Below are 83861 nucleotides of genomic sequence, written 5' to 3'. Positions count from 1 at the left end.
TAACCGGAGGGTCGTAGGTTCGAATCCTACTCGGGGAGCCAATATGGCCCATTGGTCAAGCGGTTAAGACACCGCCCTTTCACGGCGGTAACAGGAGTTCGAGTCTCCTATGGGTCATTCTCTGATTGTGCCGACGTGGCTCAATTGGCAGAGCAGCTGACTTGTAATCAGCAGGTTATCGGTTCGAGTCCGATCGTCGGCTCCATTTTGGGCCTTTAGCTCAGTTGGTTAGAGCATCCGGCTCATAACCGGACGGTCCGGGGTTCGAGTCCCTGAAGGCCCACCATAAGCAGTTTTATATTTTTCAATGCGGCCCAGTGGCTCAGTTGGTTAGAGCGCCGGCCTGTCACGCCGGAGGTCGAGGGTTCGAGCCCCTTCTGGGTCGCCATATTAATCTTAAGTATTGCCAGACGTAATGTCTGGGTGTGGCGCAGTTTGGTAGCGCGCTAGAATGGGGTTCTAGAGGTCGCAGGTTCAAGTCCTGTCACCCAGACCAGTAAAATTTCATATTGATACAGGTATATATGGGCGCATAGCTCAGCTGGGAGAGCACCTGCCTTACAAGCAGGGGGTCATAGGTTCGAGCCCTATTGCGCCCACCATATGTGCCGGAGTGGCGGAACTGGCAGACGCACAGGACTTAAAATCCTGCGGTCCTTACCGACCGTACCGGTTCGATTCCGGTCTCCGGCATATTTTTATTCCTAACATTATGTGCGCATAGCTCAGCTGGATAGAGCGTCTGACTACGGATCAGAAGGTCGAGGGTTCGAATCCTTCTGCGCACGTTTAATGAAATAGGAGCTGTAAAATCAATATGGATTTTGCGGTTTTTATTTCATATTTTTATATGCGGATGTGGCGGAATCGGCAGACGCGCTAGATTCAGGTTCTAGTGGTAGCAATACCGTGGGGGTTCAAGTCCCTTCATCCGCATTAAAAAAGGACTTTCAATTTACATTGAAAGTCCTTTTTTAGTTTCTCTTGAATTTTTGCTATTAAGCTATTATTTCTGCATTTCTGTTTATTTCATCAATAACGTCCATAATACTTTTAGCGTAGTCCATATGGTCTTTAAAGATAGAGGTAATACTTCCCAGGCTTCTGAATGGTTCTTCCATGAAAACACTTTTATCTTCTATCATACCATTAGCTACGATATAATCTATGATAAGTTTTACAAATCTAGTTTGGTTCACATTAAGTCGCTCATCGCTCAGGAATTTACTAAATGCTTCGTTTGCAGCGTTTCTATCCAAACCAACGATTTTTCTTACAAGTTTAGTCACTGGAGTATCTTTAAATTCTTTTTCATAGTCGCTTTTGGTTCCAAGTTCATTCCATAGAATTCTTTCTAATTCTTTCAGATCACTCTCGGTAAGTCGCTTGTTGTTTCGTAATTTATAAATGGCTAATACATCTCCATGTTCTTTTAAGTAATGTTCTACCTTTTTTCTATAATCTTTAAGATCATTTATGGAGTAAATAGCTTCGCCTTCTTTTACGTCTATTATTTTATCAGTAAAATTGGTATAATAAATTCGTTGCTTCTTTTTTTCTAAGTATTTGATAAGTCCCCGTAATGCTTCACGTACTTTTTCCAGTTCGAAAATATCAGCATGTTCCCAGAATTTATCAGTTTGAACTTGATCTATTACGTGTTTTTGCTCTCTAATTTCAGGAATTGAACCTAGTTTTGACAGTTCTTCTGCAGTAGTTATAATTGATCTAATCGGTGTCGTAGCATTTTTATTCTGCAGATAAGCCAGGCTAACGGTATAGATCAGATAATCAAAACGCTTTGCCAGTTCATCATCAGCTTTAGATATGATGAGAGGTGCGATATGCTCTCTAATATCACTGACATTGGTTGACTCTAATGTTTGCCATGCTGATTGATCTTTAAATTGCTCGACATATCGTAAATGAAGTTTTACCCTAAAGCTGTCTTCATTCAAAACTCTAACACTGGAAACTAATTCTTCTATCAATTCGTTTCGATATTTGATATATTTTTCCTCTTGATATTGCAAGTCTTGTAGTTCACGAGCAATATTTACCTTTGTATTAAAAATCTTTTCTGTTAGTGACTGAGCTATTTTTGTTTCTTTGTTTTTTGAATTTACACGGAAAAACTCAAAATTATTACAGTAGTCAAAGATAAGAAATCCCTCTTTGTTTTTTCCTACACCAAACAAGTCTTTGCATAATCTTGTTCCTCGGCCGATCATCTGCCAGAACTTAGACTTTGAACGGACTTTCTTAAAGAATACTAGGTTTAAAATTTCTGGAATGTCTACTCCGGTATCAAGCATATCCACTGAAACTGCAATTTGTGGTATTTTATCTTTCGTACTAAAACTTTCTATCAATGTATCAACATACTTTATGCTATAGTCTATTTGTTTGATGAAATCACTTCCATACTCAGGGTAAATGGTATTAAATCTGTCTACTATAGCTTTAGCATGAGGACTATTTTTAGCAAATATAATGGTTTTACCTAATTTATCTCCGCCTTCTACCTTAAGGCCTTTCTCCATAAGTTGATTGAGTACCATATCAATAGTATCAGTATTAAAGAGCCATTCATTGATTGCACTGCTGGATATGGTATCATCAATATTTTCATCATCTTCAAAGATTTCATCAAACAGGTCTTTTTCTTCTTCTGTCAAATCGTTATAATGAATACCTTCTTCCATTATTTTTGACTTAATCTCTATGGTGTGATAATCCACCAAATAACCATCACGAACTGCCTCTTCCAATTCATAGGCATAAGTAGGAACTCCATTTTCCATATCAAATACAGAGTATGTATTCTTGTCAATTTCATCCTTAGGGGTTGCTGTTAATCCCAGAAGCATGGAATCAAAATAAGTAAATATGTCCTGATATTTCTTGTAAATACTTCTATGACTTTCGTCTATTATGATTAAGTCAAAATGTCCCGGTGTAAAAAGTTTACGGCCAGTATTTGTTTTTGTCTCATCAATGGCATTCATCATAGTCGGATAAGTAGAAAATACCATTCTTGCCTGTTCCGGGTTGTCACTATTATCCAGTAAGTTACATAGTGTAAGATTGGGAAGGAGATGATTAAAACTCTTTTTTGCTTGAGTTACCAGTGCCACACGATCGGTTAAAAAAAGGATATTCTTAACATAGTTATGTCTTGTAAGTACGTCTACAATTGAAACCGCAACTCGTGTTTTACCGCTGCCAGTAGCCATGACTAACAGAAACTTTCTATGTTTCTTTTCAATTGCATCACATACAGCCATAATAGCCTCTTTCTGATAATAACGGTTCGTAATATTATCGTTAATAACGACATTATTTAGGGACTTTTTTAGAGTCCTTCTGTCCACAATAAGTTGTAATTCATCTTTGGTGAAAAATCCAGATACTCTTCTGCTGGGATAGCCTGCCACATCATCTGTAAAATGAATTTCAAATCCATTGGTTGTAAATATAAGAGGTCTTTGCAAATATTGATTTTGTAAACAATCTGCATAGAGTTTTGCTTGCTGGGAACCAGCGATTGGGTCAACACTTGTTTTCTTTGCTTCAACTACGGCTAATGGTTTACCATTATCTCCATATAGTACATAATCTACATAGCCTGTTCCAGTAGGATTTGGCATACCTTCAACACGTACTTCTTGCAGGCAATCAGAACCAATATTCCAACCAGCCAGTTTTAATTCGACATCTATATATTTTTTTCTTGTCAAAGCTTCACTGATCTCATCTACTTTAAAGTCATAATTTTCGTATGCAGCTATTCGATGAGCTGTCATAGCCTGACGAAGCTCTTCATTTTCTTTACGTAATTCTTCAAGCTTCTTATCTTTTGCACTGAGGCGTTCATATAGATCCTGAAGCTCTTCTGGACGCTTACGTTTCTCAGTACTTTCTTGAAGTAATGATTCATCAAAATCTCCACAGGTATATTCATCAGAATAGCAATAATCTATCCAACGTATAAATTCGTGAAGGTTCCTTAAAGATAGAACTGCTTCATCTCTTTTAATAATTGCATTTGTATGAACTGCTGTATTACCAAGTTTTATGACATATTTGAGTAGAGGAAATAAACCGGGTTCTATAATCTGACGAAAGGTTGGCTCATGGATTAAGCTTGATATATTATCTTGATAAGGAATTCTTAGATCCTCATCAAAGCTGTAAACCCACTTTACAGCTAATTCTAACGCCCGTCTTGATAGAATCGCACAGGTAGCAGGAGAAACCAATAAACTTTTCTCAGCTTCAATAGCGCTATCTGCAAAACTGTTATATTGTTGTTTGGTTTTTAGAAAGTCGAAGTTAGTCATCAATGTATACCCCCCCTTAACCATTTATCTTAAGCAATCACTTCTCCATTGAAAGCTTTTTGCATAAGAGAATTGAAGTTGTTTTCTAATTCTGTAAGGCTTTGCTGAAGTGAAGATCTTAAATTTTCAACTTGTTGAACAAAGGCGGCAAATTGGCTTTGAAGAGTAATTGGAACTTGATATATTTCTAACTCTTTCAAAAAATTTAGAGAAGCCATTTTGAATTTATTTTTACTTATTGCTGTGAATTGGTAATAAATAAATTGCATATACCAAAATACAAACTCAGGTATATATTCATTACTATCATAAACTTTAATAGCTGCTATATTCTGATTAATAGCTGTTTCAAATTTTAATAATGCAGTTTTTCCTATAGTTGCTCCAACTAATGCTACTAATACTGCATTCGGTTTTATAATTTTTGCTGAAGAGTTTTCTAATCCTAAATATGATATAAATTTCCCATCATTATTATATATAATTTTATCTTGACACATATTAGAGCCAATCCACGATATATCGTTAGGATTCCAATAATCTTCAACTTGAGTTTTTGGTGTTCCTCCGCTTACAATTTCAAAAGTCGTACCCAGCTTTTTCATTTTATAATGCTTGGGATTGACTTTGGGATCTCCGAATATCTCTACGAATTGGGATTTAATTAACTCATTACAGAATTCTATTTGCTGTTTGCGTTTGTCTATTAGAGACTGTACTTTATCTAACATTTCAACTATAGTATTCTGTTTTTCAATAGAAGGAACGTATATATACAATTTTTTTAAATCAGTTACAGTAAAACTAGCTTGATTTACAGAGTTTTTTGTAATATTGGGGAGTTGCTTTTTAAAGTATGGGCTTTTAAAATAATAATATGCGTATTTACTTATTATTAATTTGGTATTTGGACGCAAAACAAGTAAATTCATACCATGAATGATTTTTTCATCTTTTTCTTTCTCATAAAGAGCTACTTTTCCAAGGTGATTCACACTGTTTATATGTGACATTAATATATCTCCAGTTTTCAATATGTAATCTTCATATTTTGAAAGATCTTTTATTCCTGCATATCCCATTTTTTCTCTATCAACATAACCATCTGAAATAGTTTCAATGCGAGTGATTGGATAACCTATCTTTTCTTTGTTTTGTCGTATATTTGCACCGTTTCTGATTAATACAAAATAATCTTGAATTTTACTCATCTAACATTTCCTCCAATTGCTTAATACTTGCTATAATTTCTTGCTCTAAATCCATCAATTTTGCAAGTATCTTTACAGGATGGTCATATTTTACTTCTTCATATTCTATTTCTTTATATTTGTTTATAGATAAGTCGTACCCATTATTTCTTATTTCATCGACATCAACAAAAAAGCTTTGATCTGTGCGTTTTCTATCCTTTTCTTCATCTAAATTATTAAATCTGGTGATAATATCAGGGATATCATTTTCAGTTATTGGTTGCCTTTTATCATCCAAGGAATAACCATCTGCCTTCATATCATAGAACCAAACTTTATTCGTACCGCCAGTACCAGTTTTAGTAAAGATCAGTATGGCTGTAGATACACCTGCATATGGTTTAAACACACCGCTGGGCATGGAGATCACTGCTTCCAGTTTATGATGTTCTATTAATTCCTGACGGACTTGTTTATGGGCTTTGCTGCTGCCAAAAAGGACGCCATCAGGAACAATGGTAGCACTTCTGCCACCTTTTTTAAGAATTCTTAAGTTCAGTGCCAAGAAAAGTAATTCTGTTTTCTTTGTCTTAACTACTTTTAGCAGATCTGAACTTACTGACTCATAATCCAGGGAGCCTTTAAATGGTGGATTGGCCAGCACTAGGGTATATTTTTCAATATCGGTATTTTGCTCAGACAGACTATCGCGATATTCGATCGTAGGATTGTCCACTCCATGGAGCAGCATGTTCATGGCACCAATACGCAACATGGTTCTATCCATATCAAAGCCATTAAACATGGTATTATTAAAATGTTCTCTGAGTCCTGCATTTAAGAATAAATCCGCATGATAATCTCTTAGGTATTCTTGGGCCGCAACAAGAAATCCTGCGGTTCCCATAGCCGGGTCAACAATAATATCACTTGGTGTTGGTTTAACCAGCTCAACCATCATTTTTATTATATGTCTTGGGGTGCGGAATTGGCCGTTAGTACCTGCTGTAGCTATTTTTGACAAAAGGTATTCATATAAATCTCCTTTAGTATCTTGATCCTGCATATCTAAATGATCAATACCGTCAACAAGTTTGGACAGCATCTGAGGAGTTGGTATTTTAAAAATAGCGTCACCCATGTATTTAGAATAAGCAGATTTTCCATCCTGGTGTAAGGATTTTATAAATGGAAAGACTTCATTTTGAACGATGTTATACATTTCAGACGCTTCTAAATTTTTAAATTTACTCCAACGCAGGTAGGGTAAATCACTTGGGAATAATCCAGTATACTCAATACCCAAAAACTGCGCTTCATTTTCTTTGATTATTTCTACTTCATCTAATTGCTTAATAAAAAGGAGATATGTAAACTGTTCTATTACCTCTAAAGGATTAGTAATACCACCTGTCCAGAATATCTCCCATATCTTATCTACTTTATTTTTTAATTCGCCTGTTATCATGATTACCTCCAAATTTGCTTCATTTTTTTATCTTAATTATATCATATTAATTACAAATTCTTAAATATGGCTTTATATATACACCAATAATAGAACGGGTATTTCTGCTAGTTATTTTTATTTGATGATGATTAATTTGTTTAAATATCTAGTAGGAACAGAATTAACATATGAGTTTGATTCGTATTTTTTGGAAGTAATACTGTACTTATATCAAACAAAAACATCCCAAATTATTATTAGGTTAGGGTAAAAATGTTGTAAATTATAGTTAAAAGTTGTAGAATAATATCATTAATACTATATATAGTAAAGGAGTAATTGATATGTCTAATTTAAAGATAAGAATAGCATATAATGGATTCGAGATGGAGTTAGATGGAGATGATGAATCTGTCAAAGAGATATATAATGATACTAAGGAAGAGTTAATAAGAAGTATTTCTAGAAATATTATAAAAAGACCCTTTACTAGTGCAAGTATTGAAGAAGATATTAAAGATGTAGAAATTTTGAATATTGATTTAAGTAATAAAATGATAGAAGAAGAGATTCCAAGCATATTTGATATTGCTAAAAAGGGGCTGCCTAAAGGAGAAGCTGACTGGGTATTAGTTTATTGTTATTATGCTTCGAACTATGGACAAAAACCGTTTAATAGAAATGATATAGTAAATTTATATGAAGGAACCAATCGTTCAACTCCTTCTCGGAAGGCTAATTTAAGTAATAATTTGCAAACATTATTTCATAATGATCTGATTAGCCAGTTAAATGAACAAGATATGATTATCACAGATAAAGGAAATGAAGAAGCAAAAGCAATTATTTATGGGAGAAATATTTCTGATAAAAAATCCAAGAAGAATTTAAATAATGGTAGACAGAAAGGAAGTTCAAAAAGAGAAACGTATTCAATAATTGATCTTAATTTATCAGAAGAGGAAACTACTCAATTAAAAGATGAATATGGTCGAGTGTCTCCTAAAGGTCAAAAGGATCAGGTTTTATTATTATGTTATTTATTGAAAAACATTAAAGGTGTTTCCGAGTTTGATACACATATTATTCATACTGCACTAAGATTAGTCAATCAAAAAACTCCCAAACTGTTGTCTCAAACATTACGTGATATAAAAAACAAGCAACAGTTTATATATAAAAACGAGAATGGAAAATATTCTCTTAATCATGTAGGTGAAAATTATGTTAAGTTTGATTTAATTCAGGGAGGAAGAAATGAGTCGAAATAGTCTGGATGTTTTTGTTAGCAGAATTAAAGATTTTCATGAGTTATCTTCAAGTAAGCAAATAGATTATTTTGTCTATTATAATACTGTTATAAAAAAACTGGATAGTATAGAGATATCTGATATTAAGGAATGTTTTAGAGCTTTGAATTTGAGGGAGTATTCCAATATATCTAGCTATTTATCAAAAAATTCAAAAGGGAAAAATGCTAAATTTATCAAGAATAATGGTAGATATAAATTAATACTAAATTATAAAGTTCAAATTGATAAAGAATTGGGCGAAGTAGAGCAGCCAAAGCCAACGTCTGACCTTTTTAATTTAGATATCGTTGCTAACACAAGGGGTTACATCGAAAAAGTAGCTAATCAAGCATGCGTATGTTATGATTTAAAGCTATATGATGCATGTTTAGTAATGATTCGAAAGATGCTAGAGACTTTAATTATTGAGGCATTTGAACGCTATACTATAGCAGATAAAATCAAAGGGGCAGATGGAAACTTTTTTTATCTGAGTGATTTGATACCATCTTTATTAAATGAGAGAAGTTGGAATATCAGCAGAAATGCAAGTAAAAGTATACCTAAAATAAAAGCATTAGGTGATTTAAGTGCACATAATAGAAGATTTATTGCAAAAAAAGATGATATTGACAAGATAAAAGATGACTTAAGAAGTGTAATTGAAGAATTGGTACATTTGGTTGATTATGTTAATTGGAAGTAGTATTATATCGAATCGAGAAGATCAAATTATGTATATAAAAAATATTAACAAGAGAAGGATAGTATTTTTTTGCTCCAAAAAGATTTTCGATAATTAATACCGAAAAATTTTTCAATAAATGCAATATAGATATATTACTTAAAGAGAGTTTGCAATTAATTTTATGTTTTTGAATAATCAATCTCCTTTTTTAGCAAGTATTAAAAGAAAAGCCAGGCGGAGATTTTTTATAAAGATTATTTCAAAAGAAACTTGCAAGAAATTATTAAAGGAGATTAGTATAAAATATCGATGAATTTTGATTATATCTTGAGGATCTGAGCCATGAAATGTTGTGGGTAGTTCACACTTCTCAACTAGAAAGAGAGGTCATATTAGACCTCTCTTTCTCTTCAGACTACAAATTGAATAGCGATGTATTCCTTCACGCTATACTATAATATATGCTCTTAAATATTTTTGTATACAAAGACTGAGAGAGAGTATTGCTACTCCCTCTCCTGCAAGACTAATCAACTGAGCTAATGCTCCTTCACACTATCAAGTTACAACATTAAAAAGTATAACACTAATATTTTTTCTTGTCAATTATATAGTATAATAAATTTATAAAAAAATCAATTAGAAAATATGTGATTTTTCTATTGCCTTATTTATTTCATCTAATATTTCTCCTTTTATATTTCCAATAGATGCACTAAAATCTACTCTTAGCAAACTTACATTTTGAATTTTCAATACATTAGCCCAACGGACTATATTTTTAAAATTATATACTTTTTCAATTTTTACATGATAAGGTTTTATGTCTTCTGGCTTTTGTGAAGAAAGTGGAAGTACAAATATGCTATTACCTGTTTTTCTCAATACTATTGCTGGATGTCTTCCTCCAAATTCATTACCAATATTAAAACCGAACTCAACCCAAACGACACTACCTCTTTTAATATTTTTTGCTTTTTCATCGTAAATATAATCTTTTTCATTAATAATTATCTTAGTTTTTTTATTCAGCCACTCATAATAATTAGTAGTTCTCTTTCGTTCTTCAACATCTTTTAAATTTGTTTTTGAATACAAATCTTCTAAAGTAGATTTTAATGCTTCTTTATGAGCTAGTACATCTTGTTCATTTACAAACTTCAATTTCTCACCCCCTAAAATTTTTCATTTAATTCTAACATTTATCAATATATTTTTCAATTATTTCGTTATCTCATGTACAAAGAACTAGAAATATGTTATTCTCTGATACTAAAGGTAAACTGAGATTTTGATTGCTAATAAAAATAAGATAAGAGTAGAATTCTTTCTTTGTATTATCAGTATTAATAAAATAAGTTCTATGAGGTTATTGTGAAATATTAGATTATCTGTATATGTATTTTTATCAAAAGGATGTTGTCGCGAAAGTCTACAATATAGGATAAAAATAGAAATAGTGTAGTAGTCTTGAATGGCTATAATATCTATAGTATAATGTATTTGCCTTATTTTGTAGTAAAACTCTAAAATTAGTCGATAATAGCAGATTTATTGTTGTTTAAGGCTTATGGCAGAATGAAAGTTAAAGTACATAGTATCAATTGAAGCAATCATATATTTTTATATCGAAGGTTTTAATCGGAAGATAAGAAAATGGGGGTGAATGATTACGCTGAATGTTATGAATGATACTTTAGGGTGTTTAAGTCTTTCATCTCTTTATAAGAGACATCAAATTAAAAAGAGCTGATCTTTTACAAGGTAATCATTAAACTAATATAAAAATGAGAGAGGTAGAATATGGAGAGATTAAAAAAGATACTAGTTTTTGGCATCGTATTTAGCATGGTTTTTAATCTGGCATTCACCAAAGCATATGCAGCAGAAGATATTTCTAAGGAAGATACTTCAAAAGAGAATGCTGCAAAAAAAGAAGATATGGTTTCTGAAGCAGATATGAATATTATTATCAATGAAGATTTTTTCAAGCCTTCTGTTAAACCTATTATTAAGAATGGAAGAATATTGGTTCCTTTAAGATCAATATTTGAAGCGATGAATATAAATGTAGAATGGAATCAAAGTGAAAGAACAGTAGTTGCATATAAAGATGATACAGTAGTACAAATCACCATTGATTCAGCTGTGGTTTTCAGAAATGAAGAACCAGTTGAATTAGATCAGCCAGCAATTATATACAAGGATAGTACATATGTCCCCTTAAGATTTATAGGGGAAGCTTTTGGTGGAACTGTAGAATGGGATTCCAATACTAGAACTGCAATCATTACAACTAATTTCATTATTCCGCCGAAAATTCAGGAATTTCCTAACATGAGCATACTTGTAGACAAGAAAAAAGTGAATACTTTCTATAATCCTATAACAATGGATAAAGTTGGGATGATTCCTGTAGAACCCGTGTTTAAAGCGATGGGTGTTAAGACATATCGTGATTACATAACAGGACAATTGGTTGGCATTAAAGAAGGTATTGAGTTAAGAATCAATATAGGCGATAAAGTTGCAACGGTTAATGGTATTCCGATCCAACCTCAGCAGGGTAAAATTGTGGATTATAATGAAACAATATATGTACCTTTAAAATTTATCGAGCAAGTTTTTGGGGCGACTGTAGCTTGGAATGGGTCAACACAAGAGGTAAGCATTTTTAATAAAGAAGCTGCTTTTGCCTTAAAATTCTTAGAGAAAGAGTTTATTGGAGGAGGAGTCGTTCCTACCAATGCTCCGGAACCTAAAGCTGAAGGCAATACGAGATTAATGATTAGTGATAATCCAGAAGCGCTTAATGAAAGAACGGTTCCTTATGATGCAGCTACTCTTTGGCAGGATGTGGTGGAAGAAGATGAGGAATCTATCAATCATATTGTATTCGGCTACCATGAAAATAAGTTTGATGAACCAATAATCATAGGTATTACCATTGAGAATCTATCCGATACAAATGATATCGAACTGGTAACTCCAAGAGGAGTGACTAAAACCAGCAGCAGAGGCTGGCCCATATACGACGTAGGTTTAAAAATAGCTGAACTTAGTATAAGCAATCAACTTCCTATCATTGCCTTGGACAGAACGGCTATCAGATCCAGAAACTCATTGGTTATTGATGATTTTTATGTAAGTTCAGGAAGTTTAATTGGATTCCAATATGAATTTAAAGTAAAGAAAAAATCAGGAAGCGGAAAACTCAATTATGTTGTACGTACAGTTGTCAGCAAAGTGGATGGATTAAGCCTGACCTCCGTAAAAGATGATCCTTTGCCTATAGATTCTGATAATAGGCATCCAAGGGGAACATGGACCTTTGCAAAGCTTACAACAGAACTTCCTGTATATGAAGCGGGATCTGGCCAGATTGCATATTCGGTTTCTAATGGAAAAACAGATAATATTTTTTCTGCTGAAACCAGCCTGGGAAAAGAGTATGGAACCATCAGCAATATAGGCCATTATGGGGCGACTTATAAAATTAAAGTTCCTGTTGTAAACAATACAGGAGAAACAAAAACAATTCGTGTTCGACTCAATCCAAGGGGAGGAAGATGTGCAGCAGCAGTAAAGAATTATGATGGATACTTTATTACTCCCGAAACGAATTCAGAATATGCAACTACAGTTATAGAATATGTTTTAGAAGACGGACAAGAAGAAGTATTGGAATTCGAAATGATGAATGCAGCAGGATCCAGTCTTCCTATTGCGATTAATATCATAACAGTAAATTAAGATACGCTCATCACATGAAGGGCCAACTTGATGAAATTAGTAACTTCATTGAGTTGGCTTTTAAAATATTGGGGGGCAAATCAGTGAAAAAGCAATGGATACCAGAGATACAAACAATGAGAGGGATTTTGATTCTTTGTGTCGTGCTTATTCATGTGTTGTATATTCCCATTAGCAGATTTGATTTGGCTACTATGATTTATGGGATCTATTATGGATTCAATAGAGTCATTCAGTTTGCTGTTCCGGGGTTTATACTCATTGCGTCCATTCTGATTACCTATAATTTAGAACAGGAAAAAATGAATGTATTAAAATTCTATAAAAGAAAGATTCATACTATAGTAATGCCCTATTTATTTTGGAGTATTGTCTATATTTTGTGCAGATATTTTGTCGGAGCCATAGAATATGAGCAATTAATATCGGTATCTGACTGGGCCTTTTGGATTCTGTTTGGGAAGAGTTATTCCCACTTGTATTTTATGTCTGTTATTATTCAGGTATATTTATTAGCTCCTGTCCTTATTAAGTTTATAAAAAAAGTTAAAAAGAATCTTTTGGTAACATTTTTAATAGGAACAGCAATGCAAATTATTTTTTATTGGATCAATAAGTTTTATATCTATAAAATATTTCCTTATCCTGCAACATTATTTTATTGGCATTTTATAATCATTTGGTTAGGTCTTTGGATTGGATTTAATTACCATCAATGTTTTCAAATTGTGGACAAGTACTTTAAAATCATCATTTTTATATGGATATTTTCCATGGCATTCTATATTAAAATGTGCTTTGATATAGAATTGGGCAAACCGATTAATACTTTTATTTATCAGATGATCTGGTATATCTATGTATTTTTAGCGTCAATTATTATTTTAAGAATATCCAGATTGATTGATTTGAAGGGGAAAAGCATTAAGGTTTTATTCAATAAAATGGGTAAATACTCTTTTTCTATATATCTGATTCATCCTTTTGTTGTAACAGTTATAAAAGATATAGTAAGAACCAGTCATCCTGTATTGTTGACGCTTTTTACAATAGTATCTCCTGGTGTGATCATAGTAGTTTCCATAATTACAGATCGAATATTGCAAAGAATGAAAAGAATAATTTTATTTCATGGAAATTATAATGTGGCTCAACGGAGGATGGAATGTAAAGATTAATCTATTCTTGTGGATAAATACATATAATTTACCATAAAAATACATTTAGTCCACAATATGTGGATAAGATGTGGATAACTGGTAATAAAAGGAATGAACAAAATTAAAAGTAATTGAATTTTATGCAGATTTATGTTATTTTTATAGATGTAAAGTTAAAGGGGAGTAGCTGTAGCGAAAGCTATAAATAGAATCAACATACTGGTCCTTGGCCTGGTTCTATTTGCTTTAGATTTTGTCTAAAGAAGCGAGACTTTTAGCTTAGTAAACATTTTTTACTAAGCATAAAGTTTCGCTTTTTTATGTGCTAATTTTTCATGTGCTAAGAGGAGGAATAAGATGTTAAGAGAGTATCTGCATGCACTACTTTTTATCTTTATAGCAGAAATGGGAGACAAAACTCAGATTCTTGCTATGATGTTTGCAACAAAGTATAAAATGAGACAAGTACTTCTGGGGGTTTTTATCGGTTCTTTATTGAATCATGGAGTGGCTGTATTATTTGGTACCTTTATTGGTGGAATGATTCCAGCCAATGTACTGCAAATCATTGCAGGTAGCGCTTTTATCTTCTTTGCGTTATGGTCTTTAAAGGAAGAGGATGATGAAGATGAAGAGGAAAGCACAAGAAAATTAGGACCTGTATTGACTGTTGCAGCAGCTTTTTTCATTGGTGAATTAGGGGATAAGACGCAACTTACAGCGATTACCCTGTCAGTGGACGCAGCCCATCCCTTTTTCATATTATTAGGGACTGTCAGCGGAATGCTGTTAACCAGTGGTGTAGGCATTATAGTAGGAAGTAAAATAGGGGATAAAATTCCTGAATTGCTCATGAAGTTTATTGCCTATGGGTTATTTTTAGTATTTGGAAGCATGAAACTGTACACGTCACTGCCAGATCGATATGTTAATGCATTTACCATATCTGGATTTGTAATATTTATTGTGATCGTTTCAGTGTTCCTCATTAAACCCCTGCTGGAAAAGAAGAAAAAAGGAGAAAAATCACTGTATCAAAAAACAGCGATTACCCTATATGAATATATGAATCAGATGAAAAATAATATAGAGAATATTTGTCTTGGAGAAAGTACATGTGGCCATTGCCAGGGGAAAAATTGTATTGTAGGCTACGCAAAAGATATGATTAAAGAGGGTATAGAGCAAGGAGCAATCACAAGTAAAATAGAATCGGACAACCATGAGATTTGGGCAAAGAAGGCTTTTGATCATGCCAAAATAATAGATAGTCTAAAATTCACACTCATGTACCTTATGGACCATTACCAGGACTTGCAGAAGAGAGAAATGACCAATGCCATCAGAAATTCACTGGAGATGGCTTTATTTGAAGAAACATTAGAATTTGATGGGGACATTCATGCATATTTAGAACATATAAAAGAAAAAAATCCATTTATTATGGAAGAACTAAAAAAGGGGTTATAAGGGGCTACAAGGGCGGTATTTACCGCCCTTATTCTTTATTGCAGAGGAAATCCTTAAGGATTTTCTTTGCAATAAAAAGATTGATCATCTTTCCAAAAAAAACCGGTTTTCAATTTGTTAAGAAAATGTTACAATATTAATAAATCAGTTAACAAATTTGATACAAAATCTAAAAATATTTAAAGGATGATCAATATGAAACGAGTTATGGCAGCAATCTTATCTCTTTCCGTACTTATGGGCGCCCCATCCAGTGCCTTTGCATCTTCATATATCATGCATACTGTAAAGTCAGGGGATAACCTATACAGCATTTCACAAGAACATAACGTAAGTTACGCTCAGGTAGCGAACTTAAATGGAAAAGATGAGTTATACGCAGGAAACTTGGTAAAGGTTCGTCCGATTAGTGGAAATAAGGATATACGAATTTATTTAAATGATCAGGTGATTACCGCCGACACTTTACCTTATATAGAGAATGGCCGCACTTTTGTGCCCATTAGATTCATTGCTGAAGCAATTGGAATAGAACAAATCAATTGGAATGATCACAATGAAGAAGCAATTCTTATGAAAAATGGTGTTACAATTTCTCTTCCAATCAGACAGTCTTACGCAATGATTGATCACAAGACAATTACGCTTGATGCGCCGATTAATATATACAATGGAAGGACTTTTGTACCTCTCAGATTTGTAGCAGAAGCATTCAATGTAGATGTAGAGTGGCAGGAATCAACGGCTTCAGTAAAACTGTATACGAAAGGTTATAAGCCAGTAAAAACTGAGACTGTAATGAAAGCTTCTATTTCTTACTCACAAGAAGATTTATACTGGTTGTCCAGACTTGTCCATGCGGAAGCTGAGGCAGAACCCTTTGAGGGGAAATTGGCTGTGGCCAACTGTATTATCAACCGAAAAAAGAGTAAAGACTTCCCTAATACTATTAAAGAAGTTATATTTGACAGGAACTGGGGCGTGCAGTATACGCCAACGGCCAACGGAACCATTTATAATACCCCTTCTGAGGAGAGTGTGAAAGCTGCCAGAATGGCTTTAGAAGGGAATAATAATATCGGAGAAAGTCTATATTTCCTAAATCCTAAAAAATCCACAAACAACTGGATTGTAAAAAATAGAACTTTTTATCGTAGAATCCAAAACCATGATTTTTATTTATAAAATTATTTTAAAAACTGCCGATACCATAAGTGTTGGCAGTTTTTATATTATATTGTATATTTTGAACTCTTTCTGTCATATATTGGCAAATTAAGCATAATGATTATCTTATTGAATATAACCACAGAAACAAATGATATTGGGAGGTCATTTTTTGAAGCTTTCAGATTTGCTTATATACGATTATATCATTATTCAGTGCCATGACAATCCTGATGGAGATTCTATCAGTTCAGGGTACGCTTTATATGAATATTTTAAAAACAAAGATAAAAATGTACGATTGGTCTATGGAGGACGTTTTAGGATTACCAAGCCTAATCTAATTAAAATGATAGAAGAATTAAACATTCCTATAGAGTATGTGGATGAATTAATTGTAGGAGATAATGAAGTCCTGATTACGGTAGACTGCCAATATGGAGCTGGAAACGTTAAAAGATTTCCTGCAAAGAACATTGCGATTATTGATCATCATCAACAAGAAATATATGATGTGACTATGACTGAAATCAAGCCTTATCTTGGAAGTTGTGCAACGGTGGTATGGCAGATGCTGCTAGATGAAGGATTTGATGTCAATCAGTATAAAAATGTAGCTACAGCTTTATATTATGGGCTTTTTACAGACACAAACAGTTTTGTGGAAATTTATCATCCTTTAGATAAAGATTTACAAGATCATGTTGAATATGATATAAATTTAATAAGAAAATTAAAAAATGCAAATTTTACTTTGCGAGACATAGAAATTGCAGGCATGGCTCTGATCAGATATTCTTATATTGATGATTATCGATGTGCTATCTTTAAGGCGCATCCCTGTGACCCCAATATATTGGGATTTATAAGCGATTTGGCGCTTCAGGTAGATGTCATAGATACTTGTGTTGTGTATAATGAAACAAATGTGGGAGTCTATTTTTCTGTAAGAAGTTGTATAAGGGAAGTAATGGCTTCAGAGATGGCTGCCTTTCTGGCAGAAGGGATAGGTTCCGGAGGAGGAAATATGGATAAGGCAGGGGGCTTTATTCATGAAGAAAAATTTGACAGGCAATACCCGGGAATGAATAAGGATGGATACTTACATAATCGTATAAAAGCTTATTTTGATAGTTTCGATATTATTTATCATAATAATAATAACCTTGATATTGAGAGAATGGTTCTTTATAAAAAGAAGAATCTGACTCTGGGCTTTGTCCCTGTAGCAGAGGTTTTTAAAGAAGGTACGCCTCTGCTTGTGAGGAGCATTAAAGGAGATATAGAGACTGTATCTTCTCCGGACACTTATTTTATGATAGGTATTACAGGAGAGGTATATCCTATAAGCAAAGAAAAATTTAGTAAAAGCTATAAGGTGATCGATGGACCGTTTCAGTTAAAAAATGTAGAATATTTTCCAAAGGTTAAAAACAGGAAAACGGGCCAGACTATTGATTTAAGGGCTTATGTAAAAGCATGTATCTCAACGAAAGAAATTTTTGTCTATGCACAGCCTCTTGCAAAAAACACAAAGGTTTTTACAAAATGGGATTCGTCTAAATATATGTCAGGGAAAGTAAATGATTATATTGCAATCAGACAAGATGATATTGAAGATGTATATATTATAGAGAACTCTATTTTTAATGCTACATATCAAAGAATATCCTAAAGGAGAGAATGCTATGAGATATCAAATCAATCAAAAAATATTAAGTTTTGGTGATAACTTCACGATTAAGGATGAATATGGCTCAGATCAATTTTATGTTAAAGGTAAGGTTTTTGCACTGGGAGATAAACTTACAATTTATGATGTAAATGGAGTGGAACGGGTATACATTGAGCAAAAATTGCTTAAACTGATGCCGGAATATTCTGTTTACCTTAATGGACAATATGCTGCAAAAGTTAAAAAGGAATTTACATTCTTCAGACCTCGTTTTCATATAGAGAGTACTTTTGGACAATATAGTATAGAGGGAGACTTCTTTGGATATGATTTTAGAATTCTCAAACAGGGAAGAGTAGTAGCATCTGTTAGTAAAAAATTCTTCTCCTTTAGGGATTCTTATGGAGTGGAGATTGCAGACGATGAAAACCAAGCTTTGATATTAGCTTTTGTCATCATTATTGATCAAGTTATTCATGATAACAATCATAATGACAATTAAAACATAAAGCTTGTAATTAAAGATAGTTTTCTTGCTTATACTTTCAATAAACAGTAAAAAAATACCCCATATTATTAAGAATGCCGCATAAGACTTATTTTTAGTCTGATGCTTGGTTCTAAATAGTATGGGGTAAAATATTAAATTAATAAAAAGCATCTACATTTTCAATAGTGATTACATTCACTCCTGTATCAACATTAGGAGGGAGAGGAGTGATATTTTTCTCTTTCCATTTATCAACAGGTTGGATTAGATCATGTTTTAATTGATACAAAAAATTCATGGACCAATATCCCATATTATAAGTTCCCTGGGCAATGCTTGCAGAGATAATACCTTGTTTGATAGCATCCAGAGTGCCTTTATCTGTATCAAAACTTACGATTTTTACGTCTTGAAGTCTATTGGTTTCTTTTACAGCGGTGGCGACGCCAACGCCGCTCGTTGAATCTGTGGCAAAAATACCTTTTATGTTTGGATGGGCTTGTAAGAATCCAGCAGCAACTTTTGCAGCTTCTGTCTGATCGCTTTTGCCATTGCCTATAGCAACAATTTTAATATTAGGAAATTCTTTTTCAAGGGTTTTCTTAAAACCTTCAACTCTAAGTTCGTGGTTATATTGACCTGGAAGTGTAATGAGAGCTACTTCCCCTTCATTTCCAATTAATTCTGCCATTGTTCTTGCTGCAATCGTTCCGGCATACTCATTGCCAGTTCCGAGGAAGGAATATCTTCCACTGTTGGGAGAATCTGCATCAAAAGTAACCACTGGAATGCCAGCATCAACAGCTTTTTTAATTGGAGCGGCCAATGCATCAGGATTCATAGCAGTTATCGCAATTCCAGCCGGTTTTTTTGCAATAACTTGTTCCAGTACTGTAACTTGCTGATTGACATCATACTGAGGAGAGCCAGTATAGACTGTTTTTATTCCAAATAATTTACCCGCATCTTCAAAACCTTTATAACAGCCCTTCCAATATTCAAGTCCGGATGAAAATGTAATCATATAGTATTCTTCGTTGGGACTGCCAGTTAAAGGATGCGTTGAAACAGTATTGCTGCTGCTGTCGATATTATTGCTTCCGCTACATCCTGCTAACGATATGGATAGGGCAAATATGATCAGAAAACCATATAAAATATTTTTTTTTATATTCATCATATAAAGGCTCCTCTCATTAATGGAATACGTTATTTGTTGAGTTTAAGTCTTTTAAGTTTATTTTTATGACTTATATAATCAAAAGTAACTGCAATAATTAAGATAATACCATTAATTAAATCCTGCCAATATACAGATACATTTAATAAAATCAGACCATTGCTGATGATATTTAATAATATAACCCCTAAAACAGCCCCTAAGATAGTTCCTTCCCCTCCATTAAGACTAGCACCACCAATAACGGCAGCAGAAATGACTCTTAATTCAGAGCCTAATCCTGCAGTAGGAGCTGCTACAGTAAATCTAGCCAAACTGAGTATTCCAGCAATACTGGATAAAGTAGCAGTCAGTATAAATACACCGATTTTTACCTTAGAGGCATTAATACCAGAAAGTATGGCAGCTTTTTCGTTGCTTCCCACATAAAACACCCTTCTTATCGGTTCTGATCTCCTAAGCAGGAAGTCCCCAATAATAGCCATTGCAAAAAAGAGAAAAACGATTACTGGTATCCCTAAAATTTTACCTTCTCCTAAAAAAGCAAAAGATTTTGGGATTGCAAATAGTGAGAGGGGAGATCCTTGAGTTAAAACATAGGCGGCTCCACGGGCAATGCCCATCATACCTAGAGTTGTAATCAGAGGGTTTAGTCCCACTATTCCAATAAAAAAGCCATTAACAAGACCGCAAATGATTCCTACAATTAAAGCGATGATACAGGCGATCCAAATGTTCATTCCTTCAAGGTATAGAATACCAGCGGTAACACCACTTAACCCCATTATAGAACCGACAGAAAGGTCAAAGCCTCCAGACACTAAAGCAACAGTCATTCCTATTACCATAATTCCATCTGCTGAAAGACCAATAGCTGTTGTGATTAGATTATCACGAGTTAAAAAGTGGGGGGTCAATAGAGATAATATAAGACAAACGACAAGAATAATTAATATAATTCCTGCTTCTCTAAAGGAAGTTATAGATCTTACCACTGAATTGTATTTTTTGTTTTCTTTGAGCTTAGTTATACCTTGAAATAGATTCATGGTTTACATCCTTTCTGATTTTTAATGCAAAACCAATAAGATAAGAACAATTCCTATTTTTATACATATTGTATTACAAAGAATTATATAGTTCAATACTTTATGAAAATACAGGAATTGAATTGGGAAAAATTATAGAAAAAATAGAAATTATTTCTAAAAGAATATAGAATTGAAAATCGTTTATTGTAAAATATGATTAAATCATATATACTAAAACTGAATAAAATTAGGGAGAGGATTGCTGGCTCATGTTTGCACCAGAGAGAATTAGGGTCATAAAAAATATTTTATTAGATAAAAAATATATCCATGTTTCTTCATTAAGTTCCATTCTCAATGTATCTGAAGTGACGATTCGCCGTGATCTGGAAAAATTAGAAAACGAAAAGTTTCTGACCAGAACCCATGGTGGAGCACTGCTTAATGAAGCGTTGTATGATGAAGAAATTGACTCTGACTTGCAAAATGATCCTTTTTTTGAGGAAAGATTAGAGATTGGCGATATAGCTAATCATATGATAGAAGATAATGATATTATTTTGCTTAGTCAGGGTCCTACGAATTTGTGTATTGCAAAAAAAATTATCAATAAAAGAAATTTAACGGTATTAACCAATGACCTTAATATTGCCTCAGAACTTTCCTGCAATCCAAGTATTAAAGTAATCATTCCAGGAGGAGATCTGGATTCTGCTTCTATGTGCCTCGTAGGGAAATTTGCAGAGAAAAACATTAGAGAATTTTTTGTCTCTAAAGCTTTTATAGAAGTAGACGGAGTAAATATTAAAAGAGGATATACAGTACAAAGTATTGAAAAAGCATCTATTATTAATGAAATGATCCATATAGCCAATCAATGTATTATTGTATGCCTTTATAAAGCTTTTGATAATATTGCTTTTTCGCAGATAGGGCCTATTTCTATGGCAAATAAAATTATCACTAATCCTAAAATACCAGAAAACTATAAACAGTACTTTTTTGAAAACAATATACAACTTTTCACAGCTTTTAATGCTTATGAAGGTGGCGTATAGATGAGTGATACAATATTTTTAATGAAAAATATCAATAAAAGACTTTCAGAGTCTTTTGCTTTAGAAAACATTAATCTGGATCTTCAAAGGGGAGAAGTTCATATATTATTGGGAGAAAATGGAGCCGGGAAGACTTCTTTGATGAACATATTATGGGGGATTTATTCACCGGATAGCGGTGAACTTTATTTTGAAGGACAACCTATTTCTATTCAGTCTCCAAGTCATGCAAAGAAAATGGGGATTACCATGATTCATCAGGAGGTTTCTCTTTTTGACCATTTTTCTGTAGCTGAAAATATATTTTTGGATAAAAAACCTTTACTCAGTCAGAATTTTAAGCTTATAGACTGGTCAAAAATGTACCAGAATTGCCAGGAATTATTTGATAAATTGAATTTTGACATGGATGGCAGAGAATTAGTAAGAAATCTGGGGAATTCCCAAAGACAATTAGTGGAGATCGCAAAAGCATATGTATCCAATGCAAAAATTATCATTATGGATGAGCCTACTTCTACACTTACAGATGTTGAATCAGAACAGCTCTTTAAGATTATTAGAGAGTTAAAAAAGTCAGGGGTATCTATTTTTTATATTTCTCATCGTTTTGAAGAAATAAGACAGATAGGAGACAGGGTCTCTGTAATAAGAGATGGTAAAATTATTTGTACAGAATCCGTATCCAGTATGAACGAAAATAATATCATCCACATGATGACGGGATTAGATTTAAAAGACAGGTATCCCAAATTAACCATAAAACCAGGAAAAGAAATATTGTCTGTAATCAATTTGAATGTAGGTAACATACTCAAAAATATTAATTTTTCTCTTAGAAGAAAAGAGATTTTAGGCATTACGGGAATGGTAGGGTCAGGAAGAAGCAAAATTGCTAAATCGATTTTTGGAATAGATAAAATAGATAGTGGAGAAATAATGATTGAAAATAAAAAGGTTTCAATAGATTCTCCCAGTGATGCGATAAAAGCAGGTATTGGATATGTAACAGAAGACAGAAGTACAGAAGGATTATTTATGTCTTTAAAAATACCACATAATATTACTGCATCCAGCATTGACCAAGTTTCTGGAAAGTTTTTAATGAAATTAGACAAAGAAAGGGATATCGTCAATAATTATACCAATAGATTAAATATAAAATGTGGATCGATCAATGACGAAGTGGCCTATTTAAGTGGTGGCAATCAACAAAAAGTGGTATTGGCAAAATGGATGATGTCCAAGTCTAAAATTTTTATTATGGATGAGCCAACAAGAGGAATTGATATTGCTTCTAAAGTGGATGTGTATAATTTGATGAATGAATTGGTTAGAAAGGGAGCTTCCATTATACTGACATCTTCAGATATCAATGAAGTACTAGGGATGTGCGATCGGATTCTGGTATTGTACAGAGGAGAAATTGTTGCAGAGATTCCAAGAAACGAAGCAAGTCAAGAAAAAATCATGTATTATGCCACCGGAGGTAAAAAATAATATAAAATGAACACAAACGAAAAGATAAAATGATCAAAAACGAAAATATAAAACGAACATAATCGAAACTAAACCAGATAGAAACAGATACAATATTATCGCTGAATTTAACTTAAAAATGTGATAAATATCAAGCGAAAATCAGTTATTTTATTGTGGTATTATTTAGATTCTACAAAGGACTGATTTTTTTTTAATTTTTTTTGGTAAAAGTATTGCTAAAAAAGATAGGATATGCTAATATATGAACGTAAGCGAAACAAAACAAACATAAATGAAAAGAGAGGGGCAAAAAAATGAAAAGATTATTATCAATTTTTGTCATGTTTGCTTTAGTATTTGCAATGACCGCTTGTGGAAGTAAGACTGAAACACCAAGTGGGGGAGAAGCAACAGGAAGTAACAATGCCAATAATGATAAAACAATAGGAATTGCAATGCCAACAAAATCCTCACAAAGATGGATTAATGACGGAGAAAACATGGTTAAGCAATTCGAAGCATTAGGTTATAAAACAGATCTTCAATATGCGGAAGACGTTGTAGAAAACCAAGTTTCACAAATTGAAAACATGATTACAAAAGGTGTAGCTGCATTAGTAATTGCTTCAATTGATGGAGAAGCTTTAACAGATGTCTTAGCAAAGGCTAATGAAGCAGGAATTCCTGTTATAGCTTATGACCGTTTAATCAGAAACAGTGAACATGTAAGTTACTATGCAACATTTGATAACTTTAAAGTAGGAGTACAACAAGGAAGTTATATTGAAGAAAAATTAGGATTAAAAGAAGGAAAAGGACCTTTCAATATTGAATTATTCGGAGGGTCTCCTGATGATAACAACGCATATTTCTTCTATGATGGAGCAATGTCTATTCTTCAACCATATATTGACAATGGTCAATTGGTTGTAAAAAGTGGCCAAATGGGAATGGATAAAGTATCTACCCTCAGATGGGATGGAGCTACTGCACAGGCAAGAATGGATAACCTTTTAAGTGCACACTATACAACAGAGAGAATTGACGCTGTATTATCTCCATATGATGGAATTAGTATTGGTATCATTTCTTCATTAAAAGGTGTTGGATATGGTACAGCAGATATGCCAATGCCAATCGTTACAGGACAAGATGCTGAGTTGCCATCTATTAAATCTATCATTGCTGGAGAACAAACACAAACAGTATTTAAAGATACAAGAACTCTTGCAGCAAAAGCAGTTGAAATGGTAGATGCAGTTTTAAATGGTAAAGAACCTGAAGTAAATGATACAACAACTTATGATAATGGCGTAAAAGTAGTTCCTTCTTACTTGTGTGAACCTGTATCCGTTGATATTACAAACTACAAAGAAGTTTTAGTAGATTCAGGATACTATACAGAAGCTGATTTTCAATAATATGATTTAAAAATATTTTAGTGATGGCAATGCCATCACTAAAATATTTTATTACTCTGCGTTAGGAGGTCAGAAGCGTTATGTCAGAGTTCATTTTGGAAATGAGAAATATTACCAAAACATTTCCAGGGGTTAAGGCTCTTGATAATGTAAATTTGAAAGTAAAAGAAGGAGAGATTCATGCACTGGTAGGAGAAAATGGTGCAGGAAAATCTACTCTTATGAAAGTATTAAGTGGTGTATATCCTTATGGAACATACGAAGGGGATATATTTTTTAAGGGTAAAAAATGTGAATTTAAAGATATTAAACAGAGTGAGGGTTTAGGGATTGTTATAATTCACCAAGAATTAGCGTTAATCCCCTACTTATCCATAGCAGAAAATATATTTTTAGGTAATGAAAGAGCTAAAAATGGAATAGTAGATTGGAACAGCACAATCTTAAAGACAAAAGAGTTGTTAGAAAAAGTAGGATTAGAAGAGTCTCCCAATACGCTTATTACCAATATAGGGGTTGGTAAGCAGCAATTAGTAGAAATCGCTAAAGCTTTATCTAAAGAAGTAAAACTTCTTATATTAGACGAGCCGACAGCAGCTCTAAATGAAGATGATAGTGAAAACTTATTAAATCTATTGTTAGAATTTAAGAAGCAAGGAATATCTTCTATCCTGATTTCTCACAAGTTAAATGAAGTTTCAAAGGTTGCTGATTCTATCACAGTTATACGCGATGGTAAAACCATTGAGACCTTGGATAAAGAAAAGGATAACATTACAGAAGATAGAATCATACAAGGAATGGTAGGAAGAGAATTAGTAGACCGTTTCCCTAAAAGAGAATCCAATATTGGAGAAGTTATTTTTGAAGTAAAAGATTGGACTGTTTATCATCCACTTCATGAAGATAGAAAAGTCATTGATAATGTGAGCTTCAATATAAGAAAAGGTGAAATAGTAGGTATTGCTGGATTAATGGGATCTGGAAGAACAGAACTGGCTATGAGTATTTTTGGTAAATCATATGGTAAAAAGATCAGTGGCCATATTTACAAAGATGGTAAAGAGATTCATTTGAATAATGTCAATAAAGCTATTGAGAATGGTTTGGCATATGTAACAGAAGATAGAAAAAATTATGGATTGATTTTAATTGATAGTATTAAACGTAATATCTCTTTATCCAGTTTAAATAAGTTGTCAAAAAATCTTGTAGTAAACGAAAGCCAGGAAGTTATAGAAGCTGAAAAGTTTAGAAAGAAAATGAATATTAAAGCTCCAAGTATTATGCAAAAAACAGGTAATCTAAGTGGTGGTAACCAACAAAAGGTTGTTTTAAGCCGATGGATCTTAACGAAACCAGATATATTGATTTTGGATGAACCTACCCGAGGAATTGACGTTGGAGCAAAATATGAAATTTATACAATTATCAATCAGCTCGTTAGCGAAGGAAAAGGAATTTTGCTCATTTCTTCAGAACTTCCTGAAATTCTCGGAATGTGTGACAGAATTTATGTTATGAGTGAAGGAAGAATCACAGGAGAATTAGACGGAAAAGAAGCAACTCAAGAAAAAATTATGAAATATGTCGTGAATCAATAACAGGAGGTATAGCAATGAAAACCTTGAAGGCAATGTTTAAAAGCAATATTAGACAATATGGTATGGTAATTGCATTAGTATCTATTGCTTTGTTATTCCAAATTATCACTGAAGGCGTTTTATTAAAACCATTAAATATTACAAACTTGATCCTGCAAAACAGTTATATTTTAGTTTTAGCGATTGGAATGTTGCTAGTTATTATAACTGGTAATGTTGATTTGTCTGTAGGATCCGTTGTAGCTTTTGTAGGTGCTATTGGTGCAATATTGATGGTAAATATGAAAGTTAACTTTTTTGTAGCTATGATTATATGTTTAATTATTGGAGCAATAATTGGTGCTTGGCAAGGATTCTGGATTGCATATGTTAGAATTCCAGCCTTTATTGTAACCTTAGCTGGCATGTTGGTTTTTAGAGGATTAACCATGGTAGTATTAAAAGGAACATCTATTGCTCCTTTTCCAGAAGCTTTTACAAAAATAAGTTCTGGATTTATTCCTGATGTATTTGGAGGTCAGGGAGCTCATATTACAACCATTCTTATTGGTGTCTTATTATCTGTTATCATTGTTATTATGGAATTAAATAATAGAAAAACTCAGTTAAAATATAATTTTGAAGTGCCACCAATAGGCTTTATGGTAGCTAAATTGGTTGGAATCATTGCTGTAATTCTTTACTTTAGCTTTGTATTTTCAAGTTATAAAGGTCTTCCAAATATTTTAATATTATTGGCTGTATTAATTGTTATTTATGCATTTATCACCAATAAAACCGTTCCTGGTAGACATATTTATGCTGTAGGTGGAAATGAAAAAGCAGCAAAATTATCTGGTGTAAAATCAGAAAAAGTCTTATTCTGGGTATTCGTTAATATGGGAATGTTATCTGCTCTTTCAGGATTAATTTTTGCAGCCAGATTAAATGCTGCAACACCAAAAGCAGGTAACGGATTTGAGCTTGATGCGATTGCAGCTTGTTATATTGGAGGCGCATCTTCAACAGGAGGTATAGGAACCGTTGTAGGAGCAATGGTTGGAGGCCTTGTAATGGGTGTTATGAACAATGGTATGTCCATTATGGGTCTTGGTATCGACTGGCAACAAGCTATTAAAGGATTAGTTCTTCTGATAGCAGTAGCCTTTGACTTATTTACAAAATCTAAATCATCTTAAGATCTTTCAATAATTATTTAGGCAGTATTCGGTTTTGAATGTAAAAGAATGATTAAATCTATTTGATTCTATTAATGCTGGGATGTATGACGAATGGATGCATCCTGGCATTTGCTTTTTCTAATCTGTATTTTCTATAAAATCACTCTCCCTTTGATATGCCCCAAAGGGTATTGGTTAAATTACTGACTGAAGAGGTGGAAAGCTTGACCGATGGAGAAATAGTTTTTAGATATTTTCTGGTTATTTTTGTTATAATAATATAAGTAACCATCTTTTAAGGGGGAGAATTAATGGAGAATCAGTGGGTTAAAGTAAAAACGAAACCAGAAGGAGCAGAATTAACAAGTATCATACTAAAAGAAGATCATACGGAGTATTTGTGGCAGGGAGATCATAAGATATGGGGAAGACATGCACCCATTTTATTTCCGATCGTAGGAAGACTAAATGACAATAAATACACTATTGATGGAAATGAATATCGTATGACACAGCATGGATTTGCCAGAGACATGATTTTTGATATTCTTGAAGAATCCGAAGAACATATTTTATATCAGCTGACCAGTAATGAAAATACGCTTAAACACTATCCATATCATTTTCAGTTAAGAGTGGAATACATATTGGCTAAGAAGAGCATTATAGTAAAATATTTTGTAAAAAATACAGATGTTCAAAAAATATATTTTTCCATCGGCGGCCATCCTGGATTTAACTGTCCTCTGATAGAAGGAGAAAGGATGGAAGATTATGTATTGGAATTTGAAAAAGAGGAAACTTTAGACAAAATATGCCTGGAAGATGGGTTAATTTCAGAAGAAAAGCAACCCTTCTTAAATCATGAAAAAATAATCCCTATCACAAAGGATTTATTTGCAAATGATGCACTTATAGTGGAAAACACTGAATCCAGGTATATTACTTTAAAAAGTATTAAATCGACTAAAGCAATTCGTGTTACCTTTGATGAATTTCGTTATTTAGGGATTTGGTCAAAGCCTGAGGGAGCACCATTTATATGCATTGAGCCCTGGCTGGGAATTGCAGACTATAAAAACAACATTGTAGATTTTAAGGAGAAGGCAGGTATTCTGTCCATTGATCCTGATGAAGAGTTTGCGTGTTCTTATACCATCAGCATTCAATAATTTTATAATTTAAAAACTCCTTTTTAAAAAGTAAAAAGGAGTTTTTTATTTGGACAGACTGATTAATTTTTATAGGTATCTACCAGTTGTTGAAGAGTATTTAATTTACTTGTCAGATGGTTGCTTAACTGTTTTAGCTCTCCGATGGATTGAACTTGAATTTGATGGTTTTGTTTCAATTCATTCATAATGCTTTCCCCTTGTTGTGAAGTGGAAGCAGCAGCGTCAACAGTATCAGAAATGTATTTCATATTCTTTAAAATCATATCAATGGTTTGATTGATCATGCTGGACTGAGATAAAATCGTTTCAACAAATTGGCTAATGCTTTCGAAAGCATCTCCTGCTTTATTAACTGCTGTAACGGTTTCAGTAACTTCAGCAGCACTGCTGGACATAATTTCGGATATTTCTGTTGTTTGCTTTTGTAATCCAGAAATTAAATTGGTAATGTCTTCTGCAGATTTAGAGGACTGTTCTGCCAGCTTACGAACTTCTTCTGCAACAACGGCGAAACCTTTACCATGTTCTCCTGCTCTTGCCGCTTCAATGGAAGCATTTAATGCAAGAAGATTAGTTTGACTGGAGATACTAGTAATAATTTGAGAAATGTTACCGATTTCACTGGAGCTTTTGTTCAAAGAAGTAATGGTATGATTGGTTCTTTCGATTGTATTTTTAAGTTTATTAATTTTACTGATGGATTCTTCAACGTATATCTGGCCGTCTTTTGCAGTTTTAACGGCGTTGCTTGCAATCTCGTTCATAGATTCTATGCTGTCTGAAATTTGTTTTGTTTCAGTAGCAAGGGCATCATATTGATTGGTAATGTCGGACAGTTGAGTGCCATTATTTATAAAGGCAGGCACCTGGTGATTTATAAGAGATGTCATAGACTCTGAAGCATCCGATGCCGCAGTTACAATATCTTTTAATTCATCTACACTGGTTTTTACAGGATTTAAAGCGTCATTAAACTGACGAGCTAATTGCTTTTGCAAATTTTCATTTTGCTGAGTTGTTTTGTCTTCTTGTTTTTTCTTAAAGATTCCCATTAGTAACCCCTCCTCAAATTTTAATTCAGATTATCATAGATCTTTTGTGAAATCAATAAAGAATTAGTACGTAAAAAATCTATGACAATTTACTTTCTAATCTTTATTATAAATCATCTAATATAGAAAGAAAAGGAGGAATTTTTTGTGAGTTATAACAATTTAGGTGATAGGAAGGAAAAAACAATTATCTCTTGGTATGCAGAGGAATAAAAGGTATAATATTAAGTGACATTATTTTACTAGGAGAGATGCAAATGTATAAAAACATAAAACATAGCTTAGTGTTCTTATTGATTCTGAGTATCCTGTTTGGAACAACAGGCTGCGCTAAAAATGAGAAATTACCCCAAGAAGACCAGAATGTAGATCAAAGGGTTGAGTTAGCAGATGTCAATGAGGCAGAAGAACCGAATGAAGAACAGGAAATTGGCGAGGAAGAAAAGGAAGAGATTACAGAGATCGATTACCAAAAAGTTAGACCCAATGAATTAGGACACATCATGATTATTATGTATCATGGGATTGTAGAGAGTGATCCTCCAAGCCCTTATCAAAGGACAGTAGAAGGGCTTAAAGAAGACTTGAAATATTTGTATGAACATGGTTACAGACTTATATCCATGAGGGATTATATAGATAATAATATTACAGTAGAAGCAGGGTATACTCCTGTTATACTTACTTTTGACGACGGGATCAGTTCAAGTTTTTCACTCATCGAAGAAAATGGTGAGCTCAAACCAACTCCGGATTGTGCAGTTGACATTATCAATAAATTTTACGAAGAACATCCTGATTTTGGAAGGCATGCGGTATTTTATATCAATGGAGATAATGATCCTTTTGCCGGAGATGGAACCTTTAAAGAAAGACTGGAGTATTTAATCAATAATGGTTATGAAGTTTCCAATCATACCTATTCCCATGCCCATTTATCCAAATTGGGCGCAGAGGAAATACAGGAGCAAATCGGTAAAGTGGATCAAATGATTAAAGAAGCCCTTCCGGGCTATACACTGGACTCTTTCTCATATCCCTTTGGAGAAAGGCCTAAGGAAGAACTCAGGCATTTAGTTGAAAAAGGAAGTTATAACGCAAAGGAATACAGCTATAGAATAGGTTTAAGGGAAGGTCCCAGTGGTCCTTTTGTTCCTGTTAATCATATTAAATTTGATCCTTTTAATGTCCCCAGGGTAAGAGGTTCCAGAGGGGAAGAAGGAGATTTAGGATGGTATTTTGAGTATTATGAAAAACATCCGGAATATAGATATATTTCTGATGGAAATCCAAATCGTATTGCAGTTCCAGTAGAACAGGAACAAAATGTAAATATGGACAGTTTAGGAGACAAGGAATTATATATATATACTGTAGAAGAGTAAAAGAAGCTGGAAACAGCTTCTTTTATATAAAAGTAATCTTGGAGGAATGACTGTGAGCATCAGATACATATTAGGCCGTTCCGGTACAGGGAAGACCCGTTTTATTTATAATGATATCAAGCAAAAAGTCAGAGAAAAAAGTGGGAAAACTTTAATACTCATCGTTCCGGAGCAATTTAATTTTCAGGCCCATAAGGATTTAATCAAAGTATTAGACCAGAAAGGAATAATAGATGTCGAGATTTTAAGCTTTCAGAGGCTGGCCCATAGGGTTTTTGAGGAAGTGGGAGGTCCCAGCGAGAAACTGCTGGGGGATCTGGGAAGAAATATGGTCCTTCGAAAAGTAATTGATGGTATAGAAGAAGAACTGGAGATTTTAAACAAATCTGTCAAGCAGCCCGGTTTTATGCAGACTTTGGGGAATGTGATTTCTGAATTTCAACAGTATGATGTTGTCCCCGAGACTCTGCTGGAAAACAAAGAGAATGTGAGAAGCAGCATTTTAAGAGCTAAACTGAATGATTTATTTCTAGTCTTTCAGGGCTTTAAAAATTATATGAAAGAAAAATACATCACCTCCGAAGAGATTCTGGATATACTGGTAAAAAAGATCGAGAATTGCTCCTTTTTAGAGGGAGCCCATATCTGGATTGACGGTTTTTATGGTTTTACTCCCCAGCAGTACAGAATTATCTATCAGCTGCTAAAGAAGGCGAAAATCGTTAATATTTCTCTTACCCTGGACCCCGGAGTGGATTTATTTTCACCCTGTGATGAAGGGGATCCTTTCTGTGAAAGCAGAAAAACTTTCGATAAGTTGAATAAGATTACAGCTTTATACAATGTTAAAGTCGAAGAACCTGTAAAACTATTCAATGCCAATACCACTTCCAGTAAAAATGAAGAGCTCATTCACTTAGAAAAAGAATATTTTAATTATCCCTGCATGGCTTATAAAAAAGAAACAGAGCATATAAAACTATTCATTGCCGTCAACCCCTACAGTGAAATAGATCAAACAGCAAAAGATATCTTAGAATTGGTTCAAAACAAGGGGTATAGATATAGGGACATTGCTGTGGTTACAGGTGGTATTTCCAAATATCAAAAGATCATAGAAGGCATTTTCAAAGAGTATAATATCCCTTACTTTATTGATATAAAGCAGGATATATTGTCCCATCCACTGATTGAACTGATACGGGCATCTCTGGAAATCATCATCAATAACTGGTCCTATGAAAGCATGTTCAGATATCTTAAAACCCGATTCACAGGGATTGACGAAGAAGAGGTTGATATCTTAGAAAATTATGTTTTAGCCTATGGCATAAGAGGTGCCACCAAATGGACAAAAGAGGACTGGACCAAGAAAACTTTAGACGATTTGGACGATGGGGTCCAAAAGGAATATGAAGAAAGCCTCCTTGGAAGGATCAATAGAACAAGAAAGCAAGTGGCAAGCCCCCTTTTAATATTCCATGAAAAGTTAAAAAGCAGTCAAAAACACACAATTCGTAAGATCACGACAGCTCTGTATGAATTGTTGGAAGATCTGGGAGTAAAAGACCGTCTTCTGGAATTTATCAATCATTTTATGGAGAATAATCAGTTGATTTTAGCCAAGCAAAATATGCAAATCTGGGATATGATTGTAGAATTATTTGATAAAATGGTTGAAATATTAGGAGACGAAGAAGTAACAATCAAAGAATATGCAAAGATTCTGGATGCAGGACTTGAACAATGCAAAATGGGTCTTGTGCCCCCTGCGCTCGATCAAGTAGTGGTTGCAGATTTGGAAAGATCAAGACTTCCCTATATCAAGGCATTATTTGTCATTGGCGTCAATGACGGCGTTTTGCCTGCAGCCACCGAAGCACTGGGGATATTCTCCGATGAAGAAAGAGGAGAAATGAGCCAGATGGGATTGGAGTTGGCTCCTGACGGCAGAAGAAGAGCCTTCGAGGAACAGTTTCTTATCTACTCAGGATTAACAAAGCCGGAAGAGTATCTGCAGCTGAGTTTTTCCATGGGAGACGAAGAGGGAAAAGCCTTAAGGCCTTCGGTCATTATTTCAAGAATCAAGAAGATTTTTCCTCTTATTCAGGAAATCAGCGATTTGCAAAATTCAAAAGAAGGAAGTATTTTGGCTCCTGTACCTACATTTCATTATCTAGGTCTGGAATTAAGGGATATCATTGAAAAGGGTGAACTTTGTGATACATGGAAGGATGTATACAGCTGGTATTTGTCTCAGGAAGACTGGAAAGATAAGGCGAAAATCACTGTAAAAGGTCTCTTTCATACCAACCAGGAAAATTATCTGGCAAGCAAAAGTATAAAGATGTTGTACGGTGATAGAATCTATACCAGTGTCTCCAGGCTAGAGAAATTTGCTGCCTGTCCTTTTGGATATTTTGTAGAATATGGTTTAAAGGCAAAAGAAAGAAAAATGTATCAGCTTCAGACGCCGGATTTGGGCAGGCTATTCCACAGCGCTTTGGACATTTTTTCAAAGAAGCTTTACACAAGAGGAATTCCATGGAAGGAACTGGACAAGGATACAAGCGATGTTTTAGTAGAGGAAACCATGAATGAAGTAGCTCCCAAATTGGGCAATGAAATTTTGCTCAGTTCCGCAAGAAATAAATATTTACTGTTTCGATTAAAAAGAATTACAAAAAGAGCCGTCTGGGCTCTTACAGAACATATCAAAAGAGGAGAGTTTGAACCCTTAGGCTTTGAAGTGGGCTTTGGGGAACAGTATAAACTTCCTCCCATAGTGGTTGAGCTAAAAACCGGTGAAAAAATTATACTGACAGGAAGAATCGACAGAGTGGATATACTTGATGAGAATAATAAAGCTTACATAAAGATTATCGATTATAAGTCGGGTAATCGAACCTTCAATCTGGCAGATATTTTTTATGGTATTCAGCTACAGCTTCTCCTTTATCTCGATGCTTTTTTGGAAAACGGAGAAAAAGTGCTTCATAAGAAATTACTTCCGGCAGGAGTTTTTTATTTTAGAATTGATGATCCGCTCATTCGTTCAGCGAAGGAAATGTCGGAAGAAGAACTGGAAAAGCTGCTTTTAAAGGATTTAAAACTATCCGGTATGGTATTGGAGGACTTAGATATAGTTAAAAAAATGGACAATACTTTAGAAAAATATTCCGATATTCTTCCGGTTACATTGACGAAAGATGGATTTGATAAGCGTTCATCCACTGCTACTCAGGAAGAATTCGATGCCTTAAGGAAATTTGTGCGCAATATTGTGACGGAAATTGGAGAAGAAATCTTAAAAGGGAATGTAAAAGTCAGTCCTTATAAAAACGGCCCGAAAACCGCATGTAATTATTGCTTGTATAAGTCTGTCTGCCAATTTGATACACTCCTGGAAGATAACCAGTACAGGATTTTAAGGAATCTGAAAAAGGAAGAAATTTGGCAGAAATTAAAACAAGATGAGTAGACCACAAAAGATATGGAAAAGAGGTATACGTATGACAGAAAAAGGCTATTATGAAAATCCGTATTTAACCCACTGGACGACAGAGATTAAAGCGGTTATACCACAAAAGGATCAATTTCTGTTGGTTCTTGATCGAACCTATTTTTATCCGGAAGGAGGAGGACAACCTTCTGACAGAGGGACCATTGATGGAATAGAAGTAATAGATGTATTTGAAAAAGACGATATGATTTTTCATGCAGTACCTAAAGTTCCTGACAACAGCAAGGTAGATTGCCAAATAGATTTTAAACGCCGCTTTGAACATATGCAGCAGCACACAGGAGAGCATATTCTGGCGGCAACCTTTTATCGACTGTATGGGGGGGTTAGTAATGCTTTTCATATGGGAGAGGATTATGTATCCATAGATATCAGTCTTCCAGAAGTTACTCCTGCCATGGTTAAAGAGGTAGAAGATGCAGTCAATGAGGTTATTTATAAGAATATTCCAGTAAAAACCTACATGAAAGATTTAGAAGGTGCCAAGCTTCTGCCCCTTAGAAAGCAGCCTAAAGTAGATGAGGATATAAGAATCGTTGAAATCGAAGGGGTGGATTTTTGCCCCTGCTGCGGCACCCATGTGACTTCGACAGGGGAAGTGGGACTTCTTAAGATTTTAAAAACGGAAAAGTCTAAAGGAATGACCAGAATTTATTTCCAATGTGGAAGAAAGGCCCTGGAAGACTACAGAAAAAAACATGAGATCATCTCATTTCTGTACGAGAAGTTTTCAGCCAATGACATTACGCTTTTGGGGAAAATAGAAAAATACATGGAAGATGTCAAGAAGACGGAAGTGCAGGTAAAAGAACTTCATCAGGAATTATCTTTTTGCGAAGCGCAAAAATTGGTTAAAGATGCAAAAAAATCGGTTGTATACGGATCTTATAGCAACAAAACTCTGAATGAGATAATCTTTATTGCCAAGCAAGTTGCTCAAATGGGAGGGTATGTTTTTATAGGAGTATCTTTAAAGGAGAAAAAATTACTATTGTCCCATAATACAGATTTGGTGCTTCACTGTGGAAAACTCTTAAAAGATGTGATGAAGGATTTCAATGCCAGAGGCGGAGGCAGTGCAACGCAGGCCCAGGCAAGTTTTGAGAGTGAAGAAGAATTAAAAAAATGTGCAGAGACCTTGCGTCAAATTTGTCAAGGATTAGATGATTAAGATGAAAATCTGGAGGATTTAGTATGAAAAATATTGTTTTAATAGGAATGCCGGGAGCAGGAAAAAGCACCATAGGAGTTGTTCTGGCAAAAACATTAAAGATGCCTTTTATAGATACGGATATTCTCATCCAGCAAAAGCAAAACAGGCTGTTGCAGGAGATTATTGAGGAGGATGGGATAGAAGAATTTCTTTCCATAGAAGAGCAAGTCATATTGGATTTGGATGTTTGGGGCAGTGTTATTTCTACAGGCGGCAGCGTTGTTTTGGAATCTGATGGGATGAGACACTTAAAAGAAAATGGTTTTGTTGTATATCTTCAATTACCTTATAAAGAAATAGAAAAAAGAATTCGCGATATTACTACAAGGGGGATTGTCATGCAGAAAGGGCAAAGTCTCCTTCAGGTATACGATGAAAGAGTCCCCCTGTATGAAAAGTATGCGGATGCCATGATCCGATGCATGGGAAAAAACATGGAACAGATTATTAAAGAACTCAAAGAATTATGGGAGGGCATTAGATAGTGCAGTGGACAAATGAACAGCAGGCGGCAATTGATACCCGGGGATGCGATTTACTGGTTGCTGCAGCAGCAGGTTCAGGGAAAACGGCTGTATTGGTAGAACGCATTGTAAAGATGATTACGAACACCAGCAACCCAATAGATGTAGATGCTCTTTTGGTTGTGACCTTTACCAATGCTGCGGCAGCGGAGATGAGAGAGCGACTGGGAGAAGCTATTTCCAGGAAGTTAGAAGAAGAGCCCAGGAACACACATCTTCAAAAGCAATTGACGCTTCTTAACAGGGCATCTATCTCTACCATCCATTCCTTTTGTTTGGACGTTATCAGGAATCACTTTCATCTACTGGACTTAGACCCTTCATTTAGAATTGCGGATGAAGCAGAAATGCTGCTTTTAAAAAATGATTTGATCGAAGCACTTTTTGAAGAGTTTTATGAAAGGGAAGATGAAGGGTTCCATGCTTTGGTAGAAAGCTACGGAGGGAAAAAGGAAGATTCCAATCTTCAGGATATGATCCTTAGGATTTATGATTTTATTCAAAGCAACCCTTGGCCCAAAGAGTGGCTCAAAGAGCAAGTGGATATTTTTAATCCCGAGAGAAATGAAGATTTTGACGCAACCCTTTGGGCAGACATGATCAAGGGGCAGATCAGAACAGAAGCACAAGGCCTGCTTGAAATCGCTGATTATGCCTTATCTCTTTGTTATGAACCCAACGGGCCAGAGAAATATATAGAGGCCATAGAAGACGATATTCGAATCCTCAAAAAAATTATTGCACTGAGTGAAGGAAGTATAGGGGATTTGTACTCATATATTCAGCAAATTACTTTTTCAACCTTAGGAAGATGTGGGAAAAACACCGATCCCAACTTAAAAGAGGAAGTAAATAACCTCAGAAAAATTGTCAAAGAGGGAGTTCAAAAAGGTTTTCAGGAAAAGATATTCTTTAAATCTCCGGAAGCTATGATGGAAGATGTACATAAAGTTTTCCCCATTCTGAAAGCCTTGGAAAGGGTTATCCATGAATTTTCAGACCGCTTCCAGTCTGCCAAAAAAGAAATGGGTGTTATTGATTTTAATGATATAGAACATTATTGCCTGAAGATTCTTTTGGATGAAAAAAGCACTCCGCAAAATATTGTACCTTCTCTGACAGCTCTTGATTTAAGAGAAAAATACAAAGAAATTTTAATTGACGAATACCAGGACAGCAATCTGGTGCAGGAAACGATCCTTGGAGTTATTTCTAAAAAAGATACGGCTTATCCCAATCGTTTTATGGTAGGGGACGTAAAGCAGAGTATTTATCGCTTCCGTCTGGCAAAACCAGATTTATTCATTGAGAAATATAACTCCTTTTCAGATCAGGGAGAAGGCAAAGCGCAAAGAATCGATTTGTTTCAGAATTTTAGAAGCCGAGAAAATATCCTTCATGGAGTGAATTTCATTTTCAGACAGCTTATGACCCCAACTCTGGGGGAAATCGAATATGATGAGAAAGCGGCTTTAAATCCCGGGGCCAATTATCCTGAGGCAGAGCATCTCAATATGGGAGGCCCTATCGAGATACATATGATCGAATCAGAAAGCGCAAACGACGGGTCAGAAGAAGCTCGTGGGGAAGAAAAGCAAGTTGGAGAAGAACTTGAGGAACTTACAAATATCGAACTGGAAGCCAAAATCGTCACCCAAAGAATCCAGCAGCTCTTAAGCGATGAAGAATCATTCTTTGTATACGATAAAAAGCTTGGAGACTATAGAAGAGTAGAATACCGGGATATAGTCATTCTTCTTCGTACCACTTCCCAGTGGTCCAATATATTTATGGAAGAATTATCAAGGGGCGGGATACCGGCTTATGCAGATGTTTCATCGGGATATTTTGATGCGGTGGAAGTAAAAACCATCTTAAGCCTGCTGCAAATCATAGACAATCCACGACAGGATATTCCGCTGATCACAGTACTGCGTTCTCCCATTGTTGCTTTAAATGCCGATGAATTGGTGGAGATTCGGACAGTTTTTTCTCAGGGAGATTTTTACGAATCTCTGCTAAAATATATTGACAGCAGCCTGGAAGAAACCCAATTAACAAGAAAGATAAGAGATTTCCTTGAAAAGCTTAAAAGATGGAGAAGTGAAGCTGCTCATATTTCCATTGATGAGCTGCTTTGGATGCTATATACCGAAACCAACTACTATAACTATTTAGGCGCTATGCCGGGAGGTGCCCAAAGACAGGCAAACCTGAGAATCTTAAGGGATCGGGCAGCAAGCTATGAGTCTACCAGTTTCAAGGGACTGTTTAATTTTATTCGATTCATAGAAAGAATGCAGCGAAAGCAAGGGGATATGGGAGCTGCTAAAATTGTAGGCGAAAATGAAAACATCGTTCGTATTATGAGTATACACAAAAGCAAAGGATTGGAATTCCCTGTGGTTTTTGTATCCGGTTTAGGCAAGCAGTTTAACCTTCAGGATTTACATCAGCCTGTATTGCTTCATCAGGATTTAGGATTAGGTCCTGATTACATTGATTATGAAAGAAGAATTGTCTATGAAACGGCACCGAAACTGGCGGTTAAATCAAAAATTATGGTAGAAACTCTTTCAGAAGAAATGAGGATCCTCTATGTTGCTTTCACAAGAGCCAAAGAAAAACTCATTTTAACAGGAACCATAAAGAATATAGAAGCCCAGGCCAGAAAATGGGCAAGACAGGTATCTGCAAAAAAAGAGGCTCTTTCACCCTACATCCTTACAAAAGCCAAGACCTATTTGGAGTGGATTGGTTTAAGTCTGGTAAGACACAGAGACGCAGAAACTATAAGAAACTGGGCTGGCTGTCTTAAGGCGCCGGAAGAAGTTTTCTATGAAGATCCTTCCCAGTGGAGGATTTATAGCTGGACGAAAGAGGATATTACGTTGCGGGATGAAAATAAGGCTAAAGAAAAAGAGCGTATATTAGAAGAACTTTTAAACTGGGATACCAGCATAGCCTACAGTCCCCATAGAGAAGAGATATTTAACAGACTGTCCTGGAAGTATCCTTATGAATCCTCCACTGCATTATCGGTTATGGTATCCGTGTCAGAACTTAAAAAACAGCATGAAAAAGACATGCTGGAAGAACAGAGTACATCCCTTTTCAAAGAAACTGGGCTTTCCCGTCCACATTTCATTGAAGAATCAAAGGGACTAAATGCCACAGAAAAAGGTATTTTAATGCATTTTGTTATGAAACATTTGAATTTGGATGAAGCTAAGGATTATACGGATATAGAGCATCAGTTGCTTAAGATGGAGCTAAAAGGGTTATTGTCTGAAGAAGAAAGGAAAGCGATTTTTATTAAAGATCTACTTCATTTTTCAAGATCCCAGTTGGCTGGGAGGATGAGAGCAGCACTGAAAGTCAGGAAAGAAGTTTCGTTTGTTCTGTCTCTTAATGCCAGGGAAATCTATAAAGAAATCCAATGTGATGAAGAAGTGTTTGTCAGAGGGATCATTGACTGCTATTTTGAAGAAGAAGACGGAATTGTCCTGGTTGACTATAAGACAGATGCCATCTTTGACAAAGAAAATCCCGAGAGGGAGATTGACCAATTGATGAAAAAGTACGAAGTACAGATTAATCTATATGCAAGAGCCATTGAAGAACTTACAGGAAAAAGAGTAAAAGAAAAATCTCTCTACCTGTTTAGTATAGGCAAAGCTGTGTCCTATTAAATAAAAAAGCCGTCCGGGGGGGACGGCTTTAAACTTTAGAATTGGGCAACCTTAGCTAATAATAAGTTGCTTCTGTCGATAAACTTATTCATCGCTTCGGATTCTAAGGGCTGATGGCTTAACATAGCCAAATCATATACCTGCTCACAGAGCATTTGAATAAGTTCCTTGTGTTCCTGTGCATCTGCTTTTTCAGCTATGGTCTGAATCAATTTATTGTTTTTATTGAGCACAAGGGTTTGTTCTTTCTGGAACATATTCGGTATATTCATTCCGCCGAACATTTTAGTCATTTCTTCCATTCTTCTGGAATGCTCAGAAAGAAGTATCATAGCAGAAATATTTTCGGATTTCAAGTTTTCCACCTGAACTTTTAAGTCCTGATTATTCAAGTTGTCTTTAAAGATTTTTTCAAGTTTTTCTTGAATGGCTTTATTTTCAGCTTCATCTTTCTTTTCATCTTTTGCTTTAAGATGTTCGGATATATCTGCATCGATTCGGTTAAAGGAAACACCGCTCTCATGCATTTCGATATGGGAGATGAATGGATTGTCTATGGTGGAATTCAAAATAACGGCTTCCATATCATTGTCTTTAAATAATTTGATGTATTGGGCTTGCTGACGTTCATCGGTTACATAAAAGACTTTATTTTTATGTTTTGATTCATTTCTTTCTAAGTATTCTTTTAGGGTCACATAATCGCCATTGGTGGTTTTATAGATGATAATATCTTTTACTTTTTCATAGAATTTGGGCTCCCTCATTGCCCCGTATTTTATAAACGGATGGATATCATCCCAGTATTTGATGAAATCTTCTTTTTGATTCTTGAAAAGGGATACAAGCTTATCAGCGACTTTCTTTGTAATGTAGTTTGAGATTTTTGTTACATAGCCGTCATTTTGCAAGAAGCTTCTGGATACGTTAAGAGGCAAGTCAGGACAATCCAAAGTTCCCTTAAGCAGCAGAAGGAATTCAGGAATGACTTCTTTGATATTATCTGCTACAAATACCTGGTTATTATATAGTTTGATTTTACCTTCTATGGTTTCAAATTCACTTCTTAGTTTCGGGAAATACAGGATACCTTTAAGATTGAAAGGATAATCCATATTCAGATGAATCCAGAACAACGGATCGTTAAAATCCATAAATACTTTTCTGTAAAATGCTTTATATTCTTCTTCGGTACAATCATTAGGATGTTTCATCCACAGAGGATGGGGATCATTGATGGGTTTTGGTTCTTCTTTTTCTTTATCTTTAGCTTCTTTATCTTCTTCTTTGACGCTTTCAAGATAAATCTCTACCGGCATAAATCCACAGTATTTTTCTATAGTTTGGCGAAGCTTGTACTCGTTTAAGAATTCTTTTCCTTCTTCGCCAATATAAAGGGTGATGGTTGTTCCCCGTTCGTTGCGATCAGAGTCTTCCATCTCATATTCTGTTCCTCCGGTACAAATCCAGCGGACTGGGGTGGCATTTTCCTGATAGGAAAGGGTATCGATCTGGACTTTTTCAGCTACCATAAATGCAGAATAAAAACCAAGTCCAAAATGCCCTATGATTTGATCTTTATCCATCTTGTCTTTATATTTTTGTAAGAAATCTTCTGCACCGGAGAAGGCAATCTGGTTAATATATTTTTTCACTTCTTCTCCAGTCATACCAATTCCGTTATCCCAAACCTTAATGATTTTATTTTTTTCATCCAATATGACTTCTATTTTATAGTGTGTATTTTCAGGGACAGAAGCTTCTCCCATGGCAACTAATTTTTTTAATTTTAAAATCGCATCGGATCCATTGGAAATCAATTCTCGAATAAAGATATCATGATCGGAATATAACCATTTTTTTATAATCGGAAAAATATTCTCGCTATGTATTGAAAGACTGCCTGTTTCACGAGACATATGTTTCTCTCCCTTCTTTTATTTTCCTACATAATGATATATCACAAAAAATACAAATGTCAAGACAAAATCAGCACTCAATACAGATGAGTGCTAATAAAAAATTTTGCCATATATTTGATTCATTTATCTGTTTTATATGGTATAATATATATGATTAATTATGATCCAAAGGGGGATAAAAATGACCATTAAAGACATTATGAATGCTGAAGTTCATATGGTAATGCCTCAGGATACCCTGGAAAAAACTTTATCTATCATGGAAAGCAAGCATCTTAATGGGTTGCCGGTTGTCAATGAAGAAAAGCAGTTAGTTGGAATAATTGTCAAGGCTGATATATATAGATTTTTAAGTGTAACAGGGCATTATGAAACTTGTCCCGTAGAATGGGCAATGAGCAAAGATGTGGTCACAGTGATGCCGGAGGAAACAGTGGAAGAAGCGGCCAGAAGGCTTAGAAAGCATAATATCATTGGAATGCCTGTCGTGGAAAACGGAAGGGTTATCGGAATGATTTCTCTTGAAAATATCGTGGACTTTTTTATTTCAAATCATTAAACATTAAAGTAAGAGCAGAGGCTCTTACTTTTTCTATTCTGCCAGAATATGAGCATTTTTAAAGAAAGAGCGGATGTATTCATCCCACTCGAATTCATCTGATTTATCCAGAACAAAGTTTTTTAACGCGACACCGGTGGTACAGGTCAGTTTTTCCTGAGCATAGATCAAATTAATAAATAGTGCGGAGACATCCTTGGAAAACTTCAGAAGTATATCATCATTGGCAGATAAAACAATTTTAAAGTATGTAGGTGTCTTTTCCCCTTTTATGATATTGTAAACATAAGGTTTAATTTCTTCCCACAAAACATAATTGCGGTTATGATATATTTCCCTTTCATCGGTATAAAAAAAAGATTTGTTCAGAATCCCATCAATATGGAATTTGGTAAAGGTATGAATTTCCACAGTTCTTACTTCAAATGGATCAAATAAAGAACCTTTAAGAAGCATGCCCATCGTTTTTTTTACGTCTATTATGTCTAATGTAATCATACAATACCCCAATCCTTATTTCTTTATTAATAATGATAGCTTCAAAGAAAGAAAAAAACAAGACAGAAATCTAATAGATTACTTTTTGGAGGAAAAGTCCATGGGGAGGAATATTCGGACCGGCAAGGGGTCTTTCTTTTTTATCTAAAATGGTTTTAACATCTTCCGGAAGCATTTTGCCAAGCCCCACTTCTATAAGGGTTCCGGTTATAATTCTTACCATATTATATAGAAAGCCGTTTCCTTCAAAAGAAATATCAAGGAATGTATTTCTCTGGATAAAATCTATTTTTGAGATTGTCCTGACGGTGGATTTCTTTTTGGATTTCAGATTGGTAAAACTTCTAAAGTCATGCTCCCCGATAAGATATGAGGAGGCTTTCTTCATTTGATTAATGTCTAAAGGTTGCGGAATGTGATAACGGTACTTTCTTTCAAATACATCATGAATCATGCCATTATCGATTTGGTATATGTATTGTTTGCCTTTGGCATGGTATCTGGCATGAAAATGATCATCAACCACTTGGGCATCATATACTGTAATATCACTGGGAAGATATTGATGGCAATATTGAATAATATCCTGAGGGGTAACATTGGTATGGGTTTTAAAATTGGCAACTTGTCCTCGGGCATGGACACCCCCATCGGTCCTTCCAGAACCGATTAATTCAATATTTTCATTTAACATTTTTGAAAGTACGTTTTCGATTTTACCCTGAATGGTTTGGTCAGTATTTCCCAACCTTTGCCAGCCGTAATAACGGCTGCCGTCATAGGCAATCATCAGCTTAATATTCTGCATAAAAGTTCTCCTTTTACAATATCTATAATATAATAGGGACGAATATATTCGCCCCTATTATATAATTTATATTTTATTATTTCCAGAGATTAATTTTGATCTTTTTATTGTTTACGAAATATCTCCATTGTCTCATAAGGTAAGGGATAAGATAATGGTCTACACCAAAGGCTCTTCCTGCTCCGCCCAGCATTGCAACGGAAGACATCAGGAACCATAAATCATTAAGTCCTGTAGAAAGCAGGAAGTTGATGTTCATACCAATGGATACAATCGCTGCGATAAATGTAAAAGTACCGGTAATAAACGCTAATCCAAGGCCTAACTCTGTAAGAACAATTATTTTTTGGAAGAACAAGGAGTTAGGAACAATGATCGTATCCACAAACCATGCATACCAGCCGGGGGTATGATCAGAAACCAATTGCATGATGGAAGCACCTGTAGTTGCATCTGCATTGCTTCCGGCAATCATATTGTTCATTAGCCAGCCGCCATCGACTTTTTCAAGACCTGACATAAGCCACATATATCCAAGATATAATCTTAACAGAACCAACCAGAAGGTCGGAGTTAATCTTTCTAAATGACTGTGAATTAAGCCTTTTTTATGTCTTACACCCCAGAGTTCGTGCTGCAAGTATTTTACGATCAGTTCAAATCCGCCAATACCAAAAAGATAATGGATATTTACCATATGCTTCATTAATATTGCAGGGAATCCGGAGAGTTTAATGCCCATTAAATCAGCAACGCCATAATTTTTACCCAGGGAAACCATTACTCCGTGAAGCTTTGGATCGCCTTTTTCCAGCTCTTTATTGCGAATAAGATTCAATATGTTTTTCGCTGCAATGGTTCCTGTTGACAGGGCAGCTTCAACCAGAGCAGGCAGGGGTTTATTGTCCTTGGTCATAAATAAGGCATAATCGCCCACTGCAAATACGTTCTTATAAGGAGTTCTTGTATATTCATCTACACAGACTCTTTCGCCTCTTCCTTTTTCCAGTTTCAGTTCGGTAAAGCAACGGTTTGCCTGTACCCCGCCGGTCCAGATCAGTGTATGAGATTCGATGACGTCTTTATCGTTTAATACAAACGATGATTCATTCACTTTTGTGATTCTGGATTCTGTAAGGATTTCTACTTTTAATTTATTTTTAAGATATTTTACGGCTTTTTCAATCAAAGAATCATCCAGAATAGGAAGGATTTTAGGCAGTGCCTCGATCAGAATCAGTCGGACTTCATTCCTGTTGACATTATACTGCTCTGACAGGTCATTTACCCAAAAAGCCAGTTCTCCAATCATTTCAGTTCCGGTAAAGCCGCCGCCGCCTACTGCGAAAGTAAGATAAGCTTTCCTTTTTGCAGGATCTTTTTCTGAAGAAGCTTTCTGGAACATCTTTAAAATATGTTCTTTAATGACTAAAGAATCTTTATGGGACCATAGAGTAAAACTATGTTCTTTCATGCCTTCTATGCCATAGAAGTTAGGTTCACTTCCTATGCCCATGATCAGATAGTCATAGGGATAGGAATTATTTTCTGATTTTAATATTTGATTTTCAAAGTCGACATCATGAATATAATCCTGAACTACATGGACATCTGTATATTGAAAAATATCTCTTAGATGAACCAATATCCCGTCTTCTTCAATACGATTGCCTGCAATTTCATGGAGTTCGGTAAGAAGCGTGTGATATGGATTTTTATCTATAATATAAATTTCGATATCATCGGACTTCTTCTTCTTTTTATGCAAGGTAAGGGCTGCTTGTATTCCGCCATAGCCTGCACCAAGTATTACTACTTTTTTACTCATAAAATCATCCTCCTTATAAGACATATTATTAACAACTAAAAGCACATTAACTCATAATAATTATATCAGAATAAAATTAAAATGTATAATTTAAAAACCAATGAATTCGAGAGGATTACTAAGGATAAGTGAGATAATTAAACTTCAGCATTGAAAAATTAATTATGTTAACTTTGACAAAAAAATGTCGTAATAATACAATAGGATAGTAACAATAATTATTAGTTACAAATAATTACAATAATTACATGAGGAGGGCGCTATAATGAAAAAAGTTATAGCTTTAGCGTTGGCATTAGGGTTGTCATTTAGTGCATTAACAGGATGCGGAGGAAAGAAAGAAGAAGCTTCTCAACCTGCTGACACAACACAAACAAAAACAGAGCAACCTGCAGAAACAACAAAAAATGAAGGAAATAATGCTGGTGAAGCAGTTCTAGCCGATGGTACATACAAAGCAGAAGGCGAGTATGATGAACGCGGCTGGAAACCAGTTGTTACACTTGAAGTAAAAGATGGTAAGATCGTTGCAGCAGATTATGATGAAGTTACCGAAGATGGTGCATCAAAACAAGCTGATGAAGAGTACAACAATAATATGAGAGCAAAGGTAAACATTGGACCAGCAGACTTTTTCCCACAATTAGAGGCAGCTCTTGTTGAAAAGCAAGATGTAGATGCGGTGGATACGATCACTGGTGCAACCAGCGGATCCAATCACTTTAAAGAAATCGTTAAGAAAGCTTTGGCAGCAGGACCAGTTGCGGCAGATACAACAGCTGGCGGATTAAAAGACGGTACTTATACAGCAGAAGGTGAATATGACGAACGTGGCTGGAAACCAACAATCTCCATCGAAGTAAAAGATGGTAAAATCGTTGCGGTGGATTATGATGAAGTTACCGAAGATGGTGCATCAAAAGAAGCTGATGAAGCATATAACAACAACATGAAAGCAAAAGTAAACATTGGACCAGCAGATTATTTCCCACAACTGGAAGCGGCTCTTGTTGAAAAACAAGATGCAGACGCAGTGGATACGATCACTGGTGCAACACATGGTTCCGAAAACTTTAGAGCACTGGCTAAAAAGGCTTTAGAAGCTGCAAAATAATAAATTATTTTTCAATTCCCCGAGATTTTTCTTGGGGAATTGTTTTAATGCTTTTTTGAAAACCAGGAATTCGATATTTATTTATTATTTTTAAGCGATATAATATATAATAAGCAAGTTAAGATTAAAATATAAGTTGGTGAATGAATGAAGAAAAATATATATTGGTTTCTTATAATTGTAGTTATAAGTGTTCTGTCAGGTTGTACAAGCAATAAAGGAACGAATACAGTTATTAAAGATGAAATCTATGCCCTTGGCACAGTTATTCAAATACAGATCTATGATGCAGATGAAGATAAGGCCCAAAAGGCCATAGAAGAATCGGTTAAAAGAATTCAGGAAATAGAAAATAAAATGAGTGTTAACATAGAAAACAGTGAGGTTAATCAAATTAATGAGTATTCCGGTGTAAATTCCGTTAAGATAAGTCCAGATACATTTTATGTTATTGAGAAAGCTAAGAAGTATAGTGAATTATCAGGTGGGGCCTTTGATCTGACCATTGAACCTATTATAAAATTATGGGGGATTGGGACAGAGAATGCCAGAGTGCCAAAAAAGGAAGAAATAGAGCCTTTACTTGATTTGGTGGATTATAATGATGTAATATTGGATGACAATTCAAAAGAAGTAAAGCTTAGCAAAAAAGGACAAGCTATTGATTTAGGGGCAATCGCTAAAGGCTATGCAGGGGATGAAGTTAAAAAGATATTAAAGGATCATGGCATTCCAACTGCTTTTGTGAATTTAGGAGGAAATGTGGTTACTTTGGGAAGCAAGCCGGATGGGTCTTCCTGGCGTATAGGGGTTCAGAATCCTTTTGAAGAAAGAGGGAAACATATTGCGGTTATAGAAGTAAAGGATGAAACTGTTGTAACCTCGGGTAACTATGAAAGATATTTCATAGAAGATGGGAAAAGATACCATCATATCATCGATCCTAAAACAGGCTATCCCGCAGAAGCTGGAATCATAAGCAGTACAATTGTAACCAATAGTTCTATTGATGCAGATGCTCTGTCTACCAGCGTTTATGTTTTAGGATTAGAAAAAGGTATGGAGTTAATAGAAAGTTTGGAGCATGTGGAAGCAGCCATCATTACAGAAGATAAAAAAATATATGTTACTTCGGGATTAAAAGACAGATTTAAATTGGAAAATGAAGAGTTTATACTGGCAAATTAGAAAAGCAGTGAGGAGAATACAATGAAAAAAGGGGATAAAATCGTTGGACTGGGTATACTGGCTTTGATGATCATCAGTTCTTTAACTGTAGCGATATATAAATATTTTAATCAAGGAAAGCCGCTCAATGCCAAAATCGTACAAGATCAAAAGGTCATTGAAGTGATTAATTTAAATTCAGTGGAAGAACCGAGAGAATGGACAGTAGAAGACGATAACGGAGGCTTTAATACCATTCGGGTGGAAAAAGGAAGAATTTCATTTATTGATGCCGACTGCCCTGACCTGGTTTGTGTTCATTCAGGATGGCTATCGGAACCAGGAGATATAGCTGTATGTCTTCCTCATAAAGTATCTATTCATATTGAAGGAGCAAGCGACAAGATCGATCAGGTAGCATATTGATTGTAATGGCTAAGGAACAGATGTAGTCAAATACGCCCTAGACAGATAGAATGGTGGTTATCATGGAAAAAACAAAACGATTGGTATTTTTGTCATTGTTGGTTGGGATTGCGCTAATCATTTATATTATAGAAGGGCAGATTCCGGTTCTCTTTCCAGGAGTAAAGCTGGGACTGGCAAATATCATCTCTCTGTTTGCATTATTGCTTTTAGGATGGAAAGAAGCATTGATGATCGTTGTTTTAAGAACCGTCATGGGTTCTGTTTTTGGAGGAAGTGTTTCAGCATTTTTATTTAGTATAGTTGGAGGACTTCTTAGCAATATCGTCATGATTTTATTGCATAAGTACTTTAAGAACTCTTTGAGTCTGGGCTCCATAAGTATTTGCGGAGCAATTTTTCATAATGCTGGACAATTGCTGGTAGCGGCTTTTGTTATTCAAGATTTAAGAATATACTTTTACCTGCCGATTCTCCTGATATCCGGGGTAATCACAGGATATTTTGTAGGAATTTGTACAAACTTTTTGTATCAACATTTCGAAAAAACGCAGTGGGCGAAACAACTAAGAAGGGAAGAAATTAGATGAGTTTGTGGGAAGCTTATCCTGAAATCCATGAGGAATTAATTAAAGTAGAAAACTATATGAAAAAAGCTGTTCCCTCCAGAAAGAAAATTCTAACGCAGATTAGTTTAGAATTGATAGAAGCCGGAGGTAAAAGATTACGACCGGCTTTTGTTATTTTGGGGGCAAAATGCGGAAAATACGATCCTGAAAAGATTATTCCCCTTGGAGCAGCAATAGAACTATTGCATACAGCAACCCTTGTTCATGACGACATCATCGATGATTCTCAGCTTAGAAGAGGGAAAACGACGGTTCAGGCAAAATATGGACGGGATATGGCTGTATATACGGGAGACTACCTTTTTACAAAAGCCTTTACCATACTGTCAGATAAAACCTCGTTTGAACATTTGAACAGAATAGCCCAAGGCGTTAAAGCAATTTGTGAAGGTGAAATTGATCAATATGAAATTAAATACAATACTGATGTTACTGTAACGGATTACTTAAAGAGAATATACAGAAAAACTGCAGTACTATTTGTAATGAGTATTTTGGTAGGGGCCTATGAAGGCAAATGTAAAAGAAAAACTTTAAACGCCCTTGGAAAATTTGCAGGATCTTTCGGAATGGCATTTCAAATCAGAGACGATCTTCTGGATTATACTTCAACGGAGCAGATAGAAGGAAAACCTATAGGGAATGATATTCAGCAAGGCATTTATACACTGCCCTTATTATTTGCTTTGCAAGATCATTCAGTCAGTAAAGAGTTAAAAGAACTTTTAAGTAAAAAGAATCAAATTCAAAAAGAAGAGATTAACAGAGTAATCGCCTTAGTAAAAGAAACCAATGCCTTAGAGGAAACCAAGCTTTTAAAGGAGAAATTCATTTATAAAGCTTCAGAAGCATTGGATCATATTGCTGATGGGCCTTATAAAAATATAACGAAAGATTTGCTTCAATTATTATAAGATTTTAGAATATATGATCCTCCCTTTGAATAGAAATATGAAGAGGGGGGATTTCTTATGAAAATATATGTTATCCATGTAAAAGGGATCTTTAAAATACTCTGTGCATTTCTCTTGGTTATTATTTCCATGGGATTATCAAAACCTTATGTTACAGGAGTATTTAACAATGTTTCCAGCAAACAGCAAAGAAAGCTTCCCATTTATTGTGTAGAAAGAGATGACAAGAAGATTTCTATTAGCTTTGACGCGGCATGGGGTGCAGATGACACTGATGAAATTCTTCAAATTCTTGATAAACATGGTGTTAAAGCAACTTTCTTTTTAGTTGGTGACTGGGTGAGAAAATACCCCGATAAAGTTAAGAAAATTGCTGCTGCAGGGCACGACATAGGCAATCATTCCAATAAACACCCTCATATGGGGCAGTTATCAAAAGAAGGAAATAAAAAAGAGATCATGGCAGCTCATGAAGAAGTCAAGAAGCTTATAGGCATCGATATGAATTTATTCAGGCCGCCATTTGGAGAATATAATAATACAGTGATTGAGGCGGCGGAAGAATGCGGTTATTACACAATACAATGGGACGTAGATTCCCTTGACTGGAAAGAATTGGGAACAGATCCCTTGATCAAGCAGGTATTAGACAACAAGCATCTGGGAAGCGGTTCAATTATACTATTCCATAATAATGCCAAGTACACAAAGGATGTATTGGATACGATTATTACGGGATTAAAGCAGCAGGGATATGAACTTGTGCCTATTTCCCAGCTTATTTATAAGAAAAATTATTATTTAGACCATGAAGGCAGACAAAAACCGATTAAAGATAATAAACAGGCAAGTTTAAAAATAAAATAAAAAAGTAAGCCATTTGACTTACTATTTATATTTAACTTATTGTTCCTCAGATTTTTTTTTGTTTGGGATCGTTTGCTGTTTTATTACTTTATTAATTAATGCATCTAATTTTCTGCTTAATTGCTGTACAAGGGGATCTAATAAATTGTAGTTTCGCTGTTCTAAGAGAGTATCCAAGGCTGTCTTTAAAAGTTCAATTTCTTCCGTCGTATAATTTTTATCTTTACCCATATTTACCCCCTCTTCTCAATAAGATTATTCTCAAACGCAGAGGATAATTTATATAATTTACTTAAATGAATAAATTATCTATTAAAGTAATATTATGTAATTACATAATACTATAAAAGTAGAAATATAGGAAGATGAGATTGAAAAAATAGGTAATTAATTCTATAAATGTAAGGCTGAACGTATAAATCTTTATACTTTAGTGTATGATGAAAAAGAATAGAAGTGAGTTAAAGTATAAAATTATTTAATCCAATGAAATATAAATTAAAAATGTTTTAAGCCGCATAAACTGCGGCTTTATCTCTGCTTTTCCTTCATTTGAATTTTTACGTCGCCTTTTCCGGGAACTGAATGTTTGGAATCTAGTTGAGCTTTTTGAGATTTTGCTTCTCTTGGTGTTGGGCGGTCGCCGGATTCAAAGTGCATACTGGCGGTAGAGGTTTCGTGTTCAAAATCTATTTTATTGTGAAATATATTAGGGTTATGAAGATCTTTAGACATAAATATCAGCACTCCTTTATGAATGAATCCTTACATATTTAGGTTGCCCGGATTAAAAAAGATGATTCGTATTTTAAAATTTGGAAAAGCTATAGAGAAGTTTTAATTTTCTCAAACAAAATAAGAAGTTTTGCGTATATAATAACGAGTTTATTATTATGTAAGAATAGAGGGTATAATATAAAATAAAAAAAGGAGGATTATTATGAGTGAAGAAGCAAAAATGATATTAAAAATGGTGGATGAGGGGAAAATTACACCGGAGCAAGCTGTTGAAATGTTAAAAGCTGTTGGCTCTGACGACGTGCATAGCAACAGATCACAAAATGAACATAAAGGTGAAGAATTTGTTCAAGATTTAGATAAATGGGGCAAAGAACTGGCACAAAAGATGGGCAGTGCTGTAAAAGACTTAGAGCCAAAATTAAGAAAAATGATGCAGATCATGGTTCAAAACACTATGAAGACTGTTGAAGAAGTGGGAAAAGTATTTAGAGAACAGCAAAACCGGCCTGCCGAAGAAAATGAAAATCATGAAGAAGAGCACTTTGAAGCATCTTCTGATACAGAGGACCATACAGAAGATCTTTAAAATGAATTATGTTTAAATATAAAAAGAGGCTTAATTGCCTCTTTTTTGCTTAAGAATTTAAAATTTGATCTATTTTATTTAATTCTTCTTCGCTAAATTCCAGATTATTCAAAGCAGCTGCGTTATCTTCTATTTGGCTCACTTTACTTGCTCCGATCAGTGCAGAAGTGACGCGTCCTTTTCGAAGCACCCAGGCAAGAGCCATTTGTGCTAAAGATTGTCCTCTTTCTTTAGCCAGTTCATTCAATTGACGGATTTTACTTAATTTTTCTGGTGTAATGTCACTTTCTTTTAAGAAGATAGATGGTTTAGCGGCCCGGGAATCTGCAGGGATTTCTTTTAAATACCTGTCTGTTAGAAGGCCTTGTGCCAAAGGAGAGAAGACGATGGAGCCAACTCCTTCATCTTCCAAAAGATCCAGCAGACCTTCTTCTTCTATGGAACGGTTAAACATAGAATAGGAGGGCTGATGAATAAGACAGGGTGTGCCTAAGTCTCTTAAAATTTTAAATGCTTTCTTTGCTTCCGCTGGTTTATATTTGGAAATTCCTACATAAAGGGCTTTCCCTTGTTTTACTGCGGTGGCCAGGGCATCCATTGTTTCTTCAAGAGGGGTTTCGGGATCGGGTCTGTGGGAGTAGAAAATATCCACATACTCAAGGCCCATTCTTTTTAAGCTTTGGTCCAGACTTGCCAGTATATGTTTTCGGGAGCCCCATTCTCCATAAGGCCCTTCCCACATATAATGTCCTGCTTTTGTAGAGATGATCATTTCATCTCTGTAGGGTTTAAAATCCAACTTCATCATTTTTCCAAAGTTCTCTTCTGCAGAGCCCGGAGGAGGACCGTAGTTATTGGCAAGGTCGAAGTGAGTAATGCCAAGATCAAATGCACGGCGGGCAATGGCACGGCTGTTTTCAAATACGTCTACACCGCCAAAATTATGCCATAAGCCAAGAGATATGGCAGGAAGCTTAAGCCCGCTTTTTCCACAGCGATTATATTTCATTGTTGCATATCTGGTACTAGATGCCTGATATTCCATACTATCCGTCCTTTCATATTATAATATCTATTGAATTAATAAATTTCACAGAGCATTAGAATTTATGTAGCAGATGCACAATAGGTTAAATGGATAACGATTTATAATGTAAAATAATTATACCATAGGGTGAATTGAGTTCAAACAGGTTTTGTAACTGCTTATAATTTTTTATATAACTATTGCATATACATTTCTAGTGTGATAATATACTCACAGATTGCAAATAAGGTAATTTGTGTTATTTTGTCGCAACATTCTTTGAAATCACAGCGTTCTCAAGACAGTTTGAGGACGTTTTTTATATAATATGACTCTTTTAAATAAATTATAGGAGGAAAAAAAGTGAATAAGAAATATCAAGGCAACCCACTGACCGAGAATTTTGGTTCCAATGTATTCAATGATTCCACTATGAGAGAAAGATTACCAAAAGAAACATATAAGGCGTTAAAGAAAACCATTGATGAAGGAGCATCTTTGGATCTTAAGGTGGCTGAAGTTGTGGCCAATGCTATGAAAGATTGGGCTATCGAAAGAGGTGCCACCCACTATACCCATTGGTTTCAGCCCATGACTGGAATGACGGCAGAGAAACATGAATCCTTTATCTCCCCTACGTCCGATGGTCGTGTGATTATGGAATTTTCAGGGAAAGAATTGATTAAAGGGGAATCTGATGCTTCATCTTTTCCTTCAGGGGGACTTCGGGCCACTTTTGAGGCCAGAGGCTATACGGCCTGGGATTGCACATCTCCTGCTTTCTTAAAAGAAGATGCCAATGGCATAACATTATATATTCCGACGGCGTTTTGCTCTTATACAGGAGATGCACTGGACAAAAAAACCCCTTTGCTTCGCTCTATGGAAGCTATTTCTAAGCAGGCGCTAAGAATTTTAAGATTGTTTGGCAATACTACAGCAAAAAAAGTGATTACTACAGTTGGAGCAGAACAGGAATACTTTTTAGTAGACAAGAAACTCTATGAAAAAAGAAAAGATTTAATTTTTACCGGAAGGACCTTATTTGGTGCTATGCCGCCAAAAGGGCAGGAAAAAGAAGACCATTATTACGGCAGCATTAAAGAAAGAGTTGCAGCATTTATGCAGGAGTTGGATATTGAACTATGGAAGCTGGGTGTACCGGCAAAAACGAAGCATAATGAAGTTGCTCCGGCTCAGTTCGAAATTGCTCCGATTTTTGATACTACCAACGTAGCAGCCGACCATAATCAGCTCATTATGGAGACTCTAAAGAAGGTTGCCGACAGGCACGGGCTGGCCTGCCTTCTTCATGAAAAACCCTTTGCAGGTGTAAACGGTTCAGGAAAACATAACAACTGGTCTCTTTCAACGGATGATGGAAAAAATCTGTTAAAGCCCGGTCGTACACCCCATGAAAATATTCAATTTTTATTATTTTTAACTGCAATTATAAAAGCGGTTGATGTGCATGCGGATTTACTCAGAGTGTCTGCTGCCAATGCAGGAAACGATCATAGATTGGGTGCCAATGAAGCGCCGCCGGCAATCATCTCCATTTTCCTGGGAGATCAATTAACAGAAATACTGGAGCAAATAGAACAAGGATGCGATGCATGCTCTAAAGAAAGAGAGATCCTCGAAATCGGTGTATCTACTTTGCCTCAGATGCGCAAAGATACCACCGACAGAAACAGAACTTCTCCTTTTGCCTTTACAGGAAATAAATTTGAATTCAGAATGGTTCCTTCTTCTGCATCCATATCCGATCCCAATGTGGTAACGAATACTATTGTAGCAGACGTACTGTGTGAAATGGCTGATGAGCTGGAAAAAGCTGAAGACTTTGACAAAGCAGTAAGAGAACTTTTACGAAGAACAATCAGGGAACATAAACGAGTAATTTTTAATGGAAATGGATATTCTAAAGAATGGATCGAAGAAGCAGCCAAAAGAGGACTTCCCAATATATCCTCTACAGTTGAGGCGATCCCTGCCCTTATAACAGATAAAGCCATTCGTTTATTTGAAAAACATAAAGTATTCTCTAAAACTGAACTATGTGCCAGATTTGAAATTCTGTTGGAAGACTATATCAATACCATTAATATTGAAGCAAAAACTATGGTTATTATGGCAAAGCGTCAGATTTTGCCTGCATGTATCAAGTTTTCCACACAGGTTGCAGAATCTATTGCAAAGATTAAAGACGTTGGTGATTTCGATGTGACTGCTCAAGTTGAATTACTGGAAGACTTAACTAAAACTTTAGCTTCTTTTAAACGCAACTTAAACAGTTTAGAAGAAGTCACCAATAAGGCAAGCAGCATGGAAGAGGATTCCTATAAAAAGGCATGTTACTACCGAGATGAGGTTTGCATGGCAATGAAAAAGTTAAGAGAAGATACAGACCATCTTGAAACGCTGGTAGATGCAGACATGTGGCCTATCCCTACTTACAGCGAATTGCTTTTCCAAATTTAATCTTTTTCTAAATTTTTTACAAAGGAGAATTGTCTTTGGACGAACAATTATATGAAAACACAGAACCTGTTGAAAAAGTTATTCTTGTGGGAGTAGACACAGAAGACAATGAAAATATAGAAGAAAGTATTGATGAACTGGAAGAATTGGCTTCTACAGCAGGAGCTGTCACCCTTGACCGAGTTATTCAAAAGAGGGAAAATATTCATCCCTCTGCTTATTTAGGGAAAGGAAAGATTGAAGAACTTAAAAACAGGATTATTGAGACAGGGGCAACGGGAATTATTTGTGATGATGAGCTTTCCCCTGCCCAAATGAGAAATCTAGAAAAAATGCTTGAGTGCAAAGTTATGGACAGGACGATGCTCATCCTGGATATTTTTGCCCAAAGAGCCAAATCCAAAGAAGGAAAGATCCAAGTCGAACTGGCTCAGCTCAGATATCGGCTTTCAAGATTGGCAGGAGTAGGAACTGCCCTTTCCAGATTAGGCGGAGGGATCGGTACAAGAGGTCCCGGAGAAAAGAAACTGGAAACCGACAGAAGACATATAAGAAATCGTATCAGCCAACTGAAAGCGGAATTGGAGGAGATAGAAACCCACCGTGAATTGATCCGCACACGAAGAAAAAAAGTAGGAACTCCGCTCGTTGCTATTGTGGGATATACCAATGCAGGGAAGTCCACTTTGCTTAATACCCTTTCCAACGCAGACGTATTGGCTGAAGACAAATTATTTGCTACCCTTGATCCTACCACAAGAAGCATCATACTTCCCGGAGGATCAGAAGTACTGATTACGGATACGGTTGGATTTATCAGAAAGCTGCCTCATCATTTGATCAAGGCTTTTAGGTCTACCTTGGAAGAAGCCCAATATGCGGATATTCTTCTCCATGTTGTGGATGGTACTAGTCAAAGCATCGAGTCCCATATGAAAACCGTTTACGAGACTCTGGAAAAGCTTAATGCCCTGGGGAAGCCAATCCTTACGTTATTCAATAAAATGGATGTTATTGTTTCGAGTCATCTGCCCTTAGATCCAAAGGCAGAAAAGACTTTTAAAGTTTCTGCCAGGACATCGGAGGGTCTGAATGAAGTGCTGCAGGAAATAGAAAAGATCCTAAAAGCCAATAGAAAGACCTTAAAAGCATTAATTCCTTACTCCGATATGGGGATGCTTCAACTGATTCGGGGGCAAGGAGAGAAAAATTTGGAGGAATATAGAGAAGAAGGCATTTACATTGAAGCCAACGTAAACGAAGAAGTTTATCGTAAGCTGAAGAAATATATAGTTGAATAGTAGGTTTTCTCTTAAATGCAAAAAATATCGCGTATATTCTTAATGTTTAACGGTATTCGACAGAGAAAAAATAATATTAAATTTCATTATGTCGAAATCCTATGTATCTGCTTGAATATTGCGAAATTTTATTCTGGTTTTTTTCTGATATTTTGCTATAATAACCCTTGAAAGTGCAGCTGTGCTTCATCAAAGATTATTATGGGGGGTTATTATATGCTGACAAGATTCTTAGAAGGAACCAGAAATTGTCGCAAATCAGACGGAGAAATGATTCAATTGGAATATTTTCTTTTAGAAAAACAACGCAATGAAATGAATAATTTGTCTAAGACTTACGGAATTGAAATTGTTAAAAAGTATGCACATTTTGGGGAAACAATCTATACCGAGACTGATCAGATAGAATGCCTTACCCATGAGAAGGAAAAAGCTAAGGAAATTATTGATAAGTTAATAGCCCACGCAGTTACACCAGTTTCAATGATTTATGTGATAGAGGATTTAATAGATGAAACACCTTGGAGATAACAAGGTGTTTTTAATTTTTTTGCTTCTTGTGTTATGTCAACCTGATATAAATTTATTAAACTCAATATTAATATTATATGATATAATAAACATACTATAGAGTTTTAGAGGAGAAGAGATATGCTGAAGAGATTTAAAACGATATTACAGCCTGCTGAAGCAGAAATCATAGAAAAAAAGTCAAGATTTATAGCTACGGTTAGACCAGTTAAGAGTGAAGAAGAAGCCCAGGCTTTCATAGAAGAAATGAGAAAAAAGTACTGGGACGCAACCCATAATGTATTTGCTTATCAAGTTGGTGAAAGAAACCAGATACAGAGGTTTAGTGATGACGGAGAACCTAGTGGCACAGCAGGATTGCCGGTTTTAAATGTATTGAAAGGGGATGATCTGAAGAATACCGCCATTGTAGTGACAAGATATTTCGGTGGAACCCTTCTGGGAACAGGAGGCCTTGTGAGAGCCTATGGAAGATGTGCAAAAGAAGGGGTCCTGGCAGCTCAAATCGTTGAAAAAGTTCTGTATTGTGTTTTCAACGTAGTGACAGATTACTCCCGATTGGGCAAAATACAGTATGAAATTCTGCAAATGGGGAATGTTATTCAGGATACCATTTATACGGATGAAATCACCTTTGTTGTTTTGGTAGAAAGTGGCGATGAAGAAATGTTTATAAAAAAAATTACTGAAATAAGCAATGCTCAGGCACAGATTAAGCAAGTAAAATATGTGTATGGACTATGGATCAATGATCAATTAACGATTGAAGATATAAATGAGGAGGAATAACTATGACACCTGAAAAATTAATGGAAAAGAAAATCTGGGCAGTGGTAGGCGCAACCACTGATCAGGAAAAATACGGATATAAGATTTATAAAGCGTTAAAAGAAGCAGGATATACAGTTTATCCCATCAGCCCTAAATATGATGAAATTGACGGCGACAAAGCCTACAAAAGTTTAAAAGATTTGCCTCAAAAGCCAGAAGTGGTTGATTTTGTTGTTAACCCTAAAATAGGATTGGGAATTGTAAAGGAATGTGCCGAACTCGGAATTAAAAACATTTGGCTTCAGCCTGGAACTGTCAGCGAAGAACTCCTTGCTTTGGCAAAGGAAAAAGGCATTAATGCTGTTGAAGCTTGCGTATTGGTTGCCTTAAGGACCATGAGAAATTAAAATTCAATAAAATATGGAGAAAGTATTGACAAATCAAAAAAATATATAGTAAAATAAACCAAAAGAAAAACCATGAATTCATATAAGAATTATATGAATTAAAGGAGGAAACGAAATGAGTAAAGTGTATAATTCAATCACTGAACTAATAGGAAATACACCTATAGTAAGACTAAATAAGTTAGTAGATGCAGACAGTGCGGATGTTTATGTGAAACTGGAATGGTATAATCCTGGAAGCAGTGTAAAAGACAGAATTGCTCTTAATATGATCGAAGCAGCAGAAAAAGCAGGAAAAATTAAGCCAGGTGACACAATTGTAGAACCTACCAGCGGAAATACTGGAATAGGATTGGCGATGATTGGGGCAGCTAAAGGATATAAGGTTGTATTAACCATGCCTGAGACCATGAGTTTGGAAAGAAGAAAACTTTTAAAAGCATTCGGCGCGGAACTCTATTTAACTCCTGGTGCAGAAGGAATGACAGGAGCAATCAATAAAGCTAAGGAATTAGTAGAAAAAGAAGGCTACTTCATGCCACAGCAATTTGAAAACCCTGCAAATCCTGAAATTCACCGCCAAACGACTGCAAAAGAAATTCTTGAGGCTATGGGTACGGATTTGGATGCTTTTGTATCAGGTGTAGGAACCGGTGGAACCATTACAGGCTGCGGCCAGGTATTAAAAGAAGCTATTCCTAATATAGAAATCGTAGCAGTGGAACCTGCAAAATCCGCTGTATTATCAGGAGAAAAGAAGGGACCACACTTGATTCAGGGAATCGGTGCAGGATTTGTTCCACAAGTATTGGATACCAAAATATATGATTCTATTGAAAAGATTGCAGACGAAGAGGCATTGGAAACAGCAAGAAGAATGGCAAAAGAAGAAGGTATCCTTGTAGGAATCTCTTCTGGTGCTGCTGTTGCTGCTGCTTTAAAAGTTGCCAAAAGACTTGGCAAAGGCAAGAAAGTATTAGCGATTTCCCCAAGCTACGGAGAAAGATATCTGAGTACAGCATTATTTAATCAAGACTAAAATAAAATATCCCCTTGAACCCAATTCAAGGGGATATTTTATTACATAATAATTATTTGTCCCATTGTATATGAATGACAGTAGGTCCGGTCGTATGCCTGATGGTCACAGTACATTGATCTTTAGCATATTTTACAGGCTGTTCCCAATAAAACTCATCATTTCTCAGTTTGTCAAATAATTTTTCTCCTTCATTAGGCATGTAATAGCTAAGAATCGAATGAATTGCAGCAGCAGAATTAAAATCATATATTTCAGTCAGAACTTTGTCATCTCCTAATCTTTGCCCCCAGGTCTTATATGCAAATCCATTCAAACCTATGGTGACTTGATCGGCAGATTGATTAATATAGATATTGCTTTGCGCTACATCATATATTCCATAAGCATCATACCCATAAAGAGTGTAGTCGACTTTATATGTTCCATTTCTTAATTCATCAGCAAAATTAGCCCATCTTTGCTTGTAAGGTACAGTACTAAAGCCGGGATACTCTCTTGGAGGACTGCATATGAAATTGGGCATAGTATCATAAAAGTGAAGAAAATCTTTTATAGGATTTTTAGTCGTATGTCTGGTATTAAACTGACTAAAATCTTTAACCGGAAGAAGGCTAATCTTTGAATCTCCCCAAGGTGACTGGGTCGGCAATTCATATTGGTATACGTAAGGATATGCTGAAGGGGTATAAAATCTTTCTGGTGCCTTCCCGATATAAATGGATATAATTTCACTGATAGAATTGGAGGTAGACGGCCCGTTTTTTCTTTCTTGATGCACTTCATAACCGAAGATCCTGGAAAATGTATAAGTAAACGGCACATAAAAAGTATTGTTTTTAATTATTGGGTAGTAATTGGCATACTCATTCCAATCATCTTGCTTATAAAGGAATTGCTCAATTTTGCCATTTACAGTTAAGTAAATAGAATTGGGTTTCATTACGATCTTTGTTTTGTCCTTTTTTGTTACGATGATTTGATTATTGGACATAGTGCAAGAATCACCCATTGCAGTTACAACCGCTTTTAATGGTATATATGGAATGTGATTTTTCCTTGTCATAACCGGTGTTGTAATTTCAGTATTATTTACATATAGATAATACGTATGATAATACTTTCTGCCGTCAAACATTTCATTTGAGTAGGTATATGACGCAAAGACGGTAGTTTGACAGATCATCATGATGAAAGTGAATATAAACAACCTATGCACCAATTTTTTCATTGAAGTTCCTCCTTTGTAATTAAGTCTTGTTAGTCTTGCCTTCTTGTTTTCCAGATCGCCTGTTATTATTGTGTTGTAGCCGTTATAATATTTATGGTACGATTATTAATATAAATTTGTCAACATGATTCGACAAGAAATGCATAGCTTTCGTTTTAATTCGTTTACATACTTTTAATAAAAATACAATGGATTGAGAGGAATCAAGATGATTAAAGCTATTTTCTTTGACCTGGATAATACTTTATGGGATCATGACAAAGCGCAGAGAAGAACCATAGAAAGGGTATATGAATATTTAATACAACTTCATCCCATTCCGGATGATCAAGATACATTTGCCAGAATCTATGATGGCTGCAATGCTAAGGTATGGGACGCCTATAAAAAAGGAGAGCTAAAACATGAAGAAGTACGGATCAATCGTTTTATAGATTTATTGGGGCGTTATAATATTGCAGATCGGGATTTAGCTATCACATTAAATGAGCTTTATTTATCCATATATCCTACATGGACTTTTTTAGTTGAGGGGGCAAAAGAATTATTAGATGAATTAACAGAAAGATATCCTTTGGGGATCATTACAAATGGTTTTTCCGAAACTCAAGTCATGAAAATAGACCGATCAGGGTTAAAGCAATACTTTAAATGGATTGTATATTCTGGAGAGGTGGGAAAAGCAAAGCCCCATCCGGAGATATTTGCCTATGCCATGAATCAGGCTCATATATTACATGAAGAAGCTCTGTTTATCGGAGATGATTTTGGGGCAGATATTATAGGTGCAAAAGATGCAGGGATGAAAACCATATGGTTTAATCCTAAAGGGAAAGAAGAGCCAGAAAAAGACCAGTATGCTGACTATACCGTTTCAAGCCTGAAAGAAATAAGCGATATTGTCAAATCGCTAGAATCATGCTAAAATATTTCAGATACAAGAATGTTAGGAGGAAATAGAATGTCGGGACATTCTAAGTTTGCGAACATAAAGCACAAAAAAGAAAAAGCTGATGCTAAGAAGGGTAAAATATTTACAAAAATCGGTAGAGAGATTGCAGTTGCAGTTAAGGAAGGCGGTCCAGATCCTGCGAATAATGCAAAATTAAGAGATGTCATTGCAAAGGCAAAATCAAACAATATGCCTAATGATACAATAGAAAGAAGTATTAAGAAAGCAGCGGGAGATGTATCTGGAGTTAGTTATGAACCTATTACTTATGAAGGTTACGGTCCCAGTGGAGTAGCCGTTATAGTAGAAGTATTAACAGATAATAAAAATCGTACGGCAGCCAATGTTCGCCATGCTTTCTCAAAAGGCGGAGGGAACCTGGGCACTACCGGATGCGTATCATTCATGTTTGATAAAAAAGGTCAAATCATCATCGAAAGAAGCGACGATATCGATGAAGATGAGCTGATGATGCTTGCTTTGGATGCCGGAGCAGAAGACTTTAATGTAGAAGAAGAAGGATATGAAGTTTTAACAGCTCCTGAAGACTTTTCTGCTGTAAGAGAAGCACTTGAAAAAGCAGGCATTAAGATGGCATCAGCAGAAATAGCAATGATTCCTCAGACAACAACAACATTAACAGATGAACAAGACATAAAGAAAATGAGGATTTTATTAGATCTTCTTGAAGATGACGATGATGTTCAAGAGGTGTACCACAACTGGGACGAACCAGAGGAAGAGTAGACAGTTTTCAAATATTATACAAAAGGATTCAGCCTTCTACTGGAAATATTTAAGCTATTTCTATAGAAGGCTTTTTAATTATTATTTTACAGTAGCCCCTGTAAAAGCAACTTTATCCAATGATGATGGCTCAAAAGGATAAAAAAGAGAACTAATTTGTGATATAGTTGAGAAATATTCTTTCTTCAGGGGAGAATAATAATTAAAAATAGAACGACTGATAATATAAGACCAATCTAATTCAGTGGAGGAAAATCATGCCTAAGAAAAATGAAATCTATGAAACCATTATAGAAGATGTAATATTTCCGAACAAAGGTATCGCCTATATAGATGATCAAAAAGTAATCATAAAAGATGCAATCAAAGGCCAAAAAGTAAAAGTTAAGATTACCAAAAAACGCAGAGACAAAATAGAAGCATCGATTTTAGAAGTTTTGGAAAGAGCGCCTATAGAAAAAGAAGCCGCTTGCCCCCATTTTGGAATATGTGGAGGATGTACTTATCAAACCTTGCCTTATGAAGAGCAACTCAAGCTTAAACAAAATCAAGTAAAAAGATTGCTGGACAATGCAGGGATAGAAGGATATGAGTTTCTGGATATCGTACCCAGCCCATCAGAATATTCCTATCGCAATAAAATGGAATTCTCCTTTGGAGACGTAGAAAAAGACGGGGACTTAGCTCTAGGGATGCATAAAAAGGGCAGTTTCTACGAAATGGTTACTGTAGAAGGCTGCCAAATCGTAGATGAAGATTTTACAAAGATTATGATGACAGTACTCGAGTACTTTAAGGAAAGAAAAATACCTTTTTATCATAATAGAAGACATGAAGGATATCTTCGACATTTAGTCGTGCGAAAAAGCGCAAAATTAGGAGAAATCTTAGTTAACTTAGTTACCAGTTCACAGATGGAAGTGGACTTATCAGGCTTAGTTCAAGAAATACTTGAAATTAAACTTGAAGGCGAAGTTAAAGGAATACTTCATACCATTAATGACAGTCTGGCCGATGTGGTGCAAAGTGAAGAAACCCGCATTCTTTACGGACAAGATTACTTTATGGAAGAAATCCTGGGCCTTAAGTTCAAAATATCCGCCTTTTCCTTCTTCCAGACGAATTCCTTTGGTGCAGAAAGACTTTATTCTGTCGTAAGAGATTTTGCCGGTTCCACAAAAGATAAAATCATATTCGACTTATACTGCGGAACAGGAACCATCGCGCAAATCATGGCGGACGTTTCAAAAAAAGTTATAGGCATTGAAATCGTGGAAGAAGCAGTAAAAGCAGCCAAAGAAAACGCCAAATTAAATGGCCTTCATAATTGCGAATTCATCGCTGGAGACGTGCTGACAAAAGTAGATGAACTAAAAGACAAGCCAGATTTAATCATCCTGGATCCACCCCGGGATGGTATCCATCCCAAAGCCATCCATAAAATCATCAACTTCGGCGCCCCACAGATGGTATACGTATCCTGCAAACCGACATCTTTGGCAAGGGATTTGAAAGTGTTTGTAGAGAACGGTTATAAAGTAGAAAAAGTACGATGTGTAGACATGTTCCCCCACACGAATCATGCTGAGTGTGTGGCATTGATGTGCCTCGATACTAGAGAGTGTAGTGCCGGAGAGTTATAATACTAACCTAAATGAAATGGACTAGTTTTTGATGAAATATTTATTAATAGATATTTGGAGGCGCTGGTAGGAATAAACGAGAGCTATATGATGCAAAGGAGGAAAAAATGAAAATTGCTGCATATCAATTTGCTGTTTCGGGTGATATTCGACGGAATTACAGTATTATCAAAAAAGCTATATATGAAGCCAGCCATCAAAGGTGTTAGTCTGTTAGTGTTTCCGGAATGTTGTTTGGCAGGATATCCGCCTTTGAGTATTCCAAACACCGATTCTGTTGATTTTGAGTTGGTGGATAATTTGCTTGTCAAACTGCAAACAATTTCTAATGAAACAGGGATAGGTTTAGTTATCGGTACGATATGTAGTGAGGGTAATTCTATTTTTAACAGAGCCGTAATTTTTCGTCCGGGAACGCCGATGACATCTTATGATAAACAGCCCTATGGGGTTGGGATAAAGAGAACTTTGAAAAAGGTAATAAGCACGGCGTTTTCAAAATCAATGGTATTACTGTAGGAATACGGATATGTTTTGAAGTGCGATTTCCCGAGTATTTCAGAGAATTGTATTGCCAAAATACAGATTTAAATGTTATTCTGTTTTACGATGTTTCTGATAATAACGATACTGACAGATATAATTTACTAAAAACACATTTGCAAACTAGAGCGGTAGAAAATATTTGTCCGATACTATCGGTAAGTTCAATTGCACCATTTCAGACAGCTTCCACGATGTTTGTTGGAAAATCCGGACAGATAATTATTGAGTGCAACAGAAATCATGAAAATTTAATGGTATGTAGTTTTTAATGGTATGTAGTTTTGAAAAAAACGAATTGGATTTTGGTGAAAAAGGCCGCCGTGCACTGACTGATGAATTATTGAGAATGGGCATGAATTAAGCAAAATTTTAAAACGAGAGATTCCTTTGCTTATCTAACATGGGTGATTTGCGTATAGGTAGAGGTGTATCCGTGAACTGAAATTTTTCAAAAAATGCCTAAAACTGATTGACATATTCCTACGAACAGATGCTGTAAAACACCTACAGAAATCAATTCTTGTGATATAAGCCATGTGAAAACGGTATACTTTTCCTACATACTAGAGAACCGCAGAGTAAAAGATGATAAAAGGCTAGTTAAATAAAATGATATATTAGCTAGGCTTAGAAAGGAGAAATGAGATGAAGGGGAAAATGATGGGAAAGCATAGAGAAGGTATTTTTATAGGGAAAGGGACATTAGCTATTATACTTATAAATATAGTTTTATTTATTGCTTTAAGTGTAGCTCCTAGCCTTAGAGAGAATTTATTGCTGAATCATGAGATGTCTGTAATACTAGAAAAACCTTGGACATTAATAACTGTGTTTTTATCCCATGAAGCGTTTATTCATCTTGCTTTTAATATGGGTATATTTTTCTTATTTGGACCAAATTTGGAAAAGATAGCAAATGCAAAAACAGTAACGATAGTTTACTTTATAGCAGGGCTGATAGGTAGTATAACACTTCTATTTACTAGATTAATAGCTCAACGGGCAGGGCTTATAGCGGGAGCTTCCGCTGCAGTTTTTGGAATAGTAGGTACATTTGCAACATTGAGACCTAATACTGTATTATTAGGCTCAAAGGCTAAGCAGTGGATGTGGGTATTAGTTATCATAACTGTGATTTTAGCAGTTTTGAACCCTCAAACATTAGATAGTGCTGTTGCTCATGTCATAGGGGTAGTTGTCGGGATAATCTATGGCTATTGGCTTAAAAACAAAGAAGATAAGAAAGCTAAATGTTAGCTGGTTATGAATTTGACTATATGACATAAATTAAAATCCTTTGTATATTATAATGTATAATAATTACTTAACATACTATTGAGCAATCGAAGGGATAGGATGATAGAAACATATGATAAACAGCAAAAGCAATCAAACAGGGTTAAGTATACTAGCAATAGCCTTACTATTAATATTCCAGCAATTCGCGAGTAAAGTTGGAAATTTAATTGCTAACTGTTTTGATTACAGGGCAATAGATGAATATGGTATTTTTGCATATGTATCCGTACATCATATTGTACAGATGCTAATAGCGTTATTAGCTATTATAATACTTAATAAAAAATATAAAATTGATTTTGGTTTTAGTTTGGGAGATAAGAAATTAGGAATAAAGTATTTGTTAGTTTTTACAGTTGCTGTACTTATATTTACCCTAATCTCATATGGGATTAGATTTTTTAGTAATCAAATTATAAAATATGATTATCCGTTAAATGTGAAAAATGTTCTAGGCACATTAGGGTTCCAACTATTGTTGTCAGGGACATCAGAAGAAGTTTTATTTCGTGCTTTACCTATAGGGATTCTCACATTCCGAATTGGCAGTAATAATGAGAAAAAATTTACAAAACTGAACTTGTCCTATGAGGTTATTATAGCAGCAGTATTGTTTTCAATTGCACATATTAGATGGACTATCAATCCATTTTCAATAGATATGAATTACCTTCAGCTGATATACTGCTTTGTTCTTGGGATAGTCTATGGAAAAGCATATCAAGAAAGTAACAGTGTTATATATCCAATGCTAATGCATAGTATTTCAAATGTTATTATGGTAGGTCTTGGATACATATTTTCAACTATAAGTGCTTAGTAGGATTACCGATTATTCTGCAATAATACAATAGTAATGTTGTATGGTTAATTTACCAATATTTCAATCGAATTTTCCCCTGTAAATGTCAATCAAAATTTGTTCTTTCTTGCTTTAGTTGAAAAATTAAAATCGAATTAGAAATTGGAGATTTACAATTATGAAAACGTTGAGTTTCAACTAACTGTGGAAAGAAATGATTTTAGAGTAACATTAACAAACAGGTGTTGTCAGAGAATTGACCTTGTAGGCAGGATTGGCAAGTATTTGAGGTTGAATACTAAAGGAAAGAATAATGGAAAGCCATATGCGGGAAAACCGCACGTACGGTTTGATGAGGGGGCGGTGGCAATCCCACTGCTCTACTCTATCAATGGTATAGGAATATAAGGACCACAAATGCCCGTAAATAAAGGGTTTCCAGACATTGAGTTTTTCTCACGGTTACTTTGCCGGAGGATACAATGTCAGGAAACCCTTATTTTTGTTGCTTGAGGGAACATATCAACCGTCCCGAAAATTAATAGTTGAGTTACCAGATTAGATAACCCCCTTTTTACAAGGGGTTGAGGATACAGGATAGATGTGAAGTTTTTGCCACAATGTATTTTTTCTTTCTTCACTTCCTTATAACTAAATTTTCAAACCTATTCAAACCTTTATGCCATATTTTTTCTGCTTCGTCTCCCATACTTTTTGCGAGTTGAAGTTTTGCTGTTATTTTAGAAAGAATTCTATCCTGTTCATCTTTATTAACTTCAGGTACTAGAACCCGAAGTACATCATTTTCTTTATTAATTGCTGGGTATCCAGATCCGCTACATAACCTTTCAAACTGAGCAGTTACAATTTCACTTCGGAGTATATGAAATAGAAATTCCCCAATTACATCCCTTTTTGGAATTAATACTGCAAAACCAGTAGAACATATCTGATTGTCTAGATAATCAGTCACTGTGGCAATTGCTCTTCTAGTTGGTCTCGTTGTCGAAACAAGAATATCATTAGCATACATAACTTGACGCATTCTAGAACTTGTTGCTTCATTTCCTTGCATTCTTGTCGGATATATTATTCCGTAAGTTGTATCTATACTACCAATATCAACATAATCAAAATATTGTTCAGGTTCATTTTGTGGATTTCGAAGCTCCAATCTTAAATCAACAAACTTTGATAATTCAAAAAAATCATATGGAGATGCTTCAATATTTTTATAAAGAAAATCAAATATAATATCGTTATACAAGGTATCTAATCTGGAATTAATTTCTGACGGATATCTAAAAAAGCTATGTGTGTATTCGGATACTGGAAATGTATTAAAATTTGCTTTCCAGTTTAATTCACTTAATATGGTAGCATCTATTTCTAATAATAATTTTTTTTCTTTTTCTTTAATTGTATAATAATAGTTTATTTGAGGAACTATCTCTTGATAAAATGATTTAATCAAATTGTCATCAATTCTGGGCACAAGAATATTTTCTATATCAGCACTCTTAATATGCCCATTAGTAGAGCCAAATATATTTCTTATAATTTGTTCCTTGCCATAATCGGAAAGCAAAAAAAAGTGTATTATTTCTGCTAACCTTTCATCTTTTAATCTTATAGTTAATAGATCAGCACATGCAATACTTGGTTCATCGGATTTATATATTCCTACTTTTCCAATAGTAGCTCCTGTAGCAGCAAGAAGCAGATCATTTTTTCTTATAATAGAAGATTCGTCTAATGATTCAAGGAATTGTGAATCAATTTTATAGTCTGTCTCGCTATCAATGTTTCCTTTCCAATCTATAGAGCCAATTTGTATAAAATTAAAACTATCACTTGGCGCAATGTCGCTTGTATACATCTGTTCTTTCTTTGGTGTTGTTCCGGATTATATATTATTACTTAAATACACATGAAGTGGTACAAAATTACTTTTATTCATTCTATCTATTTTAATATTCCATATAGGATTAAGAAAATGTTGGTCAAACCTTGTAGACAGATCTTCTACATACCTGTAAAAGTAATTTGTCGTATACATTATTTATTTCCTCCAGTATAAAGTGATTCAAAAATATCTCTTCTAAACTCAAGTCCTTTATATGAATTAATTACAGCAATTTTAAAAGCAAAATATTCTTCTAATATTTTATCTAAATGATTTTCACATTCCTTTCCTTTTGTATCAACCCCAACTTTATCAACGTGAGCAAAAAATATGGGTTCTCTTTGTATAGCTGTTAGGTCTGTTTTCTTAATTGCATAGAGAATAGAAGTTTTAGTTGAAGTCTTTGATACAGGAACGAAAGCATCTCTAGTTAAAGATATTATAGCTTTAATATAAAAGTGCGTTTTTATATAGTCACGAACATGTTTATAATTGTCCGTATTAAGAATGCCTTCATCTAAAATGGTGAGCAATTTACCTCCACGCCATTCTGGTAATTCACTTTTTTCTGTATTATTTTTTAAATAGTGCCAAATGGCTGTTAAAAATAAAGCTCCTCCTTTCATTGTATTACCTGTAACCTCAATTTCACAATTTCCAGAAGCTATTTGAGATTCTATTTCGGACAACTGAGATTGATTATTCTCTATAGTTCGTATTTTATTTTCAATTTTTCTCTTTAATGAATTTAACTCTTTTTTGCTTAAACTTCTATCTAATTCTGCTTTATTTTTTAAATCAATCATTTCTTCAAGTTCACGTCTATGTACTTCTATTCTTTGTGCAATAGTATCTCTTTTTTCTTTAGTCTTATTTTTAATTGGCAATATTGGAATGCGCATCAATCGTTCTTTTACATCACCCAAATCAGTAAAAGTTGCTGTCTGATAGTTTAGCTCACCCAAAGGGGGATTCGTTAAAATAACATCAAAACTATTATCACAGCCCACATCATCATTAAAACCTTTAATATTACGATGTAGTGTTATTCCATTAACCTCACCTTTGATATTCGATTTTCCATCTCCATGTATCCACATATTCATTTTTGCAATTTTAGCAATTCTCATGTCAATATCAGCGCCAAACAATTGTTTTTGTTGAATTTTATTCTTCTTTTTATCGCGCTTGGTAGTTGTGGGTTCATTTATTTTTGAGATCATATCATCCATCGCGTGTATCAAAAACCGCCCAGTTCCACATGCGGGATCAAGGACATAATCATCTGGACTTAACTCAGCCATTTTTACCATAAATTTTACTACTTTTTCAGGAGTAAAAAACTGGCCAACTTTTACATCTTTTTCAGATCTTAAGGCCAGAACTTCATAAACAGCTCCTAATGCATCTACAGTAGTTCCTAGAAAATTATATTGACTAAATATTGGCAGGACTTTTTCCATAATAAAGTCATCATTCAAAGAATCAGGAAAATTATCAGTGTTTGTGAACATTCCTGATTCAACGAATTGCGCTTCATCCTTTATCGATCTAAACAATTCGTGTATTGCTCTTTTTTGATTACGTATTCTCCCACTAACATTTCTTATATATTTTTCAAAGGATTTAACATTTGAAAAGCGATTCTGGTCTCCATTTTCTCTTTCTCTTTTTTCTTCATATAGTTTTACAAATACAAGATATATTAATGCATTAATCGCAGCACCTCCAGTAGCAACGCCATTTTCTCGCATATAATTTTCAAGTTTGATTAAGTCTTTTACTAAATTATTAAGGGTTTCACTATCTCTATCTTTTTCTTCTTGTAATATTTTTTGCTCAAAATCAAAATCATTAGGGAAAATTATTTGTTGTAATAGTTTTTTTATTCGTAAATCATCTACAAAACTATTAAAATTTGAAAACAAATTGATAAGGCTACTTATTGGATACAAGTCTGCTTCACTCTTTGCTAAACGCTCTAAATACAGCTCTAATGTTTCAAATGATAGTGGTAATATTTTCAAATCAGGATTTCCTTCAATTACTCTTTGACGATTATGGTCTTTAATGCTATCAATCATTCTTTGAGACGTATTTGGCGATATAAATATACAATATACATTTTTTGGGTATTATTATTTTTAAAAGAATTAAGATGATCCCTTATTGAGTTAAATTCCCCGTCTTGTTGTGCTCCTACTCGTTTGGTTACTTCAATATTAAAATTAAAATTAGCATCAAACATTTCAATATCAGGTACTCCGGCAGGTGCATGAGTTACACCTCCGTTATGTTTAACTGTAAATCCTCTTTTTTCAAAAGCAGCCTTAAAATCTTCAGCTACTGTTTGTTCTAATTCAGTTCTAGCGTCTAATGAAGCATATTTTGACATTTATATATACCTCCTAAAAAAGTATGTAAAAGTTTAATCCTCAGTTATTTCCATAATATCAGCGATATCGCAATTAAGAGCCTTACATATTTTGACTAAGATATCTGTATTAACATTTTCGTTTTTACTAAGTTTTGCCATTGTAGATGTACTAATACCAGCCGCTTCTCTTAAATCTTTCTTTTTCATATCTTTATCAATAAGGAGCTTCCAGAGTTTTTTATAGCTTACGGCCATAATTGTCACCTCGCCTTGTAATATAAAGAATATCATAAAGCTGGTTAAAACACAACAAAAATTTGAGTTCGCAAATTAATTATTGTGTTTTTCGCAATTTATGCTATAATTTACATAAGGAAATATCTGGTCTGTATGATGAAATGTTATTAGGGAGGTACGGTATGGCAAGCGTCAGCTCGTTCAGAGATGTTATTGCAAATATGTATTACAATGAACTCTTTGACGAATTGTCCGAGTATATTGAGGACAACCCGGATAAGCTGGAATCCAACTCATACCGTGTGCAATCACCGGATGAAGCGGCTTTATCCGATTTTGACATTATAACGATTGACATAACCGATTCACCAGGCAATAGTATTTTATTTGATGTAATTGTTTCAGCCGAAGTTGAAATAGCAGAAACAGTACGAAGGAATCGCGAAAATGACGGTATAGAACAATGGTTCCGTATCTCCTGCAGAGCTGACCTTGATGACGGAATTCAGAATTTTCAAATCAACTCTGTTTCAATATACAACAAGTACAGAGAGAGCAAAATAGGCCGACTGTCTGAATATTTAGTGCCAATTATAGAAAAGGAACAGTTTGACGATGTTGCTACCGAGTTTCTAAGTGAATTTTTCCCAGAAGCATTAAGTACTCCTGTGCCTATTCCGGTAGATGAAGTAGCGAAAAGAATGGGGCTTAAGGTTAAGGAAATCCAGTTAACAAAGCATTTCACTATATTTGGTCAAATAGTTTTTGGAGATTGTACGATAGAATATTACGACAGAAATGAAAGAACATATAAGCTTTTGGAAGTTTCAAGAGGAACTATTCTCGTGGATCCTAATGTGTATTTCATGCGAAACGTAGGGTGCATGAACAATACCATTATTCATGAGTGTGTTCACTGGTATAAGCATAGAAAATACCATGAGTTAGTTAAGACATATAACAGCGATGCTTTACTCATAAGCTGTAGAGTAAACGAAACAACTAAATACAAAAAGCAATGGACGCCAGAAGACTGGATGGAATGGCATGCTAACGGAATCGCACCCCGCATCCTTATGCCTAAATCAACGACTATCAAAAAGATTGAGGAGCTAATTAAAAAGAATGAGCTCCTTTTTGGTACTCACGACAGGTTAAATATAATGGAAAATGTCGTGTATGAATTAGCTGACTTCTTCCAGGTGTCAAGGATAGCAGCCAAAATAAGGATGCTTGACCTTGGATATAAGGAAGTTGAAGGTGTATATACATACGTTAATGACCACTTTATCAGCAATTATTCATTTAAGGCAGACTCGTTGCAAAATAACCAAACATACAGTATTAGCCTAAGCGATTCCTTTTTTGAATACTATGCAAATCCGGAATTCGCAAAGATCATAGACAGCGGCAATTTTATTTATGTTGACGGTCATTATGTAATTAATGACTCCAAGTATATTAAAAGGTTAGAAAATGGAAGCCTTGATCTTACAGATTATGCAAAACTGCATGTAGATGAATGCTGCCTTCTGTTTGATTTAAAACTAAATAAAGCCTCCAAGATGGACATTGTAGTATACCTCGATTCTATAATGTTCCGTAAAGCTACACCGGATTATAACAGAGTGCCGACATTTAATCCGGACAAGCATAATATGGAGGTATTTAATCGTTCAGAAGAGCTAAAAAAATTTCACGAAGAATTCGTCGAAGAAGGTCAGCATTTGAGCCGCACAACCCAGACATTTTCCCAAGCGGTATGTGGACATATCAAAAGAAAAGGCTACAATAAGGTTGTTTTTATTGAAAAGACTTTGCTTTCAGGAAAAACATATGACAGAATAAAAAACAATGAACTTAACAATCCAACTTTAGAAACCGTTGTGGCAATCTGCATCGGATTGGAGCTAAGCCCTACATACAGTGAAGAGATATTAAAGCTTGCCGGATATACTCTCAATAACACTCCACAGCAATTGGCGTATAAAAAGCTTATCCATTCGTATAGAGGGCATTCAATATATGAATGCAATGAAGTTTTGGAAGCCTTGGGACTTTCCCCTCTTTGTGCGAAGGCATATAAAGAAATGATAAGATAAAAAATTGTTGGACTTCGGAAGTCCAACTTTTTATATTTTAAACCGGCTATTATAATGAGATTTTAAGCCATTATGCAAAAAAGGCGCAAAAACCTTCCTGCATAATGGCTATTTTTTTGCCCAAAACATGGACTTTAGATGTCCAGACAGGCTTTAACAATTCGAGTAGCATTGAGTCAGAGAGTTGGCCAACCCTCAAAATTGAAGGATGGAGGATATAAGATGCAAGACTCAATGAGCAATGCAAAAGTGCAGCAAATAATTCCAATGCCCATAAAGGGCAGACCATACAAGCATCAGATTCGTGCTTTCAATTTCATCTGCAGTCTATTCGAACTTCTGAAGGGTGGTGGTGTTTCTGCCATTTCCGGATGGGGTGCAGCGCTCCTGATGGAAATGGGCTGACCAGCACTGGGAAAACTCTTGTCTCAATCGCCATTATAGGAGCATTGCTTGCTGCAGGAAGAATAAAACGTGTGCTAATAGTTGCGCCGCTTTCCATTCTGGGAGTGTGGGAAGACGAGTTTAAACGGTTCGCAAATTTCCCATATCAGCTTATAGTCCTTAATGGCACGATTCAAAAGAAAATCCAACAACTAAGATTTTTAACTGGCGAAGGTGTCCATGTAGTGGTAATCAACTACGAATCTGCATGGAGAATGGAAAAGGAACTGGCAAACTGGCATCCTGACATTATCATTGCTGATGAAGGACACAAAATTAAAACACATAATACAGCGGTTTCAAAGGCAATGCACCGGTTGGGCTTACTTGCCCAGTATCGGCTCCTACTGACAGGAACGGTTATAACCAACAAAGCCATAGATGTATTCAGCCAGTACAAGTTTCTTGATCCTCGTATCTTTGGAAATAGCTTCTATGCATTCCGAAACCGGTATTTCAACATGGTTGGCTATGGCAACCATACGCCAGTGCTGAAAAAATCAATGGAACAGGATTTGATGAAAAGGATTCACAGCATTGCATTCCGGGCGACCAAAGCGGAGTGTCTGGATTTGCCGGAAACCACCGATATTATTCGCCATATTGAGCTTGAGCCTGTCACTTTAAAGAAATATAAAGAGCTTGTCAAACAAAGCTATACTGAGCTGTCAGCAGGAGAAGTAACAGCTACAAACATACTGACACGCTTGCTTCGTCTTTCGCAATTAACCGGCGGATTCATCGGAAGCGATGACGGCGGGAAAATCGAGCAAGTTAGTGATGCCAAACTGAAAGCTCTTGAGGATATCCTTGAAAGCAGCATTCAAGAAGGGCATAAGCTGGTTGTCATAGCGAGGTTTATTCCTGAAATCCATGCCATATGCAGGATGCTGGAGAAGAAGGACATCGGCTATGCGTGTATTTATGGTGCGACTAAGGATCGCCAAGAACAAGTAAACCGGTTTCAATGTGATCCCGACTGCATGGTGTTTGTAGGCCAGATTGCAACCGCTGGACTCGGTATTACACTAACCGCTGCAAGCACAATGGTATTTTACTCCCTTGATTACTCCATGTCGAATTTTGAGCAGACAAAAGCCCGCATCCATAGAGTTGGACAGAAGAACGGCTGCACATATATCTACCTTATCGCCAAGGGTACCGTAGACTCAAAAATTCTGACAGCTCTGCGCAATAAGGCAGATCTTGCAAAAATGCTAATAGACGACTACCGCAAAGGAACAAACCCCTTTGCTCCAGAAGGAGGTGAAAGCTATGAGCAATAATGCGATGTTTGAACTTGCTGACCACCTTAAGGAGCTGCGCGAGGCAAAGAAGGCTGTTGAAGAGGAACTGAAAAGCATAAATGCGGAGATTGACGATGTTGAATACCGCCTGTCTGAGCTGATGATCAGCAGTGAGACGCAAAACTTCACAAGAGCAGGAACAATGTTCTGCCTTTCAACGACGACAAGAGCCAGTGCTGCCGCAGGCATGAAGGAAGAACTGTTTGATACTCTGCGCAGTAAAGGCTTCGGAGAACTCATCTATGAAACAGTCAATGCAAACTCTCTGTCGGCATTTGTTAAAGAACAGATTGCGGAGAATGGGGACGAGCTTCCGGACTGGTTGAAAGGCCTTGTGAATGTCTTCGAAAAAACAACAGTAACTGTGCGGAAAGCAGCAAGGTAAATAAGTTCAGAAAGCAATGCTCCAATATCAATGCTCAAGGAATAACGGTTCTAAGATCAAAGTTTCAAAGAACAATGATATAGATTACATTTCAAATTCATATTTACGGAGGTATAAAAGCATGAAAAACAATGAACTCGTAACTATTAGCGAAAATGCAGGTTTTCTTCAGCTCGCTGATTTTAATCTAAACGAGGCAATGGCATCAGAACTTGACGGTCTTGACATGACTTTTGAACGCATAAAAATCCCGTCCGCAGGCAGTACAGTATTCGAAGTGCCTGGTGAAAATCCAGGAGAACCGGATAATGTCAAAGAGTTCTCAGCGGTAATTCTTTATCATCATCCACTTTATGCATACTACAAGGACAAGTATACCGGAGGAAGTAACCCGCCGGATTGTGGAAGTTTTGATGGTGTAACCGGTGAAGGAGATCCCGGAGGAAGCTGTGCCAAATGTCCATATAATCAGTTCGGTTCAGGGGAAAACGGCAGCAAAGCTTGCAAAAATCGCCGCAGGATATATGTTCTGCGTGAAGGAGAAATTTTCCCGTTAATACTCTCTTTGCCTACTGGATCGTTGAAAGAGTTTTCCCGCTACATCAAAAGGCTGCTTTCAAAAGGCAAAAAATCAAACAGCGTTGTTACCCGCTTTTCATTGAAAAAGGCGACCAATTCAAGCGGTATCACCTATTCCCAGGCTCAGTTTGCTGTAGATCGGGATCTGACCGCTGACGAATATGTGTTGATATCCAAGCTATCCGAGCAGGTCAAAGCATTTAGTACCCGAGTCGGCCATGATACTGAACCTGCCGGTGAAGAGGTAATAAATGTAGACCCTGAATCAGGTGAAATTACTGAGCCGCTTAAGTGATCAAAGGCCCTATCGGAGAGTAACTTCCATCTCCGATAGGGCGGAAAGGAGAACCGCATGGGATACAAATGTGTTTATAAGCTGTCTGAAATAAAAGAGTATCTGAAAAACACTGTCTTATTTGCTTTCGACTTTGAAACGTCGCCCTGCGATAAATGGAGGAATGATAAAAGTGCGGCTTTGGATGCTCATAGAGCAGATATTACGGGGATCAGTTTTTCAGTATCAGAAGGGACTGCAATATATGTTCCACTTAAACATCGCAGCGGGCAAAACGCGGAGAACCAGAAGGCAATATGGGAGTATTTAAAACCGCTGTTCGAATCAAAAGACGTAATAAAGGTTGCTCATAACCTAGCTTTTGAGTCTATGTTCCTTTACGCAAGAGGTATCGTCCTTCAAAAGCCTTGTTATGACACTATTGCAGCATCACAGCTTACATTAAAAAGCAAGTGGGAGTTCAGAAGCCTTGCTGACAGCGGACTTAAAACACTTGCACCCGCACTATGCAAAGCGGAAATGACAGAATTCTCAACGGTTACTGACGGTCGGTTTTTCGATGAATTGAACCCTCAGGATGAGAAGACCATCCGCTACGCTTGTGCAGACAGCGACTACACTCTTCGCTTGTATCATGTTTTCAATCAGTGGTTTGATAGATTCTTATCCAAACACAGAACTATTGTGGAAGAGGTGGAATCGCCTACATCTGTGTATGTCGGGATAATGAAGTATAACGGCATATTGGTGGACAAGTCAGCCATGCTGAAGAAACAAGCGGAAGCCGCAGAAAAGATTGTCAGTATCAGAAAAGAGATTGCCGGAATTATCGGCAACATAGAAATAGGGGCAAATGCTTCAACTTCAGCATTTAAAAAATATCTTTTTACTGATCTCGGTCTTCCGGTTATGAAAACGACCGCAAAACATCAGGAAGCGGCCGATGATGAAACCATGATTCTGTTAAAAGAATGGTGTAAATCCAACAGGCCTGAACTTGTTCGCTTATTTAAACTGGTGCAGGAATACCGCAAGTGGGGAAAACTCAAATCCACCTATATAGACGGGTATCTTCGATTTATTGATAAGGATACCGGCAGGATTCATCCGGACCTTATGCCGCTGGGGACAGAGACAGGCAGATTTGCGTCAAGAAACCCGAATATGCAGAATTGCCCGCAGAAAGACAATGACCCAATAGGCGTACGAAAATTTATCATTGCACCGGACGGAAAGGTTATTTTATCCCTTGACTTTTCACAGATAGAACTACGTGTCGGAGCATTTTATTGCAGGGACAAACGTATGCTGGAAACCTATCGTACTGGCGGTGATATCCATGCTCAGACCACTTCTGTTATTTACTGCATTCCTTTTGAAGAGGCAGCAGACAAAAATGCTCCGCATTATAAAGAGCGCAGGACCATTGCAAAAAACTGCAATTTCGGTGTGTTCTATGGCCTGTTTCCTACTGGCTTACAGAGAACACTTAAATTTAAAGCTGGGCTGAACCCAACTTTGTCCGAATGTGAGACCATCATTCAAAACTTGAAATCCGGATACCCCGGTCTTGCCAAATGGCAGGATGAGGTTAAAAAGCGAGCTGCTGTAAGCTGCTATACAGAAACATGGCTGGGCAGGCGAAGATACCTGCTGGGAATTCGGTCATCAGATTGGGGCAAGAAGTCGTTTGCCGAGCGGTGCGCATTAAATACACCTATTCAAGGTACAGCGGCAGATATTCTAAAGCTTGCCTGTGGGCGCATCATCAGTGGACTTCCCGAAAGGCTCTGGCTGAAACCTATACTGCAGATACATGACGAGCTGGTTTTTGAATTACCGGAAGACAAGGCGGACGAAGCAGTTGTTTTTATAAAAGAGTGTATGGAAACACAACCCTTCCCTGAATTTGATGTACCTATTGTGGCAGAGGCTTCGGTAGGAAGAAATTTTGGAGAAATGAAAGAAATGGAGGATTGATATTATGACTAATTTACAGGTTTTTAAGAATACAGAATTTGGAGAACTTAAAGTACTCGTTATTGATGGAAAGGAATACTTTCCTGCAACGGATTGTGCAAGGATGCTAGGATATAGTAACCCTCGTGATGCGATACAACGCCATTGCAAACCAGACGGGGTCGTGAAACACGACGGGGTCACCTTAACTACAAATCAATATGGTGTCTCGACTGAACAGCATGTTGAACGGACTTATATTACAGAGGGAAATCTATATCGTCTCATTATACGTAGCAAACTTCCTGCTGCTGAACGCTTTGAAAGATGGGTCTTTGATGAAGTGCTGCCCACGATCAGAAAATATGGAGTTTATGCTACAGATAAAGTTATCGAAGATATGATTTCTAATCCGGAGTATGGTATCAGGATTTTCTCTGAACTGAAGGCAGAACGCGACAGACGGAAAGCTTTAGAAATAGAGAATGCAAAGAATAAACAGATTATCAGTGAGTTGAAGCCCAAAGCGAGCTATTATGATCTCATATTGCAAAATAAAAGCCTTGTGCCGATCAGCAAGATTGCCAAGGATTACGGAATGTCTGGCCGCGCTTTCAATAAGCTGCTTCATGATCTTGGAGTACAGTACAAAATGGGAAACTGCTGGCTTTTATATCAGGAGTACGCCGATCAAGGATACACGCAGTCCAAGACTCATGCTATTGATGCAGAAAGAAGCGTAATGCACACATATTGGACACAAAAAGGAAGGCTATTTATCTATGACCTTCTTAAAAACAAGAAAGGTATATTGCCTGTAATCGAACGTGAACAAAAAAGCGCATAGGCAGGGGGTAATACCATGAGTATCAGCAAGTTTAACGCGGAAGGATATTACGACCCCACACCTTATGAAGCACTGCTTAGGATTGAGCGAGAGGCCAGGAAAGCGCCTTACAGACCGATGGTATTTATCTGCAGCCCATATGCTGGTGATATAGAACGTAATATCCGTAAGGCTCAGGGGTACTGCCGCTTTGCAGTGAGCAGGAATTGCATACCTATTGCTCCGCACCTCTTGTTTCCGCAGTTTATGGACGACGATGATGAACAAATGCGAAATCTGGGCTTGTACTTTGGCATGGTATTGATGTCAAAGTGCTCAGAAGTGTGGGTATTTGGCAGAAAAATTACTAAAGGGATGTCCATTGAGATTGAAAAGGCAAAGCAGCGCAGCATTCCGATCCGGTATTTTAATGAACGATGCGAGGAGGTGCAGTGTAAGTGAGCATCTCATTCCCTAAAGAATTAGCAAACCGGAAGCAATGGATCTGCTGGCGTCTGGAACCAAACACAAAGGACGGAAGAGACAGTAAAATCCCTTACAATCCCTTAACCGGTAGAAAAGCCTCAAGCACTAACCCAAACGACTGGTCGACCCTTGACGATGCGATTGCGGCAAAAGAACAATATCTCTATACCGGATTAGGTTTTGTATTCGCAAAAAGCGGAGGTTTAGTGGGGATAGACATAGATCACTGCCGCGACAAAAACACTGGGGAATTAAGCGATACCGCCAAGGATATCCTTGAGCGGTTTCCGTCCTATACGGAAATCAGCCCTTCAGGAACTGGGCTTCATATTTTCTATAAAGGGGAGATGCCTGCTAAGGGCAATAAAAACACTAAAACCGGCGTTGAAATGTATGCCCACAGCAGATACTTCACAATGACTGGCGAGCGACTGCCAGGGACTCCTGATTACATTACTGAAGATAACGGGGCACTGGCCTGGATACATGAGAATTATATTAAAAGTAAAAAACGGAGAGGAAAAAGCAAGAAAGACAGTAAGGTGGGTAAGCTAGAGCCGCTTACAGATGAAGAAATTCTGGAGAAAGCCCGTACAGCCGAAAACCATAAGGAATTTGATCTGCTATGGGAAGGAAAATGGCAGGAAGCAGGGTATCCGAGCCAGTCCGAAGCCGACCTTGCCCTTTGCTGTATGCTGGCTTTTTGGTCAGGCAAAAACAAAGAGCAGATGGACAGGCTGTTTAGAAATTCCGGGTTATTCCGGGAAAAGTGGGATACGGTACATCATGCAAGTGGAGCAACATATGGGCAGGAGACACTGGATAAGGCCATTGAAGTTACAGAGAACGTATACAGCCGCGAAAGCGAGTCAGTTATCTTTGAACATGAGGGCAGGTATTACCGCACCAGAGGCGAAAGTGTGTATCCTATAACAAATTTTATCATTCAACCGGTGGAGATGATTGTATCGGAAGATGAAACGCAGATGACTGCTGACCTTATTACAATCCGTGATGAAATATACCGCCAGACATTTATGACTACCGACTTCAATAACATCCAAAAATTTAAAAATATCTTGAACCGCCGGACAATATCCTTAGGCTATTTTGGCTCAGAAGGAGATTTGGAACTGCTGAAAGGTTATATATCTGAAATGGAGTGGGTAAGGAAAACAGGGGTCAAGGCTCTTGGGATTTATGAGCATGGCGGGCGGATGGTATATGTTTCAAAAGATGGTGCCATTGAAGCAGGAGGCAACATTGTTGAAAATATCGTGCAGCTTGATAAGTATAAAAGCATAACAACCGATATCCTAACCTTTGAGCCATTGACAAAGAAACAGCTTATTATGCTTGGTGAATGGCTCCTCAGCTATAACGAGCCCATAAAAACGGTATCAGTAATGGCCTGGGTGGCCGGATGCTTCATTAAACCGCATCTTAAAAAATCAGGCATCAAGTTTCCTCATTTATTGCTTGTCGGAGAACAAGGCAGCGGAAAAAGTAATACATTGGAGCGGGTTATTCTGCCGGTATTTTCGTGCAGCAAAATCCGCGCGGCTACGCAGGTTACTGCATTTACACTGATGAAGGAATCTGCATCATCGAATCTGATACCGCAGTTGATGGATGAGTTCAAGCCTTCAAAGATAGATAAGTTAAGGCTAAATGCCTTATACAACCATCTTCGAGATGCATATGACGGCCATGAAGGTGTCCGCGGTAGGGCGGATCAAAGTGCTGTTACTTATGAACTGTTGGCACCTATTATTGTAGCTGGTGAGGAATCGCCGGATGAAGCGGCCATCAGAGAACGGAGCATAGAATTGCTATTCAGCAAGAAGGACTTAAAACCAGCCAGCCATAGACAAGCATTTTATAAGCTGTGTGCAAAAGCGGATCTGCTTGGCAGCTTCGGTCGGAGCCTGCTGGATATAGCACTCAGAGTATCGGTTGCTGAGGCAGAGAAGTGGTATGAGGAAGCAAAGTCAGAGATATCTGATGAGTTTCCATCTCGTATCGTCAATAATCTCGCCTGTTGCTATGCCGGATTGAGCCTAGTAAACAAACTGTGTGAATTCCTTAATGTAACGTGGGCTGAAGTATTTCCCATTAACAAAGGGGCATGTATTCGATATCTTCAAAACGGTGTGCAGGAGTACTTGCTGGATGGCGGCAGCAATAACAAGACCATTGTAGAACAGACCCTGGAAATCATGGCCCGGATGAAACTGGCTCCGAATCAAGACTACACTTTTGATAAAGATGGCAAGGTTATCGGGATTCGTTTCTGTGATGTATATGACCGCTATACCAAGTACAGACGCGATTATGCAATCACTGGTGAATGTCTTCCATATAACCAGTTTTTGAAGCAATTGAGGCAAAGTGACTTTTTTATAGAGAGCAATAAAACGATGCGTTTCGGGAATGAAACAAAAAAAGCGTGGGCTCTTGATTTCTCAATACTGAAAGAGCGATGCGATGTGAGCGGTTTTGAAATCACAGATATTGAGCCTCTTTAGTATTGAAAAAGGTAACAAGGTAACAAAAAGGTAACGCCAGAAACGCTGATGAATAGCCACTTGTTACCGATGTTACCTTTGTTACCTCAACTTTATATATACGCGCGAAAGTACCATTGCTTTTTTAAGACTAAAAAATATAAAAATAAAAATATTTGTGTATACACCTACCCCAAAAAGAGGTAACAAGGTAACAAAATCCTGAAAAGCGCTTGGGAAGCTGATTTATGAGATGCCTTTTTTGGACGTTACGAGGTTATAAGAGGGAAAAAGGTAACATTTTTGGAGGATGAGCGGTTATGTCTGAAAGAAGTATTGTGACTAAAGTACTGCGGTACTTAATGACAGTACCGGGGTGTTTCTGTTGGAAGGAACATGGTGGTATGTACGGGACAGCGGGGATACCAGACATTATTGCCTGTGTAAATGGACGGTTTATAGCTTTTGAAATAAAAACCCCATCGGGAAAGACAACAAAACTGCAGTAAGCAACTATAAGGAAAATCCTCAATGCAGGAGGAGTGGCAGCGGTTGTCCATTCGGTAGATGAGGTGAAGGTTATTCTGGAAAAGTATGACCTTCTGCAAGGAACGAAGCAATAACGAACAAGGAAACAAGCACTGCAAAGCAATGCAAAAAAGCACACTGCTTCAAAGATCAAGGTTTTTTATCTTGATTTTTTGGAGGTGCGATATGCTGATTGCATGGCAGTATTTAGATAAAAAAGCGGCTGCTGTTGAAGCTTTGAAAGATTACAGCAGCATGCAGTACATTATCGAGCACAGTGATGAGGATATATATGAAGTTGAAACCCGTATGACAAGCCCTCATAGTGCAAAGATTACCGGAGTTCCGGGCAAACACAATCCCCAAAAGCGGCGAAGAACGCCTTGCTGCTTGCCTTGACGAGATTGATGTGTTGAAAGAACGTTACAGGCGGGCATTAGAATATATGGAGTGGTTCAAGCCTGCTTGGGAAGCCCTGTCGGAGGAAGAACAGTTTATACTGACAGAATTTTTTGTTAATGATGTGAGCAAGACAGAAGCTGTGGCAAACATCGGAGAGAAGCTGTTTCTTGAAAGAGCACAGGTGTACCGCAGGAAGGATAAGGCACTTAATCATCTGGCACTGCTTTTATACGGGAAGTAGTTTAAGATAACATTAGCAGCATGTTAAATAGGAAACCCACTTAGATAGAACGAACTACCTAAGTGGGTATTTTTAATGGCCTACTGTATTGCGCTTAATATAAGCTCGTAGGAGCTGTTATCTTTAGTATACATATTTTAATATAAAAATCAACAAAATAAAAAAGTCAGTGTCAACTTGTTCTCGGTTTTTAAAAAGCAGGTTAACCCTCTTTTTGGGATAACTCATATAATATAGCCACTATTCTTTATACTTCTCAG

General features: G+C 36.0%; 72 protein-coding genes and 9 tRNA genes. 62 read left to right on the top strand and 19 right to left on the bottom strand.

Features of this window, described 5'->3' with window-relative positions:
- Nucleotides 1-45 precede the first annotated feature (45 nt).
- The 9 genes from JOD07_RS09485 (at nt 46) to JOD07_RS09445 (ending at nt 936) form a co-directional block, all read left to right on the top strand.
- Nucleotides 46-117 (top strand) — tRNA-Glu (locus JOD07_RS09485).
- Nucleotides 118-129: 12 nt separating this feature from the next.
- Nucleotides 130-205 (top strand) — tRNA-Thr (locus JOD07_RS09480).
- 4 nt (nt 206-209) lie between these two features.
- Nucleotides 210-286, top strand: a tRNA-Ile gene (locus tag JOD07_RS09475).
- Between the two features lie 25 nt (nt 287-311).
- Nucleotides 312-388 (top strand) — tRNA-Asp (locus JOD07_RS09470).
- 31 nt (nt 389-419) lie between these two features.
- Nucleotides 420-496 (top strand) — tRNA-Pro (locus JOD07_RS09465).
- A gap of 30 nt (nt 497-526) precedes the next feature.
- Nucleotides 527-602 (top strand) — tRNA-Val (locus JOD07_RS09460).
- 5 nt (nt 603-607) lie between these two features.
- A tRNA-Leu gene (locus JOD07_RS09455) sits at nt 608-693 on the top strand.
- A 21-nt stretch (nt 694-714) separates the two neighbouring features.
- Nucleotides 715-788: transfer RNA gene (locus tag JOD07_RS09450), tRNA-Arg, on the top strand.
- Nucleotides 789-852: 64 nt separating this feature from the next.
- A tRNA-Leu gene (locus JOD07_RS09445) sits at nt 853-936 on the top strand.
- 62 nt (nt 937-998) lie between these two features.
- Here the strand turns inward: JOD07_RS09445 and JOD07_RS09440 are convergent.
- Genes JOD07_RS09440 through JOD07_RS09430 form a run of 3 tightly spaced genes read right to left on the bottom strand, consistent with a single transcriptional unit; the run spans nt 999 to nt 7004 of the window.
- Nucleotides 999-4343, bottom strand: a complete 3345-nt coding sequence (locus JOD07_RS09440; RefSeq protein WP_330576565.1) for a DEAD/DEAH box helicase family protein — start codon at nt 4341-4343, stop codon at nt 999-1001.
- Between the two features lie 29 nt (nt 4344-4372).
- Nucleotides 4373-5554 (bottom strand): restriction endonuclease subunit S, encoded by a 1182-nt coding sequence (locus JOD07_RS09435; protein ID WP_158740625.1) that lies wholly within the window; start codon nt 5552-5554, stop codon nt 4373-4375.
- The gene (locus tag JOD07_RS09430; protein ID WP_158740623.1) at nt 5547-7004 is read right to left on the bottom strand and encodes a type I restriction-modification system subunit M; all 1458 of its coding nucleotides are present in this window, start codon (nt 7002-7004) and stop codon (nt 5547-5549) included. Before JOD07_RS09430 ends, JOD07_RS09435 begins: the two co-directional genes overlap by 8 nt.
- A gap of 326 nt (nt 7005-7330) precedes the next feature.
- Between JOD07_RS09430 and JOD07_RS09425 the strand changes: the two genes are divergently transcribed.
- Together JOD07_RS09425 and JOD07_RS09420 are read left to right on the top strand one after the other, a co-directional pair.
- The gene (locus JOD07_RS09425) at nt 7331-8257 is read left to right on the top strand and encodes a hypothetical protein (RefSeq protein ID WP_158740621.1); all 927 of its coding nucleotides are present in this window, start codon (nt 7331-7333) and stop codon (nt 8255-8257) included.
- Nucleotides 8244-8984 (top strand): DUF4145 domain-containing protein, encoded by a 741-nt coding sequence (locus JOD07_RS09420; protein ID WP_158740619.1) that lies wholly within the window; start codon nt 8244-8246, stop codon nt 8982-8984. Before JOD07_RS09425 ends, JOD07_RS09420 begins: the two co-directional genes overlap by 14 nt.
- A gap of 621 nt (nt 8985-9605) precedes the next feature.
- Here JOD07_RS09420 and JOD07_RS09415 read toward each other — a convergent pair.
- On the bottom strand, nt 9606-10130 hold the full coding sequence (locus JOD07_RS09415) for a type II toxin-antitoxin system PemK/MazF family toxin (RefSeq protein WP_158740617.1): 525 nt from the start codon (nt 10128-10130) through the stop codon (nt 9606-9608).
- 639 nt (nt 10131-10769) lie between these two features.
- Here JOD07_RS09415 and JOD07_RS09410 point away from each other — a divergent pair.
- From JOD07_RS09410 to JOD07_RS09385, 6 genes are all read left to right on the top strand, one after another.
- Complete coding sequence (locus JOD07_RS09410; protein WP_158740615.1) at nt 10770-12719, top strand: stalk domain-containing protein; 1950 nt, start codon at nt 10770-10772, stop codon at nt 12717-12719.
- An 83-nt stretch (nt 12720-12802) separates the two neighbouring features.
- Entirely contained in the window at nt 12803-13897 is a 1095-nt protein-coding gene (locus JOD07_RS09405; RefSeq protein ID WP_204613670.1) for an acyltransferase, read from the top strand.
- A gap of 339 nt (nt 13898-14236) precedes the next feature.
- A complete protein-coding gene (locus JOD07_RS09400) occupies nt 14237-15349 on the top strand; it encodes a TMEM165/GDT1 family protein (protein ID WP_204613668.1) in 1113 nt (370 codons plus the stop codon).
- 195 nt (nt 15350-15544) lie between these two features.
- Nucleotides 15545-16534, top strand: coding sequence for a stalk domain-containing protein (locus JOD07_RS09395; RefSeq protein WP_158740610.1), 990 nt, complete (start codon nt 15545-15547; stop codon nt 16532-16534).
- A 154-nt stretch (nt 16535-16688) separates the two neighbouring features.
- Nucleotides 16689-18191, top strand: coding sequence for a DHH family phosphoesterase (locus JOD07_RS09390; protein ID WP_158740608.1), 1503 nt, complete (start codon nt 16689-16691; stop codon nt 18189-18191).
- A 13-nt stretch (nt 18192-18204) separates the two neighbouring features.
- Entirely contained in the window at nt 18205-18693 is a 489-nt protein-coding gene (locus tag JOD07_RS09385) for an LURP-one-related/scramblase family protein (RefSeq protein ID WP_204613666.1), read from the top strand.
- Nucleotides 18694-18838: 145 nt separating this feature from the next.
- Here the strand turns inward: JOD07_RS09385 and JOD07_RS09380 are convergent, their stop codons facing one another.
- Both JOD07_RS09380 and JOD07_RS09375 read right to left on the bottom strand, forming a co-directional pair.
- Entirely contained in the window at nt 18839-19861 is a 1023-nt protein-coding gene (locus tag JOD07_RS09380; RefSeq protein WP_201800590.1) for a substrate-binding domain-containing protein, read from the bottom strand.
- A gap of 29 nt (nt 19862-19890) precedes the next feature.
- Nucleotides 19891-20910, bottom strand: a complete 1020-nt coding sequence (locus tag JOD07_RS09375; protein WP_204613664.1) for an ABC transporter permease — start codon at nt 20908-20910, stop codon at nt 19891-19893.
- Between the two features lie 251 nt (nt 20911-21161).
- Here JOD07_RS09375 and JOD07_RS09370 point away from each other — a divergent pair, with 251 nt between their 5' ends.
- From JOD07_RS09370 to JOD07_RS09345, 6 genes are all read left to right on the top strand, one after another.
- Nucleotides 21162-21950, top strand: a complete 789-nt coding sequence (locus tag JOD07_RS09370) for a DeoR/GlpR family DNA-binding transcription regulator (RefSeq protein ID WP_204613662.1) — start codon at nt 21162-21164, stop codon at nt 21948-21950.
- On the top strand, nt 21951-23450 hold the full coding sequence (locus JOD07_RS09365; protein ID WP_158740602.1) for a sugar ABC transporter ATP-binding protein: 1500 nt from the start codon (nt 21951-21953) through the stop codon (nt 23448-23450).
- A 296-nt stretch (nt 23451-23746) separates the two neighbouring features.
- A complete protein-coding gene (gene chvE, locus JOD07_RS09360) occupies nt 23747-24853 on the top strand; it encodes a multiple monosaccharide ABC transporter substrate-binding protein (protein WP_158740600.1) in 1107 nt (368 codons plus the stop codon).
- 80 nt (nt 24854-24933) lie between these two features.
- Nucleotides 24934-26457, top strand: coding sequence for a multiple monosaccharide ABC transporter ATP-binding protein (gene mmsA, locus JOD07_RS09355; RefSeq protein ID WP_158740598.1), 1524 nt, complete (start codon nt 24934-24936; stop codon nt 26455-26457).
- Nucleotides 26458-26471: 14 nt separating this feature from the next.
- Nucleotides 26472-27635, top strand: a complete 1164-nt coding sequence (gene mmsB / locus JOD07_RS09350) for a multiple monosaccharide ABC transporter permease (RefSeq protein WP_158740596.1) — start codon at nt 26472-26474, stop codon at nt 27633-27635.
- 293 nt (nt 27636-27928) lie between these two features.
- Entirely contained in the window at nt 27929-28789 is an 861-nt protein-coding gene (locus JOD07_RS09345) for an aldose 1-epimerase family protein (RefSeq protein WP_158740595.1), read from the top strand.
- Between the two features lie 62 nt (nt 28790-28851).
- Here the strand turns inward: JOD07_RS09345 and JOD07_RS09340 are convergent, their stop codons facing one another.
- Nucleotides 28852-29844, bottom strand: coding sequence for a methyl-accepting chemotaxis protein (locus JOD07_RS09340; protein ID WP_158740593.1), 993 nt, complete (start codon nt 29842-29844; stop codon nt 28852-28854).
- Between the two features lie 257 nt (nt 29845-30101).
- On the opposite strand from JOD07_RS09340, the gene JOD07_RS09335 reads away from it, so the two are divergent.
- The 5 genes from JOD07_RS09335 to addA are packed head-to-tail and all read left to right on the top strand — an operon-like array spanning nt 30102 to nt 40181.
- On the top strand, nt 30102-31229 hold the full coding sequence (locus JOD07_RS09335; protein WP_204613660.1) for a polysaccharide deacetylase family protein: 1128 nt from the start codon (nt 30102-30104) through the stop codon (nt 31227-31229).
- 52 nt (nt 31230-31281) lie between these two features.
- Complete coding sequence (gene addB / locus JOD07_RS09330; RefSeq protein ID WP_204613651.1) at nt 31282-34710, top strand: helicase-exonuclease AddAB subunit AddB; 3429 nt, start codon at nt 31282-31284, stop codon at nt 34708-34710.
- A gap of 31 nt (nt 34711-34741) precedes the next feature.
- Complete coding sequence (locus tag JOD07_RS09325; protein WP_204613650.1) at nt 34742-35923, top strand: alanyl-tRNA editing protein; 1182 nt, start codon at nt 34742-34744, stop codon at nt 35921-35923.
- Between the two features lie 23 nt (nt 35924-35946).
- A complete protein-coding gene (locus JOD07_RS09320; RefSeq protein WP_158740586.1) occupies nt 35947-36450 on the top strand; it encodes a shikimate kinase in 504 nt (167 codons plus the stop codon).
- Nucleotides 36450-40181 carry a helicase-exonuclease AddAB subunit AddA gene (gene addA, locus JOD07_RS09315; RefSeq protein ID WP_204613648.1) on the top strand — a complete coding sequence of 1244 codons (3732 nt, stop codon included), beginning with the start codon at nt 36450-36452 and terminating at the stop codon, nt 40179-40181. The genes JOD07_RS09320 and addA overlap by 1 nt, the downstream gene beginning before the upstream one ends.
- A gap of 35 nt (nt 40182-40216) precedes the next feature.
- Here addA and htpG read toward each other — a convergent pair whose 3' ends face one another.
- Nucleotides 40217-42100 (bottom strand): molecular chaperone HtpG, encoded by a 1884-nt coding sequence (gene htpG / locus JOD07_RS09310; RefSeq protein ID WP_158740582.1) that lies wholly within the window; start codon nt 42098-42100, stop codon nt 40217-40219.
- 184 nt (nt 42101-42284) lie between these two features.
- On the opposite strand from htpG, the gene JOD07_RS09305 reads away from it, so the two are divergent.
- Nucleotides 42285-42662: a CBS domain-containing protein gene (locus JOD07_RS09305; RefSeq protein ID WP_158740580.1), complete on the top strand. Its 378-nt coding sequence runs from the start codon at nt 42285-42287 to the stop codon at nt 42660-42662.
- Nucleotides 42663-42695: 33 nt separating this feature from the next.
- On the opposite strand, the gene JOD07_RS09300 is transcribed toward JOD07_RS09305, so the two are convergent.
- The 3 genes from JOD07_RS09300 to JOD07_RS09290 all read right to left on the bottom strand — a co-directional run bounded on the left by JOD07_RS09300 (nt 42696) and on the right by JOD07_RS09290 (nt 45796).
- Nucleotides 42696-43160 (bottom strand): DUF5721 family protein, encoded by a 465-nt coding sequence (locus JOD07_RS09300; RefSeq protein WP_158740578.1) that lies wholly within the window; start codon nt 43158-43160, stop codon nt 42696-42698.
- 70 nt (nt 43161-43230) lie between these two features.
- Nucleotides 43231-43968, bottom strand: a complete 738-nt coding sequence (gene truA, locus JOD07_RS09295; protein WP_204613646.1) for a tRNA pseudouridine(38-40) synthase TruA — start codon at nt 43966-43968, stop codon at nt 43231-43233.
- Nucleotides 43969-44044: 76 nt separating this feature from the next.
- Entirely contained in the window at nt 44045-45796 is a 1752-nt protein-coding gene (locus tag JOD07_RS09290) for an FAD-dependent oxidoreductase (protein WP_204613644.1), read from the bottom strand.
- Nucleotides 45797-46061: 265 nt separating this feature from the next.
- Between JOD07_RS09290 and JOD07_RS15260 the strand changes: the two genes are divergently transcribed.
- The 6 genes from JOD07_RS15260 to JOD07_RS09260 all read left to right on the top strand — a co-directional run bounded on the left by JOD07_RS15260 (nt 46062) and on the right by JOD07_RS09260 (nt 50913).
- A complete protein-coding gene (locus JOD07_RS15260; RefSeq protein WP_158740573.1) occupies nt 46062-46910 on the top strand; it encodes an FMN-binding protein in 849 nt (282 codons plus the stop codon).
- A gap of 147 nt (nt 46911-47057) precedes the next feature.
- Entirely contained in the window at nt 47058-48098 is a 1041-nt protein-coding gene (locus JOD07_RS09280; RefSeq protein ID WP_158740571.1) for an FAD:protein FMN transferase, read from the top strand.
- Nucleotides 48099-48119: 21 nt separating this feature from the next.
- Nucleotides 48120-48503, top strand: coding sequence for a NusG domain II-containing protein (locus JOD07_RS09275; protein ID WP_204613642.1), 384 nt, complete (start codon nt 48120-48122; stop codon nt 48501-48503).
- Between the two features lie 62 nt (nt 48504-48565).
- Entirely contained in the window at nt 48566-49093 is a 528-nt protein-coding gene (locus tag JOD07_RS09270) for a Gx transporter family protein (protein WP_158740567.1), read from the top strand.
- A complete protein-coding gene (locus JOD07_RS09265; protein ID WP_158740565.1) occupies nt 49090-50046 on the top strand; it encodes a polyprenyl synthetase family protein in 957 nt (318 codons plus the stop codon). Before JOD07_RS09270 ends, JOD07_RS09265 begins: the two co-directional genes overlap by 4 nt.
- A gap of 57 nt (nt 50047-50103) precedes the next feature.
- Nucleotides 50104-50913 (top strand): polysaccharide deacetylase family protein, encoded by an 810-nt coding sequence (locus JOD07_RS09260; RefSeq protein ID WP_180322457.1) that lies wholly within the window; start codon nt 50104-50106, stop codon nt 50911-50913.
- A 36-nt stretch (nt 50914-50949) separates the two neighbouring features.
- On the opposite strand, the gene JOD07_RS09255 is transcribed toward JOD07_RS09260, so the two are convergent.
- Together JOD07_RS09255 and JOD07_RS09250 are read right to left on the bottom strand one after the other, a co-directional pair.
- Nucleotides 50950-51144, bottom strand: coding sequence for a Spo0E family sporulation regulatory protein-aspartic acid phosphatase (locus JOD07_RS09255; protein WP_204613640.1), 195 nt, complete (start codon nt 51142-51144; stop codon nt 50950-50952).
- 300 nt (nt 51145-51444) lie between these two features.
- Complete coding sequence (locus JOD07_RS09250; RefSeq protein WP_158740561.1) at nt 51445-51648, bottom strand: hypothetical protein; 204 nt, start codon at nt 51646-51648, stop codon at nt 51445-51447.
- 205 nt (nt 51649-51853) lie between these two features.
- On the opposite strand from JOD07_RS09250, the gene JOD07_RS09245 reads away from it, so the two are divergent.
- A complete protein-coding gene (locus tag JOD07_RS09245; protein WP_158740559.1) occupies nt 51854-52240 on the top strand; it encodes an SHOCT-like domain-containing protein in 387 nt (128 codons plus the stop codon).
- 49 nt (nt 52241-52289) lie between these two features.
- Here the strand turns inward: JOD07_RS09245 and mgrA are convergent, their stop codons facing one another.
- Entirely contained in the window at nt 52290-53285 is a 996-nt protein-coding gene (gene mgrA / locus JOD07_RS09240) for an L-glyceraldehyde 3-phosphate reductase (protein WP_158740557.1), read from the bottom strand.
- Between the two features lie 345 nt (nt 53286-53630).
- Here mgrA and JOD07_RS09235 point away from each other — a divergent pair, with 345 nt between their 5' ends.
- The 6 genes from JOD07_RS09235 to cysK all read left to right on the top strand — a co-directional run bounded on the left by JOD07_RS09235 (nt 53631) and on the right by cysK (nt 59800).
- Nucleotides 53631-55751 carry a glutamine synthetase III family protein gene (locus JOD07_RS09235; RefSeq protein ID WP_274596580.1) on the top strand — a complete coding sequence of 707 codons (2121 nt, stop codon included), beginning with the start codon at nt 53631-53633 and terminating at the stop codon, nt 55749-55751.
- A gap of 35 nt (nt 55752-55786) precedes the next feature.
- Complete coding sequence (hflX, locus tag JOD07_RS09230) at nt 55787-57052, top strand: GTPase HflX (RefSeq protein ID WP_330576564.1); 1266 nt, start codon at nt 55787-55789, stop codon at nt 57050-57052.
- A gap of 216 nt (nt 57053-57268) precedes the next feature.
- The gene (locus tag JOD07_RS09225; RefSeq protein ID WP_204613631.1) at nt 57269-57583 is read left to right on the top strand and encodes a DUF6514 family protein; all 315 of its coding nucleotides are present in this window, start codon (nt 57269-57271) and stop codon (nt 57581-57583) included.
- A 120-nt stretch (nt 57584-57703) separates the two neighbouring features.
- Nucleotides 57704-58372, top strand: a complete 669-nt coding sequence (locus JOD07_RS09220) for a YigZ family protein (RefSeq protein ID WP_158740552.1) — start codon at nt 57704-57706, stop codon at nt 58370-58372.
- Between the two features lie 2 nt (nt 58373-58374).
- Nucleotides 58375-58761 carry a CoA-binding protein gene (locus JOD07_RS09215; RefSeq protein ID WP_158740550.1) on the top strand — a complete coding sequence of 129 codons (387 nt, stop codon included), beginning with the start codon at nt 58375-58377 and terminating at the stop codon, nt 58759-58761.
- Between the two features lie 115 nt (nt 58762-58876).
- Nucleotides 58877-59800 carry a cysteine synthase A gene (gene cysK / locus JOD07_RS09210; RefSeq protein WP_158740549.1) on the top strand — a complete coding sequence of 308 codons (924 nt, stop codon included), beginning with the start codon at nt 58877-58879 and terminating at the stop codon, nt 59798-59800.
- Nucleotides 59801-59852: 52 nt separating this feature from the next.
- Here the strand turns inward: cysK and JOD07_RS09205 are convergent, their stop codons facing one another.
- The gene (locus tag JOD07_RS09205) at nt 59853-61031 is read right to left on the bottom strand and encodes a stalk domain-containing protein (RefSeq protein WP_158740548.1); all 1179 of its coding nucleotides are present in this window, start codon (nt 61029-61031) and stop codon (nt 59853-59855) included.
- Nucleotides 61032-61239: 208 nt separating this feature from the next.
- On the opposite strand from JOD07_RS09205, the gene JOD07_RS09200 reads away from it, so the two are divergent.
- The 8 genes from JOD07_RS09200 (at nt 61240) to JOD07_RS09165 (ending at nt 67428) form a co-directional block, all read left to right on the top strand.
- Entirely contained in the window at nt 61240-61956 is a 717-nt protein-coding gene (locus tag JOD07_RS09200; RefSeq protein ID WP_158740546.1) for a YjjG family noncanonical pyrimidine nucleotidase, read from the top strand.
- Between the two features lie 36 nt (nt 61957-61992).
- Complete coding sequence (locus tag JOD07_RS09195; RefSeq protein ID WP_158740544.1) at nt 61993-62730, top strand: YebC/PmpR family DNA-binding transcriptional regulator; 738 nt, start codon at nt 61993-61995, stop codon at nt 62728-62730.
- A gap of 257 nt (nt 62731-62987) precedes the next feature.
- The gene (gene rlmD / locus JOD07_RS09190; protein ID WP_204613628.1) at nt 62988-64373 is read left to right on the top strand and encodes a 23S rRNA (uracil(1939)-C(5))-methyltransferase RlmD; all 1386 of its coding nucleotides are present in this window, start codon (nt 62988-62990) and stop codon (nt 64371-64373) included.
- Nucleotides 64374-64502: 129 nt separating this feature from the next.
- Nucleotides 64503-64892: a nitrilase-related carbon-nitrogen hydrolase gene (locus JOD07_RS09185; protein WP_204613626.1), complete on the top strand. Its 390-nt coding sequence runs from the start codon at nt 64503-64505 to the stop codon at nt 64890-64892.
- Nucleotides 64874-65188 (top strand): nitrilase-related carbon-nitrogen hydrolase, encoded by a 315-nt coding sequence (locus JOD07_RS15995; protein WP_081743199.1) that lies wholly within the window; start codon nt 64874-64876, stop codon nt 65186-65188. The genes JOD07_RS09185 and JOD07_RS15995 overlap by 19 nt, the downstream gene beginning before the upstream one ends.
- Before the next feature lie 376 nt (nt 65189-65564).
- A complete protein-coding gene (locus tag JOD07_RS09175; protein ID WP_204613624.1) occupies nt 65565-66176 on the top strand; it encodes a rhomboid family intramembrane serine protease in 612 nt (203 codons plus the stop codon).
- Between the two features lie 112 nt (nt 66177-66288).
- The gene (locus JOD07_RS09170) at nt 66289-67038 is read left to right on the top strand and encodes a CPBP family intramembrane glutamic endopeptidase (RefSeq protein ID WP_027622172.1); all 750 of its coding nucleotides are present in this window, start codon (nt 66289-66291) and stop codon (nt 67036-67038) included.
- Between the two features lie 186 nt (nt 67039-67224).
- Complete coding sequence (locus tag JOD07_RS09165) at nt 67225-67428, top strand: hypothetical protein (RefSeq protein ID WP_204613622.1); 204 nt, start codon at nt 67225-67227, stop codon at nt 67426-67428.
- Between the two features lie 229 nt (nt 67429-67657).
- Here the strand turns inward: JOD07_RS09165 and JOD07_RS09160 are convergent, their stop codons facing one another.
- From JOD07_RS09160 to JOD07_RS09145, 4 genes are all read right to left on the bottom strand, one after another.
- Nucleotides 67658-68899 carry a restriction endonuclease subunit S gene (locus tag JOD07_RS09160; RefSeq protein ID WP_204613620.1) on the bottom strand — a complete coding sequence of 414 codons (1242 nt, stop codon included), beginning with the start codon at nt 68897-68899 and terminating at the stop codon, nt 67658-67660.
- Nucleotides 68900-69078: 179 nt separating this feature from the next.
- The gene (locus tag JOD07_RS09155; RefSeq protein WP_204613612.1) at nt 69079-71010 is read right to left on the bottom strand and encodes an HsdM family class I SAM-dependent methyltransferase; all 1932 of its coding nucleotides are present in this window, start codon (nt 71008-71010) and stop codon (nt 69079-69081) included.
- Nucleotides 71007-71321: an AlwI family type II restriction endonuclease gene (locus JOD07_RS09150; protein WP_204613602.1), complete on the bottom strand. Its 315-nt coding sequence runs from the start codon at nt 71319-71321 to the stop codon at nt 71007-71009. The genes JOD07_RS09155 and JOD07_RS09150 overlap by 4 nt, the downstream gene beginning before the upstream one ends.
- A 33-nt stretch (nt 71322-71354) precedes the next feature.
- Nucleotides 71355-71558, bottom strand: coding sequence for a helix-turn-helix domain-containing protein (locus JOD07_RS09145; RefSeq protein ID WP_204613600.1), 204 nt, complete (start codon nt 71556-71558; stop codon nt 71355-71357).
- Between the two features lie 164 nt (nt 71559-71722).
- Here JOD07_RS09145 and JOD07_RS09140 point away from each other — a divergent pair, with 164 nt between their 5' ends.
- The 12 genes from JOD07_RS09140 (at nt 71723) to JOD07_RS09090 (ending at nt 83601) form a co-directional block, all read left to right on the top strand.
- Nucleotides 71723-73642 (top strand): ImmA/IrrE family metallo-endopeptidase, encoded by a 1920-nt coding sequence (locus JOD07_RS09140; RefSeq protein WP_204613598.1) that lies wholly within the window; start codon nt 71723-71725, stop codon nt 73640-73642.
- Nucleotides 73643-73864: 222 nt separating this feature from the next.
- A complete protein-coding gene (locus JOD07_RS09135; RefSeq protein ID WP_204613596.1) occupies nt 73865-74047 on the top strand; it encodes a hypothetical protein in 183 nt (60 codons plus the stop codon).
- Nucleotides 74014-75372, top strand: a complete 1359-nt coding sequence (locus tag JOD07_RS09130) for a DEAD/DEAH box helicase (RefSeq protein WP_204613594.1) — start codon at nt 74014-74016, stop codon at nt 75370-75372. The genes JOD07_RS09135 and JOD07_RS09130 overlap by 34 nt, the downstream gene beginning before the upstream one ends.
- Nucleotides 75362-75778, top strand: a complete 417-nt coding sequence (locus tag JOD07_RS09125) for a gp33 family protein (RefSeq protein ID WP_204613592.1) — start codon at nt 75362-75364, stop codon at nt 75776-75778. Before JOD07_RS09130 ends, JOD07_RS09125 begins: the two co-directional genes overlap by 11 nt.
- A 121-nt stretch (nt 75779-75899) precedes the next feature.
- Complete coding sequence (locus JOD07_RS09120) at nt 75900-76652, top strand: hypothetical protein (protein ID WP_204613590.1); 753 nt, start codon at nt 75900-75902, stop codon at nt 76650-76652.
- 57 nt (nt 76653-76709) lie between these two features.
- Nucleotides 76710-78632, top strand: coding sequence for a bifunctional 3'-5' exonuclease/DNA polymerase (locus JOD07_RS09115; protein WP_204613588.1), 1923 nt, complete (start codon nt 76710-76712; stop codon nt 78630-78632).
- A gap of 4 nt (nt 78633-78636) precedes the next feature.
- A complete protein-coding gene (locus JOD07_RS09110) occupies nt 78637-79458 on the top strand; it encodes a phage antirepressor (protein ID WP_204613586.1) in 822 nt (273 codons plus the stop codon).
- A 15-nt stretch (nt 79459-79473) separates the two neighbouring features.
- On the top strand, nt 79474-79899 hold the full coding sequence (locus JOD07_RS09105) for a DUF7768 domain-containing protein (protein ID WP_011838167.1): 426 nt from the start codon (nt 79474-79476) through the stop codon (nt 79897-79899).
- Nucleotides 79896-82451 carry a phage NrS-1 polymerase family protein gene (locus JOD07_RS09100; protein WP_204613584.1) on the top strand — a complete coding sequence of 852 codons (2556 nt, stop codon included), beginning with the start codon at nt 79896-79898 and terminating at the stop codon, nt 82449-82451. Before JOD07_RS09105 ends, JOD07_RS09100 begins: the two co-directional genes overlap by 4 nt.
- A 299-nt stretch (nt 82452-82750) precedes the next feature.
- Nucleotides 82751-82939 (top strand): VRR-NUC domain-containing protein, encoded by a 189-nt coding sequence (locus tag JOD07_RS15445; RefSeq protein WP_243429293.1) that lies wholly within the window; start codon nt 82751-82753, stop codon nt 82937-82939.
- 205 nt (nt 82940-83144) lie between these two features.
- A complete protein-coding gene (locus JOD07_RS15440; RefSeq protein WP_243429292.1) occupies nt 83145-83357 on the top strand; it encodes a hypothetical protein in 213 nt (70 codons plus the stop codon).
- Nucleotides 83284-83601: a hypothetical protein gene (locus JOD07_RS09090; RefSeq protein ID WP_243429291.1), complete on the top strand. Its 318-nt coding sequence runs from the start codon at nt 83284-83286 to the stop codon at nt 83599-83601. The genes JOD07_RS15440 and JOD07_RS09090 overlap by 74 nt, the downstream gene beginning before the upstream one ends.
- The last annotated feature ends 260 nt before the right edge of the window (nt 83602-83861 follow it).

The organism is Defluviitalea raffinosedens (genome assembly GCF_016908775.1).
Lineage (GTDB): Bacteria > Bacillota > Clostridia > Lachnospirales > Defluviitaleaceae > Defluviitalea > Defluviitalea raffinosedens.
The sequence above is the reverse complement of the archived record's forward strand: the minus strand, read 5'-3'. Positions and strand labels throughout refer to the sequence as shown.

Bases quoted from the DNA above. Each gene is read 5' to 3' on its own strand.
- JOD07_RS09440 (WP_330576565.1), bottom strand. From the start codon at position 4,343: ATGACTAACTTCGACTTTCTAAAAACCAAACAACAATATAACAGTTTT.
- JOD07_RS09435 (WP_158740625.1), bottom strand. From the start codon at position 5,554: ATGAGTAAAATTCAAGATTATTTTGTATTAATCAGAAACGGTGCAAAT.
- JOD07_RS09430 (WP_158740623.1), bottom strand. From the start codon at position 7,004: ATGATAACAGGCGAATTAAAAAATAAAGTAGATAAGATATGGGAGATA.
- JOD07_RS09425 (WP_158740621.1), top strand. From the start codon at position 7,331: ATGTCTAATTTAAAGATAAGAATAGCATATAATGGATTCGAGATGGAG.
- JOD07_RS09420 (WP_158740619.1), top strand. From the start codon at position 8,244: ATGAGTCGAAATAGTCTGGATGTTTTTGTTAGCAGAATTAAAGATTTT.
- JOD07_RS09410 (WP_158740615.1), top strand. From the start codon at position 10,770: ATGGAGAGATTAAAAAAGATACTAGTTTTTGGCATCGTATTTAGCATG.
- JOD07_RS09400 (WP_204613668.1), top strand. From the start codon at position 14,237: ATGTTAAGAGAGTATCTGCATGCACTACTTTTTATCTTTATAGCAGAA.
- JOD07_RS09395 (WP_158740610.1), top strand. From the start codon at position 15,545: ATGAAACGAGTTATGGCAGCAATCTTATCTCTTTCCGTACTTATGGGC.
- JOD07_RS09385 (WP_204613666.1), top strand. From the start codon at position 18,205: ATGAGATATCAAATCAATCAAAAAATATTAAGTTTTGGTGATAACTTC.
- JOD07_RS09380 (WP_201800590.1), bottom strand. From the start codon at position 19,861: ATGATGAATATAAAAAAAAATATTTTATATGGTTTTCTGATCATATTT.
- JOD07_RS09375 (WP_204613664.1), bottom strand. From the start codon at position 20,910: ATGAATCTATTTCAAGGTATAACTAAGCTCAAAGAAAACAAAAAATAC.
- JOD07_RS09370 (WP_204613662.1), top strand. From the start codon at position 21,162: ATGTTTGCACCAGAGAGAATTAGGGTCATAAAAAATATTTTATTAGAT.
- JOD07_RS09365 (WP_158740602.1), top strand. From the start codon at position 21,951: ATGAGTGATACAATATTTTTAATGAAAAATATCAATAAAAGACTTTCA.
- chvE (WP_158740600.1), top strand. From the start codon at position 23,747: ATGAAAAGATTATTATCAATTTTTGTCATGTTTGCTTTAGTATTTGCA.
- mmsA (WP_158740598.1), top strand. From the start codon at position 24,934: ATGTCAGAGTTCATTTTGGAAATGAGAAATATTACCAAAACATTTCCA.
- mmsB (WP_158740596.1), top strand. From the start codon at position 26,472: ATGAAAACCTTGAAGGCAATGTTTAAAAGCAATATTAGACAATATGGT.
- JOD07_RS09345 (WP_158740595.1), top strand. From the start codon at position 27,929: ATGGAGAATCAGTGGGTTAAAGTAAAAACGAAACCAGAAGGAGCAGAA.
- JOD07_RS09340 (WP_158740593.1), bottom strand. From the start codon at position 29,844: ATGGGAATCTTTAAGAAAAAACAAGAAGACAAAACAACTCAGCAAAAT.
- JOD07_RS09335 (WP_204613660.1), top strand. From the start codon at position 30,102: ATGTATAAAAACATAAAACATAGCTTAGTGTTCTTATTGATTCTGAGT.
- JOD07_RS09325 (WP_204613650.1), top strand. From the start codon at position 34,742: ATGACAGAAAAAGGCTATTATGAAAATCCGTATTTAACCCACTGGACG.
- JOD07_RS09320 (WP_158740586.1), top strand. From the start codon at position 35,947: ATGAAAAATATTGTTTTAATAGGAATGCCGGGAGCAGGAAAAAGCACC.
- htpG (WP_158740582.1), bottom strand. From the start codon at position 42,100: ATGTCTCGTGAAACAGGCAGTCTTTCAATACATAGCGAGAATATTTTT.
- JOD07_RS09305 (WP_158740580.1), top strand. From the start codon at position 42,285: ATGACCATTAAAGACATTATGAATGCTGAAGTTCATATGGTAATGCCT.
- JOD07_RS09300 (WP_158740578.1), bottom strand. From the start codon at position 43,160: ATGATTACATTAGACATAATAGACGTAAAAAAAACGATGGGCATGCTT.
- truA (WP_204613646.1), bottom strand. From the start codon at position 43,968: ATGCAGAATATTAAGCTGATGATTGCCTATGACGGCAGCCGTTATTAC.
- JOD07_RS09290 (WP_204613644.1), bottom strand. From the start codon at position 45,796: ATGAGTAAAAAAGTAGTAATACTTGGTGCAGGCTATGGCGGAATACAA.
- JOD07_RS15260 (WP_158740573.1), top strand. From the start codon at position 46,062: ATGAAAAAAGTTATAGCTTTAGCGTTGGCATTAGGGTTGTCATTTAGT.
- JOD07_RS09280 (WP_158740571.1), top strand. From the start codon at position 47,058: ATGAAGAAAAATATATATTGGTTTCTTATAATTGTAGTTATAAGTGTT.
- JOD07_RS09275 (WP_204613642.1), top strand. From the start codon at position 48,120: ATGAAAAAAGGGGATAAAATCGTTGGACTGGGTATACTGGCTTTGATG.
- JOD07_RS09270 (WP_158740567.1), top strand. From the start codon at position 48,566: ATGGAAAAAACAAAACGATTGGTATTTTTGTCATTGTTGGTTGGGATT.
- JOD07_RS09265 (WP_158740565.1), top strand. From the start codon at position 49,090: ATGAGTTTGTGGGAAGCTTATCCTGAAATCCATGAGGAATTAATTAAA.
- JOD07_RS09260 (WP_180322457.1), top strand. From the start codon at position 50,104: ATGAAAATATATGTTATCCATGTAAAAGGGATCTTTAAAATACTCTGT.
- JOD07_RS09255 (WP_204613640.1), bottom strand. From the start codon at position 51,144: ATGGGTAAAGATAAAAATTATACGACGGAAGAAATTGAACTTTTAAAG.
- JOD07_RS09250 (WP_158740561.1), bottom strand. From the start codon at position 51,648: ATGTCTAAAGATCTTCATAACCCTAATATATTTCACAATAAAATAGAT.
- JOD07_RS09245 (WP_158740559.1), top strand. From the start codon at position 51,854: ATGAGTGAAGAAGCAAAAATGATATTAAAAATGGTGGATGAGGGGAAA.
- mgrA (WP_158740557.1), bottom strand. From the start codon at position 53,285: ATGGAATATCAGGCATCTAGTACCAGATATGCAACAATGAAATATAAT.
- JOD07_RS09225 (WP_204613631.1), top strand. From the start codon at position 57,269: ATGCTGACAAGATTCTTAGAAGGAACCAGAAATTGTCGCAAATCAGAC.
- JOD07_RS09220 (WP_158740552.1), top strand. From the start codon at position 57,704: ATGCTGAAGAGATTTAAAACGATATTACAGCCTGCTGAAGCAGAAATC.
- JOD07_RS09215 (WP_158740550.1), top strand. From the start codon at position 58,375: ATGACACCTGAAAAATTAATGGAAAAGAAAATCTGGGCAGTGGTAGGC.
- cysK (WP_158740549.1), top strand. From the start codon at position 58,877: ATGAGTAAAGTGTATAATTCAATCACTGAACTAATAGGAAATACACCT.
- JOD07_RS09205 (WP_158740548.1), bottom strand. From the start codon at position 61,031: ATGAAAAAATTGGTGCATAGGTTGTTTATATTCACTTTCATCATGATG.
- JOD07_RS09200 (WP_158740546.1), top strand. From the start codon at position 61,240: ATGATTAAAGCTATTTTCTTTGACCTGGATAATACTTTATGGGATCAT.
- JOD07_RS09195 (WP_158740544.1), top strand. From the start codon at position 61,993: ATGTCGGGACATTCTAAGTTTGCGAACATAAAGCACAAAAAAGAAAAA.
- rlmD (WP_204613628.1), top strand. From the start codon at position 62,988: ATGCCTAAGAAAAATGAAATCTATGAAACCATTATAGAAGATGTAATA.
- JOD07_RS09175 (WP_204613624.1), top strand. From the start codon at position 65,565: ATGAAGGGGAAAATGATGGGAAAGCATAGAGAAGGTATTTTTATAGGG.
- JOD07_RS09170 (WP_027622172.1), top strand. From the start codon at position 66,289: ATGATAAACAGCAAAAGCAATCAAACAGGGTTAAGTATACTAGCAATA.
- JOD07_RS09160 (WP_204613620.1), bottom strand. From the start codon at position 68,899: ATGTATACAAGCGACATTGCGCCAAGTGATAGTTTTAATTTTATACAA.
- JOD07_RS09155 (WP_204613612.1), bottom strand. From the start codon at position 71,010: ATGATTGATAGCATTAAAGACCATAATCGTCAAAGAGTAATTGAAGGA.
- JOD07_RS09150 (WP_204613602.1), bottom strand. From the start codon at position 71,321: ATGTCAAAATATGCTTCATTAGACGCTAGAACTGAATTAGAACAAACA.
- JOD07_RS09145 (WP_204613600.1), bottom strand. From the start codon at position 71,558: ATGGCCGTAAGCTATAAAAAACTCTGGAAGCTCCTTATTGATAAAGAT.
- JOD07_RS09140 (WP_204613598.1), top strand. From the start codon at position 71,723: ATGGCAAGCGTCAGCTCGTTCAGAGATGTTATTGCAAATATGTATTAC.
- JOD07_RS09135 (WP_204613596.1), top strand. From the start codon at position 73,865: ATGCAAGACTCAATGAGCAATGCAAAAGTGCAGCAAATAATTCCAATG.
- JOD07_RS09130 (WP_204613594.1), top strand. From the start codon at position 74,014: ATGGGGTGCAGCGCTCCTGATGGAAATGGGCTGACCAGCACTGGGAAA.
- JOD07_RS09125 (WP_204613592.1), top strand. From the start codon at position 75,362: ATGAGCAATAATGCGATGTTTGAACTTGCTGACCACCTTAAGGAGCTG.
- JOD07_RS09120 (WP_204613590.1), top strand. From the start codon at position 75,900: ATGAAAAACAATGAACTCGTAACTATTAGCGAAAATGCAGGTTTTCTT.
- JOD07_RS09115 (WP_204613588.1), top strand. From the start codon at position 76,710: ATGGGATACAAATGTGTTTATAAGCTGTCTGAAATAAAAGAGTATCTG.
- JOD07_RS09110 (WP_204613586.1), top strand. From the start codon at position 78,637: ATGACTAATTTACAGGTTTTTAAGAATACAGAATTTGGAGAACTTAAA.
- JOD07_RS09105 (WP_011838167.1), top strand. From the start codon at position 79,474: ATGAGTATCAGCAAGTTTAACGCGGAAGGATATTACGACCCCACACCT.
- JOD07_RS15445 (WP_243429293.1), top strand. From the start codon at position 82,751: ATGTCTGAAAGAAGTATTGTGACTAAAGTACTGCGGTACTTAATGACA.
- JOD07_RS15440 (WP_243429292.1), top strand. From the start codon at position 83,145: ATGCTGATTGCATGGCAGTATTTAGATAAAAAAGCGGCTGCTGTTGAA.